Raw genomic sequence first — 115343 nt, 5'->3', positions numbered from 1 at the left:
GGTGTGCATTTCCAGAGTTCACGCGGCGTCACGGCGAGCAAATACGTGCACGTCTGTGAGCAGCGTCTGCAAGCGTTGAAGGAGCTCGACGACAGCGGTGAACTGACAGTGCGGATCGAAGCCGCGATCAGTTGGCAGGACGATATTTTCCCGGTGCGTCGTCGCTGGGAACTGTTGGCAGGTGAACGTCACTACTACCGCAGTGCGCGCCTGAGTGCCAACGCGGTGAAGTTCCACTTCGACGGTACGGTCGAGCCGAAGTCTTCGTACCTGCTGACCCCATGGCCGCAAGAGTCGAGCTGGCGCGGCAAGCTCAACCTGACCCCGGAACACATCACTGACATGGTGGTGGACATGGATCGCAAAGGCATCCGTGTGATTGCTCACTGCACCGGGGATGGTGCGTCTGACGTGTTCCTCGATGCCGTGGCCGAGGCCCGTCGTCGCAATGGCTTCAGTGGCGTGCGCCATCAATGTGCACACAGTACCTTGCTGCATCCGGGCAACCTGCCGCGCTTCAAGGAACTGAACGTCATCGCCGAATTTTCCCCGGCCGCCTGGTACCCGACACCGTTCGCCAGTGGCGCGCGTTCGGGCTATGGCCAGGAACGACTCAAGCGCATCTACGATTTCAAGGGTGTGCTGGAAGCGGGTGGCACGGCGGTAATGGGCACCGATTGGCCGGTGGCGTCCATCGATCCGTGGCTGGCGCTGGAAACCATGGTGACTCGCCAGAATCCCTGGAACGATGACCCGGCGTGCTTCGGTGACCCGATCAGCCTCGAACAGGCGTTGAGCGTGATCACCAGTAACGGCGCCGTGGCCATGGGCCTGGAAAAAACCACTGGCAGTCTGGAGGTCGGCAAGGCGGCAGACCTGATCGTGATCGACCGCGACCTGTTCGCCGAACCGGCGCGCGACTACATCCATCGCACTAACGTGCTGTTGACCTTTGTTGAGGGACAGTTGGTCTACGACCGTCATTCGACCCTGGCGTCGGTCGGTCTGAAAGCGGTCTGGCAGGGTGAGCCACCGGTACTGGAGAACAAGGCCTGATGGACACACAACGGATCGCAGTTACCGTGGTTTCCGGGTTTCTCGGCGCTGGTAAAACCACCTTGCTCAATCGCATGGTGCGCCGCGCCGCAGGCAGTCGGCTGGCCGTTATCGTCAACGATTTCGGTGAACTGAATATCGATGCGGCCATCGTTTCCGAAGTCACCGACGCGGTGTACAGCCTGCAAAACGGTTGCATCTGCTGCACCGTGCAAGAAGACCTGCTGGCGCAACTCGGCAGCCTGGCGCAGTTGCAGCCGCGACTGGAACGCATCGTCATCGAGTGCAGCGGCGTGTCGGACCCGCAGCGCATTGTGCAAACGCTGGCCTACCCGCAACTGCGCAGCCAGATGCAACTGGATATGGTGATTACCGTGGTCGATGCCACTCGCCATTTGCAGCTGGAAGGTGAATACGCACGACTTGCCCGCGCGCAGGTGGCCGCTGCCGACTTGTTGCTGTTGAACAAGACCGATCTGGTCGACGACGAACAGTTGCAGGCGTTGCGTGATGCATTGGGGGAAAGGACTCGGGTGCAGGTCAGTGTGCAGGCAGAGTTACCGGATGCGCTGTGGCTGGATACTGACCTGGACGTTGAGCATCGGGCGGTTAAACCGATGACGCGGGTTTCGCAGGACGATCACAGCGAGATGTTCAGCAGTTGGCTGTGGCAGAGCTCTGCGGCACTGGATGTCGAGCGTTTGCGTGGCTGGTTACAGGCGCTGCCCAGCGATGTTTTTCGGGTCAAGGGGCTGGTTGTACTGGCTCAAGGTGGGAAGGCTCACTGGTTGCAACACGTCGGCACCCGCAGTCAGTTTCTGCCCGCCACAGATGAGGCCCAGGCCAGCGCAACACGCTTGGTGTTTATCGCTCGCCGGGGCTTCGACGGCTGGGAGGCGTTGGGGCGAGGGTTGGATGCCTGCAAGGTGCCAGAGGGTGCGCGGACATGAGCCCCACGGAGCAACGCTTACGTGAAGAGCTGGCGGCCTGTTATCAGCTGGTTGCGTACTTTCGCATGACCGATTTGATCTTCACCCACATTTCAGTGCGCCTGCCGGGGCCGGAGCATCACTTCCTGATCAACCCTTATGGGCTGATGTTTGATGAGATTACTGCTTCCAATCTGGTGAAGATTGATCTGTATGGCCAGGCGGTCGAGCCATCGCCATACCCGGTCAATCCAGCCGGTTTTGTGATTCACAGTGCGATTCACGGCGCCCGTGAAGACGCGCAATGCGTGCTGCACACCCACACCAGATCCGGTTGTGCGATCGCCGCATTGAAGTGCGGATTGCTGCCGGTGAATCAGATTTCCATGGAGTTCTACGGCCGGGTCGCTTACCACGACTATGAAGGCGTGGCGCTGGACATGAGCGAGCAGCAGCGACTGGTGCAGGACTTGGGCGACAAGCCGGTGTTGATGCTGCGCAATCATGGTTTGCTGACGGTTGGCGAAACAGTTGGTCAGGCGTTCATGCGCATGTATTACCTTGAAAAAGCCTGCGACATTCAGTTGGCTGCGCAAGCTGCCGGGGAGTTGGTGCTGCCGCCGGCAGAGGTGTGTGAGCATACCGAGCGCCAGTTCAATGACCCTGGACGATCGTTGGATGACGGCGAGTTTAGTGATCCGGATGCGATGCAATTGGCTTGGGGTGCATTGTTGCGAATGCTGGAGCGGGTGGCTCCGGGTTATCGGGACTAGCCTGTCGGTCCATCGCGATCAGGCTCGCACACAGGGTTCTGCGTCGAGCACGAATCAAATGTGGGAGCGGGCTTGCTCGCGAAGGCGGAGTGTCAGGCGATGAAGATGTAAAGCTGCTGGCCTCTTCGCGAGCAAGCCCGCTCCCACATTTGATTTGTGTTCGACACAGAACCTTGTAGGAGTGAGCCTGCTCGCGATGGACGCGCCGCGGTTTATCAGGCTTGCCCTGGTGTATTCAGGTTCATCGAGCGCACTGCCAATGCCGAGGCAGTTGCTTCATCCACCGCGAGCGAGAAGCGAAAAGTCGCGCCACGTCCGGGCACATCGATCAACTGAATCTCGCGGCCATGCAGTTGCAGAATGCGATGGACAATTCGCAGCCCCAACCCGCCATCACGCCTCGCACCACCAATGTTGAACGGTCGCAGGAACAGACCTTCGCGCAGTTCGGGGGCGATGCCGGGGCCGGTGTCGCTGACGGTGACTTCGATGAAAGCACCTTGAGGCCGCAGGCTGAGTTCGACTTCTCCACCTTGAGGTGTATGGCGCAGGGCGTTGTCGAACAGGTTGGTCAGCACTCGCTCGATCAGCCCCAGGTCAGCGCAGGCTGCCGACACATTGGGGGCAAATGTGGCTTTGAGTTCGACCTGACGCGCCTCGGCGGTGAGCTCGAATTTCTGGAAGATGTCCTGGGCCAGATCGGTCAAGGAAAAGCGCTCCAGCACCGGTTGCACGAAGCCGTGTTCCAGCCGTACCAGTTCCAGCAACGACTGCGCCAGACCGCCGACCTTGCGGCTTTGATCCAGCGCGATGCTCAGGTAGCGGCGACGGTCGGCGGCGGACAGCGTGGCATCCTTGAGCGACAGGGTTTCCAGATAGCCGTGCAAGGACGCCAGTGGCGTGCGCAGATCATGGGAAATGTTCGCCACCATCTCGCGGCGTTCCTGGTCCTGGCGGGTCAACGAGCGCCACTGCTCACTGAGGCGCGCCTGCATCTGCCGGAACGTGGCGTCGAGTATGGCGATTTCATCGTGGCTGGCGGCTTTTTCAACCGGCGCAGTTGTCGACGGTGTGACCGGGACGCCGTCAATGTCGAAGCGGCTGACGGTTTCGGTCAGGCGGCGCAACGGCCGGGTGATCAGGGCAAACGCCGTGAGGCCGGCAATCAGGCAAAGCAGCGCCACCAGCCCGATGGACAGCAGGGCGGTATTGAGCGCGGCACTGGTGGCGCCGCGTGCGGCGATGCGGTCATGGTCCTCACCGAGCAGCACCACGTAGAGATAACCGGCCGGCTTGCCATCGACTTTCAACGGCGCAGCGCTGAACACCTTGCGTGCATCGACGCTACGCGGATCGTCGCCGAGAATCGGCAGGGCATCGCCCCTGAGCAGGCGCTGGATCGGCGCGAGGTCGATCTGTTCACGATGGATTCGACCTTCAGGCGCGGCGCTGCCGACAATCTTGCCCTCGGTGTCCAGCAGGTACACCTCGACACTGGGGTTGACCAACATCAGTTGGCTGAACAGATCACGCACCGCATTGGGCATCAGGCCCTGGGTGTCCATCAGCACCGTGTCGCGGGCGATGTGTTGTGCCAGATCCCGCGACAACCCTTGCACCACCTCCTGTTCATGCATCTGGTTGGAACGCACCTGCATCCATGCCGAAGTGCCGCAGCACACCAGCAGCAACACGGCGAACACCAGCGACAGGCGTTGTGTGAGGGTCAACCTCATGGTTGCGGCTCCTGACTGCTGGCAAATTTGTAGCCGCGCCCCCAGACCGTGAGGATGCGCGCCGGTTGCGCCGGATCGGTTTCGATTTTCGAGCGCAGGCGATTGATGTGGGTATTGACGGTGTGTTCGTAGCCTTCGTGGCTGTAACCCCAGACGGCATTGAGCAGGTCCATGCGCGAAAACACCTTGCCGGGCTGGCGCGCGAAGAAATACAGCAGGTCGAACTCCCGGGGCGTGAGGTCCAGGCGCCGACCGTCGAGGGACGCTTCGCGGGTAATCGGGTCGATGGCCAGACCGTCGATGTTCAGGCTGCCGGCGTCCATCTTCAGGTTGCGCGCCATGGCATCGACCCGGCGTAGCAGGGCTTTGACCCGGGCCACCAGTTCGAGCATGGAAAACGGCTTGGCCAGGTAGTCGTCGGCGCCGAGTTCGAGGCCAAGAATCCGGTGCACTTCGCTGGAGCGGGCACTGGTGATGATGATCGGTGTATAGCGGGCCATGGCGCGGGCGCGGCGGCAGATTTCCAGGCCGTCGACGCCTGGCAGCATCAAATCGAGAATCAGGGCATCCCAGCTTCCTTGCTGCAGCAGACGCATGCCTTCATTGCCATCGGCGCAGTGCACCACCTCGAACTGCTCATCACGCAGATGCAGGCAGATAAGGTCAGCGATATGCAGGTCATCCTCGACCACGAGAACGCGTTTGTTCTGTTCCATCCACTCTTCCTTCGGTTAATGCCCTGTACCTGTAGGAGCGAGCACGCTCGCGATGGACGCAAGGGCGCCGCGTTCAGTCAGTAAGCACGCGTCATCGTTAACGACCATCGCGAGCAAGCTTGCTCCTACAGGCATTGTGCGGTGTTTTCAGGCGTCGAGTTATCACGAATTATTTAACTCTTCGTGAGGATTTGGCGATCACCCCAAGCTTAGGCTGTGTTCCATCAGAGGCCTCAAGACTTCGGAGACGACCATGTTCTCAAGACGACAAATACTTTGGGCAAGCGGCGGGCTGGGGGTTGCGGCCCTGGCGATTGGCGTATTGCCAAAATTCGCTGCGCGTTCTGTACTGATCAGCACTGCCGACGCGGCCCAGCTTTCGGAAAACCAACTGTTCGAAGTGACCCACAGCGACAGCGAATGGCACGCCATCCTCAGCGACGAGCAGTACGACATCCTGCGCGAAGAGGGCACCGAACGGGCTTACAGCAGCCCGCTGAACAACGAGCACCGTGACGGTACGTTCGCTTGTGCCGGGTGTGATCTCCGCTGTTTTCCTCGGCGACCAAGTTCGATAGCCGTACCGGTTGGCCGAGCTTTTGGGCGCCGCTGGACAAGGCCGTGGCCACTCGTCAGGACCGTTCCTTGGGGTGGTGCGAGAAGAAGTCCACTGTCGGCGCTGTGGCGGTCATTTGGGCCATGTCTTCGATGACGGCCCCAAACCGACCGGGCTGCGTTACTGCATGAACGGCCTGTCGATGAAGTTCCAACCGGTTTGATCCCAGGCATTTTTCCACCCACTCTTGCAGGTCGACGCTATGTGGCTTCTGGTCCTCGCTTATCTCGGCGGTGTGCTGACGATTGTCAGCCCATGCATTTTGCCGGTACTGCCCTTTGTCTTCGCCCGCACCGGCCAACCGTTCGTGAAGAGCGGTTTGCCGTTGTTGGCGGGCATGGCGCTGACCTTCGCTTTGGTCGCCACGTTGGCGGCGGTAGGCGGTGGCTGGGTGGTGCAACTCAATCAGTATGGGCGCTGGCTCGCGCTGGTGTTCGTGGCACTGTTCGGCCTCACGCTGCTGCTGCCGCAATTGGCCGAGCGCCTGACCCGGCCGCTGGTCGCGGCGGGGAGTCGTTTGTCCGAGGCGGCGGGTGCCGATGCCCGGCCACGTCCCGGCGCTTCATTCTTGATCGGGGTCGCCACGGGCCTGCTGTGGGCTCCCTGCGCCGGGCCGATTCTTGGTCTGCTGTTGACGGGCGCGGCATTGCAGGGCGCAAGCATCGCAACCACCTTGTTGCTGCTGGCGTATGCCGCCGGTGCCGCGACTTCGCTCGCCGTGGCGCTGCTGCTGGGCGGCAAGGTTTTCGCCGCGATGAAGCGCTCGATCGGCGCTGGCGAGTGGCTGCGTCGCGGACTCGGCGCTGCGATGCTGGCCGGTGTGGCGGCCATTGCCCTGGGTCTGGATACCGGGATTCTGGCGCGGGTTTCCACGGCATCCACCGGGGGGATCGAGCAAGCACTGGTGAAGCAACTGGCCGGCAAGTCGCCGCAGAACAGCGGTGCGATGATGGCGCAAAACCCGTCGTCCGCAAGCGCGACGCAAGTGGCCGACAAAACACCGGGCGCCTTGCCGGTAGAAGGTAACCTGCCGCCGCTGGATGGCGCCGTGCAATGGCTCAACTCACCACCGCTCGATGCTCAGGCACTGAAGGGCAAAGTCGTGCTGGTTGATTTCTGGACCTACTCCTGCATCAACTGCCTGCGGTCGCTGCCCTATGTAAAAGCCTGGGCCGAGAAATACCGCGATCAGGGCCTGGTGGTGATCGGCGTGCATGCGCCGGAGTTTGCCTTCGAGCGCAACGTCGACAACGTCACCAAAGCCATGAAAGACCTGGGCATCAACTATCCGGTGGCCATCGATAACGAATTCAAGATCTGGCGCGCATTCAACAACGAATACTGGCCGGCGCACTATTTTGCCGACGCCCAGGGGCGCATTCGTTATCACCACTTTGGCGAAGGCGAATACGCCGAATCGGAGCGAGTCATCCAACAGCTACTGCGTGAGGCCGGTGCCAGCAAGGTGTCGGACGGGCTGATCAATGCCAAGGCCGAAGGCGTGCAAATGGCGCCGGACAACAACGAAGTGCAATCGCCGGAAACCTATGTCGGCTACCAGCGCGCGGAGAATTTCGTACCGCAAACCAGTCTGGTGCCGGACAAGGTGTCGGCCTATCGCACACCCGCGCAACTGGCGCTCAACGACTGGGGCCTGGACGGTCAGTGGAAGGTCGGTCCCGAGCGAGCCACTGCTAGCGCGCCAGCCAGCCGCATCGTCTATCGCTTCCACGCCCGTGACCTGCATCTGGTGCTTGGCCCCGACACGGACGGAAAACCGGTGCGATTCAAGGTGCTGATCGATGGCAAGGCCCCCGGCGATGACCACGGCATGGACGTGGCACCCGATGGCAGCGGCACGGTGACCGACCAGCGCTTATATCAATTGGTGCGCCAGAACGGCGGTGTGGATGACCGGACCTTCAGCATCGAGTTTCTTGATCCCGGCGCATCGGCTTACGCCTTTACCTTTGGCTGACAGCCCCTTCAAACATTCAGGAGTCTGACCCATGAAAACCTTGTTCACCTGGCGCCGTACGTTGTTGGGCGTTGTTGCTGTCGGCGTCATCGGCCAATGCTCGGCGTTCTCTTTCGGCGGTGCCGAAGAAGCGGTGATTATTGCGCCGCCAACCCTCGACGAAATCACCCAGGCCCACAGTGAAACCGCGGTCTTCGCCGGTGGTTGTTTCTGGGGCGTTCAAGGTGTGTTCCAGCATGTCAAAGGCGTGAAGAATGCCGTCTCCGGTTACGCAGGCGGTGCAGCCAACACTGCTCAATACGAGCGTGTCAGCAATGGCGATACCGGTCACGCGGAGTCCGTGGAAGTCACGTTCGACCCGAGTCAGGTCAGCTACGGGACCTTGCTGCAAATCTACTTTTCGGTGGCGCACAACCCGACCGAATTCAACCGTCAGGGGCCGGACAGCGGCACCCAGTATCGTTCGGCTATTTTTACCAAAAGCAGCGAGCAGCAAAAGGTCGCACAGGCCTACATTGCCCAGCTCGACGCTGCCCATTCGTTCAGTAAACCGATTGTGACCAAGCTTGAAAGCTACAACGGTTTCTACCCGGCGGAGGAGGAACATCAGGACTTTCTGACCGAGCATCCGAGCTATCCCTATATCGTGATCAACGATCTGCCGAAGGTCGCGCAGCTCAAGCAGCTGTACCCGGATCGCTATCAGGAAAAACCGGTGCTGGTGAAGGCGGGGATGTAAAGGATACGGCCGTTATTCACCCGGCTAGTGCTTGCCCCACATCCCCATGGCGAAGTCGACGAAACGACGCAGCTTTGGCAGGCGGTAGCGATCCTGGGCGTAGACCAGATGCATCGGTCGGCTCGGCAGTTGATAACGCTGCAGCAAGGGGAGCAGTTTTCCGTCCTTGAGATCCTGCTCCACCAGCGCATCGGGCACCATCACAATACCCATTCCGGTACGCGCCGCTTGGTGCAGACCGGCTGAACTGTTGATCACCAGCGAACCGCTGACCGCCACCACGATTTCACCTTCCGGGCTATTCAGGCGCCATTGCCGTGCCACCGATTGCCAGTCATCGCCGGCCGGATAGGCAAACGCCAGACAATCGTGGTGTTGCAGGTCTTCGGGTTCTTCCGGAATGCCGCGTCGCGCCAAGTATTCCTTTGAAGCGCACATGGTCAGGGTGTAGTCGATCAGCGGGCGGGCGATCAGGTTGGAGGGTTCGAGTGCGCCCAGGCGGAAGGCCACGTCGAAGCCGTGATCCAGCAAGTCGGGGCGCCGATTGGTCAACACTACGTCCAGTTTCACTCGTGGATTTTGCAGGCTGAACTCGCTCAAGGCCGGCGCCAGGCGTTCGGTGCCGAAGGTCAGCGGCGCGGTGATGCGCAGGGTACCGCTCGGTTCGTCGAGGGTCTGCTCTGCCAGGCGCTCCGAGTCCGCCACCAGCCCCAACACTTCAAGACAGCGCTGGTAATACGCGCTGCCGAATTCCGTCAGGCGCTGGCGTCGCGTCGTACGGTTGATCAGGCGCACACCCAGCCGCTGCTCCAGCGCCTTGAGGTGATTGCCGACCATGGTTGTGGACATTTCGCACTGCAACGCGGCGGCGGTCATGCTCCCGGCTTCCACCACTCTTACGTAAACGGTCATTGCCTGGAATAAATCCATTATCAAGCCCAGCTTTTAAATGATCGAAGTTATGCGCAGTTTATCCAGCTCAGGTGGCTAACCATACTGCAAAAACACCGACAATTGATGGAGCCTGATGTCATGACCGCCGCCTGCCTGATGAGCACTTACCAACCTCTGGCCTTGAGTTTCGAAAAAGGTTTGGGCACGCGCCTGTGGGATCAGGCCGGTCGTGAATACCTGGATGCGGTCGCCGGGGTGGCGGTGACCAACGTTGGCCATTCCCATCCGAAAATCGTCGCCGCCATCAGCGAGCAGGCAGGATTGCTGCTGCACACTTCGAACCTCTACAGCATCGACTGGCAGCAGCGGCTGGCGCACAAGCTCACTCAGCTTGCCGGCATGGACCGGGCGTTTTTCAACAATTCCGGCGCCGAGGCAAACGAAACGGCGCTGAAAATCGCGCGGCTGCATGGCTGGCACAAAGGCATCGAACAACCGCTGGTGGTGGTCATGGAGAACGCTTTCCATGGGCGGACCCTCGGCACTTTGTCGGCCAGCGATGGTCCAGCCGTGAGGTTAGGTTTCAATAAATTGCCGGGAGATTTCATCAAGGTGCCGTTCGGTGATCTCAAGGCTCTGGACCGGGTGCAGCAGGCGCACGGCTCACGCATCGTGGCGATTCTGATGGAGCCGATCCAGGGTGAAAGCGGCGTGCAACTGGCGCCACCCGGCTATCTCAAAGCCGTGCGCGAACTGTGTAACCGGCGCGGTTGGCTATTGATGCTCGACGAAATCCAGACCGGTATCGGCCGCACCGGTCAGTGGTTCGCCTTCCAGCACGAAGGCATAGTCCCCGACGTCATGACCCTGGCCAAAGGCCTGGGCAATGGCATCCCCATTGGCGGCTGTCTGGCCCGTGGCAGAGCCGCCGAATTGTTTACGCCGGGCAGCCACGGCAGCACCTTCGGCGGTAATCCGCTGGCTTGCCGGGTCGGTTGCACGGTGCTGGAAATCATCGAGGAACAAGGCCTGCGCGATAACGCCCGCCTTCAAGGTGAGCGGTTACTCAATGGACTACACAGGGAATTGGCAGACCACCCGAACGTCCTGGCAATCCGCGGCCAGGGCCTGATGATCGGCATCGAACTCAAACAACCGATCCGCGACCTGACCCTGATCGCCGCCCGGGATCACGGCTTGCTGATCAACGTGACCCGGGGCCAGACCATCCGCTTGCTGCCACCGCTGACGATTGACGAGCGGGAGGTGGAGATGATTGTGAGAGGGGTGAGTCGGGCGATTAACGCGGCCTGAAAACAGGATCGTTCTCACGCGAAGCGTGGGAGCGATCATTGTTGTCCGTGGAATGCAGCGATATCGCCCCGGTCCTCGAGTTGGATTTTCGAACCACTGAAACCGTTGAACAGCCGTTGATGCGCAGCGAAGCCACTGGACCCATCACGCGAACGATAACTGCCAGCCCAGCCCAGCAATGCGACCAACAACTCATCGTTCTCGTCCCGTTTCGCCTCGCGCTGACGAATATTCGCGACGCAAGTCTCATCATCGACACTCAACCAGATCAACGCCGTTGCTCGGGGCAAGAGTTCGCTGACGATCCAGCCGTAGGCACCCTCGATTACCCAGCACTCTTCACTGGCCGCAATGCGCGCCATGCCCAACGCCTCGGCGTGGGGGCGGGCGATGCTGTGTTCGTCGGATAGCCAGTGGATTGAATCGAGATCAACCCAAGGTACTTGCAGATGCCCGGCCAATCGCTCGGCCAGCCAGCTCTTGCCGGAGCCTGAGTTGCCGATGATCAATGTTCGGGTGAGGTTCATGAGCGACACCGTTCAACTGTAGGAGCGAGCCTGCTCCGGGCGGCGTTCCGACGAAAAACGTCATGGCTCCGCGCTTGATCGTTCCCACGCTCTGCGTGGGAATGCCTCAACGGACGCTCCGCGTTCGGCTCTGGAAGGGGCGCGGAGCGTCCCGGGCTGCATTCCCACGCAGAGCGTGGGAACGATCAATCATCGCCTTGCGGTGCAACCATCCGCGTCTTCGGCGAACCATTGGAATTGTGTTGAAAAATATCCCGCGGTTGCCCTTGTTCATTAAAGAACACCTGCCCGATCCCCGCCGAATTCCACAGCCGTTCACCCGCTTCAGCGTGCTCGGGAATGTGTGGAACGATGCGCATGCGCCGGCGTTTGGTCAGCCAGTTGAGGGGCGAGCGTGGCGAATACAGCCAGCGGTTGAGGCGGTCGAACCACTCCAACAGGGCTCGTGGGAATTCGTTCTTGATGCCGCTGCTGGTGATCTGCCAGATGCGCGGCCCGGCCTTGCGGTGTCGGATCAGCACTTCGTAGACGAAGGAATAGTGCACATCGCCGGACAGCACCACGTAGCTGCCCGGTGTACGGGAGTGTCGGAAAATGTTCAGGATCACCTGCGCCGCACCGCGATGGGCCATCCAGTTTTCCGCGTCCACCAGCAGCGGGTAACCGCACCAGCTGAAGATGCGTTGCACGGTTTCGATCAGTTTCACGCCGAAGACCGGCGCCGGCGAAACGATGATCGCCGAGGGATGATCAAGAAGCTCCTGTTGCAGTTCGCTGAGGGCTTCCCAGTCCAGCAGGCCAGACGGTTGCTTGAGGTTCATCTCGCTGCGCCAGCGCCGGGTGCGGGTGTCGAGCACGACCATGGCCGGCGTAGTCGGCAGCACATAGTGCCAATGCTGAAAGCTCAGCAGGTCATCGATCAATGCGTCCTGAGCCCCGCTGTCGAGGTAACGGTCGTGCCCGGTGACACTCAACGAGCGGGCCTTTTCCAGCACGCCGCTGAACGCATCCGGGTTGTTGCCCCAACCCTGGCACAACATATAAGCCAACAGCGCATTGCCGATGATGCGTTTGGAGAACGGATGGCCGTAGGCCGTTTCCTCCCATTGCGCGGAAAGATTCCAGTCATCGGTAATATCGTGGTCGTCGAAAATCATCAGCGTCGGCAAGTGCGCCAACGCCCGAGCAACCTTGCCCAGCCCCGCCTTGAAACCGTCGATGCGCGTCTGTTCCAGCGCATAACGCTCGCGTCTTTGCGGTGTCAGCGCCGGCGGTTGCGCAGCGATCAAGGTCCAGGGCGTCGGCGACCAGACCAGCAGGTACATGGCCATGACTTCGCCGAAGGTCACCAGATGATTGTCGGCGCTGCTGCTGGTGAAAATCGGCTTACGCGCGCCACCGAAAAATCGCTCGCGCAGAGTCTCGTTGCTCTCCAGCGCCGGTAACAAATCCGCGCGGTGATAGTAACTGGCAGGGTGCTCGTAGAGTTTGGCGCTGTCGCTGACCACGGCGCCTTCCAGATGCTCGCCGAACAACTCCAGCCGTTCGATCAAGGCATGAATCGCCCGCAGGGTTGGCCCGGCAACGTCATCGGCGTAGACCTGATCGCCGCTCATCATCAGCAGTGCCGGGCGATCACAGGCGTGATGTTCTTGCGCCAATAGCGCATCGACACAGAGCAAACCGTCCGCTGCCGGGTGATGAGGCTTGCGACAGGAACCGTGCAGCAATTGATCGATACGCGAGCGCAGGACGAAGTTCGGTGTACGAGCATCGCCGTACAACAGATGTGGCGCCCATTCGGCGATGCCTGTCCCGTTATCGATCAGCAGGTCGTACTCGATCAACTCGTCACAGGGCAGGGCAACGTCCAGCGCCATATCGATCAGGTGCACAAAAGCATGGGTGCCCACCGCAACGACCGTGCATTGCCCGGCATCGAGGCGAATATCGCCCACCCCCTGCAAACGCAGCGTCAACTCCAGCGCCCGCGAGCCCACCAGCCACAATACCAGCCGCTTGGGTTCCAGCCGCCGCAATAGCGGGCCGACCAGCACGGGTGGCAGTGATTGATGATCGTCGGGCAGTGGCAGCGTTGCGGACATCCGGATTCAAGGCTCTTGGAGGCAGAGGCGGGCGATGATAGCGCAGGTCATCGCTGCTGCCTGTTAAGCCTTGTGAACCTGAATACTCAAATGCGAGATTGAATAGCCTTAGGGAAGCATCAAATATCAGGTACCACACATAACCCTTGTAGGAGCTGGCTTGCCAGCGAAAGCGGTGTGTCAGTTCACAAAAGTGCTGACCGATACACCGCCTTCGCTGGCAAGCCAGCTCCTACAGTTGTTTTCTACAGTTCCCCTAATTCAAGCCTCCCAACCCGCCCCACTGACCGCCGCCTGCGCCAGTGGATGCAAGTCTGCCGGATGCTCTGTCTGCCAGGCCAGCAACTCCTTGCGCATGCCGGGCGTCCAGTACATCTGCAGATGATTACGCACACCGAGCACAGCCTGTTGCTGGTCCGGTTCGCTGGCGAAGTACTGGGCGATCTGGTTGGCCATCTTGATCAGGTTGTCCGTACTCATCGGCGTAACTCCGCTTTTTCGCCGCGCGCATGACGACGATCCTTGAGTAAACGATCCTGTTCGTCGCTGAATTCCTGATAGCGTTTTTGCCACTCCGAAGGGTGGTAGACGCGGCTGACTTCCACGGCGGTGACCTTGTACTCCGGACAGTTGGTCGCCCAGTCGGAGTTGTCGGTGGTGATGACGTTGGCCCCCGATTCCGGGAAGTGGAAGGTGGTGTACACCACGCCCGGGGCGACCCGTTCGGTCACCCGCGCACGCAATACGGTCTGGCCGGCGCGGCTGCCGATGCCGACCCAGTCACCTTCGTTGATGCCACGGCTCTCGGCGTCGCTCGGGTGGATTTCCAGACGGTCTTCATCGTGCCAGGCGACGTTTTCGGTACGCCGGGTCTGGGCGCCGACGTTGTACTGGCTGAGGATGCGCCCGGTGGTGAGCAACAGCGGATAGCGGTTGTTGACCTTTTCCTCGGTGGGCACGTAGCCGGTGAGCATGAAGCGCCCCTTGCCGCGCACGAATTGATCGATGTGCATGGTCGGCGTGCCGTCCGGTGAGTCGGCGTTGCACGGCCATTGCAGGCTGCCGTGGCTGTCCAGTGCTGCGTAGCTGACGTTGGTGAAGGTCGGCGTCAGGCTGGCGATTTCATCCATGATTTGCGATGGGTGTTTGTAGTTCATCGGGTAGCCCAGAGCATTGGCCAAGGCAACCGTGCCTTCCCAGTCCGCCTTGCCGCCCAGAGGTTCCATGACCTTGCGCACCCGCGAGATACGCCGCTCGGCGTTGGTGAAGGTGCCGTCCTTCTCCAGGAACGAGCAGCCCGGCAGGAACACGTGGGCGAACTTGGCGGTTTCGTTGAGGAAAATGTCCTGCACCACCACGCATTCCATGGCCGAAAGGGCTGCGGTGACGTGCTGGGTATTGGGGTCGCTTTGGGCGATGTCTTCGCCCTGGCAGTACAGGCCCTTGAAACTGCCGGCCAGGGCCGACTCGAACATGTTAGGGATGCGCAGACCCGGGTCGGGTTGCAGGGTGACATTCCAGGCTTGTTCGAACTGCGCCCTTACCACTTCGTTGGAGATGTGCCGGTAGCCGGGCAACTCGTGGGGGAAAGAGCCCATGTCGCAGGAGCCCTGCACGTTGTTCTGACCCCGCAGCGGGTTCACGCCTACGCCTTCGCGGCCGATGTTGCCCGTAACCATGGCCAGGTTGGCGATGCCCATCACCGCAGTACTGCCCTGGCTGTGCTCGGTGATGCCAAGGCCGTAATAGATCGCTGCGTTGCCGCCGGTGGCATAAAGGCGGGCGGCGGCGCGGATATCGGCAGCGGCTACACCGCAGATAGGTCCGAGGACTTCGGGCGAGTTGTCCGCGCGGCTGACGAATTCGCTCCAGTGGGCGAAATCGATGCCCTCGCAACGGGCGTCGATAAAGTCCTGATTGAGCAGGCCTTCGGTGACGATGACGTGGGCCAGTGCGTTGAGCATGGCGACGTTGGTGCCGGGGCGTAGCGCAAGGTGCAGTTCGGCGCGAGCGTGCACCGAGTCCACCAGATCAATGCGGCGTGGGTCGATGACGATCAGTCGCGCGCCTTCACGCAGGCGGCGTTTAAGTTGCGAGGCGAACACCGGGTGGGCGTCGCTGGGGTTGGCGCCCATGACCAGAATCACGTCAGCCTGCATCACCGAGTCGAAACTCTGGGTGCCGGCGGACTCGCCCAGGGTTTGTTTCAGGCCATAGCCGGTCGGCGAGTGACAGACCCGCGCACAGGTGTCGACGTTGTTGTTGCCGAAGGCGGCGCGCACCAGTTTTTGCACCAGATAGGTTTCTTCGTTGGTGCAGCGGCTGGAGGTGATGCCACCGATGGAGTCGCGGCCGTATTTTTGCTGCAGCCGGCGGAATTCGCTGGCGGCGTAGGTCACCGCTTCGTCCCAGCTGACTTCCTGCCAAGGGTCGTTGATGTGCTGGCGGATCATCGGTTTGGTGATGCGATCCGGGTGGGTGGCGTAGCCCCAGGCGAAACGGCCTTTGACGCAGGAGTGGCCGTGGTTGGCCTGGCCGTTCTTGTCCGGAACCATGCGTACCAGTTGGTTGCCTTTCATCTCGGCGCGGAACGAGCAGCCCACGCCGCAATAGGCACAGGTGGTGATCACGCTGCGTTCGGGCTGGCCCAGTTCGACCACGCTTTTTTCCATCAGGGTCGCGGTGGGGCAGGCTTGTACACAGGCGCCGCAAGACACGCATTCCGAGTCGAGGAAGTTCTCGCCACCTGCAGCCTCGACACGGGATTCGAAACCGCGCCCGGTAATGGTCAGGGCAAAGGTGCCCTGGGTTTCTTCGCAGGCGCGCACGCAGCGATTGCAGACGATGCACTTGCTCGGGTCGTAATCGAAATACGGGTTGGAGGTGTCCTTCACATCGGCCAGATGGTTCTCGCCTTCGTAGCCATAACGCACCTCGCGCAGGCCGACCTGGCCGGCGACGGTTTGCAGCTCGCAGTTGCCGTTGGCCGAGCAGGTCAGGCAGTCCAGCGGGTGGTCGGAGATGTACAGCTCCATGACGTTGCGGCGCAGGGTTGCGAGCTTCGGCGTCTGGGTGTGCACGGTCATGCCTTCGCTGACCGGCGTGGTGCAGGACGCCGGATAGCCGCGCATACCGTCGATCTCCACCAGGCACATGCGGCAAGAGCCGAAGGCTTCGAGGCTGTCGGTGGCACAGAGTTTGGGAATGGTGGTGCCCATCAGCGCGGCGGCGCGCATCACCGAGGTGCCTTCGGGCACGCTGATGCTGCGGCCATCGATGTTCAGGGTGACTTGCACCTGGCTGTCGCGAGCGGGCGTGCCCAGGTCGATATCGGTTTTCGGGTCGAAGAGAGTGATCATTGCTCGGCCTCCGAGGCTTGCAGGCCGAAGTCGGCGGGGAAGTGCTTGAGGGCGCTGGCTACCGGAAAGGAAACCATGCCGCCCAACGCGCACAGCGAACCGTATTGCAGGGTGTCGCACAGGTCCTTGAGAATGATCACCTGCTCATCGCGACCACTCTGGTCTGGCGCGGCCAGCAGGCGGTCTATCACCTCCACGCCCCGGGTCGAGCCGATGCGGCACGGGGTGCATTTGCCGCAGGACTCTTCGGCGCCGAATTGCATGGCGAAGCGCGCCATGTGGGCCATGTCCAGGCTGTCGTCAGCCACCACTACACCTCCGTGACCTAGCATCGCGCCGATAGCGGCGAAGGCTTCGTAATCGAGCGGCGTGTCGAATTGCGACGGTGGCACCCACGCGCCGAGCGGGCCGCCGACTTGCGCGGCTTTCAGTGGCCGGCCACTGGCGGTCCCTCCGCCGTAGTCTTCCACCAACTCCCGCAGAGTCAGGCCAAAAGCCCGTTCTACCAGACCGCCGTGACGAATATTGCCCGCCAGCTGGAAGGGCATGGTGCCCAGGGAACGGCCCATGCCGTAATCACGATAGAACTGCGCGCCCTTGGCCAGAATCAGCGGCACCGAGGCCAGGGTCAGCACGTTGTGCACCAGGGTCGGCTGGCCGAACAAGCCTTTCAAGGCGGGGATCGGCGGCTTTGCGCGGACGATCCCGCGTTTGCCTTCCAGAGAGTCCAACAGCGCGGTTTCTTCACCGCAGATGTAAGCGCCGGCACCGACGCGCACTTCCATATCGAAGGCCTGACCGCTGCCGCCGACATTGGCGCCGAGGTAACCGGCGGCTCGGGCGATGTTCAGCGCTGCACGCAGGGTGGCCACGGCGTCTGGGTATTCCGAGCGAACATAGATGTAGCCGAAGGTGGCGCCGACGGTAATGCCGGCAATGGCCATACCCTCGATTAGCAGGAAGGGGTCGCCTTCCATCAACATACGGTCGGCGAAAGTGCCGGAGTCGCCTTCGTCGGCGTTGCAAACAATGTATTTTTGCGCCGCCTGGGTGGCGCGGACCGTGCGCCATTTGATCCCGGCGGGGAAGGCTGCGCCGCCTCGGCCGCGCAGGCCGGAGTCGAATACGGCAGTTGCGGTTTGTTCGCCGCCAATGGCGACGGCCCTGGTTAAGCCTTCGAAACCACCGTGTGCCCGGTAATCGTCCAGCGACAACGGCCGGGTAATACCGGCGCGGGCGAACAGCAGGCGTTGTTGGGATTTGAGATAAGGTAATTCTTCCACCAGGCCCAAGGCGAGTGGATGGCTTGATGGATCGCCTTGCAACGCTTCCAGCACGGATGGCACATCGGCAGCGGTCAACGGGCCGAAGCCGATTCGGCCTTCCGGGGTGTCCACTTCCAGCAGCGGTTCCAGCCAGTACAGGCCGCGCGAGCTGGTGCGTTGCAGGTCCACATTAGTCTGGCTGGAGAGGGCCGAAGCCACCTCATCGGCACCCACGGCACGGGCCAGCGAATCACAAGGCAGATAGAGCGTCGGCATCACGCGTCCTCCCGGCAAGCGTCGAGCAATGCATCCAGACGTTCGGCACTGAGCCGCGCATGCACCCGGCCATCCAGCTCCAGGGCGGGCGAACAGGCGCAGGCACCGAGGCAATACACCGGACGCAGACTGATGCTGCCGTCGGCGCTGCTGCCGTGATCATCCAGTTGCAGGCGTTCGCGCAACTGCGCCGCAAGCTGCTCGGCACCGCGACTCTTGCACGACTCGGCCCGGCACAGACGCAGAATATGGCGGGCCGGCGGCGCGGTACGGAAGTCATGGTAAAAGCTGATCACCCCGCGAACCTCGGCCTGACTCTGGTTCAGCGCGTGGGCAATCTCGGGGATGGCGGCATCGGGGATATAACCGATGCGTTCCTGAATATCATGAAGGATGGGCAACAGTGCGCCGGGAGTGCCCTTATGGCGCTCCAGCAGGGTGTTGACCACAGGCAGGTGCAAACTCTCATCAGGCATTCAGCAATCCTCACGGTCACGGACACACCAGAAGGTCGTCGGTCGTCCGAAAGTGTCGGCTGCGGCATTCACACCACGTCACGGTATCGTGGCATTTTCAGGCCGGTGGCCAGGGCACCCTGAGCGGGCATCTTGTTGTGCCCGATGCGGTCTTCGCCGCACCTCGTAAAGGGCATTAGGGGAGCTTGCCACGCTGCCTTTTATTCAACTGCACGAAAGCGACGTGTTCGGTTCTTTCTACGACCTGTCATTTAAGTCTAGAAGAGTGTGGATTGAGTGGGGGGAATCAGAAGTTATCCACAGCGGGGCGGTGCTGCAAAAGCTGCTACAGGTCTCGCGCAGCTCACCGTCAAACGTCAGCCTTGCCTTTAGAACCGTAACCCGACATTGACCATCCCCGCAGCCCCTCCAAGCACGACGAATTCGGCTGCCACGGGTCCCCAATGAGCACCGAATGAGGGGATGATGACGGGGGCGACACCAAAATGGTTCAGGGGGATTTTGTCTTCGTATTTACCTTCGTAACCCTCGATCAGGCCGCCGCTCAGTTTGACGTAAACCGGATAGCGCTCATGCTCCCAGACTTTGCCCAGGTAAGCGTAATACGAGCGTTGGTAGAACGAGTTTTTGAAAGTGGCCGCCCCCCACAGCAAACCATCGGCGTAGACGCGCTCGACACCGACCAGCTCCTGATGGTTGTTGTGTTCGGGGTCATGGGTCCAGTGTTTGGTATAGGCGCTGGTTTGCACATACCAATAACCGTCCTGACCCTCACCGTTTGCGGCAAACACGGCGAGACTGACGGCAAAGCACATGATGCCGGTGAGCGCTGTCCTGATCATTTCCGATCCCTCGTCAAATAATCCTGTGATTTTATATAGATATGGGGACATGTCGGCCATGTGGGACAGATGTCTGGAGTTGTCCAAGAAATCTCGGAACCGGAGCGAAAGCTCATTCGGTAGTGAGTGGTTTATACCTGAAGCCCCGAAAAAGCTCGGGGCTAACCCGACTGTCATTCGCTAGCAACTCCAAGCGACCCAATACGCCACCAACTCACCGAATCCTGTGGGAGCGAGCCTGCTCGCGAAAGCGCCAGCCCATTCAACACCAAAGCTGAATGCGCTGCCACAACCCCAAGCCACTCACCCACGCGGGCCAATCAACGCCAGTGAGCTCACCGCAAATCCCTGTGGGAGCGGGCTTGCCCGCGAAAGCGTCAGCCCAACCAACATCAATGCTGAATCCATCGCCACAACCGCAAGCCATCCCCCACAGGCTTCAGCTTCTACTCCTCAGCCTTCTCCGCTTCCCGCTTCGCCGCCGACCCAAACCCCCGATCCCGCGTCAACACCTTCACCGCATCATCCACCACCGCCTTACTCATCGCCGTCAAATAATGCGCAGCCCAGGCGTGATAATCCGTGTCCCTGGCGTAAGCCGCATCCTTGGTCAGCGCCTTGGCGAGAAACAGAAAATCAGAAGCCATGGCCAACGCATCGCCCAGAGGAACATCGCGAGTGACGTGGAACAGAGGTTGATCGGAACAGTAGATAGCGGGGGTTAAACCGATGGTTTTGAGTTCGAGTTGTTCGTTCATTGGCCACCTCCGATGAGGGAGAGGCGAGGGGAGAGAGTGTTACGCAACTGGGAATTGCGTTGAGGGAAAAGCCAATTTTTGTACGGATCCATACTGCGCATTGCAAAGCTCCTTAATTTGAAGAGCTGCCGCATTCGTTACCAAGCGAATGGGTGGCAGCTGTGCGCAGGTTGGTAAACCGGGAAATCAAGGAAACCGGCACGTCCGAAGACGTCCCACGCACAGCCGCCATAACGCAGATCGCAGGCGAAAAAAAGGCGCCTGCGAACGCATAGCACTGTTGCGCAGTGATTTACCTCGGGTTACCAAGCCCGGTCGCTGAATTGGCAGCGACGGTGGGAGGGTATCGTGCGGACCTTTTTCCCGCAACCTTTGGGAGCGCTAGGTATTTGTGTTGCCAGTTATCGCGTTGAGGAGAACGCTTCAACATGACAATGCCACCCGTCTGCGGGTTACATATTTGCGCTTCGAGTCGTTGCAGATTTACCTCATACTCGCGCGCTTCTATCAGCCTTCGTTTGTCGGTAGTTCTACTTCTCTACTAGTCTGTACCAGACCTTTCATCGCCAAGGAGAACGGCAATGCCAGATAGCTGGAACCAGCGTCAGCCCGGTGCAATTGCCAAAGATGCGCTGGTGCGATTAATGAGCCCCTCTGATTTGCCTGCGACCCTATGAGCCAAGCCGCTTTAGTCAATCCCAGCCTGCTCACATGGTCTCGAGAGCGTGCCGGCCTGTCCACTGAACAGGTGGCAAAAAAGCTACCAGTGAAGCCTGCTCGCGTAGCGGAGTGGGAAGCTGGCGAGACCAAACCGACATTTCTTCAGGCTCAAAAATGGGCGAACCTCGCTCATATTCCTTTTGGCTTTTTGTTTCTTCAGAACCCACCAGTCGAACAAATGCCTTTACCCGATCTGCGAACTGTGGGAGGGATTGCCCCGCAACGTCCTAGCCTGGAACTACTGGACACGGTGAGGGATGCTATTCGTAAGCAAGACTGGTACTTGGAGTATCAGCAACAGCAGGAGCATCAGCCACTGGCATTTGTAGGTCGCTTCAATAGTCGAGCTCAGGTTAGAGAGGTGGTGGAGGATATCCGCCGGACTCTGAACGTGAATCCTGATATTGCTCGATTGGATTATGACAAATACAGCCGCGCCTTGATTGAGGCAGCTGAAACTGCTGGCATTCTGGTGATGCGCACCGGCATTGCCCTAGGGAATACTCACCGAAAACTTGAAGTGAGCGAGTTTCGGGGTTTCGCCATCAGTAATGCCTTCGCCCCCGTCGTATTTATCAACAGCTCCGACGCACCCACTGCCAGGCTCTTCACCTTACTTCACGAACTGGCACATATCTGGATCGGTAGCAGTGGAGTGTCTGACGGAAGTACTGCAAATGGTCGAGACGAGGAACGATTCTGCAATGCAGTTGCAGGCGAGTTTCTGGCTCCTGAAGTCCAGTTCCGCGCCCTATGGAACGCCGATATTAACTGGGAAAGCAACCTAGCTCCGCTAGCCACTCGCTTTCACATCAGCAAATTAGCCATCGGCCGCCGAGCCTTGGATCTTGGCTTCATAAGCCAAGCGCAATACAGCGCTTATTACCGAGTGATCCTCAAGGCTTTCCAGGATGAAAAAGGCGGAGCGGGTGACTACTACCGCAACGCCACTGCGAAAAACAGCCCACGCCTGAGCAAGGCAGTGCTGACTGAAGCAATGAGTGGTCGGATGCTGCTGCGCGAAGCGGGACACTTGCTCGGCGTGCAACCTGCCAAATTAAGGACCCTCGCCAGCAAGATCACGGAATGAATCATTTACTCGACGCTAACACACTGATCGAAGCAAAGAACCGTTACTACGGAATGGCTATTTGTCCTGGCTTTTGGCAGTGGTTGCTACTGAAAAATGAAGCACTGCATCTATCCAGCATTGCACCTGTCATGTATGAACTGACAAAAGGAAATGACCAGTTGGCGGATTGGGTGAAAGACAACTCTGGTTTTTTTCACGCAATCACTGATCAGGAGACGCAACTGGCATTTGCGCAGGTTGTAGGGCTTGTGGCTAACCAAGCGCCCAAGATGAAAATCGGCGCTATGGACGAGTTTTTAGCGGGTGCTGATCCATGGTTGATTGCTAAAGCGATGACTACTGGTGCTACGGTCGTCACTCATGAAGTGCTGAATCGCGAAGCTAAACGGAAATTCATCATCCCCAATATTTGTCAGGAACTTGATGTTCCATTTGTGAATACGTTTGAGTTGTTGCATAGGCTTGAAGCGAGGTTTGTGTTGCCTGCTTGAAGTAGATGGTTAACTCAGGTTGTTTAGGGGGCAGGTATTTAGCAGAAAGACAGATTTGTTATTGTACTGAGTCCGAAAATAAGTCCATTCCCATTTCTCAGGCACGGCCACCCCATTAGCGTCACAGGTAGGATTTGTTTTCAAGGTCCTTGGGATAGTCATAGAAAGAGGGGGCATGAAAGAGGGGACGGATTTATTTTTCCTCCTGTCCCGTCCTTGTGTAGAGAAAAAATTGCCCTCCCTTTTTATGAAGATCAGGCCGGATCCCCGATGCACCACCACTGTACAGCGACCTCGTCATCATCTTGAGTTACGTCATGCCCGTACTCGATGAATTGCGCCGGTGTGTGCAACGCAAGAGCATGACTGATCCGCTCTGGCTTAAGCGTGTTGGTTTCACCGAGAAAGCCCAGATAATAGTCCCGGTCATAGAAGACGGTGAGCTCGCTCTGATGAACCCATGGCCACACCAGTAGGCAAGCAACCCGGTAGTAACCCTGCGAGCGGTCAGCAGTGTTGGACAAGTGGTTAGCGGCTTCGAGCAGTTGCTGAATGCAGAAGGCCTGAACTTCGATCCTGGCTTGAGGGCCTTGGACCATGGTTTCGTGCACTGGGATCTTCCAATTTATGTAGCGCTCCATGCGCTCGGATCGCGGGTGAAACTCGTCGCGAAAACTGGAGGCCCAGTGTTCCAGAGCACGAAGGCGACGGTGAATGCCTCTGAGTGGTTTATTGCTGAGGGCGATTTGCCGCATTGATACGTCCTTGTGATGCCGAAAAAGTCTTTCGTTGTTGCCTGTTGGTGCAATAGTGGGAAAGGGGACAGCGATATTATTGGACTGATCTAAAAAATGTATCCATCCCAATTTCTTGTCGCATTTTTACCGTGACATTAAAGAATACGAGCGGAGCAGCGATCATGGAATACGACGATAAACTGATTGAAGAGGCCGTGCTTGCGTTGTTGGCAGCCTTCAGTTTTGATAACGGCAATACTTGGAAAGGGTTCGACTTCGAAACCATGAACCGTTTGCATGAACAGGGTTTGATCAGCAATCCGGTAAACAAGAACAAATCGATTTGGTTGACGGCTGAAGGGTTGGAGCGAGGTCGGCAGATAGCCGACCGGTTGCTTGGGGTAAGACCTCAAGCGGAGCAGGTATCCGACTCGGGTACTTGACTTCATGCCCCGGCCATAAAGGAGGGGACCCGGCACTACACCGCAGTCAGGTTCGCCAGCCTGTTAGGTCGCATGCCCCATTCACTGAATGTCTTTCAAATAATCCTTGAGCGCGATTAGCGGGGCATCAATCTGCTCCATCGTTTGAATGCTGGAAAATTCAGCCGCCAACCTCCGCAATTCCCGCCCGAGTGGCTTATCAACACCGCCAATGGCATCCAGTGCCAATCCTACGCACTCATCCACTTTTTGCTGGATGGCACCGATCTCACCCCGCCGCACCAGCAACTCAAACACATCCCGCTGGTAATCCCCCATCACCAAATCATCCCGCAAAATCGGACTTGAACCTTCCGTCTCATAAGCCAGTTTCAGGGAGAAGAGGGCAACAGTTTCCAGCTGCAATTCCATGGGGGGAATCCTTGATGAATGTCGTACTGACCGAGGATGAGAAGGTCAAAAGATCGCCAGCAAGCCGGCTCCTACAGGTCGGCGGGGTGTCAGCCGCTTTATCGCAGGCGAAAAAAAAGGCCTTGCTAAGCAAGACCTTTCTTAATTTTGGTGCCCCGAGGGAGACTCGAACTCCCACTCCTTTCGAAAACGGATTTTGAATCCGCCGCGTCTACCAATTCCGCCATCAGGGCAATGGCCGCGGAGTATAGAGAGGTGATAACCGTTGGTCAATCAGGTACATAGAGAAATTTTGATATTTCCGCTAGACTTCCCGGCCCTGCTAGACGAACTCCATCATGCGCGTTGCTGACTTTACTTTCGAGCTCCCTGATTCGCTGATCGCCCGCCATCCTTTGGCCGAGCGTCGCAATAGTCGCCTGTTGACCCTTGATGGGGTCAGCGGCGCCCTGGCACACCGTCAATTCACTGATTTGCTTGAGCATTTGCGCCCGGGCGATTTGATGGTGTTCAACAATACCCGGGTGATTCCGGCGCGGCTGTTTGGCCAGAAGGCTTCCGGCGGCAAGCTGGAAATCCTGGTGGAGCGGGTGCTGGACAGTCATCGCGTGCTGGCCCATGTGCGCTCCAGCAAGTCGCCCAAGCCTGGGTCGAAGATCCTGATCGATGGCGGTGGCGAGGCCGAGATGCTGGCGCGTCACGATGCGTTGTTCGAATTGGGGTTTGCCGAAGAGGTGTTGCCGCTGCTCGACCGCGTCGGGCACATGCCGTTGCCTCCTTATATAGACCGCCCGGATGAAGGCTCGGACCGCGAGCGTTATCAGACCGTCTACGCCGAGCGTTTGGGCGCGGTGGCGGCGCCGACGGCGGGGCTGCATTTCGATCAGCCGCTGATGGAGGCGATTGCCGCCAAGGGCGTCGAGACCGCGTTCGTGACCTTGCACGTCGGCGCGGGCACTTTCCAGCCGGTGCGGGTCGAGAAGCTCGAAGATCACCACATGCACACGGAATGGCTGGAAGTCGGCCAGGACGTGGTGGATGCGGTTGCCGCCTGTCGTGCTCGCGGTGGTCGCGTGGTGGCCGTGGGGACCACCAGCGTGCGTTCGCTGGAAAGTGCTGCGCGCGATGGCGTGCTCAAGCCGTTCAGTGGCGACACCGATATCTTTATTTTCCCGGGCCGGCCGTTTCATGTGGTCGATGCGCTGGTTACCAACTTCCATTTGCCCGAATCCACGCTGTTGATGCTGGTTTCGGCGTTCGCCGGTTATCCCGAAACCATGGCTGCCTATAAGGCCGCGGTCGACAATGGATACCGCTTTTTCAGCTACGGTGATGCGATGTTCATCACGCGTAATCCTGCGCCGACTGCCCCTAAAGAATCGGGCCCAGAGGAAACTGTATGAGTCGCACCTGTCGTATGTCTTTCGAGCTGCTTGCCACTGATGGCAAGGCTCGTCGTGGTCGCCTGACCTTCCCGCGCGGCACTGTCGAGACCCCGGCCTTCATGCCGGTCGGCACCTACGGCACGGTCAAGGGCATGCTGCCACGGGATATCGTCGCCACCGGCGCGGAGATCATTCTGGGCAACACCTTCCACCTGTGGCTGCGTCCTGGCACCGAAGTGATCAAGGAACACGGCGACCTGCACGATTTCATGCAGTGGAAAGGCCCGATCCTGACCGACTCCGGCGGTTTCCAGGTGTTCAGCCTGGGCGCCATGCGCAAGATCAAGGAGGAGGGCGTGACCTTCGCTTCTCCGGTCGACGGCGCCAAAGTGTTCATGGGGCCGGAAGAGTCGATGCAGGTCCAGCGTGACCTGGGCTCCGACATTGTGATGATTTTCGACGAATGCACGCCGTACCCGGCCGACGAAGACGTCGCCCGCGTTTCCATGGAGTTGTCGCTGCGTTGGGCCCAGCGCTCGAAAAACGCCCATGCCGACAACACGGCGGCGCTGTTCGGCATCGTTCAGGGCGGCATGCACCAGGACCTGCGCATGCGCTCCCTGGAAGGCCTCGACAAGATCGGCTTCGACGGCCTGGCCATCGGCGGTCTGTCGGTGGGCGAGCCCAAGCATGAAATGATCAAGGTGCTGGATTATTTGCCGGGTCAGATGCCAGCTGACAAACCTCGTTACCTTATGGGCGTTGGCAAACCGGAAGATCTGGTTGAGGGTGTGCGCCGCGGTGTGGACATGTTCGATTGCGTGATGCCAACCCGTAATGCCCGCAATGGGCATCTGTTCATTGATACTGGCGTGATCAAGATCCGTAACGCGTTCCATCGCCATGATGATTCGCCGCTGGATCCGACCTGCGATTGCTATACCTGCCAGAACTTCTCCCGCGCTTATCTGCATCACCTGGACAAGTGCGGCGAAATGCTGGGGAGCATGCTCAATACCATCCATAACTTGCGCCATTATCAAGTGCTTATGGCTGGTTTGCGCGAGGCTATTCAACAGGGTACATTGGCCGCCTTTGTCGATGCCTTCTACGCCAAACGCGGGTTACCTGTTCCGCCTTTGGACTGAGTTTTCTGACCCCAAGATTCAACATTTGCAACTGGAGTGCTAAATGAGCTTTTTTATCTCTAATGCCATGGCTGACGCTGCTGCACCGGCAGCTGCAGGCCCTATGGGCGGTGGTTTTGAGTGGATTTTCCTGGTCGGCTTCCTGGTCATCTTCTACCTGATGATCTGGCGTCCACAGGCCAAGCGCGCCAAAGAGCAGAAGAACCTGCTGGGCAGCCTGCAAAAAGGTGACGAAGTTGTGACCACCGGCGGCATCGCTGGCAAGATCACTAAAGTGGCTGACGATTTCGTGGTTCTGGAAGTTTCCGACACCGTCGAAATGAAGTTCCAGAAAGGCGCCATCGCCGCCACGCTGCCAAAAGGCACGCTCAAAGCGATCTAAGTTTCAACTTCTACTCAATCGACGGGGCGCGCAAGGCGCCCCGCGTCATAAGCGGGCGGCGTGATGCTGAACAAATACCCTCTGTGGAAATACATACTGATCCTGGCGGTGCTGGCGATCGGTCTGATTTATTCCGCTCCCAATCTTTATCCCGATGACCCGGCCATTCAGGTCAGCGGTGCAAGCACTGCATTGCAGGTCACCCAGGCTGATCTGGATCGTGTGAGTACTGCGCTCAAGGAATCCGGGATCAACGTCAAGGCTGCTTCCCTGGCTGCCAATGGCAAGGGTGGTCTGATTCGCCTGGTCAAGGCTGAAGACCAGTTGCCTGCCAAGGACGTCGTGCGCAAGGCGTTGGGTGATGACTACGTCGTTGCTCTGAACCTGGCACAAACCACCCCGCAATGGCTGCGCAGCGTCGCCGCGCACCCGATGAAGCTGGGTCTGGACTTGTCCGGTGGTGTGCACTTCCTGCTCGAAGTGGATATGGAAAAAGCCCTCGATGCACGCCTGAAAGTCTACGAAGGCGACGTCAAGAGCCTGTTGCGTAAAGAGAAACTGCGCTATCGCAGCCTGCCGCAACTCAATGGTGCCATTCAGCTGGGCTTCACCGATGAAGCAACCCGCGAACAGGCCCGCGCGCTGGTACGCAAGAACTTCAACGATTTCGACATTGTTCCGGCCGACCTCAATGGCCAACCGGTACTGCGTCTGGCGATGACCCCGGCGAAGCTGGCGGAAATCCGCGAATACTCCATCAAGCAGAACTTGACCACGGTACGTAACCGCGTCAACGAGCTGGGTGTTGCCGAACCTATCGTCCAGCGTCAGGGCGCGAACCGCATCGTGGTTGAGCTGCCGGGCGTGCAGGACACCGCAGAGGCCAAGCGTATCCTCGGTAAGACGGCCAACCTCGAGTTCCGTCTGGCGGCAGAGCCTGGTGCTTCGAAAGCCACTTCCGAAAGCTTTGAGTTCCGTGAAGGCAAGCGTCCGCCGGCTCTGATCGAGCGTGGCCTGATCATCACTGGCGACCAGGTGACTGACGCCAAGGCTGGCTTCGGCGAGCACGGTACGCCGGAAGTGAACATCCGTCTGGATGGCCATGGCGGCGAGCTGATGAGCCGTGCGACCCGTTCGAACGTTGGTCGCAGCATGGCGGTGATCTTCATCGAGCAGCGTCCTGTCACCACTTACACCAAGCAAGTGGTCGATGGCGTCGAGAAAGACGTGGCGGTGCAGTCGTTTAAAGAAGAGAAGAAGATCATCAGCCTGGCGACCATTCAGTCGCCGCTGGGTGCTCAGTTCCGTATCACCGGCCTGAACGGCCAGGGCGAATCGTCCGAGCTGGCGCTGCTGCTGCGTGCCGGTGGTCTGGCGGCGCCGATGTACTTCGCTGAAGAGCGCACCATCGGCCCGAGCCTGGGTGCCGACAACATCACCAAAGGTATCAATGCATCGCTCTGGGGCATGCTGTTCGTCTCGCTGTTCATCATGGCCATCTACCGCTTCTTCGGCATCATTGCCACGGTCGCGCTGGGTGTGAACATGGTGCTGTTGCTGGCCCTGATGTCGCTGCTGGGTGCAACGCTGACCCTGCCGGGTATCGCCGGTATCGTGTTGACCATGGGTATGGCGGTCGACGCCAACGTGCTGATCTTCTCGCGGATTCGTGAAGAGATCGCGGCGGGCATGACCGTACAGCGGGCAATCAACGAAGGTTTTGGTCGCGCATTCACGGCGATTCTCGACGCCAACCTGACCACCTTGCTGGTGGGCGGGATCCTGTTTGCCATGGGTACAGGTCCGGTCAAGGGCTTCGCAGTGACCATGTCCCTCGGGGTTTTGACTTCGATGTTCACGGCCATCATGGTCACCCGCGCGATGGTCAACTTGATCTTCGGCGGTCGTGACTTCAAGAAGTTGTGGATTTAAGGGGCTGCCATGTTACGTACAATCAACTTCATGGGCGTTCGCAACTTCGCGTTCGGCGTCACATTGTTCCTTACCGCACTGGCAATATTCAGTGTCTTTCATAAGGGCATGAACTGGGGCCTGGACTTCACAGGCGGTACGCTCATCGAGCTGACCTACGAGCGTCCGGCCGATGTGACCAAGGTGCGTGAGCAGCTGGTTTCGTCCGGCTACCACGAAGCCATCGTGCAGAGCTTTGGCGCGACCACCGATTTGCTGGTGCGCATGCCGGGTGAAGATCCGCAACTGGGTCACCAGGTGGCGCAAGCGCTGCTGAAGGTCGGTGGCGATAACCCGGCGACGGTCAAGCGTGTCGAGTTCGTCGGCCCGCAGGTCGGTGAAGAGCTGCGCGACCAGGGCGGCCTCGGCATGCTGATGGCGCTGGGCGGCATCCTGATCTACCTGGCGTTCCGCTTTCAGTGGAAGTTCGCCGTCGGTGCAATCGTGTCCTTGATCCACGACGTGATCGTGACCATCGGTATCCTGTCGTTCTTCCAGATCACCTTCGACCTGACGGTGCTGGCGGCGGTGCTGGCGATCATCGGTTACTCGCTCAACGACACCATCGTGGTATTCGACCGGGTTCGCGAGAACTTCCGCGTACTGCGCAAGGCCAGCCTGATCGAGAACATCAACATCTCGACCACACAGACCCTGCTGCGGACCATCGCGACCTCGGTCTCCACGTTGCTGGCCATTGCGGCACTGCTGTTCTTCGGTGGCGACAACCTGCACGGCTTCTCCCTGGCGCTGTTGGTCGGTGTTCTGGCGGGTACCTATTCGTCGATCTACATCGCCAACGTGGTGTTGATCTGGCTGAGCCTGAGCTCCGAGGATCTGATTCCGCCGGTGGCTACCGAGAAGGAAGTCGACGACCGTCCTTGAAGGAAGCTTCTTCCAGTGATGTAGTCCAAAAAAGGCGCGAGTTGAACTCGCGCCTTTTTTTATGCTCCAAGGCTGGGAGAAGCGCGGGTAGATCCCGCATGTGATGGTCAGGAGGTTCATGTGAACAAGTCGATGCTGGTTGGTGCTGTACTGGGTGCTGTCGGTGTGACTGCCGGGGGCGCTGTGGCCACCTACAGCCTGGTTAAAAAAAGCGGTCCTGAGTTTGCTCAGGTTCTAGCCGTTGAGCCGGTCAAGACACAAATCAAGACTCCACGTGAAGTGTGCAAGGATGTGGCGGTCACCCGGCAAGCGCCGGTGAAAGATCAACACCAGATCGCCGGTACGGTGGTGGGTGCGCTGGCAGGTGGTCTGCTGGGTAACCAGATCGGCGGCGGCACCGGCAAGAAAATTGCCACGGTTGCGGGCGCGGTCGGCGGCGGTTATGCCGGCAACAAGGTTCAGGAGGGCATGCAGGAGCGTGACACCTACACCACGACTCAAACCCGTTGTAATACGGTGAATGACATCAGTGACAAGGTAGTGGGTTACGACGTGCGGTACTCACTGGACGGTAAAGAAGGGAAAGTGCGAATGGATCGCGATCCTGGTAACCAGATCCCGGTGGATAAAGAGGGCAAGTTGATCTTGTCTCAGAACCAGTCGGGTCAATAAGTAGCTCTGGTTAAGATTCGAAAGAAGCACCCTGCGGGGTGCTTTTTTGTGCGCGCTGTATTGGGTGGCACGATTCAACTGTAGGAGCTGGCTTGCCAGCGAAGGCGCTGTGTCAGACACACCGCGTGGCGGCATTCGCCAGCAAGCCGGCTCCTACAGTTTTGTTCGGTGTTAAATCGGAGGCATAAAAAAGCACCCCGAAGGGTGCTTTTAGGTCGCTGTGCGCTTAGCGCTTCAGCGAGGCTGGCAGGTGCGGCTGGATGGCCGTCAGTACTGCCTTGAAGCATTTGGTATTGCCGGCTACGACGTGGCCTTTTTCAAGGAAGTCGTGACCGCCGGTGAAGTCGCTCACCAGGCCGCCTGCTTCCTGAATCAGCAGGGCGCCTGCGGCCATGTCCCACTCGGACAGGCCTGACTCCCAGAATGCGTCGAAACGGCCGGCAGCCACGTAGGCCAGGTCCAGGCTCGCCGACCCGGCGCGGCGGATGCCGGCGGTCTGGCCAACCAGGGCGCGGAACATGCCCAGGTAGTTGTCGAGGTTGTCCATCTGGTCGTCACGGAACGGGAAACCTGTACCCAGCAGGGCGCCGTCCAGGCTGGTGCGGCCGCTGACGCGCAGGCGACGACCGTTCAGCTGAGCGCCGCGACCACGGCTGGCGGTGAATTCTTCCTGGCGAACCGGGTCCAGAACAACAGCGTGTTCCAGGCGACCGCGGTATTTGCAGGCGATGCTGACAGCGAAGTGAGGAATGCCGCGCAAGAAGTTCGTGGTGCCGTCCAGTGGATCAATGATCCACAGGTATTCTTCGCCTTCGATCCCGGTGCCGGCGTGCATGCCGGTTTCTTCACCCATGATCGAGTGGTTCGGGTAAGCCTTGCGCAGCGCGTCGATGATTTTCTGTTCAGCGGCGCGATCCACCTCGGATACGTAATCCTTGGCGTCTTTTTCGTCGACCTTGATGGTATCCAGGCGCTCGATGGAGCGGAAGATCAATTCACTGGCGCTGCGGGCGGCGCGCAGCGCGATATTCAGCATGGGCTGCATGGATGTGTCACCTAAGGTTGTTAAAGAAAGCCGGGCATTCTATCAGAAAGTTTCTACAGGTGAAGGACGACGTTCGCTTTCGTGGCTTAACGGTAGGATGAGCTGTAAGATTCTGCTCCCAATAATGTGTTCGAGAGCGCCTCCCTTGCTGCAAAACATTCGTGTCGTCCTGGTCAATACCAGCCATCCGGGCAATATCGGCGGGGCTGCTCGTGCCATGAAGAACATGGGCCTGTCGCGGTTGGTGCTGGTTGAACCGCGGTTGTTCCCGCATCACGAGGCCGATGCCCGTGCCTCCGGTGCCGGCGACATCCTTGAAAAAGCACAAGTTGTCGCCACCTTGGAAGATGCCTTGGTCGGCTGCAATCTGGTGCTCGGCACCAGCGCCCGCGATCGTCGGATTCCCTGGCCGCTGCTCGATCCTCGCGAATGCGGTACGAAAGTAGTCGAGGAGGCTGGGCAGGGCGCCGAGATAGCTTTGGTGTTCGGTCGTGAAGATTCCGGCCTGACCAATGAAGAGCTGCAGCGATGTCATTATCACGTGCATATCCCATCAGACCCTGAGTTCAGCTCGCTGAACCTTGGGGCGGCGGTGCAGGTGTTGGGTTATGAAGTGCGCATGTCCTGGCTGGCGGCCCAAGGTCAGCCGAGCAAGGTCGAGAAGGAAGAAGTGGCATCGGTCAAAAGCGCTGAGCTGGCGACCATGGATGAGCTGGAGCGATTCTACGAACACCTGGAGCAAACCCTGGTGGCGATTGAATTTCTCGATCCTGAAAAGCCACGGCACTTGATGGCGCGCCTGCGCCGGTTGTACGGACGCAGCTCGGTCAGCCGGGCGGAGATGAATATTTTGCGTGGCATCCTCACGGAAACCCAAAAGCGGCCCGTGGTGAGCTTCTGAAGCGGAAGGATTAATGATGTTCGAGCGTTTGCGTGAAGATATCCAGAGTGTTTTCCATCGTGACCCGGCGGCGCGCAATGCTTTTGAGGTCCTGACCTGCTATCCCGGCATGCATGCCATCTGGATCCATCGTTTGTCTTCGGTGTTGTGGCGTGCGGACCTGAAATGGCTGGCGCGCCTGGTGTCGAACTTCGGTCGCTGGTTGACCGGGATCGAGATTCATCCGGGCGCCAAGGTGGGTCGGCGCTTCTTTATTGACCATGGCATGGGCATCGTGATCGGTGAAACCGCCGAGATCGGCAATGACGTCACCCTGTATCAGGGCGTGACCCTTGGTGGCACCAGCTGGAACAAGGGCAAGCGTCATCCGACCCTTGAAGATGGCGTGGTGGTGGGGGCGGGCGCCAAGGTGTTGGGCCCGTTCATGGTCGGTGCCGGGGCCAAGGTCGGTTCCAATGCGGTGGTCACCAAGGCTGTTCCGGCGGGTGCGACTGTGGTCGGTATTCCGGGGCGGATTATCGTCAAGTCCGATGAGGAGCAGGATGCCAAGCGTAAGGCGATGGCCGAGAAGATCGGCTTCGATGCCTACGGCGTCAGCGAAGACATGCCGGACCCGGTGGCTCGTGCCATCAACCAGCTACTCGACCACTTGCAGGCCGTTGATGGTCGTCTGGAGGGGATGTGCGGGGCGCTGAAGGATCTGGGCAGTAATTACTGTGCCAAGGATCTGCCTGAACTGCGCGAAGAAGACTTCGCCTGCGTGAAGGACAAGGATCAGAGTCAGGCCGGCTAGACCGAGTTGGCTTCTCGCGGGCAAGCCTCGCTCCTACAGGAGCGGCGCGCTCACCGTAGGAGCGAGGCTTGCCCGCGAAGAACGATAACGCGCAATTGCTGGCTGTAACTGGCCAGCCTTTGCTATGATGCTGCCGCTCTTTTGCGGGTAAACCTGACTAAAGTACTAGGTCTTATAGTTGACTTAAATACTCGGGAATTGCATACTCGCCTCATTCCGAACTCCGTGGTAATTGTCCATGCGACTGACTACAAAAGGCCGATACGCCGTGACCGCCATGCTCGATCTGGCGTTGCACGCGCAGCACGGGCCGGTGTCCCTGGCCGATATCTCCGAGCGCCAAGGCATCTCCCTGTCCTATCTCGAACAGCTTTTCGCCAAATTGCGCCGCAGCAATCTGGTGTCCAGCGTCCGTGGTCCAGGCGGCGGCTATCAGCTGTCACGCGACATGCAGGGTATCCAGGTAGCCCAGGTGATCGATGCGGTGAACGAATCGGTCGATGCGACCAAATGCCAGGGCCAGGGTGATTGCCATCAAGGCGACACCTGCCTGACCCACCACTTGTGGTGCGATCTGAGCTTGCAGATTCACGAATTTCTGAGCGGTATCAGCTTGGCTGACCTTGTGACTCGCCGTGAGGTGCAAGAAGTAGCCCAGCGTCAGGATCAACGCCGTTGCAACAGCAAGGCGCCACGCCTGGACAAGATTGAAGCGTCCGCCGTCGAATGACAGCCAGAGAGCTAGCGGCGTGCCAGCCAGCCTGATTTAGGAGATAGTCCATGAAATTGCCGATTTACCTTGATTACTCTGCGACGACCCCGGTTGATCCGCGTGTCGCGCAAAAAATGAGTGAATGCCTGCTGGTCGACGGAAACTTCGGTAACCCGGCGTCCCGTTCCCACGTGTTCGGCTGGAAAGCTGAAGAGTCCGTCGAAAACGCCCGTCGTCAGGTGGCCGATCTGGTCAACGCCGACCCGCGTGAAATCGTCTGGACCTCCGGAGCCACCGAATCGGACAACCTGGCAATCAAGGGTGCGGCACATTTCTATGCCACCAAAGGCAAACACCTGATCACCACCAAGATTGAGCACAAGGCTGTCCTCGACACCATGCGCCAACTGGAGCGTGAAGGTTTTGAAGTCACCTATCTCGAGCCTCGCACTGATGGTCTGGTGACTCCAGAGATGGTCGAAGCTGCCCTGCGCGACGACACCATCCTGGTTTCGGTCATGCACGTGAACAACGAAATCGGCACCATCAACGACATCGCCGCCATCGGCGAGTTGCTCCGTTCCAAGGGCATTCTGTTCCACGTCGACGCCGCTCAGTCCACTGGCAAGGTCGAGATCGACCTGCAGAAGCTGAAAGTCGACCTGATGTCGTTCTCTGCTCACAAGACTTATGGCCCTAAAGGCATCGGCGCCCTGTACGTCAGCCGCAAGCCGCGTGTTCGCATCGAAGCGACCATGCACGGCGGTGGTCACGAGCGTGGCATGCGCTCCGGTACCCTGGCGACCCACCAGATCGTCGGCATCGGTGAAGCGTTCCGCGTGGCCAAGGAAGACATGGCTGCCGAGAACGTGCGCATCAAGGCACTGAGCGACCGTTTCTACAAGCAGGTCGAGCATCTGGAAGAGCTGTACGTCAACGGCAGCATGACCGCCCGCGTTCCGCACAACCTGAACCTGAGCTTCAACTACGTTGAAGGCGAGTCGCTGATCATGGCGCTCAAGGATTTGGCGGTTTCGTCCGGTTCGGCCTGCACCTCGGCATCGCTCGAGCCTTCGTACGTGCTGCGTGCCTTGGGCCGCAACGACGAACTGGCACACAGCTCGATCCGTTTCACCTTCGGCCGCTTCACCACCGAAGAAGAAATCGACTACGCCGCGCAGAAAGTCTGCGAGGCCGTTACCAAGCTGCGCGCTCTGTCGCCGCTGTGGGACATGTACAAAGACGGTGTCGACATTTCGAAAATCGAGTGGGCGGCACACTGATTTCAAGTCGCCGCGAACCAGCCCCGGGGACTCAGGTTCCGGGGCCTAAAGAGCGACTCTCTGATGAGTGAGGAATAAGCATCATGGCTTACAGCGAAAAGGTCATCGACCACTACGAAAACCCGCGTAACGTCGGCAAGATGGACGCGGAAGATCCTGATGTCGGCACCGGCATGGTCGGCGCTCCGGCTTGCGGCGACGTCATGCGCCTGCAGATCAAGGTCAACGACGCCGGCATCATTGAAGATGCCAAGTTCAAGACCTATGGCTGCGGTTCCGCCATCGCTTCCAGTTCCCTGGCCACCGAGTGGATGAAGGGCAAGACGCTGGACGAGGCAGAAACCATCAAGAACACTCAGCTGGCTGAAGAACTGGCCCTGCCGCCAGTGAAAATTCACTGCTCCGTGCTCGCTGAAGACGCCATCAAGGCGGCCGTTCGCGACTACAAGCAGAAGAAAGGCTTGATCTGAATTTCAGGATTTGGCGACGAGTAAGGAGTCACCGATGGCTATCAGCATGACAGAAGCAGCTGCTCGACACGTGCGACGCTCCCTCGACGGGCGCGGCAAAGGTGAGGGGATTCGTCTGGGTGTTCGCACCACGGGCTGCTCCGGCCTTGCCTACGTGCTGGAGTTTGTCGACGAGGTGGTTGCAGAGGATCAGGTGTTCGAAAGTCACGGCGAAAAAGTGATCATCGACCCGAAAAGCCTGGCCTACCTGGACGGTACCGAGCTCGATTTCGTGAAGGAAGGGTTGAACGAAGGCTTCAAGTTCAATAACCCTAACGTGCGCGGTGAGTGTGGCTGCGGCGAAAGCTTCAACATCTGAGGCTACTCGTGGGTAATCCTTGTCATTTCGCTTTATTTGAGCTGCAACCGAGCTTCAATCTGGACCTCGATCAGCTGGCTACGCGCTACCGTGAGTTGGCGCGCAGTGTTCATCCGGACCGCTTTGCTGACGCTTCCGAGCGCGAGCAGCGGCTGGCGCTAGAGCAGTCCGCGAGCCTCAACGAGGCCTACCAGACGCTCAAGAATCCCCCCAAGCGCGCGCGTTACTTGCTCGCCTTGAGTGGTGGTGAGCTGCCGCTGGAGGTCACGGTGCATGATCCGGAATTTCTTCTGCAGCAGATGGAGTTGCGCGAAGAGCTCGAAGACCTGCAGGACAGCGCCGACTTGTCGGGTGTTGCCGCGTTCAAGCGCCGCCTGAAAGCTGCCCAGGATGAACTGAACCAAAGCTTCGCAGCTTGCTGGAACGATGCCACGCACCGTGAACGGGCTGAACGCCTGATGCGGCGCATGCAGTTCCTCGACAAGCTCACCTACGAAGTGCGCCAGTTAGAAGAGCGCCTCGACGATTAACCCAGTGCCGCTCCGGTCGCACGCCTGATATACAGATAAGACCTGATAACGATGGCCCTACTGCAGATCGCCGAACCCGGCCAAAGTCCTCAACCGCACCAGCGTCGCCTGGCTGTGGGAATCGACTTGGGCACTACCAATTCGCTGGTCGCTGCATTGCGCAGTGGTCTTTCCGAGCCTCTGGCCGACGCGCAAGGGCAGGTCATTCTGCCGTCTGCCGTGCGTTATCACGCCGATCGCGTCGAGGTCGGCGAGTCGGCCAAACTGGCTGCCGCCACCGATCCTTTGAACACTGTGCTGTCGGTCAAGCGCTTGATGGGTCGTGGTCTGTCCGACGTCAAGCAATTGGGCGACCAACTGCCGTACCGCTTTGTCGGTGGCGAATCGCACATGCCGTTCATCGACACGATCCAGGGCCCGAAAAGTCCGGTTGAAGTCTCGGCGGATATCCTCAAGGTCCTGCGCCAGCGTGCCGAAGCCACCCTGGGTGGTGAGCTGGTGGGCGCGGTGATCACCGTTCCGGCCTATTTCGACGACGCTCAGCGTCAAGCCACCAAGGATGCGGCCAAGCTGGCCGGTCTCAACGTGCTGCGTTTGCTCAATGAGCCGACCGCGGCGGCGGTCGCTTATGGTCTGGATCAGCACGCCGAAGGCCTGGTCGCTATTTATGATCTGGGTGGCGGCACCTTCGATATCTCGATTTTGCGCCTGACCGGCGGTGTCTTCGAAGTACTGGCCACTGGTGGCGACAGTGCCTTGGGCGGCGATGACTTCGATCACGCGATCGCTGGCTGGATCATCGAGAGCGCCGGTTTGTCTGCCGACCTCGATCCGGGTGCGCAACGCAACTTGCTGCAAACCGCTTGTGCGGCCAAAGAGGCGTTGACCAATGCCGTGGCCGTAGAAGTCGCTTACGGTGACTGGAAAGCCGAACTGACCCGCGAAGCCTTCAATGCGCTGATCGAGCCGATGGTCGCTCGCAGCCTGAAGGCTTGCCGTCGCGCTGTTCGTGACTCTGGTGTCGAGCTCGAAGAAGTGCACGCGGTGGTCATGGTCGGTGGTTCGACTCGCGTCCCGCGCGTTCGCGAAGCCGTCGCCGAAGCCTTCGGTCGTCAACCGCTGACCGAAATCGATCCGGATCAAGTGGTGGCTATCGGTGCTGCGATCCAGGCCGACACCCTGGCTGGCAACAAGCGTGACGGCGATGAATTGCTGCTGCTCGATGTGATTCCGTTGTCCCTGGGTCTGGAAACCATGGGCGGCCTGATGGAGAAGGTGATCCCGCGCAACACCACCATCCCTGTTGCCCGCGCCCAGGACTTCACCACCTATAAAGACGGCCAGTCGGCCATGGCGATTCACGTGCTGCAGGGTGAGCGCGAGCTGATCAGTGACTGTCGCTCCCTGGCGCGTTTCGAATTGCGTGGTATTCCGGCGATGGTTGCGGGTGCGGCGAAGATTCGTGTGACCTTCCAGGTTGATGCCGACGGTCTGCTGAGCGTTTCCGCTCGCGAGCTGGGTTCGGGCATTGAAGCCAGCATCCAGGTCAAGCCGTCCTACGGTCTGACCGACGGCGAAATCGCCAAGATGCTCAAGGATTCGTTCCAGCATGCCAATGACGACAAGGTTGCCCGCGTGCTGCGTGAGCAGCAGGTCGATGCCCAGCGTCTGATCGAGGCGGTGCAGGCTGCTTTGGAGGCCGACGGCGACCGTCTGCTTGATGCTGATGAGCGCATGGTCATCGACATGCAGGTGCAGGAACTGACCGAACTGATGAAAGGTACTGATGGTTACGCCATCGAGCAGCAGACCAAGCGTCTGTCGCAAGTGACCGATGCCTTTGCTGCCCGCCGCCTGGATTCGACGGTGAAAGCCGCGCTGGCGGGGCGCAACCTGAATGAGATTGAGGAATAACGATGCCGCAGGTCATTTTTCTGCCACACGAAAAGTTTTGCCCGGAAGGCATGGTCGTGGAGGCTGAGACCGGTACGTCCATCCTCGAGCTCGCCCATGAGCACCATATCGAGATGGAAAGTGCCTGTGGCGGCGTCTGCGCCTGCACCACCTGTCACTGCATCATCCGCGAGGGTTTTGACTCGCTGGAAGAGGCCGACGAGCTGGAAGAAGACTATCTTGACAAGGCTTGGGGGCTGGAGGCTCAGTCGCGCCTGGGTTGTCAGGCCAAAGTCGGGACTGAAGACCTGACCGTCGAAATTCCGAAATACTCGCTCAACCACGCAGCCGAAGCGCCGCACTGATTCAAGGAATTGTCATGAGTCTCAAGTGGACTGATGTGCTGGAAATCGCAATCCAGCTGGCTGAAAGCAAGCCCGATGTAGATCCTATGTCGGTCAACTTCGTCGATCTGCGCAAATGGGTACTGGAATTGCCCGAGTTCGACGACATGCCTGAACATTGTGGCGAAAAGATCCTGGAGGCCATTCAGTCCCACTGGATCGAAGAACGCGACTGAGCCACGCTGCAGGTTAGGCAATACCCAAGAACCCGCGTATAATTCGCGGGTTTAATTTTTCGCAAATTACCGTTTCTGGAGTTACACCATGGCTGTTCAACGTACTTTCTCCATCATCAAGCCTGACGCAGTTGCAAAAAACGTTATCGGCGAGATCACCACTCGTTTCGAAAAAGCTGGCCTGCGCGTTGTAGCTTCGAAACTGAAGCAACTGTCCAAAGCTGAAGCTGAAGGCTTCTACGCTGAGCACAGCGCTCGTGGTTTCTTCGGCGACCTGGTTGCTTTCATGATCTCCGGTCCGGTTGTCGTTCAGGTTCTGGAAGGCGAAAACGCTATCGCTCTGAACCGTGAGCTGATGGGCGCTACCAACCCTAAAGAAGCTGCTGCCGGCACCATCCGCGCTGACTTCGCTGATTCCATCGACGCCAACGCTGTACACGGTTCGGACTCCGAAGCCGCTGCCGCTCGCGAAATCTCGTACTTCTTCGCAGCTACTGAAGTAACCACTCGCTAAGCATTGGCTTAAGAGTGAAGGTGAATCCATGACTACATCGACTGTAAAAACTAACCTGCTGGGTCTGACTCAACAGGAAATGGAAAAATTCTTCGACTCAATCGGGGAGAAGCGTTTCCGTGCCGGTCAGGTAATGAAATGGATTCACCACTTTGGCGTCGATGATTTCGACGCCATGTCGAACGTCAGCAAGGCCTTGCGCGAAAAGCTCAAGGCTATTGCTGAGGTCCGAGGTCCCGAAGTTGTCAGCGAGGACATCTCCACCGACGGCACCCGCAAGTGGGTGGTGCGCGTGGCGTCCGGCAGCTGCGTCGAGACCGTGTACATTCCCCAGGGCAAACGCGGCACCTTGTGCGTTTCGTCCCAGGCAGGCTGTGCCCTGGATTGCAGTTTCTGCTCCACCGGCAAGCAAGGCTTCAATAGCAACCTCACCGCCGCCGAAGTCATTGGCCAGGTGTGGATTGCCAACAAATCCTTTGGCAGCGTCCCGGCAACCGTCGACCGTGCCATCACCAACGTGGTGATGATGGGCATGGGTGAGCCGCTGCTGAACTTCGACAACGTCATTGCCGCCATGCATCTGATGATGGATGACCTGGGCTACGGCATTTCCAAGCGCCGCGTGACCCTGTCCACCTCTGGCGTGGTGCCGATGATCGATGAGCTGTCCAAGCACATCGACGTTTCGCTGGCGTTGTCCCTGCACGCACCGAACGACGCATTGCGTAACCAATTGGTGCCGATCAACAAGAAGTATCCGCTTAAGATGCTGCTCGAGTCGTGCCAGCGCTACATGTCGTCCCTGGGCGAAAAGCGCGTGCTGACTATCGAGTACACCTTGCTCAAAGACGTGAACGACAAGGTCGAACACGCGGTAGAAATGATCGAGTTGCTCAAGAATATCCCGTGCAAGATCAACCTGATTCCGTTCAACCCGTTCCCGCACTCCGGGTACGAGCGGCCAAGCAACAACGCCATTCGTCGGTTCCAGGATCAGCTTCATCATGCGGGTTTCAATGTCACTGTCCGCACCACCCGTGGTGAAGACATCGATGCAGCCTGTGGTCAACTGGTAGGGCAGGTGCTGGATCGCACCCGTCGCAGCGAACGTTATATCGCCGTGCGTGAACTGAACGCCGACAACGATACGGCACAGACCGCTGCGAACAAATAATCAAGAGAGGATCTCTATGTCCCTGCGCTTTGCGCTGCTTTTGTTATTGGCCAGCCTGTGTGGTGGCTGTGTTCTTTCGGGTGATTACAACCCCATGAAGACCAGCAAGGGCCGAGACGAAGCGCGTGACGCGTATGTGCAGCTTGGTATCGGTTATCTGCAACAGGGCATGACCGAGCGTGCAAAAGTGCCGTTGAAGAAGGCGCTGGACCTGGATAATGCGGACCCGGACGCCAACGCGGCACTGGGGCTGGTTTTCCAGGCCGAGGCGGAGCCGGAACTGGCCGACCAGCATTTTCGCAAGGCGCTGTCTTCCCGTCCTGCCGATGCACGAATCCTCAACAACTATGGCAGTTTTCTTTTCGAGCAAAAACGTTACAAGGAAGCCTACGAGCGCTTCGAACAGGCCGCCACCGATACCCTGTATCCTGAGCGTTCGCGAGTGTTCGAGAACCTGGGCGTGACCGCTTCGATGCTAGGCCGGCGCGACCTGGCCCAGCAGCAACTGGAAAAAGCCCTGCGTTTGAATCGCCAGCAACCACGTGCATTGCTGGAAATGGCTGAGTTGTCTTACGAAGACAGGCATTATGTGCCCGCGCGTGACTACTACGATCGTTTTAGCCTGCTCACCGAGCAAAATGCACGTAGTCTATTGCTCGGCGTTCGGCTGGCAAAAGTGTTTGAAGATCGCGACAAGGCCGCCAGTGTTGGCCTGCAATTAAAACGACTCTATCCCGGTACACCGGAATATCAGCAATACCTGTCGGAGCAATGATGAAAGCGGCGCATCCCGAAGTTGTAGCAGCGAATCGCGTTAACCCCGGTGAGACCTTGCGCCAGGCCCGCGAGAGCAATGGCTGGTCGCTGGCCGAAGTGGCCCTCAAGCTCAACCTCACCGTCAACTCCCTGAGTAACCTGGAAGCCGGCGAATTCGACAAGCTGCCTGGGCATACCTTCGCTCGCGGCTATATTCGCGCCTATGCCAAATTGCTCGGCATGGACCAGGCCGTTTTGGTCCAGCAGTTCGACCAATCCACCGGCACCGACTCCCAGGGCAGCAGCGTTCATAGCCTGGGTCGTATCGAAGAGCCGGTCCGGGTTTCCCACACTATCTTGCGTATTGTCAGCCTGTTGTTGCTGGTTGCGGTGATTGGCGGTGGTTTTGTCTGGTGGCAGGATCAAACTTCGCTGCGCAACAAGGATTTGATCAGCCTGAGCCCCGAACACGTTGAGGTCGAAGGTGCCGACGGCACTACCCAAATTCATCCGCTGGACGAGCCGGAAGACCAGGCTGTCGCGGAAGGTCAGACTGACAATTCAACCGCACTGGCGTTGCCGCAGGCTGAGACTTCGGCTGAAGCGCCTGTTGAAGCTCAAGCGGCTGCACCAGCAGCAGTTACTGCGCCAGCGCCGGCTGCACCGGTGCGCAGCACTGCTCCGGTGGTCGCGACGCCTGCCTCTCCGGCCCCTGCTGTTCCTGCCGTACCGGCGCCGACTGTGACCGTACCGATTGCTCCGACCGTTGCTGCGTCAGCCGCTGCAGCGCCAGCTCCGGCTGCTGCTCCGGTTGCCGGCCAGGGCAAGGTACAACTGCAATTCACCGCCGATTGCTGGACGCAAGTGAGCGATGGCAGCGGCAAGGTGCTGTTCAGTGGTCTCAAGCGTAAAGGCGATAGCCTTTCTGTCAGCGGCAAGCCGCCGTTTGCCGTACGCCTGGGCTTCGCCCGTGGCGCGCAGGTCAGTTACAACGGCCAGGCGGTTGACGTTGCTCCGTTCACCAGTGGCGAGACTGCTCGCCTGAAGTTGGGTCAATAAGTCATGCATGGCGAATCTCCAATCAAACGTCGCGAATCGCGCAAGATCTGGGTCGGTAACGTGCCTGTTGGCGGCGATGCGCCTATCGCTGTGCAGAGCATGACCAACAGCGACACCAATGATGTCGCTGCCACCGTTGCGCAGATCAATCGTCTGGAAGCGGCCGGCGTCGATATCGTGCGGATTTCCGTGCCGGACATGGACGCCGCCGAGGCTTTCGGCAAGATCAAGCAACTGGTCAAGGTGCCATTGGTTGCCGATATCCATTTCGACTACCGGATTGCATTGCGCGTGGCAGAACTGGGTGTCGACTGCCTGCGGATCAACCCGGGCAACATCGGTCGTGAAGATCGCGTACGCGCCGTGGTCGATGCCGCCCGTGATCGCGGGATTCCGATTCGCATCGGTGTTAACGCCGGCTCCCTGGAAAAAGACCTGCAAAAGAAATACGGCGAGCCAACCCCGGCCGCGCTGGTCGAATCGGCCCTGCGTCACGTCGAGCACCTTGAGCGTCTGAACTTCCAGGATTTCAAGGTCAGCGTGAAAGCCTCCGACGTGTTCATGGCCGTCGAGGCCTATCGCTTGCTGGCCAAGGAAATCGTCCAGCCGCTGCACCTGGGCATCACCGAAGCCGGTGGTTTGCGTTCAGGCACAGTGAAATCCGCCGTGGGCCTCGGTATGCTGCTTGCCGAAGGGATTGGCGATACTATTCGCATCTCGTTGGCGGCCGACCCGGTTGAGGAAGTGAAAGTCGGCTACGACATTCTCAAGTCCCTGCACCTGCGTTCCCGTGGTATCAACTTCATCGCCTGCCCGAGCTGCTCGCGGCAGAACTTCGATGTGGTCAAGACCATGAACGAGCTGGAAGGGCGCCTCGAAGACCTGCTGGTGCCGCTGGATGTTGCGGTCATCGGTTGCGTGGTCAACGGACCGGGTGAAGCCAAGGAAGCCCATGTCGGTTTGACCGGCGGTACACCCAACCTGATTTACATCGACGGCAAGCCGTCGCAGAAACTGACGAATGACAATCTGGTGGATGAGCTCGAACGCTTGATCCGCCAGAAAGCGGCCGAAAAGGTCGAAGCTGACGCTGCCGTCATTGCGCGTGGCTGAGCCTGACTAAAGAGCCGAACGAATTTAAGGATTTATAGTGAGCAAGTCTCTGCAAGCCATTCGTGGCATGAACGACATCCTGCCCGAACAGACTCCGCTGTGGCGTCATTTCGAAGGCACCGTTTCGCGACTGCTGGATAACTACGGTTACAAGCAGATCCGTATGCCGATCGTCGAGTTTACCGAGCTGTTCAAACGCTCCATCGGTGAAGTGACCGACATCGTCGAAAAAGAGATGTATACCTTCGACGACCGCAACGGCGACTCCCTGACCTTGCGCCCTGAAGGCACCGCGGCCTGCGTGCGTGCTGTGCTTGAGCACGGCATCACCGGCGGTGGCCAGGTACAGAAGCTCTGGTACATCGGCCCGATGTTCCGCCACGAGCGTCCGCAGAAAGGCCGTTACCGCCAGTTCCACCAGATCGGTGTCGAGGTGTTCAACCTTGACGGTCCGGACATTGATGCCGAGTTGATCGTGCTGACCTGGCGCCTGTGGGGCGAGCTGGGCATCCGTGATGCAGTCAAGCTCGAGCTCAACAGCCTGGGGACCAGCGAGTCCCGAGGCCGTTATCGCGAAGCGCTGGTCGAGTTCCTGTCCGGACATCTGGACAAGCTGGACGAAGACAGCCAGCGTCGCCTGAAAACAAACCCTTTGCGGGTCCTGGACACCAAGAACGCCGATACGCAGGCGATTCTGGTCGATGCGCCGAAAATGGCCGACTACCTCGACGAAGAATCCCGCGTGCACTTCGAGGGCCTCAAGGCTCGTCTGGACGCCGCCGGCATTCCTTACGTGATCAACCCGAAGCTGGTTCGCGGGCTGGATTACTACAGCAAGACCGTTTTCGAATGGGTCACCGACAAACTGGGCGCCCAGGGCACCGTGTGTGCCGGTGGTCGCTACGACGGCCTGGTCGAGCAGATGGGCGGCAAGCCGACTGCGGGTGTCGGTTTCGCCATGGGCATTGAGCGCCTGGTCCTGCTGCTGGAAACCCTGGAGCAGATTCCGCAAGAGATCTCCCGTCAGGTCGACGTCTACCTCTGCGCCTTCGGTGAACAAGCCGAGCTGGCCGGCCTGACACTGGCCGAGCGTGTGCGTGACCAGTTGCCCAACCTGCGCCTGCAAGTGAATGCCGGCGGCGGCAGCTTCAAGAGCCAGTTCAAGAAAGCCGACAAGAGCGGTGCATTGTATGCACTGATCCTCGGTGACGACGAGATGGCCCAGCAAGTGGTAGGTTTCAAACCCCTGCGTGGCCAGGGCGAACAACAAAGCATTGCCTGGGATGCGCTTGCTGCACACCTGGCCACCTGCGTCGTGCAGGGTTGAAGCTGTCATAAACAGCCGATTTAGCGATTGAGGAGTATTGGGGTGTCGAGTACCGAAGACGAACATCTGGCGGATTTGAAGGACTGGTGGTCACGCAACGGCAAGCCCCTGGTCACTGGCGGCCTGTTGGCGCTGGTCATCGTGTTCGGCTGGCAAGCCTTTCACAAGTATCAGAGCAATCAGTCGCAAGGCGCCTCGATGCTCTATCAGCAATTGCTGGAAACCACGCTGACGCCTGACGGCAAGCCTGATGCCGCCCGTGTTTCGGACCTGGCAGCCAAGCTCAACAGCGAGTTTGGCGGCAGCGCCTATGCGCAATACGGCAGCCTGTTCGTGGCGAAAGTCGCCGTCGACAGCGGCAAGCTGGATGACGCAGCCAGCGAGCTGAAAGCCATCGTTGCCAAACCGTCCAACCCAGCCCTGGGCGAAATCGCCCGTCAGCGCCTGGCGCAGGTGCTGGCCGCGCAGAACAAGGTCGATGAAGCCCTGAAACTGCTCGAAGGCGATGCCGACAAGGCGTTCATGGCCACTCGCGAAGAGCTCAAGGGCGACCTGCTGGTACAGCTGGGACGTACCGACGAAGCGCACGCGGCTTATCAAAAAGCCAAGGCGGCACTGTCGGATGAAGCGGCGGTCGGTGGCCTACAAATCAAGCTGGACGACCTGGCCAAAGGGGATGCGTGACGTGATCCGTTGGAAACATGCAGCATTGCTGGCTCTGGCCATTTTGGCCGCGGGTTGCAGCAGCAACAGCAAGAAAGAACTGCCACCGGCCGAGTTGACCGATTTCAAGGAAGAAGTGGTTCTGCATAAACAGTGGAGTCGTTCGATCGGTGACGGTCAGGGCGAAACCTACAACATGCTGGTTCCTGCCATTGATGGCGACACCATCTACGCCGCCGACGTGACTGGTGTTGTGGTGGCGATGGATCGCAGCAACGGCGACGTCAAGTGGAAGAAAGATCTCAAGCTGCCTGTTTCCGGTGCCGTTGGCGTTGGTTACGGTCTGCTGACGATCGGTACGCTCAAGGGTGAAATCGTTGCCCTGGACGCCATCAACGGTGAAGAGAAATGGCGCGCTCGCGTGTCCAGCGAAGTCCTCGCACCACCGGCCAACAACGGTGATGTGGTTGTGGTTCAGACCCAGGACGATCGTCTGATCGGTCTGGACGCCGCGACCGGCAGCCAGCGTTGGTTGTATGACAGCACACCTGCAGTACTGACCCTGCGCGGCACCAGTGCGCCGATCGTCACCAACCGCCTGGCGGTGGCTGGCCTGTCGACCGGTAAAGTGGTCGCTCTCGACATTTCCAACGGCGTGCCGGTGTGGGAACAGCGTGTAGCGATTCCGCAAGGTCGTTCGGAGCTGGAGCGCGTGGTCGACATCGACGGTGGCCTGCTGCTGTCTGGCGAGACGATTTATGTCGCGAGCTATCAGGGTCGCGTTGCGGCACTGGACCTGCAAAGCGGTCGTCAGCTGTGGCAGCGTGATGCTTCCAGCTACGCCGGTGTAGCCCAGGGTTTCGGCAGTGTCTACGTGAGCCTGTCTTCGGGCACCGTTGAAGGCGTCGACGAGCGTTCCACCACAGCTTTGTGGAGCAACGATTCGCTGGCCCGCCGTCAACTGTCGGCGCCGGAAGTGTTCTCCAGCTACGTTGCAGTCGGTGACCTGGAAGGTTACCTGCACTTGCTGAGTCAGGTGGACGGTCGTTTCGTCGGCCGCGAACGCATCGACAGCGACGGCCTGCGTGCCCGTCCGCTGGTGGTGGGTGACACGATTTATGTATATGGCAACAGCGGCAAACTGGAAGCCCTGACCATTAAGTAATGACTATGCTTGGGGTATGACTGTAGGAGCGAGCATGCTCGCGATGGGCGTCAACGATGACGTTGGCTCCCTGGATAAACGCGGTGTCCATACGTTTATCGCGAGCAGGGCTCGCTCCCACAAATACGTGCCCAGGGTGGTCCCGAGCACCAGCCGCTGCCTCGCAGCGGCTTTTGTATTTTCTGAAATAACGAAGTGGAGAGCCGCATGGTTCCCGTAATCGCCCTGGTGGGCCGACCGAACGTCGGCAAGTCCACCTTGTTCAACCGCCTGACCAGGACTCGTGACGCCATCGTCGGCGACTTGTCCGGTCTGACCCGTGATCGCCAGTACGGTGAGGCCAAGTGGCAAGGGCGTTCCTACATTCTGGTCGACACCGGCGGTATCTCCGGTGACGAGCATGGTATGGACGAAAAAATGGCCGAGCAGTCGCTGCTGGCCATTGAAGAAGCGGATGTAGTGCTGTTCCTGGTAGATGCCAAGGCCGGTTTCACCGCCGCCGACCAGATGATCGCCGAGCATTTGCGCAAACGTAACAAGCGTTCTTATGTGGTTGCCAACAAGGTCGACAACATCGACCCTGAAATGGCCCGCGCCGAATTCGCCCCATTGGGCATGGGCCACGCGATCCCGATCGCCGGTGCTCACGGTCGTGGCATCACCCAGATGCTGGAAATCGCCCTGAGCGAATTCCCTAAAGACGAAGAAGAGCCGGAAGAAGGCGAGGAAGAGGACGTTGCCGAAGGCGAGGAAGCCAAGCGCATTCCTGGTCCAAGCGAAAAAGACGGGATCAAGATCGCGATCATCGGACGTCCGAACGTCGGTAAGTCGACCCTGGTCAACCGTATGCTCGGTGAAGACCGGGTAATCGTTTATGACCAGCCCGGCACCACCCGCGACAGTATCTACATCCCGTTCGAGCGTAACGACGAGAAGTACACGCTGATCGACACCGCCGGTGTGCGCAAGCGCGGCAAGATCCACGAAGAAGTCGAAAAGTTCTCCGTGGTCAAAACCCTGCAAGCCATCAAAGACGCCAACGTGGTGATCTTCGTGATGGACGCTCGCGAAGGCGTGGTAGACCATGACCTCAACCTGCTGGGCTTCGCCATTGAATCGGGCCGTGCGCTGGTCATCGCGATCAACAAATGGGATGGCATGACCCCAAGCGAGCGCGACTTCGTGAAGGTCGAGCTGCAACGTCGACTGTTCTTCGTCGACTACGCCGACATCCACTTCATCTCGGCGCTGCATGGTACAGGTGTGGGTAACCTCTACGCTTCGGTGCAGAACTCGTTCAAGTCTGCGGTCACCCGCTGGCCGACCAACCGCCTGACCCAGATTCTGGAAGACGCGGTCGGTGAGCACGCGCCACCGATGGTCAATAACCGTCGGATCAAGCTGCGTTATGCCCACCTGGGTGGCGCGAACCCGCCGATCATCGTGATTCACGGTAACCAGATCGAGAAGGTGCCGAAGTCTTACGTTCGTTACCTGGAAAACACCTATCGCCGTGTTTTGAAGCTGGTCGGTACGCCGATCCGCATCGAGTTCAAGGGCGGCGAGAACCCGTACGAAGGCAACAAGAACTCGCTCACCGACCGTCAGGTCAACAAGAAGCGTCGCATGATGTCGCACCACAAAAAGGCCGACAAAAAGCGCCGCGATAAGCGCTGATTGTTGGTTAAGCGCGACCCCTGTGGGAGCGTGGCTTGCCCGCGAAGAACGATAATGCGGTGTACCTGATACACCGCGGTGTGGCATTCGCGGGCAAGCCTCGCTCCTACTGGGGATCGGGGTTGAAAAAAGGGCGCTTTTGGCGCCCTTTTTTATGGGCGCCGTTTGGGCTATCCTCGGGCTCTCCCGCGCCGCCGTTAGAGCCGGGTGTAGAGCAGGGAACTACCGATGATCACCAGTAAGCTGCCGAATGTCGGCATCACTATCTTCACTCAGATGTCTCAGCTCGCGGCGCAAACCGGCGCGCTCAATCTGTCCCAGGGTTTTCCTGATTTCGATGCCCCGCAGGCCCTGTGCGATGCGGTCGGTCGTCATGTTGCCAATGGCCATAACCAGTATTCGCCGATGACCGGCCTGCCGACCCTGCGTCAGCAGATTGCGGCGAAGATCGCCCGCAGCTATGGCGTCAGCGTCGATGCCGACCACGAGGTGACAGTTACCCCCGGCGCAACCCAGGCGATCTTCTGCGCGATTCAGGCAGTTATCCACAGCGGTGACGAAGTCATCGTGTTTGATCCGGCCTATGACAGTTACGAACCTTCGGTGGAGCTGGCCGGTGGGCGTTGCGTGCATGTACAACTGGGCGCGAATGATTTCAGTATCGACTTCCAGAAGCTCGCCGAAGCGCTGAGCCCGCGCACGCGCATGATCATCCTCAATACTCCGCACAATCCCAGCGGTGCCCTGATCAGTCGTGTCGAACTGGACCAGTTGGCGGCGTTGATCCGCGATCGCGATATCTATGTGATCAGCGACGAAGTCTACGAGCACCTGGTGTTCGACGGTGTGCCCCATGTCAGCGTACTTGCCCATGAAGAGCTGTATCAGCGTGCCTTCGTGGTCAGTTCCTTTGGCAAGACTTACCACGTCACCGGCTGGAAAACCGGCTATGTGGTCGCGCCACCGGCACTGACGGCTGAGCTGCGCAAGGTGCACCAATACGTCAGTTTTTGCGGCGTGACGCCGTTGCAATATGCCTTGGCCGATTACATGGCCGAGCATCCGGAACACGTCGAAGAGCTGCCGGGCTTCTATCAGGCCAAGCGTGATCTGTTCTGCGATCTGCTGGCACCGTCGCGTTTCAGTTTCACCCGGGTGACGGGTACGTATTTCCAGTTGGTTAATTACTCGCAGATTCGTCCGGATCTCAATGACGTCGAGATGGCGTTGTGGATGACCCGCGAACATGGCGTGGCGAGCATTCCGATCTCGGTGTTCTACCAGACGCCGCCCGAAGGCCAGCGCCTGGTGCGACTGTGTTTTGCCAAACGCGAGGAGACCCTGCGTGAAGCAGCGGAAAAACTATGCGTGATCTGAGTGCGTTGCCAAACCTGACCGTTGCACTGATTCAGACTTCCCTTGCCTGGCACGACCGCCAGGCCAACCTGGAGCATTTCGAGACGTTACTGGAGCAGGCGCGCGGGGCTGACCTGGTTATCTTGCCGGAGATGTTCACCACCGGTTTCTCCATGGAGTCCGAGACGCTCGCCGAGGCGGAACACGGCCCTACCAGCAAATGGCTGCGCGCTCAGGCGGCGAAGCTTGATGCGGTGATCACCGGTAGCGTCATTGTCCAGGCCGCCGATGGCAGCCATCGCAATCGGCTGTTGTGGGCACGGCCGGACGGCGAGGTGTGGCATTACGACAAGCGTCATCTGTTCCGCATGGCCGGCGAGCATAACCACTACACCCCGGCGAGCGTCAGGTACAGTTCGAGCTCAAGGGTTGGCGAGTGCGACCTTTGATTTGCTACGACTTGCGTTTCCCGGTGTGGAGTCGCGACGCCCAGGACACGGACCTTCTGCTGTACACCGCCAACTGGCCGGGTGCGCGACGCCAGCACTGGAACCGTTTGCTGCCGGCGCGGGCGATCGAGAACTTGTGCTACGTGGCGGCGGTGAACCGCATTGGCACCGATGGTAAAGGCTTTGCGTATACTGGTGACAGCCAGGTGCTGGATTTCCAGGGCGAGACATTGCTCAGCGCCGGGGACGCGGACGGGGTGTTCAAGGTGGTGCTGGATGCGGCGGAACTGTCAGCGTATCGCACGCGGTTTCCGGCGAATCTGGATGCCGATACTTTCGAATTCACGTGATATCCCTGCTGTCCAACCTGGCCTCTTCGCGGGCAAGCCTCGCTCCTACGATTTTACGTTTTATGTGCGAAAGTTGCGCTCGCCACATGCCCCGTAGGAGCGAGGCTTGCCCGCGAAGAGGGCGAGACAAGGCAAACAAAAAGGCCCCGAGGTTCACACCCCGGGGCCTTTTGCATGCAGCGATGGATTACGCCGCTTTCGCTTCCGGCTGGCTGAGCGAGCGGTTCAGCGCGCTGAACAGGGCCTTGAAGCTGGCGGTGGTGATGTTTTCATCGATGCCGACGCCGTGCACCGCACGTTCACCGTTCACACGCAGTTCAATGTAGGCCGCAGCCTTGGCATTGGTGCCCGCGCCGATGGCGTGTTCGTTGTAGTCCATGATTTCCACCGGGATCGGCAGGCCGGCCACCAGCGCTTCCAGGGCGCCGTTGCCTTTGCCGCGCCAGTGCAGGTTGGTTTCGCCCTGACCTTTGCTGGCGACCTCCACTTCGACGGCGCTGTGACCGTTTTCTTCCTGCAGGCGATGGCTGACCAGCGCGTACGGGGTGTTGGCTTGCAAGTACTCGCTATGCAGCAGCGCGTGAATTTGCTTGGCGGTCATTTCCAGACCCAGACGATCGGTTTCACGCTGCACGACCTGGCTGAATTCGATCTGCATGCGACGCGGCAGGCTGATGCCGTATTCCTGTTCCAGCAGGTAAGCAATACCGCCCTTGCCCGACTGGCTGTTGACGCGAATGACCGCCTCGTAGCTGCGGCCGATGTCGGCCGGGTCGATTGGCAGGTACGGCACTTCCCACAGCGCATCCGGTTTCTGTTGGGCGAAGCCCTTGCGGATCGCATCCTGGTGCGAACCGGAGAACGCAGTGTGCACCAAGTCGCCGACGTATGGATGGCGCGGGTGTACCTGGATCTGGTTGCACTCTTCGACGACTTTTCGTACGCCGTCGATGTCGGAGAAGTCCAGCTCAGGGTGGACGCCCTGGGTGTAGAGATTCAGAGCCACGGTCACCAGATCGACGTTACCGGTGCGTTCGCCGTTGCCGAACAGGCAGCCTTCGACACGGTCGGCGCCGGCCATCAGGCCCAGCTCGGTGGCGGCCACGCCAGTGCCACGGTCGTTGTGGGTGTGCAGGCTGATGATCACGCTGTCACGACGGTTGATGTGACGGCCGAACCATTCGATCTGGTCGGCATAGATGTTCGGGGTTGCGCATTCGACGGTGGCTGGCAAGTTGAGAATCATCTTGTGCTCGGGCGTCGGGTTCCAGACTTCGATCACCGCGTCGCAAACTTCCTTGGCGAACTCAAGCTCGGTGGCGCTGAAGGTTTCCGGCGAGTACTCGAAGGTCCACTGGGTCTCCGGCTGCTGGGCGGCGTATTTGACGAACAGCTTGGCCGCGCTCACGGCGATTTCCTTGATTCCGTCCTTGTCCTGATTGAAGACAATGCGGCGGAAGGAAGGGGAGGTCGCGTTGTACAGGTGAACGATGGCCTTTTTTGCCCCGCGCAGGGATTCGAAGGTGCGCTCGATCAGGTCTTCACGGCCCTGGGTCAACACCTGAATGGTGGTGTCGTCCGGGATGTGGTTGCCTTCGATCAAAGTACGCACGAAGTCGAAGTCGGTTTGCGAAGCGGCCGGGAACGACGCTTCGATTTCTTTCACGCCTACCTGCACCAGGGTTTTCCAGAAGCGCAGCTTTTTGACAGCGTCCATCGGTTCGATCAGCGACTGGTTACCGTCACGCAGGTCGGAGCTGCACCAGATCGGGGCAGCGGTGATGGTTTTCGACGGCCAGGTGCGGTCCGGAATGTCGATGGTCGGGAACGCGCGGTATTTCGAAGACGGGTCTTTGAGCATGCTCATCGGGAAATCCTTATTGTGTGGGCCGAAAAAAGGCGGCCTGCCGGTGGATCAAATGTTCTGGGTAAAGCGTAGGACGAGGCGCCGCGATTCAGCCCGGCAGTCGTGCGCTGACAAGGCACAAGCTGCGATGCTGACGGAGCTGAATGAGGGTGTGAGAGGTTTTCATGCATTCAACCCTAACCTCGAGGGGAAGGATGGCAAGCAGTCGGAAAAAATTGAGAGGAATACTCGTCACCGCCTGTTTATCGAGATTTTATTGCTCTACATAAGATCGATCTTCAGGTTGTTTGCGCAAGGTTTGAGCGATGCGCAATCGGTAGTTTTGGCGCCGGGTCCTCGCAGCGAAGCTATTCTTTCTTTAGGCCTCGACTGGGAAGCAGGAGTAGGCGATGAACGAGTCCGATTGGAAACAGTATTGCGTGTTGCGGCCGGTGGCCCATGAGCGGATGTGCACCCGGATCATGACGGACGTCGAAAAAGTCGTGCTGGACAAGAGCATCGCACCCTACGATCGGATCGATGCCAGCGAAGAATTGCTGAAAGCCGGGCAAAAAGAGCTGTATTGGGCATTTGGCGTCTTCAGGTTTTCACGCCATGAAGCCCGTTCCCACTTGCTTGGGTTGTGCGCGCGGGAGTTGATTACGGCAGAAGAGTTGACGTGGTTCTCCCAGGATACGCAGGAGTGGATCAGGCATTGTCTGGCGGATCGGGAAGTCCATGGAATTGAGGATTTGGAGGCGGAATAGGTGGTGTAAGAGCCGCCGCCTTCGCGGGCAAGCCCGCTCCCACAGTGGACATTGGTGTACACAAAATCTGTGTTCAAAGCGATCACCTGTGGGAGCGGGCTTGCCCGCGAAGAGGCCATCAGCCTCAGCGAAAACCTAAGGCTGAAACGCCCCGATAAAAATCGCCGGATCCACCCGCGCATCATTCAGACTGACGTTCCAGTGCATGTGCGGCCCCGTCGCCCGCCCTGTTGCACCGACTTTGCCAACCACACCCCCGCGAGCCAACTGCTGCCCAACCTTCACATCGATCTTCGACATATGGCAGAACATGCTGATGAAACCCTGGCCGTGGTCGACAAACACCGTGTTGCCATTGAAGAAGTAGTTGCCGATCAGAATCACCTTGCCGGCGGCCGGGGTCTTGATCGGTGTGCCGGCGGGCACGGCGAAATCCAGGCCCGAGTGGGGATTGCGCTCTTCACCGTTGAAGAAACGGCGCACGCCGAACTTGCTCGATAACGGGCCGTTGACCGGTTTGTCCAGCAGCAGGTTGCTTGGCGTGTTCGGGCTGAAAGTGCGGTAGGCGGCGATCTGCTCGGCCAGCTCACGCTCGATGCGCTTGAGATTGTCCTGGTCCGGGTTGACCTGTTGGGTGTTTTTCAAGGTGATGCGCTGTTCCGGGTATTTCTTGTTGCCAACGGTAAAATTCAGGTTGCGACCACCGCTGCTGATGGACTGCGTTCCCGGCTTGACTGTCAGCGGCACGCCGACGATGGCCAGCCAGTTGTTCTGCTCTTTAATGACTAACACCGGTTTGCCCTGATAGCTGGCTTTCGGCGCCTGCGCAGAAGCGCCCAGATCCACGACTGCCACGCCGCCGGGGACCGGTTTGCTCAGCAGGCGCGTGATGTAACTGTCGGCGTGGGCGTTGAAGGTCAGGCACAACAACAGAAGCGAAGCTAAAAAGCGCGGCATGGATCAATCCAGTAAAGAAAGGGTGACGGGCGTCAGGTGATTGTCTTCGACTCGTACTTGCAGTTCGCCTTCACCCAGTTTGGCCTTCAGGCGCTGGCCGGTATGGGTTTGCCCGGCGCTGCGAATCGCGTTGCCGCGCTCATCCAGCAAAATGCTGTAGCCACGGCCGAGGGTCGCCAGGGGGCTGACCACATGCAGCGTCTGCATCTGGCTTTGCAGTTGCAGGCGACGGCTTTTCAATCCCTCGCGGATAGCGCGGGGCAGGCGTTCGGCGAGGCTGTCGAGGCGTTGACGCAGCATTGCCAGTTGCCGGCCGGGATGTTGCCCAGCCAGGCGGGTTTCCAGACGGATCAGTCGTTCGCGACGAGTGTTGAGGCTACGTTCGAATGCGCGGCGCATGCGCATGTCCAGATCATCAAGGCGTTGTGCTTGCTGACGCAGGCGTTCGCCGGGGTGCCGCAGTCGGCGAGAGATGCCTTCCAGGCGCAGCCGATCACGCATCAGGCGATCGCGCATGCGCATCACCAACCGACGGTGCAGGCTTTCGACCCGGCGCACCAGATCGCTGGAGTCCGGCGCCAGCAGTTCGGCGGCGGCAGAGGGCGTGGGGGCGCGAACGTCGGCCACGAAGTCACTGATCGACACATCGGTTTCATGGCCGACGGCGCTGACGATCGGCGTCACGCAGGCGTCTACGGCACGGGCCACGGCTTCTTCGTTGAAGCACCAAAGGTCTTCCAGAGAGCCGCCGCCACGGGCCAGGATCAGCGCATCGAAGCCACGGGCGTCCGCCAGTTTCAGCGCGCGGACAATCTGTGCAGTGGCTTCGCGGCCCTGTACTGCGGTGGGGATCAGCGTCAGCTGCACCTGAGGCGCGCGGCGGCGGAACACACTGATGATGTCGCGGATCACCGCGCCGGTGGGCGAGCTGATGATGCCGATGCGTTGCGGATGCGCCGGCAGCGGCACTTTGCGTTCGGCACTGAAAAGGCCTTCGGCGCTGAGTTTTTCCTTCAGAGCATCAAAGGCCAGGCGCAATGCGCCATCACCGGCCGGCTCCACGGTGTCGAGGATCAGCTGATAATCGCCGCGCCCCTCGAACAGTGAGACTTTGCCCCGCACCTTGACCGCCAGGCCGTCTTTCAGCGCCTGACGCACCCGCGCGGCGTTTTGCCGGAAGAGTGCGCAACGCACTTGGGCGCCGCTGTCCTTAAGGGTGAAATACACATGGCCGGAAGCCGGTCGGGCGAGGTTGGAGATTTCGCCTTCGACCCAGATATTGCTGAACACGTCTTCGAGCAACACCCGCGCGCGGCCGTTGAGCTGGCTGACGGTCAGGACTTCACGGTCCAGGCCGAGTCTTGCAAAGGGATCTTTAATCATGGGGCGCAGTTTAAAGGCATTCGCAAGGGAATCTCTACGGTCAGCATTCGTGTAATTGTGTGAGCCAACGGGGCAAACCGTTGTAAATTCGTGTGCGGTCTTCAAGGAAGATGGGGGAGGTAAGTGTGCTTGAGTTGTTAAACCAATGGACCTTTGGAGCGTTGGACTGGCTGGTGATCGGGGCGAGCATCGCCCTGGCTTACATCGTGTTCGGCATCGCCGGGTTCGGTACCGCGCTGGTGGCTGGGCCGATTCTGATCCTGTTCATGCCATTGTCGAAAATCGTGCCGTTGCTGGTGCTGCTGGATTTCGTCGCGGCGTTCGGCAATCTGTTGCCCTCACGACGGGATGTCGCCAAACCGGAGTTGATTCGGTTGCTACCGTGCATGGCGGTGGGCTGCACGCTGGGCGTTATTTTTCTGCTGAACCTCAAATCCGATCTGTTGCTGCTGTTGATGGGGCTGTTTATCAGCGCCTATGCGATTTACAGCCTGTGGATAAAGACCCGTCCAGCACAATTGTCCGCCGTTTGGGCGGTGCCGATGGGTACAGTCGGGGGGATGTTCGGCGCTTTGTTTGGTAGCGGCGGCTTTTTGTATGCGATCTATCTGAACAGTCGGCTGCCCAAGGACGAAGCGCGGGCGACCCAAAGCGCGCTGATCAGTTGCAGTACGGTGGTGCGTTTGAGTCTGTTCGCCATCGCAGGTGTGTATGCAGAGTTGCCCTTGCTGGTACTGGCGCTGTGCTTGCTGCCGGCCATGGCGCTGGGGCTGTGGATCGGTCGGCGTTTGACCATGCGCTTGTCTCGCGAGGCCTTCGTGCGGCTGGTGACGTGGTTGGTGTTGGCGAGCGGGATTGCGTTGATCGGGCGTTATCTCAGCGCATGAGCTCTTTGTAGGAGCGAGCTTGCTCGCGAAAAACCCAAGAGCACCGCGAGGTGTCTGGTTTTACGCATTATCGTTCGCGTTCTTCGCGAGCAAGCTCGCTCCTACAGAAGATCAATCGTTGTACTGGCTCAACAACCGCTCCAGCCGCGCGCTGAGACGGCGCTTGATTTCGGTTTCGATGTGTGGTGCGAAATCGTCGATCACGTCCTGCATGATCAATTGCGCGGCGGCGCGCAGTTCGCTGTCGAGGTACAGCAGCGCGTCTGCGTTCTTGCTGACGCTCGGCGCCGGTTCGGCGGCGGGCTTGGGAGGTGTCGGCTCGACGGTCGGCGCGGGTTCGCTGACGGTGTCGAACAACATTGGAATCTGTTCCTGGTCACCATCTTCGACCGTGTCGGTCAGCAGTGGTGGTTGCAGGTTGTCATCGCCGAGCAATTGGCGGATCGACTCGAGGTCGTCCAGCAGGAGCGCGGACTTTTGCAGCGGTTTTGGAGTGTCCATCGGAATGCTCAGAGTCGCTGTAAACGGTGATCTTGCAGAGGATAGCCCTGTTCGCGGTAGAAACGGAAACTCTCCCGCGCGGCCTGGCGGATCACCGGATCTTCGACCACCACTTCCGCCACGCGGGCGAAGCGCTGGGCAAAGGCCGGGACCTTGAGGTCGAGGTTGACCAGCAAATCCTGGTGCGGACCGCAATCATCGCCAACACCCAGTACGATCAAACTGTCCGGTTCGCTTTCAGCGGGGCCATGGGGCACGAAGCTCTCGCCCTTGAAAGCCCACAGGCGCGCATCGAGATCATCGCGCTGAGCCGCATCGCTGCAGTGCAGGTAGACACGGTGGCCCATGCGCCAGGCTTTTTCGGTGAGCTTGCAGGCGAAGTCCAGGCGTGCCGAAGGATCGGCGCTGGGCAGGATATAGAAGTCGACTTTGGTCATTGGGGTTCCTGAGCCTTGAGCGGCGCCACCCTGAAGTGACGCCGTCCAGGATCATCGGTTTCAGGCTTTAGCGCGGTCCAGCAGGTATTGGGTCAGCAGCGGAACCGGACGGCCAGTGGCGCCCTTGTCCTTGCCGCCGCTGGTCCAGGCCGTACCGGCGATGTCCAGGTGAGCCCAGTTCAGGTTCTTGGTGAAGCGCGACAGGAAGCAGGCAGCGGTGATGGTGCCGGCTTTTGGGCCACCGATGTTGGCGATGTCGGCGAACGGGCTGTCCAATTGCTCTTGGTATTCATCGAACAGCGGCAGTTGCCAGGCGCGGTCGTCGGCAGCCTTGCCGGCGCTCAGCAGTTGGCCGATCAGTTCATCGTTGTTGCCCAGCAGACCCGAAGTGTGGGAGCCCAGAGCAACGACGCATGCGCCGGTCAGGGTGGCGATGTCGATCACCGCTTGCGGCTTGAAGCGCTCGGAGTAGGTCAGTGCGTCGCACAGCACCAGACGGCCTTCGGCGTCAGTGTTGAGGATTTCCACGGTCTGGCCACTCATGGTGGTGACGATATCGCCAGGGCGCGAAGCGTTGCCGCTCGGCATGTTCTCGGCGCAAGCCAGGATGCACACCAGGTTGATCGGCAGCTTCAGTTCAAGCACGGCACGCAGCGTACCGAATACGCTGGCGGCGCCGCCCATGTCGTACTTCATTTCGTCCATGCCGGCACCCGGCTTGAGGCTGATGCCGCCGGTGTCAAAGGTGATGCCCTTACCGACCAGTGCGTATGGCTTCTCGGATTTCTTGCCGCCGTTGTATTGCATGACGATCAAGCGCGGCGGCTGGGCGCTGCCCTGGCCGACGGCGTAGAACGAGCCCATGCCCAGGGCCTTGATCTTCTTCTCGTCGAGGACTTCGACTTTCAGGTCCTTGAACTCTTTGCCAAGATCTTTCGCCTGCTCACCGAGGAAGGTCGGATGGCAGATGTTCGGCGGAAGGTTGCCCAGGTTGCGGGTGAAGGCCATGCCGTTGGCGATGGCGGTGGCGTGGGTCACGGCGCGTTGCACTTCGGCTTGAGCGGCCTTGATGGTCAGCAGGGTGATTTTCTTCAGGGCGCGTGGTTCGGCTTTCTGGCTCTTGAACTGATCGAACTGGTATTCGCCGTCCACCAGGGTTTCGGCCAGCAAGCGGGTCTTGCCGTAACTGTCGCGGCCTTTGACCACGATTTCGTCCAGAGCCAGAACCGCATCGCTGCCGCCCAGGCCTTTCAGGGTGTTGAGTACGCCGGCGATGATTTTACGGAACGGACGGTCGCCCAGTTCTTCATCCTTGCCCACGCCTACCAACAGTACGCGTTCGGCTTTCAGGTTTGGCAAGGTGTGAAGCAGCAGGCTCTGACCGACTTTGCCGGACAGGTCGCCGCGCTTGAGAACGACACTGATTGCACCGCCGCTGAGTTCGTCGAGTTGTTTGGCTGCAGCACCGAGCTTGCGGCCTTCGGCGACGGCGACTACCAGCGTGGCGGTCTTCAACGTTTCCGGGTTAACGCTTTTTACAACCAGTTCCATGTCAGGGTCCCTGAATTGATGGTCAGCTCGCAAGCGCTCGACAGCGTGTGTGCCTCGCTTGCCTGCATGTAATAAATAGAAAGCAATAGAAAGGCGCCGGTCGCGACCGGCGACAAAGGCCGCAGTTTGAACCTCGCTACCGGCGCCTGACAACCCTCGGTTGTACGATTGTAGGAACAGCCGGTCGACGCTCGATCGCTCGCGAAGAACCTGAGATCACCGCGGGTTTTCAGGCTTTTCGCGTTATCGTTGACGATCATCGCGAGCAAGCTCGCTCCTACAGTCCCCAATGCATTGCGCAGTGACAGGCGCACTCAATCACAGGATAATGCGCCATCTTTTTTTCGGCAGCTCTGCCTTGCGGGCTGTCCGATGTGTTTGCTTGTTTGGCCGCCTTAGCCTGACAACCCTGGAGTGTCTGGTTTGATCGTCTTCCGTTATCTATCCCGCGAAGTCCTGTTGACCTTGAGCGCCGTCAGCGGCGTGCTGCTGGTCATCATCATGAGCGGACGCTTCATCAAATACCTCGCACAAGCGGCCTCGGGTCAACTGGATCCGGGCTCGCTGTTCCTGATCATGGGCTTTCGCCTGCCGGGCTTCCTGCAACTGATCCTGCCACTGGGACTGTTTCTCGGGATCCTGTTGTCCTATGGTCGCCTGTACCTTGAAAGCGAAATGACCGTGCTCTCGGCCACCGGCATGAGCCAACAGCGCCTGTTTTGCATGACCCTGTTCCCGGCCACGCTGGTGGCGCTGGTTGTCGCATGGTTGAGCCTGAGCCTGGCGCCACAAGGTGCCAATCAATTCCAGCTGTTGCTGAACAAGCAGGATGCCCTGACCGAGTTTGACACCCTGGAGCCTGGCCGTTTCCAGGCCCTGCGTGACGGTACCCGGGTGACTTATACCGAGCAGTTGTCGGATGACCGCATCAATCTGGGTGGCGTATTTATTTCGCAAAAAAACGTCAGTACCGACAATAAGGACCGCGGGATCTCTGTGCTGGTGGCAGAAAAGGGTCGTCAGGAAATTCGCCCTGACGGCAACCGCTACCTGATTCTCGACAACGGCTACCGTTATGACGGTAACCCGGGGCAAGCCGATTATCGGGCGATCAAGTACGAAGAGTACGGTGTATTGCTGGCAAAACCGGACGTCAGCGACGAAGTCACCGACCGCGATGCGATGACAACCCGCTCCTTGATCGGCAGTGAAGACATTCGTCTGCGTGCCGAACTGCAGTGGCGTATATCGCTGCCGTTGCTGGTGTTTGTCGTGACCTTGATGGCGGTGCCGCTGGCGCGCGTTAACCCACGTCAGGGCCGTTTCCTCAAATTACTGCCGGCGATTCTTCTTTATATGGCTTACCTGTCCATCCTGATTGCTGCTCGTGGAGCCCTCGATAAAGGCAAGATCCCGGCGGTGATGGGCTTGTGGTGGGTGCACGGGATATTCCTGGCCATTGGTCTGGGCCTGCTTTACTGGGAACCTTTGCGTTTGAAGTGGGCGAGTCGCCGAAGCGCGCTGGAGGTGACCCATGGTTAAGCTGGATCGCTACATTGGTAGCAGCGTACTCATAGCGATTCTGGCAGTCCTGGGGATCATTCTCGGTCTGGCGACACTGTTCGCATTCATCGACGAAATGGGCGAAGTCAGCGATACCTATACCCTGCTCGATGTCTTGAGCTATGTGACGCTGACCGCGCCGCGCCGTCTCTACGACATGTTGCCGATGGCTGCGCTGATCGGTTGCCTGATCGGTCTGGGCACGCTGGCCAGTAACAGTGAGTTGACCATCATGCGCGCCGCCGGCGTGTCGATCGGTCGAATCGTCTGGGCGGTCATGAAACCGATGCTGGTGTTGATGATTGCCGGCGTACTGATCGGCGAGTACGTTGCCCCGCCTACCGAAAACATTGCTCAGGCCAATCGCTCGCTGGCCCAGGGCAGCGGCGATGCGCAAAGCGCCAAGCATGGCTTGTGGCACCGTCAGGGTGATGAGTTCATCCACATCAACTCAGTACAGCCAAACGGTATTTTGTACGGTGTGACCCGTTATCGCTTCGACAACGAGCGGCATATGCTCTCGGCGAGTTTTGCCAAGCGTGCGGACTTCGCCGAGGACCATTGGCAGTTGACGGACGTCACCACGACGTTGTTCCACGACAAGAGCACTGAAGTGGTTTCTGCCCCGGTCGACCGCTGGGAAGTGGCGTTGAGCCCACAATTGCTGAGCACCGTTGTGCTGGCGCCGGAGTCGCTGTCGGTCAGAGGCCTGTGGGGTTACATCCACTACCTGGCAGATCAGGGGCTGAACAATGGCCGGTACTGGCTGGCATTTTGGGTCAAGGTGTTGCAGCCAGTGGTGACTGCAGCCCTGGTGCTGATGGCCATTTCCTTCATCTTCGGTCCGTTGCGTTCGGTGACCCTCGGTCAGCGGGTATTTACCGGCGTGCTGGTGGGCTTCACTTTCCGCATTGTTCAGGACCTGCTGGGGCCTTCGAGCCTGGTATTTGGCTTTTCTCCATTATTTTCGGTGCTGGTGCCAACTGGTATTTGTGCCTTGGCTGGGCTCTGGTTGCTGCGTCGAGCAGGTTGATGACGGGTTTTTCCCGACCTTGCTCGTGATGAAAAAACGCCCCTGTCGCAAGACGGGGGCTTTTTTGTACGCGCCGTCTGACCTGCGAACGTGACGCTAGCGCCGTGGATCAGGTACAATTCCCGGCTATTTTTCGGCGGGCTATGCCTGCAGCCTTTTTGAGTGTTGATCCGTGAGTGATTTGAGTCATATCCGCAATTTCTCCATCATCGCCCACATTGACCATGGCAAGTCGACGCTGGCCGACCGCTTCATCCAGATGTGCGGTGGCCTGGCCGAGCGTGAAATGGAAGCCCAGGTACTGGATTCCATGGACCTTGAGCGTGAGCGCGGGATCACCATCAAAGCTCACAGCGTCACTCTGTATTACAAAGCCAAAGATGGTATCAACTACCAGCTGAACTTCATTGACACCCCCGGCCACGTTGACTTCACCTACGAAGTCAGCCGCTCGCTGGCGGCCTGTGAAGGTGCGCTGCTGGTGGTCGATGCCGGTCAGGGCGTGGAAGCGCAGTCGGTTGCCAACTGCTACACGGCGATCGAGCAGGGCCTGGAAGTGATGCCGGTGCTGAACAAGATCGACCTGCCACAGGCCGACCCGGACCGCGTCAAAGAAGAAATCGAAAAAATCATCGGCATCGATGCCACCGACGCGGTCACTTGCAGCGCCAAGACCGGTCTGGGCGTCGATGAAGTGCTGGAACGCCTGGTCGCCACCATTCCGGCGCCAACCGGCAACATCGAAGATCCGCTGCAAGCGTTGATCATCGACTCCTGGTTCGACAACTACCTGGGCGTTGTCTCCCTGGTGCGCGTGCGCCATGGTCGCGTGAAGAAGGGCGACAAGATTCTGGTCAAGTCCACCGGCAAGATCCACCTGGTGGACAGCGTCGGTGTCTTCAATCCGAAACACACCGCCACCGTTGACCTGAAGGCCGGCGAAGTAGGCTTCATCATCGCCGGTATCAAGGACATTCACGGTGCGCCTGTGGGCGATACCCTGACCTTGAGCACGACGCCGGACGTCGATGTGCTGCCAGGATTCAAGCGCATTCAGCCGCAGGTATACGCCGGTCTGTTCCCGGTCAGCTCCGACGACTTCGAAGATTTCCGTGAAGCGCTGCAAAAGCTCACCCTCAACGACTCGTCCCTGCAGTACACCCCGGAAAGCTCCGACGCACTGGGCTTCGGCTTCCGTTGCGGGTTCCTCGGCATGCTGCACATGGAAATCATCCAGGAGCGCCTGGAGCGCGAGTACGACCTGGACCTGATCACCACCGCGCCGACGGTAATCTTCGAACTGCTGCTCAAGACCGGTGAAACGATCTACGTCGATAACCCGTCGAAACTGCCGGACCTGTCGTCGATCGAAGATATGCGCGAACCGATCGTGCGGGCCAATATCCTTGTGCCGCAAGAGCACCTGGGCAACGTCATCACCCTGTGCATCGAGAAGCGTGGCATTCAGCACGACATGCTGTTCCTCGGTAGCCAGGTCCAGGTGACCTATGATTTGCCAATGAACGAAGTGGTTCTGGACTTCTTCGATCGTCTCAAATCCACCAGCCGCGGCTATGCTTCGCTGGATTACCATTTCGATCGTTACCAATCGGCTAATCTGGTGAAACTGGATGTGCTGATCAACGGCGACAAAGTCGATGCCCTGGCGCTGATCGTGCACAAGGACAACGCGCACTACAAAGGTCGCCAGTTGACCGAGAAGATGAAAGAACTGATTCCGCGGCAGATGTTCGACGTGGCAATCCAGGCCGCCATTGGCGGTCAGATTGTGGCGCGTACAACCGTCAAGGCACTCAGAAAGAACGTATTGGCCAAATGCTACGGCGGTGACGTCAGCCGTAAGAAAAAGCTGCTGGAAAAGCAAAAGGCCGGTAAAAAACGCATGAAGCAGGTCGGTAACGTGGAAATTCCACAAGAAGCCTTCCTTGCCGTGCTCAGGTTGGATAGTTAGGTCCTATGTCACTAAATTTCCCGCTGTTGCTGGTCATCGCCGTGTTCGTCTGCGGCCTGTTGGCGTTGCTCGATCTGCTGATCCTGGCGCCGCGTCGTCGGGCGGCCATCACCTCCTATCAGGGCAGCGTCAGCCAGCCTGATGTGGTGGTGGTCGAGAAACTGAACAAAGAGCCGCTGCTGGTCGAGTACGGCAAATCGTTCTTCCCGGTGTTGTTCATTGTGCTGGTGCTGCGTTCGTTCCTGGTGGAACCGTTCCAGATTCCGTCCGGCTCGATGAAACCGACCCTGGACGTCGGCGACTTCATTCTGGTGAGCAAATTTCCTACGGGATCCGCTTGCCGGTGATCGACAAGAAAATCATCGAAGTCGGTGAGCCACAACGCGGCGATGTGATGGTGTTCCGCTATCCGAGCGACCCGAACGTCAACTACATCAAGCGTGTCGTAGGCTTGCCGGGTGACACGGTGCGTTACACCGCCGACAAACATTTGTTCGTCAATGGCGAGTCGATTGCTGAACAGTTGGTTGGCTCGGAGCCGGGCACGTTGGGCAGCGCTGAGCTCTATAAGGAAAAACTCGGTGTCGCCGAGCACCTGATCCGCAAGGAAATGAGCCGCTACCGTGCAACGCCGGACCATACGTGGACAGTGCCAGCAGGGCACTACTTCATGATGGGCGACAACCGCGACAATTCGAACGACAGTCGCTACTGGGATGATCCGAGCATTCCCAAGGATCTGCTGGGCATGGTTCCCGACAAGAATATCGTCGGCAAGGCCTTTGCAGTCTGGATGAGCTGGCCGGAACCCAAACTCAGTCACCTGCCGAATTTCTCGCGGGTTGGCCTGATCAAGTAATCAAACACGGCGCTGTTGAACACAGCGCCGAATGCATTTCTGGAGCCGACACAATCGGGTCCGGGAGCATGAAGCCAATGATATTCAGGACGTTATTTTTGAACACAGCGTTAATTGTCCCTAGCCTGCGCCGACTCACGGCGATGGCGGTGGAATCCAACCACGAACTCAGCGTGGGTAAACCGTGAGCGTCTCCTTAAGCCGTCTCGAGCGTCAGCTCGGCTACACCTTCAAGGATCAGGAACTGATGGTCCTGGCCCTGACTCACCGCAGTTTTGCCGGGCGTAACAACGAACGCCTGGAATTCCTCGGTGATGCCATCCTCAACTTCGTCGCCGGTGAGGCGCTGTTCGATCGCTTCCCGTTGGCCCGCGAAGGCCAGTTGTCGCGTTTGCGCGCGCGCCTGGTGAAAGGTGAGACTCTGGCCGTGCTGGCCCGTGGTTTCGATCTGGGCGAATATCTGCGTCTGGGTTCGGGCGAGTTGAAAAGCGGCGGTTTTCGTCGCGAGTCGATTCTGGCCGATGCCCTGGAAGCGCTGATCGGTGCGATCTACCTGGACGCCGGTATGGAAGTGGCGCGCGAACGCGTACTGGCCTGGCTGGCCGGTGAGTTCGAAGGCCTGACGCTGGTCGACACCAACAAAGATCCGAAAACCCGCCTGCAGGAATTCCTGCAGTCCCGTGGTTGTGAGCTGCCGCGTTACGAAGTGGTGGATATCCAGGGTGAACCGCATTGCCGAACGTTCTTCGTCGAATGCGAAATCATCTTACTGAATGAAAAAAGCCGAGGTCAGGGTGTGAGTCGTCGTATTGCCGAACAGGTAGCGGCCGCCGCAGCACTGATTGCCCTGGGTGTGGAGAATGGCAATGACTGATTCAAACGCAACTCGCTGTGGCTATGTTGCCATCGTCGGCCGTCCCAACGTGGGCAAGTCTACGTTGCTCAACCACATCCTGGGACAGAAGCTGGCGATTACCTCGCGTAAACCTCAAACCACCCGTCACAACATGCTCGGGATCAAGACCGAAGGCGACGTGCAGGCAATCTACGTCGACACTCCCGGCATGCATAAAGGTGGCGAGAAGGCCCTGAACCGCTATATGAACAAGACCGCTTCGGCGGCGTTGAAAGACGTCGACGTGGTGATCTTCGTGGTTGACCGCACCAAGTGGACCGAAGAGGACCAGATGGTCCTCGAGCGCGTGCAATACGTGACCGGCCCGCTGATCGTCGCGCTGAACAAGACCGACCGCATCGAGGACAAGGCCGAGCTGATGCCGCACCTGTCCTGGTTGCAGGAACAGCTGCCGAACGCGCAGATCATTCCGATTTCGGCTCAGCACGGGCACAACCTCGATGCGCTGGAGCGGGTGATTGCCGAGCACTTGCCGGAAAACGATCACTTCTTCCCGGAAGACCAGATCACCGACCGCAGCAGCCGCTTCCTTGCCGCTGAACTGGTGCGTGAAAAAATCATGCGTCAGATGGGTGCCGAGCTGCCGTACCAGATCACAGTCGAAATCGAAGAGTTCAAGCAGCAGGGGAAAACCCTGCACATTCATGCGTTGATCCTCGTCGAACGTGACGGCCAGAAGAAAATCATCATTGGCGACAAGGGCGAGCGCATCAAGCGTATCGGCACCGAGGCGCGCAAGGACATGGAGTTGCTGTTCGACTCCAAGATCATGCTTAACCTTTGGGTCAAGGTTAAGGGCGGCTGGTCCGATGACGAGCGCGCTCTGCGTTCGCTGGGTTACGGCGACCTGTAATACACCGCAAGATCCCCTGTAGGAGCGAGCTTGCTCGCGATGGATTTGAGAGCGCCGCGTTCATTCAGATGGCCAGCGTTATCGTTATCCACCATCGCGAGCAGGCTCGCTCCTACAGTTCATTGAGAACTCCATGTCCCAGCCCATCGGCCAGCCCGCCTACGTCCTCCACTCCCGCGCCTACCGCGAAAGCAGCGCTCTGGTGGACTTCCTCACGCCGCAAGGTCGGCTGCGGGCGGTGTTGCGCAGTGCGCGGGGCAAGGCCGGGACGCTGGCGCGGCCGTTCGTGCCGCTTGAAGTCGAGTTTCGCGGGCGGGGCGAGCTGAAGAATGTCGGGCGCATGGAAAGCGCCGGAGTTTCCACCTGGCTCATCGGCGAGGCGCTGTTCAGTGGCCTCTATCTTAATGAGCTGTTGATCCGCCTGCTGCCTGCCGAAGATCCCCTTCCCGGCGTATTCGATCATTACGCCGCAACCTTGCTAGCCTTGGCCGAAGGTCGACCGCTGGAGCCGTTGTTGCGTTCGTTCGAGTGGCGATTGCTCGACGACCTCGGTTACGGCTTTACCCTCAACGCTGACATTCATGGCGAGCCCATCGCCCCGGACGGTCTCTATCGTTTGCAAGTGGATGCCGGGCTGGAACGGGTCTATCTGTTGCAGCCGGGGCTATTCAATGGCACCGAGCTGCTGGCCATGGCCGATGCCGATTGGTCCGCACCTGGTGCATTGTCTGCGGCCAAGCGGCTTATGCGTCAGGCGCTGGCTGTTCATCTGGGCGGTCGTCCGCTGGTTTCCAGAGAGTTGTTTCGAAAGCCGTAAATTCCTTGTGTATGCTGTGCACCGAACTTTCTCTTCTTCTGGAGCGCTTCCGTGACCACCAGCACCCGCATTCTTCTTGGCGTGAACATCGACCATGTTGCCACCCTGCGTCAGGCACGGGGTACTCGCTACCCGGACCCGGTCAAGGCAGCACTGGATGCCGAAGAGGCGGGCGCTGACGGCATCACTGTGCACCTGCGTGAAGATCGTCGGCATATCCAGGAGCGCGACGTACTGCTGCTCAAGGATGTGTTGCAAACCCGCATGAACTTCGAAATGGGTGTTACCGAAGAAATGATGGCATTCGCCGAGCGTATCCGCCCGGCGCACATTTGCCTGGTGCCGGAAACCCGTCAGGAACTGACGACCGAGGGCGGTCTGGACGTGGCAGGGCAGGAAGCTCGGATCAAGGCCGCTGTGGAACGCCTGTCGAAGATTGGCTCTGAAGTGTCGCTGTTCATCGATGCCGACGAGCGACAGATCGAAGCCTCTCGCCGTGTGGGTGCGCCAGCCATTGAGCTGCACACCGGCCGTTATGCCGATGCCGAGACGCCGACCGAAGTGGCTGAAGAGCTCAAGCGTGTAGCGGACGGTGTGGCGTTTGGTCTGGCCCAGGGCTTGATCGTCAATGCCGGCCATGGTTTGCACTATCACAACGTTGAAGCTGTGGCGGCGATAAAGGGCATCAACGAACTGAATATCGGCCATGCGCTGGTGGCCCATGCGTTGTTTGTTGGCTTCAAGTCAGCGGTATCGGAAATGAAGGCACTGATCCTGGCAGCGGCAAAAGCTTAAGCACGCTACGAATGATCGTTCCCACGCTCTGCGTGGGAACGCCTCTGGGGACGCTCCGCGTTCCAGCTCTCGAAAGGGACGCGGAGCGTCCCGGGCTGCATTCCCACGCAGAGCGTGGGAACGATCATGACAAAAAACATTTAGAGCGGTGAAGGTTCCTGAGCGGGCTTGGTCTTGTCGATCCCTGGCACGTGCAGATTGCCCTCGGCCACTTGATCGCCTTCAAGCTGCGGCTGCGTGACCCAGGTCAGGATGTCGTAGTATCGACGGATGTTTGCCACAAAATGCACCGGCTCGCCGCCACGGGCGTAGCCGTAACGGGTTTTGCTGTACCACTTCTTCTCGGACAGGCGCGGCAGGATTTTCTTCACGTCCAGCCATTTGTTTGGATTCAGTCCTTCCTTGGCTGCCAGTTTGCGCGCGTCATCCAGATGACCGCTGCCAACGTTGTAGGCCGCCAGGGCAAACCAGGTGCGATCCGGTTCCTGGATCGACTCGTCCAGCTGATCTTTCATGTAGGCCAGGTACTTGGCGCCGCCCATGATGCTCTGCTTGGGATCGAGGCGGTTGGACACGCCCATGGCCTGGGCGGTGTTCTGGGTCAGCATCATCAGGCCACGCACGCCGGTCTTGGAAGTGACGGCCGGTTGCCACAGGGATTCCTGATACCCCACCGCCGCCAGCAGGCGCCAGTCGACTTTCTCTTTTTTGGCATACGCCTTGAAGTGCTGTTCGTACTTGGGCAGACGTTGCTGCAAGTGTTGGGCGAAAGTGGTGGCGCCCATATAGCCGAGGACGTCGACGTGCCCGTAATAACGGTCCTTTAGGCGTTGCAGGGTGCCGTTTTTCTTGACCTTGTCGAGATAGTCGTTGATCTCGTTGAGCAGGCTGTTGTCATCGCCCGCGGCCACCGCCCAGCTCTGATTGCTGGCGTCACCCAGGTCAAAGGCGACCCGGATGTTGGTGAAGTAGACCTGGTTCATTGCGACTTCATTGGAGTCGACCAATGTCAGGTCGATCGAACCTTCGTCCACCATGCGCAGGAGATCGACGACCTCGACCGCGTCGGACTCTTCGTATTCGATGCCGGGAAATTTCCGTTTCAGCTGCGCCAGTTGATCGGCGTGGGTGCTGCCCTTGAGCACCATGATCTTCTTGCCCACCAGATCCTTCGCGTCGGTAGGGCGCGACTGGCCATTGCGATAGATGATCTGGGGGGTGACTTCCAGGTAAGAGTGAGAGAACCGCACCTGCTTCTTGCGTTCCTCGCTACTGACCAGGCCAGCAGCCGCCAGCACCGGGCCATTGGGCTTGCCGATCTGATTGAACAGGTCGTCGAGGTTGTCGGCGGTCTCGATTTTCAGCTTGACGCCCAGATCGTCGGCGAAGCGCTTCACCAGCTCGTATTCGAAGCCGGTTTCACCGTTGCGATCCTGAAAGTAGGTGGCGGGGCTGTTTCGGGTAACCACCCGCAGCACACCATCCTCCTTTACGCGCTCCAGTGTGTTGGGTTTATCAACACAGCCACTGAGCATCAGGAAGAGTCCGGTTGCGATCAGCCATTTGGCGTACCGCGGACGCAAAGCCGTTGGGGAAAACATTTGCGCAGTATACGCAAAGGACCACGAGCGCCATATCTCGACAGCAAAGGGCTAGTCTGCTAGAGCGTGGAAAAGCCGCCTGGAGCCCGCAGCAATGGGCCTTGGTGACATTTTTTAACCGTAAAAATATCCCGTGGCGCCCGCCCCGAAAGTCTGCCCGACGCCTGGGTGCAACCGCGCGTAGCGTTTCGGGTGATGTCGCGGGCTGTTTAGGCTAGAATGCACGGCCTCAAAGCACACCCCTTCCCGAGGCTGTCCCGAAGATGTTGATCCTGCGCGGCGCTCCTGCCCTTTCTGCCTTTCGCCACAGCAAACTCCTTGAGCAACTGAGCCAGAAGGTCCCGGCTGTCAGCGGCTTGTATGCTGAATTCGCTCACTTCGCCGAAGTCACCGGCGTCCTGACCGGCGACGAACAGCTGGTGCTCGCGCGCCTTCTGAAGTACGGTCCAAGCGTTCCGGTCCAGGAGCCGACCGGTCGTCTGTTCCTGGTGCTGCCGCGTTTCGGCACCATCTCGCCATGGTCGAGCAAGGCCAGCGATATCGCTCGCAATTGCGGTCTGACCAAGATCCAGCGCCTGGAACGCGGCATTGCCTTCTATGTTGCCGGCCAGTTCAGCGACGCTGAGGCGAAGCTTGTTGCCGATGCACTGCACGACCGCATGACCCAGATCGTCCTGGGCAACCTTGAACAGGCCGCCGGCCTGTTCAGCCACGCTGAACCCAAGCCCCTGACCGCGATCGACGTGTTGGGTGGCGGCCGCGCCGCGCTGGAAAAAGCCAACACCGAGCTGGGCCTGGCCCTGGCCGAAGACGAGATCGACTATCTGGTCAACGCCTTCGTCGGTTTGAAGCGCAACCCACATGACATTGAACTGATGATGTTCGCCCAGGCGAACTCCGAGCACTGTCGTCACAAGATCTTCAACGCCAGTTGGGATATCGACGGCCAGAGCCAGGAAAAAAGCCTGTTCGGCATGATCAAGAACACCTACCAGATGCACAGCGAAGGCGTTCTGTCGGCTTATAAGGACAACGCTTCGGTGATCGTCGGTTCCGTGGCCGGGCGTTTCTTCCCGGACCCTGAGACCCGCCAGTACGGCGCGGTGCAGGAGCCGGTGCACATCCTGATGAAAGTCGAGACCCACAACCACCCGACCGCGATTGCCCCGTTCCCGGGCGCATCCACAGGTTCCGGTGGCGAAATTCGCGACGAAGGCGCGACCGGTCGTGGCGCCAAGCCAAAAGCGGGCCTGACAGGTTTCACCGTGTCCAACCTGCAGATCCCTGGTTTCGAGCAACCTTGGGAAGTGCCGTACGGCAAACCCGAGCGCATCGTCACCGCGCTGGACATCATGATCGAAGGCCCGCTGGGCGGCGCTGCGTTCAACAACGAATTCGGGCGTCCGGCGCTGACCGGTTACTTCCGCACCTTCGAACAGTCGATCACCACGCCTCACGGCGATGAAGTTCGCGGTTACCACAAGCCGATCATGCTGGCCGGCGGCATGGGCAACATCCGTGAAGAACACGTCCAGAAAGCCGAGATCGTCGTTGGCTCCAAGCTGATCGTGCTGGGCGGCCCGGCGATGTTGATCGGCCTGGGCGGCGGCGCGGCTTCTTCCATGGCCACCGGCACCAGCTCGGCGGACCTGGACTTCGCTTCGGTACAGCGCGAAAACCCGGAAATGGAACGTCGCTGCCAGGAAGTCATCGACCGTTGCTGGCAACTGGGTGACAAGAACCCGATCAGCTTCATCCACGACGTGGGTGCGGGCGGTCTGTCCAACGCCTTCCCGGAACTGGTCAACGACGGCGACCGTGGTGGCCGTTTCGAACTGCGCAACATTCCAAACGACGAGCCGGGCATGGCCCCGCACGAAATCTGGAGCAACGAATCCCAGGAACGTTACGTTCTGGCGGTCGGCCCGGCTGACTTCGAGCGCTTCAAGGCGATCTGCGAACGTGAGCGTTGCCCGTTCGCCGTGGTCGGTGAAGCCACTGCCGAACCGCAGCTTACTGTCACCGATAGCCACTTCGGCAACAGCCCGGTGGACATGCCGCTCGAAGTGCTGCTGGGCAAGGCCCCGCGCATGCACCGTTCGGTGGTTCGTGAAAACGAGCTGGGCGACGATTTCGATCCGTCGACCCTGAACATCGCCGACTGCGTCGAGCGCGTTCTGCATCACCCGGCCGTGGCGAGCAAAAGCTTCCTGATCACAATCGGCGACCGCACTATCACCGGCCTTGTGGCCCGTGACCAGATGGTCGGCCCGTGGCAGGTTCCGGTGGCCGACGTTGCCGTCACCGCCACCAGCTTCGACGTCTACACCGGTGAAGCCATGGCCATGGGCGAGCGTACTCCGCTGGCGCTGCTGGACGCTCCGGCGTCGGGCCGCATGGCCATCGGCGAAACCCTGACCAACATCGCGGCTTCGCGCATCGGCAAGATCTCCGACATTAAACTGTCGGCGAACTGGATGTCCGCTGCCGGTCACCCGGGTGAAGACGCACGTCTGTACGACACCGTGAAAGCGGTCGGCATGGAACTGTGCCCTGAACTGGGCATCACCATCCCGGTGGGCAAGGACTCGATGTCCATGGCCACCCGCTGGAACGACGAAGGCGTGGACAAGTCCGTGACTTCGCCGATGTCGCTGATCGTGACCGGTTTCGCGCCAGTGACGGACATCCGTCAGACCCTGACCCCGCAACTGCGCATGGACAAGGGCACCACCGACCTGATCCTGATCGACCTGGGCCGTGGCCAGAACCGCATGGGCGCCTCGATCCTGGCGCAGGTTCACGGCAAGCTCGGCTCGCAAGCGCCGGACGTCGATGACGCCGAAGACCTGAAAGCCTTCTTCGCAGTGATCCAGGGCCTGAATGCCGACGGTCACCTGCTGGCTTACCACGACCGTTCCGACGGTGGTCTGCTGACCAGCGCCGTGGAAATGGCCTTTGCCGGTCACTGCGGTCTGAGCCTGAACCTCGACGGCCTGGCGGAAACCTCGGCCGACATCGCGGCGATCCTGTTCAACGAAGAGCTGGGTGCCGTGATCCAGGTTCGCCAGGACGCCACTCCGGATATCCTCGCGCAATTCAGCGCTGCCGGTCTGGGCGACTGTGTTTCGGTGATCGGTCAGCCGATCAACAACGGCGAGATCAGCATCACCTTCAACGGCGAAACCGTGTTCGAAGGCCAGCGTCGTCTGCTGCAACGCCAGTGGGCCGAAACCAGCTACCAGATCCAGCGTCTGCGTGATAACGCCGACTGCGCCGATCAGGAATTCGACGTGCTGCTGGAAGAGGACAACCCTGGCCTGAGCGTCAAGCTCAGCTACGACGTCAACCAGGACGTCGCCGCGCCTTACATCAAGAAAGGCATTCGCCCACAGGTTGCCGTGCTGCGTGAGCAGGGCGTCAACGGTCAGGTGGAAATGGCGGCTGCGTTCGACCGCGCCGGTTTCAACGCGATCGACGTGCACATGAGCGACATTCTGGCCGGTCGTGTCGACCTGAACGAGTTCAAGGGTCTGGTCGCTTGCGGCGGTTTCTCCTACGGCGACGTACTGGGTGCCGGTGAAGGCTGGGCGAAGTCGGCGCTGTTCAACAGCCGTGCCCGCGATGCGTTCCAGGGCTTCTTCGAACGCAACGACAGCTTCACCCTCGGCGTGTGCAACGGTTGCCAGATGATGTCCAACTTGCACGAGCTGATCCCGGGCAGCGAGTTCTGGCCGCACTTCGTGCGTAACCGTTCCGAGCAGTTCGAAGCCCGTGTGGCAATGGTGCAGATCCAGGAATCGAACTCGATCTTCCTGCAAGGCATGGCCGGTTCGCGTATGCCGATCGCCATCGCCCACGGTGAAGGCCATGCCGAGTTCGCCAGCGAAGAAGCATTGCTGGAAGCCGATCTGTCGGGTTGCGTGGCGATGCGTTTCGTCGACAACCACGGCAAGGTCACCGAAAACTACCCGGCCAACCCGAACGGCTCGCCGCGTGGGATCACCGGTTTGACCAGCCGCGACGGTCGCGTGACCATCATGATGCCGCACCCGGAACGTGTGTTCCGTGCCGTGCAGAACTCATGGCGTTCGGAAGACTGGAACGAAGACGCACCTTGGATGCGTATGTTCCGTAATGCTCGCGTCTGGGTGAACTAACAGTCGTGTACAAGCTCAGTTTTTTTGTTCCCGACAGTCATGTCGAAGTGGTCAAAACTGCCATATTCGCCGCCGGTGGCGGTCGAATTGGCGCTTACGATCATTGCGCCTGGCAGGTGTTGGGCCAAGGCCAGTTTCGTCCATTGGATGGCAGCCAGCCGTTCATTGGCGAGGCGGGGCAGGTCGAGCAGGTTGAGGAATGGAAGGTTGAGCTGGTGGTGGCTGATGAGTTGATTCGCTCGGTGGTGGCGGCTCTGAAACTGAGCCATCCCTACGAGACGCCGGCTTATGAGGTGTGGCGGTTGGAGGATTTCTGATCTTCCTGACCGCTGAATTGAAAAACCCGCTGAAGTGATTTCAGCGGGTTTTTTAATGCCTTCGATTTTTGATGATCGTTCCCACGCTCTGCGTGGGAATGCAGCCAGGGACGCTCCGCGTCCCATCCAGAGCCGAACGCGGAGCGTCCGTTGAGGCATTCCCACGCAGAGCGTGGGAACGATCGACTGTAGAACACCAACAATCTAAACCTTGGCACTCACCTCACTACGATTGACCAACCCCTCCAACGCACTATTCAAACTCGCGGCTCTATCGCCAACCAACAAGTGCCAGATCCCGCCCTCAAGCTGACTCACACCCTGACATCCCAGCGCCTTCAAATCGCACTCCGACAATGCCTTGCCATCGGCCAATTGCAAGCGGATGCGGGTCATGGCCACGCAGTCCAGTTGCAGCACATTGTCGCCACCGCCGAGGGCGTTCAACCATTGCCGTGCTTCAGGAGCCGCCACAAAAACAGATTGCGGTGCGTCGACAGTGACAGCCGGTGTGGAGATCAACGCACGACCCAATGCCGGCATCGCCAGGCGAATCTCATCGGCAATACTGTCTGCCATCGGCCCGACCACCACCTGCAAACTGCCGCCCTTGCCCGGTCGCACCACGGCCATTGCTCCCAGCGCTTTCAAGTCCGCATCGCAGGCCTTGTTGCGATCGACCATGTCCAGCCGCAATCGGGTGGTACAGGCGCCTACGGTGATCAGGTTTTCCGCGCCTCCCAGCGCCTTGATGTAGGCCCCGGCACGGTCGCTTTGCGCCACCGCAGTTTTTTCAGTCGGGGCGATGTCTTCCCGTCCCGGCGTCTTGAGATTGAAGCGGCGAATACAGAAATCGAAGGCCCCGTAGTAGATCACCGCATAGGCCAGACCTACCGGGACCACTAGCCAGCCATTGGTGGATTTGCCCCAGCCGAGGATCATGTCGATGAAGCCGCCGGAGAAGGTAAAGCCCAGATGAATGTTCAGCAGGTTGGTGACCGCCATGGACAGGCCGGTCAGCAGTGCATGCAGCAAGAACAGCAGCGGCGCGAGGAACATGAAGGCGAATTCGATGGGTTCTGTGACGCCGGTCAGGAATGACGTCAGGGCCATCGACAGGAAAATTCCGCCCATGACTTTGCGGCGTTCCGGCAAGGCGTTGCGGTACATCGCCAGGCACGCGGCCGGCAGACCGAAGAGCATCACGGGGAACATGCCGGTGGTGAATTGGCCGCCCTTGGGGTCGCCCGCAAAGTAACGCGCTATGTCGCCGGTCACCAGTGCGCCTGTGGTCGGGTCGGTGAAGTTGCCGAACACGAACCACGCCATGTTGTTGATGATGTGGTGCAGACCGGTGACGATCAGCAGGCGGTTGAGCACGCCGAAAATGAATGCGCCTATGCTACCGCTCTCCAGCAGCAACGCGCCAAAGCTGTTGATGCCTTGCTGGACCGGCGGCCAGATCAGGCCGAACACCACACCCAGCCCAACCGCGCTGAAACCGGTGGCAATTGGCACGAAACGCCGGCCACCAAAGAACGCCAGATACTCCGGCAACTTGATGTCCTTGAAGCGGTTGTACAGCGCCCCGGCCATCAAACCGCTGATGATCCCGGCGAGCATGCCCATGTTGATGCTCGAATCCAGCGCCTTGAGCGTAGAGATCATCACTAGATAACCAATGGCTCCGGCCAAACCGGCAGTGCCGTTGTTGTCCTTGGCGAAACCGACCGCGATGCCGATGGCGAAGATCATCGCCAGGTTGGCGAAAATCACCTGGCCGGCATCGTGGATGATCGCGATGTTCAAAAGATCCGTGTCGCCCAGGCGCAGCAGCAGGCCGGCAATCGGCAGGATGGCGATCGGCAACATCAGCGCGCGGCCGAGGCGCTGTAAGCCTTCAATGAAGTATTGGTACATGGCGATTCTCCCTGGATTTTTTGTTCTTTAGCTCAGAGGCCAATGCTGATGACAGGCGTGACGCACCGCGCTGGCGCTGCTCAGCTTGAGCAGTTGCTGGCTGATGCGACGGCATTCGCTGGCGTCGAGGTGGCGCACGCGGTCCTTGATTTCACCGATCTGCACCGGGCTCACCGACAGTTCGCTTACGCCTAGCCCGATCAGCACCGGCGTGGCCAGTGGATCGGAGGCCAGCGCCCCGCAAACTCCGACCCAGCGTTTGTGCTGCGCAGCACCGGCACACGTCTGGGCGATCAATCGCAGCAGCGCCGGGTGCAGGGCATCGACCCGCGAGGCGAGGCCGGCGTGGTCACGGTCCATGGCCAGGGTGTATTGCGACAAATCGTTGGTGCCGATAGACAGGAAGTCCGCGTGTTCCGCCAGTTGCTCGGCCAGCAGTGCGGCGGCCGGGACTTCGATCATCACCCCCAGCTCCGGGCGTTCGGTCAGACCGAGTTCGGTGCACAAGGCGTCGAGGCGCTGGCGGATGTGTAGCAGTTCATCGACTTCAGTGACCATCGGCAGCAGGATTCGGCAACGCGACAATGGTGTGACGTGCAGCAGGGCGCGCAGTTGCTGGTCGAGCAGTTCCGGGCGGGCCTGGGCCAGACGAATGCCGCGCAGGCCAAGCACCGGATTCGCTTCGGCGGGTAGCGGCAGATAGTCGAGTTGCTTGTCGCCGCCGACGTCGATGGTGCGGATGATCACCGACTTGTCGCCCATGGCATCAAGCACCGCTTGATAGGCGCGGTGTTGCTCCTGTTCATCCGGCGCGGTATTGCGGTCGACGAACAAGAACTCGGTACGCAGCAGGCCGACGCCGTCTGCGCCGTTGGCCAGGGCGTCTGCGGCTTCGACGCTGGAGGCGACATTGGCCGCGACTTCGATGCGCAGGCCATCCTGGGTTTGCGCCGGGATATGCGCCTGGGTCTGTTGCTCGGCGCGACGTTGCTGATGATCAAGCTGCGCTTGATGCACCTGAGCCAGGCGTTCGGTGCTCGGCATCAATTCGAGGCGACCGCCATCGGCGTCCAGCACTACCGCCTGGCCTTGTTCCTGATCCAGCAGCGACGAGCCCAGTGCGACCAGGCACGGCAGGCCTTTGCCCCGCGCGAGGATCGCCACGTGCGAGGTCGCGCCGCCTTCGGCCATGCACAGCCCGGCGACACCTTGCTGGCTCAGTTGCAGCAGGTCGGACGGGGTCAATTCGTGGGCGGCGACGATGGCGCCGGGTGCTACATCGTAATGCCAGGCTTCACCGAGCAGGGCGCGCAGCACCCGTTGCTTGAGGTCGCGCAAGTCATTGGCGCGCTCGGCCAGCAGCGTGCTGCCCAATTGCTGAAGCACTTCGCACTGCGCGTCGATCGATTGGCTCCAGGCGTGGGTTGCAGCAGTACCGAGGTCGATGGACAGTTGGGCCGCGTCCAACAGTGCGGGATCTTCCAGCAACGCGAGATGGGCGGCGAAGATGGCTTCTTCGTCAGTGTTCTTGTGTTTTCTGGCTTGGGACAGGGTGCCGGCGATTTCGCTGCGTACCTGGGTCAGCGCGGTGTCGAGGGCTTGCCGTTGTTGTGCCGGGTCATTGTGCCCGGAATCTGCCGGCAGGCTGATTGCGTTCAAGCGAAACAACGGCCCGCCGACCAGCCCCGGAGCGGCGCAGACGCCGTGCAACACACCCGCTTCAGCCACTCGATTGCGCTGGATAAGCGGGGTCGGCACAGCGGCGTGATGTTCTTCGGCCAGTGCCGTGGACAACGCGATCAACAGGGCTTGCAGCGCGGCTTCGGCGTCGGGCCCCTGACAGCTGACCTGCACTTCTTCCTGTTCGCCGATGGCCAATCCCATCAGTCCGATCAAGCTGTCGCAGGTCGCCGATTTGCCAGCGAAATGCAGCTGCGATTTGCTCTTGAAACCCTGGGCGGTCTGACGAATCAGCGCTGCTGGCCGTGCATGCAAACCGCCACGATGGGCGATGCGGATGTGGCCGACGATCTCTTCGCCGACAAGCTCCACATCCGACGCCGTACCCGTGCCTTGGCGGCGAATGATGTGCAGCAACGGCTCGCCGACTTTCACCGATTTGAGTGTGATGGGGCGTGCCTGAAAGTCCTGGCTATTGGTGAGGATCAACAGGCTGACCAGGCTTTTGCACTGTTGCGCGACCTTGTCCTGATCGTAACGCAGCAGCGGCTGGCCGTTGGCGACCCGTGCACCTTCCTGAACCAGCATCGAAAAGCCCTGGCCTTGCAGTTCGACCGTGTCCAGGCCCAGGTGCAGCAGCAGTTCGGCACCGTTATCGGCACGCAGGGTCACGGCGTGGCCCGTGCGCGCGACGTGCACCACGACGCCGGCGCAAGGCGCGTGCAGAGTGTCGTTCAGCGGGTCGATGGCGATCCCGTCGCCCATGGCGCCGCTGGCAAATACCGCATCCGGGACTTTGGTGAGCGTGAGCACCGGGCCGCTGAGCGGGGCGCTGAGGGTCAGCTCTTTATTGTTTTTGTGCATGGCTCGGTCTCATCAGGAAATCGACGGTTCGGAAATTCGCTCGGTCCCTGTAGGAGCGAGCCTGCTCGCGAAGAACTTGAAAACAACGCGTTTATTCAGGAAGCCCGCGTTATCGTTAACGTCCATCGCGAGCAGGCTCGCTCCTACAGGGGATTTGTCGTTAGTGGGTGCGCGTCACTTTGCTCAGGTGTCGTGGCTGATCCGGGTCCATGCCGCGTGCAACCGCCAATCCGGCAGCCATCACGTAGAAACTCTGGATCGCCAGGATCGGGTCGAGGGCGGGGTGTTCGGCACGGCTCAGGGTCAGGTCGCGTTCGGTCACGTCATCCGGCGCCGCGAGCAATACCCGGGCGCCGCGTAGACGCATGTCCGCCGCCAGGCTCAACAGGCCGGCCTGTTCGGCGCCGCGCGGGGCGAAGATCAGCAAGGGGTAATTTTCGTCGATCAAGGCCATCGGGCCGTGACGGACTTCAGCGCTGCTGAAGGCTTCGGCCTGAATCGCCGAGGTCTCTTTAAACTTGAGCGCTGCTTCCTGGGCGATGGCGAAACCGGCACCACGGCCGATCACCATCAAGCGCTGGCAATCGCGCAGGGCATCGATGGCCGGGCTCCAGTCCTGTCGGGCGGCATTGCGCAAGCCTTCGGGCAAGGCCCGGCCGGCTTCGAGCAGTTCGGCGTCTTCCTTCCAGTGGCCGATCAGCCGGGCGCTGGCGCTGAGGGTAGCGATAAAGCTCTTGGTCGCGGCGACGCTGCTTTCGGTGCCGGCCAACAGCGGCAGACTGAATTCGCAGGCGGCTTCCAGCGGTGAGTCGGTGGCGTTGACCATCGAGATGCTCAGGGCGCCACGTTTGCGCAACAGTCGCAGGCTGTTAACCAGGTCCGGGCTCTGTCCGGACTGCGAAAAGGCAAACGCCACCTGACCGCTGACCTTCAATGGCGCCTGTTGCATGGTCACCACCGACATTGGCAGCGAGGCCACCGGGATGCCCAGCAGTTGCATGGTCAGGTAGGCGAAGTAACTGGCGGCATGGTCGGAGCTGCCGCGCGCCACAGTTATGACCACTTGCGGCGGCTGACGGCGCAGGCGTCCGGCGATCTCGATCATCGCCGGGTCGAGCTGCTGCAGTTGGGCGTGCACGGCCTCGAACGAGGACAGTGCCTCTTCAAGCATTTTTGAAGTCAATGTCTTCTCCTTCGACCATGACGGCGGTCAGTTTCAGTGAGCGATCGAGCCGCACGCAGTCGGCCCAGGCGCCCGGTTGCAGGCGCCCGCGTTCGGTGATACCGAGGTAGTCGGCGGGAAATTGCGACAGGCGCTGCGAGGCTTCGGCGATTGGCAAACCGATCTTCACCAGGTTGCGCAGGGCTTGATCCATGGTCAGGGTGCTGCCGGCCAGGGTGCCGTCGGGCAGGCGCACACCGCCCAGGCATTTGGTTACGGTGTGGCTGCCGAGCTTGTATTCGCCGTCGGGCATACCCGCTGCGGCGGTTGAGTCGGTCACGCAATACAGGCACGGGATCGAGCGCAGGGCCACGCGGATCGCGCCGGGATGCACGTGCAGCAAGTCCGGGATCAGTTCGGCGTATTTGGCGTGGGCCAGCGCTGCTCCGACGATGCCCGGTTCGCGGTGATGCAGCGGGCTCATGGCGTTGTAGAGGTGAGTGAAGCTGGTGGCACCAGCGTTCAGCGCGGCGACGCCTTCTTCGTAACTGCCCAGGGTATGGCCGATCTGCATCCGCACGCCGCGGGCGCTCAGGGCGCGGATCAGCGCATGGTGGCCAGCGATTTCCGGGGCAATGGTGATCACTCGAATCGGTGCCAGGGCCAAATACTCTTCGACTTCGACCATCATCGCGGTGTGGGCGAAATTCGGTTGTGCGCCGAGTTTGCCGGGGTTGATATATGGGCCTTCGAGGTGCACGCCGAGCACCCGGGAGCTGCCCTTGGGCCGATCGGAGCAGAACTCGCCGATGGCTTTGAGCACCCGGGAAATCTCTTCGCTTGGGGCGGTCATGGTGGTGGCCAGCAACGAAGTGGTGCCGAAACGCACATGGGTCCGGGTGATGGTTTCGAAGGCGGGCGCGCCTTCCATGATGTCTTTGCCACCGCCGCCGTGAACGTGCAGGTCGATGAAACCCGGCAGCAGATAGGGCAGATCGTTGTCCGCCGGGTTGCAGGGGGCGCCTTCAATCGACACGACTTTGCCGTGTTCGTGAACCAGCCGGCCGCGAATCCAGCCTTGGGCAGTGAGGATGTTGTCTTCGGACATTTCGGGTTCCCGGTTTTTAGCGACGAGGCTCTTTATTTAGGAGGCTCTTTATCTACGAAGCTATTTATCTACGAAGCTCTGCGACAAAGTCGTAGTAGTCGTTGCGGCAATAAGTGTCGGTGACTTCGATGGGCGTGTTGTCTTCCAGGTAGCCGACCCGGGTCATCAGCAACATGGCGGTGCCGGGGGCGATGCCGACCAGCGCGGCGAACTCGTCCGAGGCGTTGATTGCCTGAATGTGCTGCAAGGCGCGGACTACAGGTTTGCCAATGCCGTCGAGGTATTCGTAAAGGGAATCGCCCACTGCCTGAGGCTTGGGAATGATCGAGGCGGGCAGGGTGCTCATCTCGATGGCCATCACCGTGTCGTCGGCTTTGCGCAGGCGTTTCATGCGCGCCACCCTGTCGTTGGGCGACAGGCCGAGACGGATCAGTTCTTCGTGGGTCGGCAGGGTGATTTCCCGCTCCAGCCATTGCGAGCCGGGAACAAAACCCTTGAGGCGCAACATTTCGCTGAAGCCCGACAGGCGCGACAGCGGTTGTTCGAGGCGCGGTGTGATGAACGTGCCGGAACCTTGATTTCGGCGGATCAGGCCTTGTTCCAACAGCACTTCCAGCGCCTTGCGTGCCGTGACACGGGAGATGCCCAGCATTTCGCTGAGGTTGCGTTCCGATGGCATCGCCTGCTCGGCTTTCCACTGGCCGGCATGGATCGCCGCTTCCAGGTTGCGCGCCAGTTGCAGGTACAACGGTGTGGGCTGGGTATCGTCAGGGCGCAGGGCGTGGAGGTCATTCATGTAGGTTTGTTCCGATGCGGATGTGGGGTTGTTGTCGCACGGTTGTGGGGTGAAAACTAATACCACTTGAATACCATGTCAACGTGCTCGCCGGGCTTGATGCGCAGTAAAACCGGCATCTTTGGGGAGTCAGGAAGGGCATTGGTTTAAAGTGGTATTAGAGGTGGGGGATTCAAAAGCAAAGATCGCCGCCTTCGGCAGCTCCTACAGAGAGAAGTGGTATTCACCCTGTAGGAGCTGCCGAAGGCGGCGATCTTTTAAATTTATTTTTTCAGGAACGACCAAAGGTAGGTAATTGATCGTTGATCGTTCCCACGCTCTGCGTGGGAATGCAGCACGGGACGCTCCGCGTCCCAGATCAAAAGCCGAACGCAGAGCGTCCGTTGAGGCATTCCCACGCAGAGTGGGAACGATCATCTAAGGGGGAGGTTACGGGCGGATTTCGATCATTGTGCCGTCCGGCACCAGGTTCCAGACTTCGCGCATGTCTATGTTGCGCATGGCGACGCAGCCGTCGGTCCAGTCCAGGGTATGGAACAGGTCCTCAGGGTTCTCTTCGGTATCCGGAGTGCCATGGATCATGATCATGCCGCCCGGGTCGACGCCTTCGCGGCGGGCGCGGGCGGAGTCGCTGATGTTCGGGTAGGAAACGTGCATCGCCAGGTTGAAACGGTCACTGACCTTGCGCCAGTCGATCCAATAGAAACCTTCTGGCGTGCGTTTGTCGCCCTCCATCAGTTTCGGCCCTTTGGGGCGTTTGCCCAGGGAAATGCGATAGGTCTTGAGCGGCTTGCCGTCGTTGATCAGTTGCAATTGGTGGGCAGACTTGAGAACCAGGATTTTTTCGATGACCTTGCCGTCGAGCGTTTCCACGGCGGAAGCCTGGGACACCGTAATGAACGACAAGCAGAACAGGGCAAGCAACCAGCGCATTGAAACGATTCCCCAGGAGGTGTCGCGACTATATATATTTATAGATGTTTTTTAATTGGCAGGCTGAGCAAGCGGCGGGATCGATTCGGACCTTACGGGGTAGACCTCGGCCCGCCGGTCAGCGAAGAAGTATTCTAAGGTACGGCCCACCGTGCGGAAAGCCAGCTCGTCCCAAGGGATGTCCGCTTCGTCGAATAATTGCACTTCAAGGCTTTCGGGACCGGCGGCAAAGTTCAGGTCCGCCAAATCGGCGCGAAAGAACACATGCACCTGGCTGATGTGCGGCACATCGATCAGCGTATAGATGCTCAGGTTACGTACCCGCGCGCAGGCTTCCTCGGCGGTTTCGCGAATGGCGGCCTGCTCGATGGTTTCGCCGTTTTCCATGAAGCCGGCGGGCAGGGTCCAGTAGCCCAGGCGTGGCTCGATGGCGCGGCGGCACAGCAAGACCTTGGTGCCCCAGGTCGCAACACAGCCGGCGACGATATTGGGGTTCTGGTAATGAATTGCCTGACAACTGTCGCAGACAAAACGCAGGCGCGAATCGCCTTCGGGGATGCGTTGGGTCACGGGGTTGCCGCACTGACTGCAAAATTTCATGCTTGGGTTCCTGAATGCTGCGCCTATCTTGGCGTGCGGCGGTGTCTGTCGGCAAGTTGTCGTTTCGCGACACGCCGCGGTCCGGGGGTTGGGCGACCGAAGCGATTGGTGCATGATGCGGGATAAGGCACAGATCGAGAACACTCATGCTGGACGAGCTACTGCATCGGGTAAGTAACCATACACCGCGCACGTTGGAGACTGACCGACGTTTCCCCGAGGCTGCCGTTCTGGTGCCCATAACTCGCAGTGACGAGCCGGAACTGGTACTGACCCTGCGTGCCAGTGGGCTCTCGACCCATGGCGGCGAAGTCGCTTTCCCCGGTGGGCGGCGTGACCCTGAAGATCCGGACCTGATTTTTACCGCCCTGCGCGAGGCCGAAGAAGAGATCGGCCTGCCGCCGGGACTGGTCGAAGTGATCGGCCCGCTGAGCCCGCTGATCTCCCTGCACGGCATCAAGGTCACGCCTTATGTCGGGGTGATTCCGGATTTCGTCGAATACCAGGCCAATGATGCCGAAATCGCCGCCGTGTTCAGCGTCCCTTTGGAATTCTTCCGCAAGGATCCGCGCGAACACACCCACCGCATCGATTATCAGGGCCGCAGTTGGTACGTGCCGAGCTATCGCTATGGCGAATACAAGATCTGGGGGCTGACGGCGATTATGGTCGTGGAGTTGATCAACCTGCTCTATGACGCGAAGATCAGCCTTCATGAACCGCCAAACAGCTTTATCAATATCTAAAGCCATCATTCGAATGGCCTGAACACGCGATGCCTTGAGGATAACTGGATGAAATACCGCTTGGGCGACGCCCGTGTCGAGACCCACCCACAGAGCTGGGTCGCACCCAATGCCGTGCTGGTGGGCAAGGTCAAACTGGAAGAGGGCGCCAACGTCTGGTTCAACGCCGTGCTGCGCGGCGACAACGAGTTGATCCTGATCGGCAAGAACAGCAACGTCCAGGACGGCACCGTAATGCACACCGACATGGGCTACCCGTTGACCATCGGCACCGGCGTGACCATCGGCCACAACGCTATGCTGCATGGCTGCACGGTGGGTGACTACAGCCTGATCGGTATCAACGCAGTAATCCTCAACGGCGCGAAAATCGGCAAGAATTGCATCATCGGCGCCAATTCGCTGATCGGCGAAGGCAAGGAGATTCCGGACGGCTCGCTGGTCATGGGGTCGCCCGGCAAAGTGGTGCGCGAACTGACCGAACCACAGAAAAAGATGCTGGAAGCCAGCGCTGCGCACTATGTGCATAACTCACAGCGCTATGCCCGCGATCTGGTCGAGCAGGAAGAATGACGACGCCTGAGCGCCCGGTGTTATCGCCTTGCGTGAATATTTGTGCGCTGGACGACGATGACATCTGCACCGGTTGCCAGCGCACGGTGGAAGAAATCACCCGCTGGAGCCGGATGGATAACGCAATGCCGCGCTTTCTCCCATGGGGCGCGCGCAAGGCGCTGCTTCCCACGATGATCCGCTTCCTTGAGGACCTGCAGATGACCCGTATCGGAACTCCATTGTCGCCCACCGCGACCCGCGTATTGATGTGTGGCTGTGGCGAGTTGGGCAAGGAAGTGGTGATCGAGCTGCAACGCCTGGGCGTTGAAGTGATTGCCGTGGACCGTTACGCCAACGCGCCGGCCATGCAGGTTGCCCACCGCAGCCACGTGATCAACATGCTCGATGGCGCGGCCCTGCGTGCGGTGATCGAAGCCGAAAAGCCGCACTTCATCGTGCCGGAAATCGAAGCCATAGCCACCGCGACCCTGGTGGAACTGGAAGCCGAAGGCTTCACCGTGATCCCGACTGCCCGCGCCGCGCAGCTGACCATGAACCGCGAAGGCATCCGACGCCTGGCCGCCGAAGAGCTGGACCTGCCGACCTCGCCGTACCACTTCGCCGACACCTTCGAGGATTACAGCAAGGCAGTCGAAGATCTTGGTTTCCCATGCGTGGTCAAGCCGGTCATGAGTTCTTCGGGCAAAGGCCAGAGCCTGCTGCGCAGCGTCGATGACGTGAAGACGGCCTGGGACTACGCACAAGAAGGCGGCCGCGCCGGTAAAGGTCGCGTGATCATCGAGGGCTTCATTGACTTCGACTACGAAATCACTCTGCTGACCGTGCGTCACGTCGGCGGCACTACATTCCTGGCGCCGGTCGGGCATCGTCAGGAGAAGGGCGACTACCAGGAATCCTGGCAGCCACAAGCCATGAGCCCGATTGCCCTGGCCGAATCCGAGCGCGTAGCCAAAGCCGTCACCGAAGCTTTGGGCGGTCGTGGCCTGTTTGGCGTCGAACTGTTCATCAAAGGTGATCAGGTGTGGTTCAGTGAAGTGTCGCCGCGCCCGCACGACACCGGTCTGGTGACCCTGATTTCCCAGGACCTGTCGCAGTTCGCCCTGCATGCACGGGCGATTCTTGGCCTGCCGATCCCGTTGGTCCGTCAGTTCGGACCTTCGGCTTCGGCGGTGATTCTGGTGGAAGGGCAGTCGACCCAGACCGCTTTCGCCAATCTGGGCGCTGCCTTGAGCGAGCCCGATACCGCGCTGCGCCTGTTCGGCAAGCCTGAAGTCAATGGTCAGCGCCGGATGGGTGTTGCATTGGCCCGCGATGAGTCGATCGAGGCCGCTCGTGCCAAGGCCACCCGTTCTTCCCAGGCGGTTGTGGTCGAGCTGTAAAAACAGCTGCGGCGGGCCTATACCTTCTAGGTGTGGGCTCGCCCTGATGGGCGCTGAACCTGTAGGAGCGAGGCTTGCCCGCGAAGGCATTGTGTCAGTCAACATGTGTGTTGAATGTTAATCCGTCTTCGCGGGCAAGCCTCGCTCCTACAAGAATCCCGCAAGCCCCTTCATTAATGCTTCAGGCCTGTAGCTCATGAATTCGCAAAGCATCATCGTCCCGAAAATCTCCACGCTGCCGGTGCACGAGCCCCGAGCTCGGGCGATCGTGCGTTGGCTGGTGCGCAAGAACATCATCAAGGAAGAACTCACGACTTGCGGCCGAACCGGCAATCGCATGGCCCACGCCATCGGCGACGGTGCCCGCGCCGTGGTGGTACACCCGGAGGCCCTGCCATTCGGCGAGCCGATCAATGGCCTGGAGATCGTAACCAAGCGCTGCATCTATACGCCGGCCAAGGGATTTCTGGGCGAGGCGGGTTGCGCCGAGTGCCGCAAGGAAATCGGGGAAGCGTTGTTCGAAAGCCTGGAAGACTGGATGCCGGGGCGCACTGATAACTTCACCTGCCCAGAATGCGGGCATGAAGATGACATCAACGGCTTTCTGTACCTGCAAGAGTGCGGCTTCTCCAACCTGGGGTTCATCTTCAACAATTGGGCCGAAGCCGGATTCAAACAGGCATTTCTCGACGAATTTGCCGATTGGCTGGATCAACCGGTGAGCTGGATCAAGGTAGAACTGTAGGAGCGAGGCTTGCCCGCGAAGAACGGTAACGCGGTGCATCAGACATACCGCGTTATCGTTCTTCGCGGGCAAGCCTCGCTCCTACGGGATTTGTGCACTAAAAGACCCGTCGATCACTGCATTGATAATACATAGAGTTTTACATTGAGCCCGAGGGGGTGTCTGAGTATAATGGCGCGCTTCCATTTTCCCGCTCGGGAGCCCCCGCGATGCTGCGTATCAGCCAAGAAGCTCTGACATTCGACGACATTCTCCTAGTGCCCGGTTATTCCGAGGTGCTTCCTAACGAAGTCAGTCTCAAAACCCGCCTTACCCGTGGCATCGAGCTGAATATTCCACTGGTTTCTGCCGCAATGGACACCGTTACTGAGGCCCGTCTGGCAATTGCCATGGCTCAGGAAGGTGGCATCGGCATCATCCACAAGAACATGACCATCGAGCAGCAAGCTGCCGAAGTGCGCAAGGTCAAGCGTTATGAGGCCGGCGTGGTCAAGGACCCGATCACCATCGAGGCTGACGCCACGGTTCGTGAGCTGTTCGAACTGACCCGCCAGCACAACATCTCCGGCGTTCCGGTTTTGCACAATGGCGACCTGGTCGGCATCGTCACTTCCCGTGACGTGCGTTTTGAAAACCGTCTTGAAGCCACTGTCCGTGAAGTGATGACGCCTAAAGAACGTCTGGTCACGGTCAAGGAAGGCGCCGACAAGAACGACGTCCGCGAGCTGTTGCACAAACACCGCATTGAACGCGTGCTGATCGTCGACGACAAGTTCGCCCTCAAAGGCATGATGACCGTCAACGACATCGAAAAAGCCAAAGCTTACCCGCTGGCCAGCAAGGACGATCAAGGTCGTCTGCGCGTTGGCGCTGCAGTCGGTACCGGTAAAGACACCGGTGACCGCGTCGCCGCTCTGGTCAATGCCGGCGTTGACGTGGTGGTGGTCGACACCGCACACGGTCACTCCAAAGGCGTGATCGACCGCGTTCGCTGGGTTAAACAGAATTTCCCTGAAGTGCAGGTCATCGGCGGCAACATCGCCACTGGCGCTGCCGCCAAGGCCCTGGCCGAAGCCGGCGCTGACGCAGTCAAGGTCGGTATCGGCCCTGGCTCGATCTGCACCACCCGTATCGTCGCCGGTGTCGGCGTCCCGCAAATCAGTGCCATCGCCAACGTTGCCGCTGCCCTCGAAGGCACTGGCGTTCCGTTGATCGCCGACGGCGGCATCCGTTTCTCCGGTGACCTGTCCAAGGCCATCGTGGCCGGTGCTTCCTGCGTGATGATGGGCTCGATGTTCGCAGGTACTGAAGAGGCGCCGGGCGAGATCGAACTGTTCCAGGGTCGTTCGTACAAGGCTTATCGCGGCATGGGTTCGCTGGGCGCCATGTCCCAGGCTCAAGGTTCCTCCGACCGTTACTTCCAGGACTCCTCGGCTGGCGCCGAGAAGCTGGTTCCGGAAGGCATCGAAGGGCGTGTTCCGTACAAGGGCACCCTGAGCGCCATCATCCATCAACTGATGGGCGGCCTGCGTTCTTCCATGGGCTACACCGGTAGCGCCAACATCGAAGAGATGCGCACCAAGCCTGAGTTCGTGCGGATCACCGGCGCTGGCATGGCCGAGTCCCACGTCCACGACGTACAGATCACCAAAGAAGCGCCAAACTACCGCGTAGGTTGAGCCTTCCAGCAAAAAGCTAAGCAACCGGGGCTGTTTTATTCAGCCCCGAGTTGTTTCTGAATCACGACTGTTTCTGAATTACTTAGACGAGACTGAATCATGGCCCTCGACATTCACGCTCACCGTATCCTGATCCTCGACTTCGGTTCCCAGTACACCCAGCTGATCGCCCGCCGCGTGCGTGAAATCGGTGTGTACTGCGAACTGCACCCGTTCGACATGGATGACGAAGCGATTCGCGAATTCGCACCGAAGGGGATCATCCTCGCCGGCGGCCCGGAGTCGGTTCACGTGGCTGACAGCCCGCGCGCGCCACAAGCGGTCTGGGACCTGGGCGTACCGGTTTTCGGTATCTGCTACGGCATGCAAACCATGGCCGAGCAACTGGGCGGCAAGGTTGAAGGTTCCGAACTGCGTGAGTTCGGTTACGCCCGTGTCGACGTGGTCGGCAAGAGCCGTCTGCTGGACGGCATCGAAGACCACATCGATGCTGATGGCCTGTTCGGCCTCGACGTGTGGATGAGCCACGGTGACAAAGTCACCAAAATGCCGGCTGACTTCCACATCCTGGCCAGCACCCCGAGCTGCCCGATCGCCGGCATGTTCAGCGACGAACGCGGCTACTACGGCGTGCAGTTCCACCCGGAAGTGACCCACACCAAACAGGGCGGTCGCATCCTGTCGCGCTTCATCCTCGATATCTGCGAGTGCGAAGCGCTGTGGACACCTTCGAAAATCGCTGAAGACGCCATCGCTCAGGTCCGTGCCCAGGTCGGCACCGACAACGTGCTGCTTGGCCTGTCCGGCGGTGTGGACTCCTCGGTGGTTGCCGCGCTGCTGCACAAGGCCATCGGCGACCAACTGACCTGCGTCTTTGTCGACAACGGCCTGTTGCGTCTGCACGAAGGCGAGCAAGTGATGGCCATGTTCGCCGAGAACATGGGCGTCAAGGTGATCCGCGCCAACGCTGAGGACCAGTTCCTCGACAACCTGGCCGGCGAGTCCGACCCTGAGAAGAAGCGCAAGATCATCGGCCGTACCTTCATCGACGTGTTCGATGCCCAGTCCAACAAACTGGACAACATCAAGTACCTCGCCCAAGGCACCATCTACCCGGACGTGATCGAGTCGGCTGGCGCGAAAAGCGGTAAGGCCCACGTGATCAAGTCGCACCACAACGTGGGTGGCCTGCCGGAAGAAATGAACCTCAAGCTGGTTGAACCCCTGCGCGAGTTGTTCAAGGACGAAGTTCGTCGTCTGGGCCTGGAACTGGGCCTGCCGTACGACATGGTCTACCGTCACCCGTTCCCGGGCCCGGGTCTGGGCGTGCGGATCCTCGGTGAAGTGAAGAAGGAATACGCCGACCTGCTGCGTCGCGCCGACCACATCTTCATCGAAGAACTGCGCAAGGCCGACTGGTACCACAAGGTCAGCCAGGCGTTCGTGGTGTTCCAACCGGTGAAATCGGTGGGCGTGGTAGGCGATGGCCGTCGTTACGCCTGGGTTGTGGCCCTGCGTGCCGTGGAAACCATCGACTTCATGACCGCCCGTTGGGCACACCTGCCTTACGAACTGCTGGAAACCGTGTCCGGCCGCATCATCAATGAAATCGAAGGCATCTCCCGCGTCACCTACGACGTGTCGAGCAAGCCGCCAGCGACGATCGAGTGGGAATGATCGGACGTCCGGCATAGACTGGCACCGACAGGTATGGAAACACCCCTAAGCCCGCGTAATCGCGGGCTTTTTTGGTTTTTGGTCTGGCATCGTCAGGCAGTTTTCAGCATCGCCAAGCAACCCCTATCCGTGGCATGGTAGCTGGTATTATCTGAGCCTGATGCCATGTCCGTGCCCTGATACCATGTGAAGCTCTACGAGTCGCTCATGGTATTAAAAATTATCAAGTCATTGATTTATAACGAGTTAATGTTGATTTTTTTTGGGTTTTTAGAGCATGGTATTTTGACCAAAAAAGGCAGGGACCATGCTTACCGATACCAAGCTGCGCAACCTCAAACCGAGGGAAAAACTCTACAAGGTGAACGACCGTGACGGCCTTTATGTTGCCGTCACCGCTGCTGGAGCCATCTCATTTCGCTACAACTACTCGATCCACGGCAGACAAGAAACCATCACCTTTGGCCGGTACGGCAGTGGCGGGATTAGCCTTGCGGAGGCGCGTGAGCGGCTGAATGAGGCCAAGAAGATGGTCGCGGTCGGGAAGTCGCCTGCGAAGGAAAAAGCTCGGGACAAGGCACGTGTCAAGGATGCGGAGACGTTTGATGCGTGGGCTGAAAAGTGGCTGCGCGGTTATCAGATGGCCGATTCCACCCGTGATATGCGGCGCTCCATCTACGATCGTGAGTTAAAGCCAAAATTCGGTAATCAGAAGCTGGTGGAGATCACTCACGAGGATCTGCGAGCATTGACCGATGCCATCGTAGAGCGAGGTGCTCCGGCAACGGCAGTGCATGTCCGCGAGGTGGTGATGCAAGTCTATCGTTGGGCCATTGAGCGCGGGCACAAGGTCGAGAATCCGGCAGACTTGGTACGTCCTACTAGCATCGCCAGGTTCGAGCCGCGTGACCGTGCGCTGAGCTTTGAAGAGATTGGCTTGATGTACCAGTACATGGATCGCATTGGTACCGCATCGTCAGTCCGTGCTGCGGCTAAGCTGCTGTTGCTCACAATGGTGCGCAAGAGTGAGCTAACCAACGCTACCTGGAGTGAGATCAATTTCAGCGAGGCTCTTTGGACCGTTCCAAGGAACGAATGAAGCGCCGAAACCCCCACCTCGTTTTCCTATCCAGGCAAGCGCTAGACATTTTCATTGCGCTGAAAACTTTTGCTGGCGGATCGGACTACGTGCTGCCATCACGATACGACTCGGACCTGCCCATGAGCAGCGCTACGATCAACCAAGTGCTGACGCTGACGTACCGGCTAGCGCAGAAAGAGGGGAAATCGCTTACCAAGTTTGGGCCGCACGACTTGAGAAGAACCGCTAGCACGCTGCTGCACGAGGCTGGATACAATACCGATTGGATCGAGAAGTGCCTTGCGCACGAGCAGAAAGGCGTGCGGGCTGTCTACAACAAGGCTGAATACCGTGAGCAGCGCACGGCGATGCTACAGGATTGGGCTGATATGATTGATGAATGGACGCTCAAGCAGCCACGGCAAAGCGCCGCAGGTTAGTGGGTTAATTGCATTGATTTGACCACGCGTTTGCATACGACCTGAACAGTAATTTGCATCAGGCTTGACCAGCGCCTCTCGCGTCCACGCTTTGCCAAAACTAACCCGAAGCCGGTAGTGACGACAGGCAGAAATCGGCCGATTCTGTTGAAAAAGTCCGGCTTGGTTTCCACGGCAGAAAAGTACGCGCCTGAGATTGAAATCCTTGCTTTCAGCAGAGGCTTCCCGGACTCGGATTTTACGTAGCAGCGTGCAAAAAAGGTGTTTTCACCCACCAGTATTCGAGCATTTTGGGGAAACCGACTTTTTCAACAGAATCGGCCAAAAGGAGACCTTCGAAGGAGTCTAGAAAATTAGGGGCATTTAGTAGCGGCCAACTAATCCTAGACAGCCTACTGACTGAACCGACTCGACGCACCAGTGCCCAGAAAGAGCCCCTTACCCATATAGCCACTTTGCTATCATCGCCAGCAAAGCACAGAGGGGCACGATCAATGACACCAGAGAAGTTCATAGCCACTTGGAAGAACAACAGCCTCACAGAGCGAGGCGGCGCACAGCCCCATTTTGACGATTTGTGCGAACTGCTCGGCGTAGATAAGCCGCGCGACCTCGACAACTACTGCTTCGAGCGCGGCGCCAAGAAGTCCGGAGGTGGGGATGGCTGGGCTGATGTGTGGAAGCGCGGCCACTTCGCGTGGGAGAACAAGAAACCAGGCCGCGACCTCGACAAGGCGCTCAAGCAACTCACGGACTACTCCCTGCAACTCGAAAGCCCGCCACTCTTGGTGGTGTGCGACCGTGAGCGCATCATCATCCACACAGCCTTCACCGGCTATCCGGACGAGCCGCGCGAAATCCGCATAGAAGATCTGGTGGATGACGGCAAGCGGCAAATTCTCAAATGGGTGTTCACCGACCCGCTGAAGCTGCGGCCCGAAAAGTCCACCGCCGCCGTCACCGAAGAAGCCGCTCAGCGCTATGCCGAGCTGGCCGAAACCATGCGTCAACGCGGGCAAGACAGCAATCAAGTAGCGCACTTTTTGGTCCAGTGCTTGTTCTGCATGTTCGCCGAAGACGAAGGACTGTTGCCTGATAAGATATTTACCAACCTGCTCGCCGCCGCCAAGAGCGACGTGGCGAAAGCCGCCAACCGCATCGGGAAGCTATTCAAGGCCATGCAGGAGCAAAGAGGTGAGTACGGCAACGACGACATCCAATGGTTCAACGGCGGCCTATTCAAGCAGATTGCCGTTCCTACGCTGACCGTCAGCGACCTCGAAACGCTACGCGCCGCCTCCGCCGACATGGACTGGCGCGCGATTGACCCCACCATCTTCGGCACGCTGTTCGAGCGGGGCTTAGGTAGCAAACGCGCCGCCCTTGGCGCGCACTACACCGACACTGGCACGATAGCGAAGCTGGTTGAGCCGCTGGTGAGCGGTCCGTTGCTGCTTGAGTGGCAGGCCGCGCGCGAAAAGATCGCCAAGGTGGCGCCGAAGTTTGGCATGGTGAAAACGCGGGGCAACAAGTACCGCGCCAACGACGCATTGCAACAGGGCCAAGCACTTTATCAAGGCTTTCTGCTGCGCCTCGCCGACTTTCGCGTGCTTGACCCTGCATGCGGCAGCGGCAACTTTCTATATCTGGCGCTCAAGGCGCTGCGCGACGTGGAAAAACGCGCGCAAATCGAGGCGCAGGAACTGGGGCTGCAAGCCGAGGTGAGTTTGCAAACCGGCCCGCACAACATCTTGGGTCTGGAAATAAACGAATTCGCGGCGGAACTGGCACGGGTCACGGTGTGGATTGGCGACATTCAATGGTGTCGGCAGAACGGATGGCCGCACAGCCTGAACCCCATTCTTAAGCCGCTGGACGGCATCGAGAACCGCGATGCCTTGATCAACACCGATGGCAGCCAAGCCCAATGGCCGAAGGCTGATGTGATAGTTGGCAACCCACCGTTCATCGGCAACAAGAGGATGCGCGGTGAGCTGGGGAAAGCTTATGTAGACAAGGTGCGCTTGGCATATCGAGACAACAACTTGGATGGTGTAGACCTCGTTTGCTTTTGGTTCGAGAAAGCGCGGTTGCAGATGGAACTGGGTACTCTGCAATCAGCCGGCTTGGTTTCGACCAACTCCATACGTGATGGCGCGAACCGTAAGGTGCTCACTCGCATCTTGGAAAAGTCGCGCATTTTTCTCGCATGGAGCGACGAAAAATGGTGGGACAACGGCACTGCTGTGGGGGTTTCCATGACGGGCTTCGGACAAAGTCTCATGAAGCCGCAGCTGGATGGTGCTGAAGTCGCGGTCATTCATGCAGACCTCACCGCAGGCAGCGATGTTACGAAAGCATTTAAGTTGCGCGAAAACAAAAACCGGTCATTTCAGGGTGTGACGCCATCGGCTTCAGTAAAAAGAACGCTGCGGGAGAAGCTTGGGCTGCCTAAAGCCAGCTTCAACTTGAAAGGAGACGAAGCAAGAAAAATACTGCAAGAGCCAGCCACGATAAAGGGCGAGCCCATGGCCGCTGTTGTTCGTCCCTATCTGGGTGCGGATGACATCACGTCGCGCCCGCTTGACAGGTTCACAATCAATTTTATGGGCCGCGACAAGGAGAAGGAGGCAGCCAGTTTCGACAAACCGTTTGCGGCCATCTCGAATGTGCGCTTGCATCGGCTGCACACGAACCGCTTCAACGACTTTCAGAAGTATCCGTGGTGGCAGTTCGGTTGGCCTCGACCAGAAATGTTCGCGGCGCTGAAAGGACTTCCGCGCTATATTTCGATTCCGCGCCACGCCAAGCACTACCTTTGCGCGTGGACGCACCCTGCCGTCACCCCCGGTGACGCGCTTGTCGTTGTCGCCCGTGATGACGACACCACCATTGGAATCCTTCAATCCCGCATTCATGAAGTTTGGGCACTGCGTTCAGGTTCCTCGCTGGAGGACCGACCCCGCTACACCCCTACAACCTGCTTTGAGACCTTTCCATTTCCCGAGGGCTTGACGCCCAACATTCCTGCAGCGGAATACGCAGCCGACCAAAACGCGAAGGCGATCGCAATAGCAGCGCAAGAGCTATTCAAGCTGCGCGATCATTATCTCAGCCCGCCCGAGTGGACCGATTGGATCATCACTCCCGAAGAGCAAGCAGCCGGGTTCCCCAAGCGCCCAGTTGCCAAGCCTGGCCATGAAGCCGATCTGAAAACGCGCACCCTCACCAACCTCTACAACGCGCGCCCAGCGTGGTTGGCCTTGGCGCACGAAACCTTGGACAAAGCTGTGGCCGCTGCAAACGGCTGGAGTGACTACACCCCCGCAATGGAAGACGGTGAAATTCTTCGCAGGCTACTGGCAATGAATTTTGCGCGAGGTGCAGCAAAGGCGGTTGTTGGCAAGGTCTCGCGTGATCGCGCAAGATCAAACAGTGCTGGAAGGGCGAGAGAGTTGAGATTTGCAGCCCTGGATCAGGTTGGCGGAGCCATGTAGAGGTGTGTGGAGGGGTAGGTAGACGCGATTGATCGACTGCTGATAGACCAATACCTGCCGGTACTGTCCGGCAGGTATTGGCCGATTCTGTTGAAAAAGTCGGTCCGCCCAAATGGCCTGATCATTGACTGGTGAAAACGCCTTTTTTGCACGCTGCTATGTGAAATCTGAGTCCGGAAGCCTCTGCCGAAAGTAAAGATTTCAATCTCGGACGCATACTTTTCTGCTGCGGAAACCATGGCCGACTTTTTCAACAGAATCGGCCGATTACTGCCCTTGGCGAGAGGCAGAAAACGGCCAGAAGCCGACGTACACCGAGAAACCATCATGCGTAGTGCTTGTGCGTCACGTGGACATTTGCACCGATAGGTCTCCCGGTAGTACTTAGGTCGATCTGCGAGGGTTTTACCTAACGGCAGCACTGGTCTGGAGTTGCTCCATTAATCCTGACGCCCAAGCTGTGGCATAACGGTAACCCGCAACGCACTGCCCAGTGCGATCACCGTTGTGAATGTTTTTTGGCTGATTTTGAATTGGTCCGTTTGGTAGCGGGTGCATTCGAGTTCAATGACTTTTTCAATAGCGAATTTAGTGATTTCAGCTCCGCTTGGAGATTCTGAGTCGTTTGAATTTGCGTGTTCAGAAGCGCCTGTTGTGTCGCTGATTGCTTCTCCCAGTAGGCCTGGCGTTCGTTGGCCTGCCGCAGAGCGGTATCGGCATCGATGGAGCCGCTATGCTGCTGATAAGCAGCAATGCCAATTGACGTGACAATGCTTGTGATAACGGCCCATTTCGTCCAGCGTAGGCTGCTCGCAGCGCTTTTTAGAGAGAGTTCGGATTGCGCCTTGTTGCTTTCTTGTTGACCCATCCATTGTGGAATGGCTTCAAGGACCAGCGTGGAATACATTGAAGCGGTATGCGCTTGAACCTCGCCCATGTGTACGGCCAGCCGGTTAAGGATGTCTACAGCTTTTTCTGAGGCCCTGGCCGCCCGCGCATCGTTCGTATTGGAGAAATCCAGTTTCGGTAAAATAACGTCTGTTTTTGTGTAAAGCGGGCGGTCCTGGTATGGCGACTTGAGACTTTCCGCGGCACTAGCCATACGTCCAGCTGCCGGATCATTACACATATTCGAAAAGAGTGATTTCCACTGTTGGTTCGACTGATCGATCGCTGTTACCGAGGCGGTCAGGGACTCCAGAGTGCTAGGTTTAAGGAACGAAAAGCTGTTTCGAAATTGATCGGAAATCTTCTTGCTCGCCTGATCAAGCTCAGCGCATTCGTTAAGGACACCTCGGCCTAAACCAGCGACTAAATCTTCGGTGGCTGGATACTCGGCCACCTCTATTGCCGCGGCCGCTAGGGCATTTAAGTCAGCTGTGGTTAGTTTCGAAAAAGCTTCATCGTCGAGCCCACTCCACTCACCAGGGTCCTGCGAATTAGACGTAGTAGCTCGTATCGCTAGTAAGCCGATCTCACGATCGTTAGCTTCTTCGAAAGCACCTGATTTGACGATAATTTTGTAGTCCCTGTAGACCAGATGGCGTACGTACAGAGGACCTAGAGATGTGGATACTTCGTGCTTGGAACTGGTTCTGATGAGGTCTTTTAAGCTCGGTTTATTCTTGTCAGTCATCCGGTCGAGGCCATTTCATCGTTAAAATATCATTGTTGAAATCTTACACGATTCATGGTCACTCCATCCCCGAAATCCCGCGCAATCTTCGGAAGCGGACGCGACTTGCCGAGTCGGATTTTTCGCGGCATTGGTTGCCCGATTTCTGCCTGTCGTCACCGGCCGCTTAGGACCGTTCTCTGCCCGTCGCCACCGTCATCTTTGGGTCGGTTGCCGTCCATAGGTCTGTTGGTGGAGCGGATGCGAAAACAGTAGTCGCATAGACAAAACCTCCCTGGTCCAGCTGCTGGAATACTCACGAAGGCATAATCGCGGACTGGTTCATCTGCATAGGCGCTGCACACATCCGAACTTCCGGTTACCCTAACGGCCGGGTCCCGTCATTGCAGCCTGCTTAGGATTCCATTCGCGCAGCGAAGCAAACCATTCAGGCGTGTGCGGACAGAGCAGCCTGCGAGGCAGGGGCTCAAGCAGTCCCCCACGCTCAAGCCAGGTAGTTGCCGCCCTAATTCGCCGAGCATGAAACTGCCAGGAGGCTTTTTGTTGCTTAACAAGATTGATGAGCTTTTCGTCGTTGCTCGAATATGATGACTTGATCGACGACCAGCTTACTATCCACCTTTATGCTGACTAAACCGTTATTATCAATAAACTGTATCGCGGAAGCTTGCGAATACTCAGTTACTCTTAACTTTCTCAGGGCCACACCTGGGTAGTGGATTTCTATAATATGGTTGAAATGCTGTGGTGAGTATTTTGGGCGGAAGTTATTGAGCTCCGCTTTGGTAACTTCACGCTCCAAAGGAGCGGCAAGAAAGTGACTGAATTTTTCTATAATCGCCCCATCCTTCGTAGGGCGAGTCTCGCTGATTGCTGTTATTGCGAATATATCATCATAGTAGTAATACAAATTTACCGAATGAAGTAGTGGGGCTTCGGGAAATCCGTCTTCACCAATCTCAACGCTCCAAACAGCGGTGGCATGATGATCGAGTTTTCTAAACTTCCCTCGTTCTACATATGCGATCTCATAGGCCCCCCCAGTGTACCTGTAAAGCGGGCTTTTACTGGTGTGTTCTTCGTAAAGCATGGCGCTCGTAACTGTGAAAGCCTTATCAACTGGATGAACAGGATTGATTGATTCTAGCGGATTGCTCTGATTTCGTAGCTGCTCAAAAAATACGTCTACACCCGTGCCAGTCGCAGTCCAGTAACCAGATTGCTCTTCATATCGCAATGTTGTGCCATATTGAAAGTCGTGAAGTTTCGTGCGCCCATTAGAGGGTTCTAAATAACATCCAATAAGTGCTATATTTTCCCCGACTTCGTTGGCAATCTTGTTTAGAGTGGTCTTTAAAGTGGCGAGGTTGTTCTGTTTACTTAGGGCTTCCCTCAGTTCGTTTTCGGCAAAGCGCGCATAAATTTTAGTTCCTGCCCAACTGATGAGTAAAGAATCGTTTATGATCGAGATTTTTTGCGTGTAGCCAATAAGAGTGAAGCCCGAGCCTTCGGGAAAAACTGTAGATGAGCACCCTAGAGTAGGCCAAGGAATTATTTTGTCAGATAAGCTGGATTCAGCAATATCACTGATAAACAGCCGTTGATTCGATGGGGAGAATCGCGCAATTACGGTCATTTAAACATTCCGTAGGAACATAGGTGGTTTTAGGCGATGCGTGACGAGTACAAACAAGGAAGCAGACGCCCCGACTGCACGACTGGCCGCAACGGGTCGTTATGAGCCTCTCAGCTTTGACGTCTGGTCGGTCAAATCCTCTGTAATCGTTGGTCAAGTCCAATGCAAATGACTAGTCAGGTCGTATGCAAGCGCGTGTTCAAGTGCGCTGCAATTCCGCAGCTAGAGCATGATTGTCTTCAGCGTGTCGCCTGCTTCTGCGCTCGCCGCTTGATAGCGGCGGAAACTGCTTGGCGTGATACGCCAAGCTGGCGCGCTATTTCAGCTTGACTCATGGTGCCCTGAGCTAACAGATCATCCATCGTACTGGTGGGAGACTTGAGTGCCTGGAGCAGTCGATAGGCTTCTCTCCTGACATATGCGTGGGCTTCAATGTCCCACTCAGGGAGAGTGCCGGCTTCCTGTGACCAAATTTGGTCAATCAACTCGTCATACTCTAGCGCAAACCTTCTGTCGCGTTGGTATGCGCGGCGAGCTTCATCGCTTCGCCTTGGGTTGTGTGCTTCGCAGTAGAGTTTGCTGGGCTTCGCTGCGCCTTCGGGCTGACCCGGTAGTTTATTGGGCCGGAGCAAGTCACCATGCCGTGCCCACGCGGCAATGAGTACTCGCCGCTCGACGTGCTCTCTGAAGGCTGAAACCGAGCGGTCACCGCGCATTTCCACCATGTCACAGTAGGCCATCAACATGCGGGCGGGCTCGTACCGACCGAACTCACCTTTCCATGCCTGCTCGTAGCGCGCCACCAAGGCGTCGGCTTTTTTCTGAGCTGTTGCACGAATGGCATCCGTTAGTGGCGCGACTTTGACGTTTCCTCGTTGTAGGCGCTTGAAGACCTTTTGAGCCCCCACGCTGATCGAGTATTCGGTGGATCGCCAGCATAGTTCGCAAAAGCCCCAGTCATAGGCGTTGCTGAGCTTGGCGCGGATGCGGTCAGACGATGTATCGCTTTCCCTAACCAGGCGTTCTAGAAACGGATCGAATGTGCTCGGCGCTTTCTCACGTTTTTTCATCGTCCGATGATAGCTCTTCGTGACAACTAAATTCTAACTTTTTCGCACCCTGACTCTGGCGCTGGAGGGCATTGTCAAGCATCTGACGACTTTGAAGGAAAGCGACCTTATGGAGATCAAGCCAAAGAGCAAGACACTCATCAACCGCAAGAAGTTGCACGCGATGATCCCGCTGGCTGAGCGCACGATCTACAACATGGAACAGCGGGGGGAGTTCCCGCGCCGCATCGCACTAACCAGCCGAAACGTCGCGTGGGATCTGACTGAGATCGAGGAATGGATCGACGCGCGCAAGTCGTCGGGTATACATGCTGCCCGCCCCGGAATGGGGGCCTGAATCGTGGCGATTGATGTGTGGGCAGCATGCCAGGGTAAACCGCTTGTGCTGGATTTCATGCGGCCATCTGCGGGCAGCTCTGGACGAGAATGCTGGGCGCACAGTCGCTCAGCAAGTTGGCATGGGGTTTGGCCAGCCATATGACTAGCAGAAACAATGGTCCCCAGTCGATGAGCGCTTTAATAGGCCGCGAGCGCATTGAGGCCGTAGCGCGTCCCGGCGAGACATACGAGCAAGTCGCCGCCCGCTTGCAGCGCGAAGCGAACGAGGAAAGCCGTCTAGTAGCAGCACCTAAGCTACAACCCGCTACTCGCGTGCGCAAACCATCCAAGGGGGATGAGCAGCAGGATTTCTTCATCCCGGCGGTGTATGACGTGGGCATCCGCGATAGCCGCAACATCATGGATGTGGCCGTATTCCGACTGTCCAAGAAGGAGAGGCGTGCGGGCGAGGTCATCACCTATGAGTTGCGGGACGGCAACGTGAAGGTGTCTGCCGGTCCAGCCGGTATGGCTTCGGTGTGGGATTACGACCTTGTGCTGATGGCTGTGTCGCATTTGACCGAAGCAATGAACCGCTATCGAGATGGTAGGGGCGAAAAGCCGGGCCGGGTTTTCCGGCCGCACGTTGGTGACGTCCTCAAATTCCTGCGTCGTGCTTATGGCGGCAAGCAGAAAGACGATCTTGTAGAGACGTGCCTACGGCTGAATACCACGCATGTAGCGGTCCGGCGTACCGAAAAGGGCAAGAATGGCCGAACCATCACCGTGAATGAAGGTGAGCCGCTGATTAGCCGATACAAGGTCATTGAGAACAGCTCAGGCAAGCCAGAATTCATTGAGATCGAGGTGGCGCAGTGGATGTATCAGGAGATCACGGGCGGCAAAAACCCCGACGTGCTGGCCCTCCACCCTGACTTCTTCCTGATCGGTACCGGCATTGGCCGGTTCGTGTACCGTCTTGCGCGCAGAGCAGCGGGCAAGACAGAGGCCAGATGGTCATTCCAGACTATCTATGAGCGCAGCGGCTCGGCGGGAACGTTCAAAGAATTCTGCCGCATCTTACGCGGCATCGTCGAGGCTAACGACTTGCCGGAATATACCTTGACGATGGAGGCCGGGCAGAGCGGGCCGCAGCTCGCAATGGCACATCGGCGCCGCATGGTCGACGGAGCGGCCGGTGTGTAATGTACGGGTGCCAATGCGCGGCACGCGCTCAGCCTGTGGATAGTCCGTACATTACCCACCAACCTCCGTACTTTACCCACCCAAAACCGTACATTACCCACCAAAAGCCGTACATTGCACACTGGACAATTTTACAACCCATTGAAAATAGACAGAAATTTAGATTATTTTTTTCCTAAATCTTTTAAAACTTAATTAAAACTCTAAAACCCGCTGAGGGTGCCAATTTGGCAACCGAAGCAGGGGCACCCCTGCGGGGTTCCCCCACCGCTTCGCGGCGGCTTCCCCTTCCGCATCAAAATGCGTTCGGTACGCTCACAGAGTTGTCTATGCGCCGGCCAGCCGGCGCGGCGTACAGATTCGCTACCGTGGATTGTCGTTTATGGGCCACGCGACAAACGCGATTGCTGGCCATGAATGAACCTCGTTCATCCATGTTAGATATCTAACAAGGAAGGCTGCGAAGTGCCCTACCGGTGTTCTGGCAAATACACCCTCAGAAAACCCCGCGTGCCATGTTTTTCCAGCAGCGCACAAGCTCACCGTTTTGAACTCAAAAAGGGACACCAAAGGGAAGGGCGGCCGCGGCCGGGTTGGCAAACGCACTGACTTGCCCACCCGTTTGCACTCGACCTGACCAGCTATTTGCGCCAGATTTGACCTCCACGCTTGGTGGCCATGACCGGCAGAGAGCCACTGTTTAGTGCCCTGAGTAACAGGAAGCAATCGGCCAAAAATGGTCCTTCGCTAATGAACTCCTGCCTGCTACACAAGCATCGGTATAAATTCCGAACTCTCGAGTTGTTGCCGGCCCCAATGTATTGCGAGAGGCTCATCAATTCATCTTCGAACCCAGGAAAAATGTCAATTAACCGACTATTGTCTATCTTGAGATTGAAACCACTTTTTTACGCTATCCCGAGGTAATCAACCTGTTAAGGACATTCTATGCCTGTGCTCAAAGGGGGATCAGATACTCGAAAAATAGGAGACTTCTATGTTGCAGGAGGAGCAACATTAGGCGTATGGGGAATAGGTATTATTTCCACCGTCATAAAGGTTTTTTCGGTAGGCCAGCTTCTGGTTCTTCCATTATTGCTGGCTCCAATTTTTTTAATAACTTTTTATATGGCAAATTTATCTCGCTCTGACCAAAAAAGAGCGGATGCTTCTCACATTGCATTCATAGCATCTGCTGCAAGCCTGTCTGCGGTTACGCCGTTCATTCCACACTTATTTTACATAGGGCTATCATTGATTCTTTTGATTTTTCTAGTTTCAAATTACAACAAAAAAATTTCTATCGCTCCTGTCGGACCAAGTTCGATTTTCGTAGCCCTACTCTCTCCATATAGTGCATCTTCGGCGGAGGTATGTCTGTTGTCTGCGGCTATGCTTGTACTTACGCTGCATTACGGAAGGAGAGAGCAGCGCGTTGCTATGACAGCACTCCCCATTCTGTCCTCTTTATTTATTCTCCACAAACATATATATGCGCCATCAATTGCCATAATTTTAGTCGCTATGTCTCATCTCGTAGTCATATATTCAATAAAGATCACAAAGAAAAAATCATCTATTCTTCAGACCGAACGAAGACTTCTTCTTGATGATATTTCATCCCTGGTGACAATTTCATTGATATTTAAACTGGTGATGCCAGTCACTGAATTTTACCGGTATTTAATTATAGCTGTTATTTTTATGATTATTTCTACGTTTGCGCAAATTAAGCTGCAAATCAACACCGTAGCTGATATCGCGCCGGGGGCACGTAGAAGTGCTGAGCAATTTTTGAAAGAAAAATTCTCTATAAATTCTTCAGCTTCCGTAGCCGCAATTAGTCTGTTTACGGAATAAATAATTTGGAGATCGAAACTACCAAACTTTTATCTGCAAGTATCAGGCTAGTACTTCTCGAAATCCCTACAGTGATTTTATTTTTCTCCGGGATGAGGACAGGATCGGCGATAAAGTGCGATGTATCAAAATTATTATTTTTTACATAGCACTAATTGCGTTCTCGTCAATACAAAGCCTAGGGCAAAATAAATTTGACGCGTTCGAAGTTGCAATAATGTCGACTCTTCAATATTTAACTATAGCGCTTTCCATATGGGCTAGCGCAAGTGATATTCATAGGAAGTCTCAGGGGGCATGGCAAGGAATTTTCTCCGGTAGAGCACTTGCTAGAATACGTAAGACTCGCACTATGGTTTTTGATGTAGTGTCTCAAGCACCTTTTGTTGGTTGGGTATTAAACTTAGGTGACAAAGCTGCTTTGAAACTTCACGAGGCTTTTTTTCCAGCCAAAACATGGACTATTTCGCATTATATTATTTGCGCAACTGTTGCAATAGGTTTATTTGCGTCCACAAGAATAGCTGTTGATATAGCCAATAATAGAGTGCAGTTTTTTTGGGCTTTGATTCCTCTCTCTACAGATGATCAAACCAATAATTTACTTCATGTATCAATTAGCGAGCTGTTAGCAATAATGTTGTATTCATCCGCTATTTTCACCGTTGGTACAATTAGGGGCCTACATTATCTAAAATACTTATCAACTATTTTTGTCGGGTTCACTCTTGCCGCACTTTGGTTCACTGCATTGAATTCAAAGGCGAATCCGACCTCGGGTTGGTATTATCCTCTAGCCTTTTTTTGTTTTATGGCTATCACTCGCACAGTTTCTTCAGACTCCAAAAAACAAGCAAAAATACCCTAATAACAGCAAGGTCATTGGGAAGTTATTTTTGTACATGATTGGACTTGGCGGATTTTGCTGCTTCGAAGCGCTTTCTGCCTGTCACCGCCAGCGGCAGCAATGTGCAGTTCTCTGCCAATAATGGTTACGAAGTACACAGGGTAAACCAAACAGTCGGTTGTAGGGTGCAATGCAAATGACTGGTCATCCCATACTTGATGGATAGAGTAACGTATTTGGTGGGCAGGGTATTACGAGCTCTAAGCGACCCTCGAAAGCCTTATAAATCTGCACCAAGGCCACCCCTCGCACGACTTCCACCCGCACCTCATCCATGTCAGCTACGAACGACACACCGCCGCATCGATGGCGTTGTGGGTGGTGCTCGACGGAGGGCAATTCGTGGTTACACGTATGTTTTTCTCCCTACGAGTTATCTGGAACTAATTAATATATTTATTAGAAGAGAAATAGCGAATTTATTTGTGATTAATTATTCCGACTAATGAGACTTTATGCGACTTTATGCGACTTTATGCGACTTTATGCGATTCAATGCGATTCAATGCGATTCAATGCGATTCCAGGGGAATATACGCGCGTTGGAAAAACGGAACTGGATGTTTTGTCCAAATCGCATAGAATCGCCAAAACACTGACGGCAAGATGTGTGTTGTACGGGTGCGGACTTCGTCCACCCCCTCCCAACACCTCCCCGTATTCGCCTGCGGCTCAATGGGTTCTCTTGCTCTGCGAGGCATACAGTCGCTGCCGCGACGACATAGAAACAGCACACAAAGGAGGAAGCATGACCGATGAGCAGCCAGCCAAGCCCAAGGCTCGCCGACGCGGCAAACCGATAGAGGTTTGGGTAACCGATGGAGAGAAGGCGACGATTACAGCTAGAGCTAAAGAAACTGGTATGGCCCGCTCAGCCTATCTCCGCGCTCTTGGTCTGAATACGCCTGTAAAGTCAGTCGTTGACCTGGGTGCGGTGACTGACTTGGCGAAGGTAAATGGCGACCTTGGGCGGGTTGCTGGTTTGTTGAAACTCTGGCTTGCAGAGAAACGTGGTGAAGGCGCGAGTGCTATTGATGTTGAGGGTCTAATGGTGGAGTTTCGAAGGTTACAGGTAGCGATAGGAATGAATATGGGCGCTATTGTTAAAGCTCACAAATAAATTCTTCGCTGAATACGCTTGAGGCCAAGCATTTGAGAGGGGACTCTCATAGAGCTTTGTTTTGCTTCGGGCTTCAAGACTTCACAGATGCTCACGGTATTAGCTTTTTGGAACAAACGTAGTAATCAGCTCCAGAAGCAGGGTGTACGTATTTCAATCAGAGTTATTGAAGAGTTAGATAAAACATAGTGGTTCTCATAATGAACAAACAGGGGCAAATTCCATATGCCCCTATCGTGGTAACTCAGACAGCGGCTACTAGGGCTTCCTTAGCCAAGCGTTGCATGTTGAGCGATCGGGTGCTAAGGCCTGCCTTAGTGAACCGGTAGCGCATATACGCGGAGATGTCGTCCTCGTGCGAGGAAACGATCAGCTGACGATTGCTGAACTCACAGCGTAGCAGGTCAGTCAGAGAGGCGATGTTGACTTCATCCAGCGACTGGGAAGGGTCATCGATCAGGATCAGCGGTACGGTCGAGTAGACTCTATTCAGCGAAAGGAAGAAGCCCAGGCTGAGCGCCGACACCTGCCCGGAACTCATTGACAGAATCGCATCATGCTCAGACTTTTCGGCTGTCAGGAATCTGAGCTCTTTACCGTCATTGCTTTCAATGAACAGACCCAAGCCGCGCTGATAGTTCTGGATAAGCCGCCCGCTGTAAATGTGGAAAATCAGCTCTATCTCAGCAATCGTTTGTTCTGAGTAGCTGCGCTCCGTTCTCTCCAAGGTGGCCTTTAGCTTATTGACCTTATCTTTAGCGATTTTCGCTGCTTCGATCTCACGCTGGATGACCTGTAGCTCATCAAGGCATTGCTTTAGCCTGCTGCTCTGCGCCTCGTTTGCTTTAGCCTCGATGTACAGCTCCTTGTCTTTCAGCGCTTGAGTCTCGACGATATAGAAGTCCTGGAGCTCTTTGAAGGCAGCGGTGATGACCTTTCTCCAATCTTGCGGCAGAGGCTCTGTTTCAGCTGTTTTTTGGCTTCTGATGGAAGCTGTCAGCTCCTGAGTCCGGGTGTCTACCACCTCCTCGTTATCGGAGAACGAGTGGTTGAGCTGTACACCTAAAGCCTGAAGCCGGGCCGCGAGTTGGGTAATTGTAGGCAACCGAGCTTTATCACGGAGCAGGGCGTTGTGTAGGGCGCTGTTGTATCCAAGGGATAGCGGCGCTTCTCGGGCCTGGATCTGAGCTTCAATCATGGCCAGCTCCGCAGTCATCAGCCCCGTGAGATTTATCAGGGTCTGGCCATCAGCGGTTAGCGCGTCGTTGATCTGCTTTGATCTGAACTCAATCTTTTGCAGCATATTGTCATGGGCTTGCCAGTCAGCACCACATAGTGGGCAGTGTTGGTCGTCAGCATAGAGCTTGGCGTGCTCAGCCAGCAGCTCTGCTTTTAGACGATTCAGCTCGGCAGCAGCGTTAGCATTAGAGTTGCTCTTTTGCTGAAGCGCGTCACGGATGACTATTTGCTCAAGGAACCAGTCCAAGCGTCCTTGGCCCCATCCAGGAAGGCTCTCGGCCTCCTCGGACTTGATGACTGTGGCACCACGCTTAATGGCCCCTCCAGATTTAATCAGTTCGTTTAATTCTTTTTTGGTGACGTCGAGGCCATCCAGCTTGTCCAGATCGCTACCAAAGCGGGCCAGGCTTTTCACCGAGTCCTTGTTAAGCTCAATGTAGTTTTCAATCGCTTCGTTTTTGTCCCTGATCTGTATCGCACCCTTTAGTGGAGTTAAGCTTTGAAGGCGCTGGATATTTTCAACATATTCAGCGTGGATTTCCGCAGAGTAGGTAGGAAAAGGAATCTCTTTGTCCCAGCCTGGCTGCAGAACTGCGGTGGAAATTTTTTTATGTTCAATCTCTCCTAGGTCAGCTTGAATCATTCCTTTGAACGAATCTGCTTCTGTTTTTAGCCTTGATAGATCGGCAGCACGCTTTGGATCGCTAATGAACTTGGTCAGTCGCAGGGCGATAGCTTTGCAGTTGTCAGTTTCCGCTTTCACGTCTCTAATATTAAAGAGGTTGTTTAACGCCTCCTTACGCTTGTCCACCCTCGTGTGCAGAAGCTGGTTTTGGCCTTGCTCCAAATAATTTAAGTATGAGAAGTTTTCTTTGAAGTTTTTGCCGAAAAGCTCCTCAATGAAACTCTCGTCACGGAGATTTTCTTCTATGTAATCGTTTGACGCAAAGTCGGGAAGCTCGTAGAGGATGAGGTGAGTGAATTGGTCAGCACGATTGTTGGCTTTATCTTCAAAATCTGTAGCGGGAGTATGCCTTGCCAAAACAAGTTTGCGAGCTCCATTGATGAATTCAATTTTTATTACTAAGTCTTTGTTGCCCGAGCGCTTGTTCCAGAGTAGATTGTCCTCATAATTGGTTCTGTTTCCCATCATTAGGGTGGTAAACAACTGACTAATTCGTTTTATACCACCGGTCAATAGCAACTCGATGGCGTCGAAAACACTAGTTTTGCCGAAGCCGTTGGGGCCGTCTAGTGTTAGGAGCGATGACTCGCTGAAATCCAGATGGATTTTTTTGAAAGCTTTAAAGCTTGAAATCTCAATTTTGGATATTTGCCAGTTCATCGCTAATCAGCTCCTTGATTAAATCTTCGACATTGATTTGGCCGAGTTTTTGTACCGTTCCATAAGTCTTAGTAAGGTCAATTTCGGCTACCGCCTCTTCAATTTGTAGGCGAAGGGGTACTAATTCTACCTTGTTAATGTGAAGTGCTAAGAAAGGCAGTTTGATAAATATCTTTACGGCAGCACTATATTTGGTTGCTGCTGTGGGTTCTTTTTTGTAGATGTTGAATTGAGATTTGTCTGAAATCAATTCATTTAGTTTTTCGAAATCTAGCTTTTTGATAGCTTCAACTTCAGCTTCGCTGTAGTAGAGCACGTATTTTTTGTAGAAATGCGGGTCTTCTTCAATTTCAAAAATCTGCTCTTCGTGATTTTTGAACTCGGCTAACTTGTCGAGGTGATGAATGCAAATTAAATCGCAGTTTTTTCTAAAGGCTGGATCGGTCAGGAACTCCTGCGGCGCGGACTGGTTGATGGCTGCGTTGAGATCGCCAGGCTTCATCAACTCGTCTAACTTGTGCAAGACAGCAAATCGGATCGCTGTGTCGTTCTCTCGAACATAGAAGCCAGTTGTGTCATTATTCTGTACTTTGGAAAATCCGTGAGCGACTAGGGCTTGGTGGATCAGGTCAATAATCATTTAAGTCTCGCCTCTGCGTCGTCCCTTGTTAAAATGCTGATGCACAAACTTTTTGTAATATTGCTATCGATGCGTTCTTGAGCGTCTATGGCCTCTTCATTAAAGCAGTTTGTATATTTGGTGTCGATTATGAAGCTCTCGGTGGCCTTGGCTGCAATCAAGTTGTTGAATTCGAAGAGCAGTCTGCCAAGATCGTCGTTATCTTTTATTTCGGCGATAATCTCAGAGGTACAGTATTTTTGTCTGTTGGCTCTAGCAGATAGAGTGCAGTTGGTGCGTAGAACTTATTATTGCTATCTAAATAGTGTGGTAGTCGTTTTAGTATTGGCTCAGAACTAAACGTATGGACGAGATCTGAGTATCTTCGTATGTCTGAATTCTGAATGCGTGAAAACTTCTCTGAAGGTTTCATCAGCTGGCAAAGTGTCTTGAAATCGCCGCCCTCTGAGAGTCTTATTAGTGCATAGATACTTCTAGATCTCTCGTAGGCGGCGTCCGACATGCCTGGCAATGACTCAGCGAGCCTTTCTTCAAGGTAAGCGTGAAGGCGCTCCTTAAGTTCGACCGCGTAATAGTCCTTTCTTTGATACGGATTCGTGTCCGTTATGCCCGAAAGAATGCTCGCTGCAGTTATTCGGTTGTCATAAGCTGCTTGGCGTTGAGTATCGCCTTCATTTTGTATTCTTGCATGAATAGCTAGAGCTTGTGAGCTGATTCTGTCCGATAATAGACAATAATTCGCGTCAAGTAGGCTCTCATCAAAAACTATAGTCTGGCTGTCATAAATTTCTTTGATGATCTGCTTGGTCAGTTCTTCTATTTTATGAAGTTCACAATGTTGAGATTTACCGTATGAGTAGAACTCAACGCGTTCGCCATTGGTAGGGTGCACGTAATCGCTATGGTCATTGATTGGTAGCGATATATGAAAATATCTTTTGATTCCGGCAACTCTATCCAGCTCTAAGGTGGCCGATTTTTCTAAAGCTTCCTTGTAGTTACTACGATAGTCGCCTATTTTTGCTTTCACCTGATGGGCACTAATGAGTTTGCCCTCTTTGTAAATCGCGAAATCGTCGGTGCTATCCAGTTGTAGCTCAAATTCACTATCGCCTTCATTAATTAGCTTGAGGCAGTGGTAGAGCGCCACTTTGCCTTGGTAGACAAATCCGCTCCAAGTGGAAATGGCGCTATGCGGGTACCTGCTTGCTTCCTCGTCGCTCACGTTGACTCCTTTCACTACACGGTTATGCTGTACTTGGGCGCAGGGACGATATCACGGAGCTATCACTCGTTTCATTCTGATGCGCGAACTGGCGAATGAGCCTGATCTCGCAGAGCGCCTCTTCCGTGGTCGGATCGCCCAGGAATAGCAGCTCTGCGACAGTTGGGATACGCAGCACGATTTCCAGCGGGTAAACAAGGCGGCTGGGACGATAGTATTCCGTTCTAGCTGGTGTGGCGCCGCGCACCGGGTTACCGGAAGAGGGATGACTCCAATGAAAGACAGGTCGCATGATGAGGCTATGACTGACTATTTCCGCGCAAATCCGGCCTATGCAGAGGCGCTGCTTTCCGAAGTTCGTAGTGGCGGCGATCCCGCCGAATGGGCCGTCTTGTTGCGTCAGTTGCAAGGGGAGGCTGGTAAGGATAGCGCCGTAACGGTCAGCGCGACATGGAGCGAGTGCGAATGAGATTGAACCTGTTGATCGATACATCGGTATGGCTCGACCTTACGAAAGACCCCCGACACCTTCCTTTGCTGGACGCTTTGTCCGCAATGGCCGAAGCAGGCGAGGTCATTCTTATCATGCCGCAGATCGTTATTGAGGAATTTGCTCGGAATCGGGATCGAGTCATGGCGGCTAGTCGAGCCAGTCTTTCTAGTCACTTTAAGCGTGTCAGGGAGGCGATTGTGCAATTTGCCCCCGAAGAAGGGCGGGAAGCGACGCTGAAGCAGCTAAACGAAGTCGATCATCGGGTTGCTACTGGCGGAGAGGCTGTGAACGAGGCGGTGGATTTGATCGAAAAGTTGTTCGGGGAGACAACGCCAGTCCCTGTCAGCGATAACATTAAGGTGCGCGCTGCGGATCGAGCTATTGCCAAGATTGCCCCTTTTCACCGGCAAATGAACGGGATTGGCGATGCCATCATTATCGAGACTTACATTGATGCGCTAGCCGTGCGCAAAGATGAGGATGTGTTTGCCTTCGTGACCCACAACATCCACGACTTCAGCCAAAAGGGAGCTGACACGCGTTTCCCTCACCCCGATTTGGCCTCCCTTTTTGATGGTGTGAGATCGCGATACGAGACCAACCTAAGTGCGCTGCTCAGCGAGTTCGCGAGCGACCTGATCGAAGAGACCAGATTCGAGCGCGAATACAGCCAAGATCCACGGCAGCTTTCTGAACTGCTTGAGGCGGAGAGCAAGCTGACAACGCAGGTTTGGTACAACAGAAAATGGAACATTATCGCTCGCGTCGAAGACGGTGAAGAAAAACTCGTGACCAAAGAGGTGTGGGACCAAGCCACACCGGAGGAGCGGCGGAATTTAGTGGTGCATACGATTTGGGAGGGGATGCTCGCCTCGATGAAGAGAGCTGAAGAAGAGTTGGGCCCCGAAGAGCTGGGGCCTTGGACCGACTTCGAGTGGGGGATGATCAATGGCAAGCTGTCTGCAATACGCTGGGTACTCGGAGACGAGTGGGATATGCTCGATACGTAAGGCTAGCATGGTTTTTTTCATGGTATTTGTAATTGGGGTATCTATAACGCTATTGGATTTACATGGTTTTAAGACGCTATTTACAATAGAGTGGGAATGATCCCGCTTTAGTCGAGCGTCTGATCGAGAAAAACCCTGGCTTTGGCCAGGGTTTTTTCGTTTGGGCGAAGCTGAAAATCGAGGCCGCTGTACCGCAACCTCTATTGCCCTGGGTCAAGGAATGCGGCTTTGCAGCGTCATCCCCCTCAAATTGTTAAGCGCCTGTGAGAGCTGTTCAATGCTGGGGAAAGGTACACCGCTGACCTGTGGCCATGAGGGCCGAATAATACAGACATTGCCCCCCGCCAGCGGTTCGACAGGGGTCCGCACAATCAGTTCTTGCTGGTTGCGGTGAACCAATGTGTACACATCGTCTACCTTCTCGAACAGGTACATGCCCTTTCGGTAGAGCAGATTTGCTGTTTGCAGAGGCATCCTGCTGACCGGGAGCGCCTCCATTTGCAGACGCAAGTCGGCGTAAAGGGTGTCGACAGTCCCGCCTGTTTCGCGGTTTGCAATAAAAGGACCTCGGTCAATTTCGATACCGGAGTCAATTGCAACGCTTTGCCCTTCGCCAGGATTGACTTCCACTACGCGCAAACCGATGCCACCTTCCAGTTCGCTGATACCCGCCAGCCCCCGAAACGTATTGGTGTTTTCTGTGCCTGTCAGCAACACCCAATTGCCAGGACCATTGAGTGCTTGATCCGAAAACATGATTTCGCTCGCCATGTGGTTGGCGTTCATCTGCTCTTCAACCCGAGTCAAGGCGGTGGGGTTTTTATAGTTGGCTGCGCAATCGATCGCCTGTACGCGAATGCCGTTTTGGCGGGCAGCCTTCACCAGTTCCAGCTCATTGAAACGGCCCGTAGGGTCAGTACCGAGATGGGTCAGGTACTCTTCCAGGTCTTCAGACATGACACCGGTGTTGAAGTAGTTGTTCAGTTCCGTCTGGGCAAAGTCGCTGAGCAGACGTCGCATGTAGAGGGTCTTGACGCCCTGCGAGGCGAAGGAAGGCATGTTTTCGATCATCAGGCGCATGCTGGTGATTCGATCCAGTGTTTCACCGATCACCAAACCGGGCGCCGCGTTGAAAATACGTTCGATCAGCGTGCTAAGTGTCGTTGAGCTGTCCACTAGCGGGATTTGCGGGCGTGGAGGCAAAGTGTCCCAAACGAGGTTTTGATAGAAACGCCTGGCCGACCTGACGAGCGATCTGAATTTTTCGGTGAAATGGAGTGCGTATCGATCCGGGACGATGACTGCCCCATCGGGACCGAAATGAAACTGAACATGAGTTTCGTTAAGGTTCATTGCCCACTTTTTCAGCCCAATCCTTACATCTGGCACCACGTCGTAAGGCGTTGTGACCAGTCGCGGCGTCCTTGATGTCGAGGGTTGCGGCTGTGGGCCAGATGCAGGGTTTGAAACTTCAGCCCCTCCTTCTAAACCTGCTTGGCCAGCACCATTCTCACGCACCGCCATTTCCAGCCCGACCTCACATTCCTTGCCCATGCATTGCCCGCCTGCCTGTAACCCGAGTTTCGGCATTCGTTCCCATTGGCCTTCGGCATTCAGGCGAACAGGCAGCGAGTGGATGAACTGGTTGGGTCTGGCCGGGTCGACGATGGCCCAATAGCCACCGCCCTGAGCGTCAGGAAAGTAGCGGACGTAATAGGCGTTGTCGTTCAGCAGGATGGCGTAGGGAGGATCGGAGTCGAGTCTGTAGATGCCCTGGAATTTTCCAGGTTCTGTACCGGGCGTTTCCCTCTCAAGCACCTCATTGCTTTGATACGTTTGTGGTATGTCGGATGGCTCAACAGCTTCAGATGGCATGGGGGTTATTTCCCCGGCAGGTGGTAATGCGTCCTCGGTCTCTTCGGTGACAGGAGCTTGTTCATCCGGTGGAACAGATTTTTCCAATGGCTGCGTGGTTTCTGAATATTCAGCAGCCTCAGCGGCTTCGACCTCTACAACAACCTCGGCCGCCGACCCGACACCTTTGAGGAATGGAAGGTTGAACAACGCATCGATGGCGCTGAAGATCGCCCCGATAACACCTTCCTTACGCTCGGACGCGGTCTTGGCGTTGACCGCCTGGTCAATGTTCAACCCCATATTGGCGAGGCTGGCACCGATTACCGGCAACGCTACAGGCCAGCCCACGGCCGCCATCGGGCCAAACACTTTTAAGCTGGCACTCAAATAACCGATCCACAGTTTTTCCCGTAGATCGCCATTGGAGGTCAGGGATAGATCGGCTTCGGCGAACATTGAAGTCCGGGTCGAGTCCCGCAACCAACTGAACGCATCCCCCGTCACTGCGTGATCTTTCTGGTTGATCAGGTGATGATCGGCATGACCCCAGGTACTCACCAGGCGATTCATCAGGTCGGTGATGTTCTCGGTGATGGCGTGGCGTTCGGCCAGTGGAAAATGATTGATGAAGGCTCGACGAGGAGCCTCATCGTTCATCTGATTCAAAACCCACCAGTGCATGTCCAACGGGGTTTCGAACACCTGAAACACCTTGGCTTCACCGGGCAGGTAAAGGATCTGACGGCCTTTGGGCGCAACGATGCGCAGGATGTTCATCGCCACATGGCCGGCGACATCCAGTGCGCATACCCGCAGTCCTGGGCCAACCGACGATTCGGACTTCAGCATCTTCAGGCTGACCGGCCAGGTCAGCGGGCCGATGGCAGCGCTGATCACCGTTTGAAAATCATCGTCAGTCAATTGCCCGCTGTCGCGTGCCTCAACGGCTGCGCTCAGGAAATTGCACTTGGCCAAGGTGCGGAAGTCTTCGGTGAAGTCGCTCCAGAACGTTTGTAGCTTGTTGCGGTAAAGGTCGCTGAAGTTGATGTCCCAGAAGTCCTTCAGCACCTCGTTGCCGTGCAGGCGTACCTCGTTGGTTGCGTCGAAGTGATCGGCATCGGGCCCTGCCGTGTAGAAGCCTGCGTAGAGATCCAGTAGGTCGGCGTTGTCCTGATCGGTGGCGCGGAAACGGTGAATCACCAATTGGGTCAGGGTCAGGGATTCATAGGGCTTTTCGCCATAGTGTTGCCAGCCGGTGAATGACACCGAAAGGCTTTGCGCAGTCTTGAATCGGTGGAAATAAACCTGGTCGGGGTCGAGATTGGCGACGCCATATTTGACCAGCAGTTGCGCGGCGACCTCGTGCGCCGTGTCGTGCAGGCTCGGGCACGCCTTGACGAGGTGGGCGGCGATGACTTTGAGGGTGGCTTTGTCCGAAGCGTTGGGCAGGGGACGGGTTTCTATCGGGTTCATTCGCTCTGTTCCTTGAGAGATGGGCGCCAAGGATGGCGTCTGCGCTTAAGGTCAGTGCACTACATAAGTACCGCACGGCCTGCGTCCATCCGCCGCGCTGCCCTTACTGTTTCGCAACCGCAGGTGTATCGTATTCGCCTTTTGCAGGCCCGGCGCCTGTCGCTGATACGTGAGGTAGTTGAGTTCATGTCCTTTACCCGTCGCCAAATCCTCGGTGGCCTGGCTGGTCTTGTTGTCGTTGGCGTGGGAGCGGGGGGCGCGTCGCGTTACTGGCTGGGCAAGATGGCCGACGCTGACGCGGGCCACGACTATGAGCTGATTGCCGCACCGCTGGACGTCGAACTCGTGGCCGGGCACAAGACCCAAGCCTGGGCGTTCGGCCCGTCGGCACCGGGCACCGAGTTGCGCGTGCGTCAGGGTGAATGGCTGCGGGTGCGTTTCATCAACCATCTGCCGGTCGCGACCACCATTCACTGGCATGGCATTCGCCTGCCGCTGGAAATGGACGGCGTGCCTTACGTGTCGCAATTGCCGGTGCTGCCGGGTGAGTACTTCGACTACAAATTCCGCGTGCCGGATGCCGGCAGCTACTGGTATCACCCGCATGTGAACAGCAGCGAAGAGCTCGGCCGTGGTCTGGTGGGGCCACTGATTGTCGAAGAGCGCGAGCCGACCGGTTTCAAGTACGAAAAAACCCTGAGTCTCAAGAGCTGGCATGTCGACGACGTGGGCAATTTCGTCGAGTTCAGCATTCCCCGTGAGGCGGCCCGTGGCGGTACGGCAGGGCGCCTGGCGACGATCAACGGCGTGCCGCAAGCGGTCATCGACTTGCCAGCCGGTCAGATCACCCGTGTGCGCCTGCTCAACCTCGATAACACCCTGACCTATCGCCTCAACATTCCTGGCGTTGAAGCGCAGCTCTATGCGCTGGATGGCAATCCCATCGAACCGCGTCCACTGGGCAAGGAATACTGGCTTGGCCCTGGCATGCGCATTTGCCTGGCGATCAAGGCCCCGCCGGCCGGTGAAGAGTTGTCCCTGCGTAACGGCCCGGTCCGCCTGGGCACGTTCCGTTCGGTGGCCAATACCGACGCACCGACCGAGTGGCCACACGCGATGCCCGCCAATCCGGTGGCCGAGCCGGACCTGGCCAATGCCGAGAAACTCAACTTCAATTTCGAATGGGTGGGTTCGGTGTCGGTCAACGTCGACAACGGCAAGCCGCCAAGCCTGTGGCAGATCAACGGCAAGGCCTGGGACATCACCGACAAGACATGCGCCGATCGCCCGATTGCCAAGCTTCAAAAGGGCAAGAGCTACATTTTCGAATTGAAGAACATGACTC

97 protein-coding genes, 1 tRNA gene and 5 pseudogenes (2 of these 103 cut by a window edge) are annotated in these 115343 nt (G+C 57.9%); 66 read left to right on the top strand and 37 right to left on the bottom strand.

Annotated elements, in window-relative coordinates; genetic code table 11:
* The 3 genes in view from CES87_RS17050 to CES87_RS17040 are tightly spaced (each overlapping or abutting the next) and all read left to right on the top strand, a layout consistent with a single transcriptional unit that may run on beyond the window.
* Positions 1 to 1056, top strand: the 3' portion of a protein-coding gene (locus tag CES87_RS17050) for an amidohydrolase (RefSeq protein WP_128607051.1). Its footprint begins 690 nt before the window's first position; 1056 of the gene's 1746 nt are visible here — the last part of the coding sequence; its start codon lies off the left edge, out of view; it ends in the stop codon at positions 1054 to 1056.
* Complete coding sequence (locus CES87_RS17045) at positions 1056 to 2006, top strand: GTP-binding protein (protein ID WP_128607050.1); 951 nt, start codon at positions 1056 to 1058, stop codon at positions 2004 to 2006. Before CES87_RS17050 ends, CES87_RS17045 begins: the two co-directional genes overlap by 1 nt.
* Positions 2003 to 2758: a class II aldolase/adducin family protein gene (locus CES87_RS17040; RefSeq protein WP_128607049.1), complete on the top strand. Its 756-nt coding sequence runs from the start codon at positions 2003 to 2005 to the stop codon at positions 2756 to 2758. Before CES87_RS17045 ends, CES87_RS17040 begins: the two co-directional genes overlap by 4 nt.
* Positions 2759 to 2973: 215 nt before the next feature.
* Here the strand turns inward: CES87_RS17040 and CES87_RS17035 are convergent, their stop codons facing one another.
* Both CES87_RS17035 and CES87_RS17030 read right to left on the bottom strand, forming a co-directional pair.
* Positions 2974 to 4494 carry a HAMP domain-containing sensor histidine kinase gene (locus CES87_RS17035; RefSeq protein ID WP_128607048.1) on the bottom strand — a complete coding sequence of 507 codons (1521 nt, stop codon included), beginning with the start codon at positions 4492 to 4494 and terminating at the stop codon, positions 2974 to 2976.
* On the bottom strand, positions 4491 to 5210 hold the full coding sequence (locus tag CES87_RS17030) for a response regulator transcription factor (RefSeq protein WP_128607047.1): 720 nt from the start codon (positions 5208 to 5210) through the stop codon (positions 4491 to 4493). Before CES87_RS17030 ends, CES87_RS17035 begins: the two co-directional genes overlap by 4 nt.
* Positions 5211 to 5463: 253 nt before the next feature.
* Here CES87_RS17030 and msrB point away from each other — a divergent pair.
* From msrB to msrA, 3 genes and pseudogenes are all read left to right on the top strand, one after another.
* Positions 5464 to 5989: pseudogene (msrB, locus tag CES87_RS17025) on the top strand (peptide-methionine (R)-S-oxide reductase MsrB).
* A gap of 39 nt (positions 5990 to 6028) precedes the next feature.
* On the top strand, positions 6029 to 7804 hold the full coding sequence (locus CES87_RS17020) for a cytochrome c biogenesis protein DipZ (protein ID WP_128607046.1): 1776 nt from the start codon (positions 6029 to 6031) through the stop codon (positions 7802 to 7804).
* A 31-nt stretch (positions 7805 to 7835) separates the two neighbouring features.
* Positions 7836 to 8543, top strand: a complete 708-nt coding sequence (gene msrA, locus CES87_RS17015) for a peptide-methionine (S)-S-oxide reductase MsrA (protein WP_128607045.1) — start codon at positions 7836 to 7838, stop codon at positions 8541 to 8543.
* Between the two features lie 24 nt (positions 8544 to 8567).
* Here msrA and CES87_RS17010 read toward each other — a convergent pair whose 3' ends face one another.
* A complete protein-coding gene (locus CES87_RS17010; RefSeq protein WP_128607044.1) occupies positions 8568 to 9473 on the bottom strand; it encodes a LysR family transcriptional regulator in 906 nt (301 codons plus the stop codon).
* Positions 9474 to 9575: 102 nt separating this feature from the next.
* On the opposite strand from CES87_RS17010, the gene CES87_RS17005 reads away from it, so the two are divergent.
* The gene (locus tag CES87_RS17005; protein ID WP_128607043.1) at positions 9576 to 10751 is read left to right on the top strand and encodes an aspartate aminotransferase family protein; all 1176 of its coding nucleotides are present in this window, start codon (positions 9576 to 9578) and stop codon (positions 10749 to 10751) included.
* A gap of 35 nt (positions 10752 to 10786) precedes the next feature.
* Here the strand turns inward: CES87_RS17005 and CES87_RS17000 are convergent, their stop codons facing one another.
* The 8 genes from CES87_RS17000 to CES87_RS16965 all read right to left on the bottom strand — a co-directional run bounded on the left by CES87_RS17000 (position 10787) and on the right by CES87_RS16965 (position 20359).
* The gene (locus CES87_RS17000; protein WP_128607042.1) at positions 10787 to 11278 is read right to left on the bottom strand and encodes an adenylate kinase; all 492 of its coding nucleotides are present in this window, start codon (positions 11276 to 11278) and stop codon (positions 10787 to 10789) included.
* Between the two features lie 185 nt (positions 11279 to 11463).
* Positions 11464 to 13383 carry an alkaline phosphatase D family protein gene (locus tag CES87_RS16995; RefSeq protein WP_128607041.1) on the bottom strand — a complete coding sequence of 640 codons (1920 nt, stop codon included), beginning with the start codon at positions 13381 to 13383 and terminating at the stop codon, positions 11464 to 11466.
* 261 nt (positions 13384 to 13644) lie between these two features.
* Positions 13645 to 13863, bottom strand: a complete 219-nt coding sequence (locus CES87_RS16990) for a formate dehydrogenase subunit delta (RefSeq protein ID WP_128607040.1) — start codon at positions 13861 to 13863, stop codon at positions 13645 to 13647.
* Entirely contained in the window at positions 13860 to 16742 is a 2883-nt protein-coding gene (gene fdhF / locus CES87_RS16985) for a formate dehydrogenase subunit alpha (RefSeq protein ID WP_128607039.1), read from the bottom strand. The genes CES87_RS16990 and fdhF overlap by 4 nt, the downstream gene beginning before the upstream one ends.
* Entirely contained in the window at positions 16739 to 18283 is a 1545-nt protein-coding gene (locus CES87_RS16980) for an NADH-quinone oxidoreductase subunit NuoF (RefSeq protein ID WP_128607038.1), read from the bottom strand. The genes fdhF and CES87_RS16980 overlap by 4 nt, the downstream gene beginning before the upstream one ends.
* Positions 18283 to 18759: a formate dehydrogenase subunit gamma gene (locus CES87_RS16975; protein ID WP_128607037.1), complete on the bottom strand. Its 477-nt coding sequence runs from the start codon at positions 18757 to 18759 to the stop codon at positions 18283 to 18285. Before CES87_RS16975 ends, CES87_RS16980 begins: the two co-directional genes overlap by 1 nt.
* 368 nt (positions 18760 to 19127) lie before the next feature.
* Positions 19128 to 19574, bottom strand: a complete 447-nt coding sequence (locus CES87_RS16970) for a sn-glycerol-3-phosphate transporter (protein WP_218196305.1) — start codon at positions 19572 to 19574, stop codon at positions 19128 to 19130.
* 473 nt (positions 19575 to 20047) lie between these two features.
* Positions 20048 to 20359, bottom strand: a complete 312-nt coding sequence (locus tag CES87_RS16965; RefSeq protein ID WP_128607035.1) for a DUF3077 domain-containing protein — start codon at positions 20357 to 20359, stop codon at positions 20048 to 20050.
* A gap of 673 nt (positions 20360 to 21032) precedes the next feature.
* Here CES87_RS16965 and CES87_RS16960 point away from each other — a divergent pair.
* Both CES87_RS16960 and CES87_RS16955 read left to right on the top strand, forming a co-directional pair.
* Positions 21033 to 22169 carry an XRE family transcriptional regulator gene (locus tag CES87_RS16960; protein WP_128607034.1) on the top strand — a complete coding sequence of 379 codons (1137 nt, stop codon included), beginning with the start codon at positions 21033 to 21035 and terminating at the stop codon, positions 22167 to 22169.
* Complete coding sequence (locus CES87_RS16955) at positions 22166 to 22663, top strand: DUF4411 family protein (protein WP_128607033.1); 498 nt, start codon at positions 22166 to 22168, stop codon at positions 22661 to 22663. The genes CES87_RS16960 and CES87_RS16955 overlap by 4 nt, the downstream gene beginning before the upstream one ends.
* 254 nt (positions 22664 to 22917) lie before the next feature.
* On the opposite strand, the gene CES87_RS16950 is transcribed toward CES87_RS16955, so the two are convergent.
* Entirely contained in the window at positions 22918 to 23418 is a 501-nt protein-coding gene (locus CES87_RS16950; protein ID WP_128607032.1) for a DUF3916 domain-containing protein, read from the bottom strand.
* Positions 23419 to 23582: 164 nt separating this feature from the next.
* Here CES87_RS16950 and CES87_RS16945 point away from each other — a divergent pair, with 164 nt between their 5' ends.
* On the top strand, positions 23583 to 23843 hold the full coding sequence (locus tag CES87_RS16945; RefSeq protein WP_128607031.1) for a DUF6429 family protein: 261 nt from the start codon (positions 23583 to 23585) through the stop codon (positions 23841 to 23843).
* 81 nt (positions 23844 to 23924) lie between these two features.
* On the opposite strand, the gene CES87_RS16940 is transcribed toward CES87_RS16945, so the two are convergent.
* Complete coding sequence (locus CES87_RS16940; protein ID WP_128607030.1) at positions 23925 to 24254, bottom strand: hypothetical protein; 330 nt, start codon at positions 24252 to 24254, stop codon at positions 23925 to 23927.
* Positions 24255 to 24402: 148 nt separating this feature from the next.
* Positions 24403 to 24487 (bottom strand) — tRNA-Leu (locus CES87_RS16935).
* 105 nt (positions 24488 to 24592) lie between these two features.
* On the opposite strand from CES87_RS16935, the gene queA reads away from it, so the two are divergent.
* The 6 genes from queA (at position 24593) to CES87_RS16905 (ending at position 30697) form a co-directional block, all read left to right on the top strand.
* Positions 24593 to 25657 (top strand): tRNA preQ1(34) S-adenosylmethionine ribosyltransferase-isomerase QueA, encoded by a 1065-nt coding sequence (gene queA / locus CES87_RS16930; RefSeq protein ID WP_128607029.1) that lies wholly within the window; start codon positions 24593 to 24595, stop codon positions 25655 to 25657.
* Positions 25658 to 25671: 14 nt separating this feature from the next.
* A complete protein-coding gene (gene tgt / locus CES87_RS16925) occupies positions 25672 to 26787 on the top strand; it encodes a tRNA guanosine(34) transglycosylase Tgt (RefSeq protein WP_178081435.1) in 1116 nt (371 codons plus the stop codon).
* Between the two features lie 43 nt (positions 26788 to 26830).
* Complete coding sequence (yajC, locus tag CES87_RS16920) at positions 26831 to 27169, top strand: preprotein translocase subunit YajC (protein ID WP_003185175.1); 339 nt, start codon at positions 26831 to 26833, stop codon at positions 27167 to 27169.
* Positions 27170 to 27232: 63 nt separating this feature from the next.
* A complete protein-coding gene (gene secD / locus CES87_RS16915) occupies positions 27233 to 29101 on the top strand; it encodes a protein translocase subunit SecD (RefSeq protein ID WP_128607027.1) in 1869 nt (622 codons plus the stop codon).
* A 9-nt stretch (positions 29102 to 29110) separates the two neighbouring features.
* Positions 29111 to 30025 (top strand): protein translocase subunit SecF, encoded by a 915-nt coding sequence (gene secF, locus CES87_RS16910; RefSeq protein ID WP_128607026.1) that lies wholly within the window; start codon positions 29111 to 29113, stop codon positions 30023 to 30025.
* A 120-nt stretch (positions 30026 to 30145) separates the two neighbouring features.
* Positions 30146 to 30697: a glycine zipper 2TM domain-containing protein gene (locus tag CES87_RS16905; RefSeq protein WP_128607025.1), complete on the top strand. Its 552-nt coding sequence runs from the start codon at positions 30146 to 30148 to the stop codon at positions 30695 to 30697.
* A 226-nt stretch (positions 30698 to 30923) separates the two neighbouring features.
* Here CES87_RS16905 and suhB read toward each other — a convergent pair whose 3' ends face one another.
* On the bottom strand, positions 30924 to 31742 hold the full coding sequence (gene suhB / locus CES87_RS16900) for an inositol-phosphate phosphatase (RefSeq protein ID WP_007982736.1): 819 nt from the start codon (positions 31740 to 31742) through the stop codon (positions 30924 to 30926).
* Between the two features lie 145 nt (positions 31743 to 31887).
* Between suhB and trmJ the strand changes: the two are divergent.
* The 21 genes and pseudogenes from trmJ to CES87_RS16785 all read left to right on the top strand — a co-directional run bounded on the left by trmJ (position 31888) and on the right by CES87_RS16785 (position 50865).
* Positions 31888 to 32657: pseudogene (trmJ, locus tag CES87_RS16895) on the top strand (tRNA (cytosine(32)/uridine(32)-2'-O)-methyltransferase TrmJ).
* Positions 32658 to 32659: 2 nt separating this feature from the next.
* A complete protein-coding gene (gene cysE, locus CES87_RS16890) occupies positions 32660 to 33436 on the top strand; it encodes a serine O-acetyltransferase (protein ID WP_128607082.1) in 777 nt (258 codons plus the stop codon).
* A gap of 238 nt (positions 33437 to 33674) precedes the next feature.
* On the top strand, positions 33675 to 34166 hold the full coding sequence (gene iscR, locus CES87_RS16885; RefSeq protein ID WP_007903581.1) for a Fe-S cluster assembly transcriptional regulator IscR: 492 nt from the start codon (positions 33675 to 33677) through the stop codon (positions 34164 to 34166).
* A gap of 50 nt (positions 34167 to 34216) precedes the next feature.
* Positions 34217 to 35431 carry an IscS subfamily cysteine desulfurase gene (locus CES87_RS16880; protein ID WP_128607024.1) on the top strand — a complete coding sequence of 405 codons (1215 nt, stop codon included), beginning with the start codon at positions 34217 to 34219 and terminating at the stop codon, positions 35429 to 35431.
* 83 nt (positions 35432 to 35514) lie between these two features.
* Entirely contained in the window at positions 35515 to 35901 is a 387-nt protein-coding gene (iscU, locus tag CES87_RS16875) for a Fe-S cluster assembly scaffold IscU (protein WP_007974006.1), read from the top strand.
* 34 nt (positions 35902 to 35935) lie between these two features.
* The gene (gene iscA, locus CES87_RS16870; protein WP_003227904.1) at positions 35936 to 36259 is read left to right on the top strand and encodes an iron-sulfur cluster assembly protein IscA; all 324 of its coding nucleotides are present in this window, start codon (positions 35936 to 35938) and stop codon (positions 36257 to 36259) included.
* 8 nt (positions 36260 to 36267) lie between these two features.
* Complete coding sequence (gene hscB / locus CES87_RS16865; protein ID WP_128607023.1) at positions 36268 to 36789, top strand: co-chaperone HscB; 522 nt, start codon at positions 36268 to 36270, stop codon at positions 36787 to 36789.
* 51 nt (positions 36790 to 36840) lie between these two features.
* Entirely contained in the window at positions 36841 to 38703 is a 1863-nt protein-coding gene (gene hscA / locus CES87_RS16860; protein ID WP_128607022.1) for a Fe-S protein assembly chaperone HscA, read from the top strand.
* 2 nt (positions 38704 to 38705) lie between these two features.
* Positions 38706 to 39047 (top strand): ISC system 2Fe-2S type ferredoxin, encoded by a 342-nt coding sequence (gene fdx / locus CES87_RS16855; protein WP_085715824.1) that lies wholly within the window; start codon positions 38706 to 38708, stop codon positions 39045 to 39047.
* 14 nt (positions 39048 to 39061) lie between these two features.
* Complete coding sequence (gene iscX, locus CES87_RS16850; RefSeq protein WP_128607021.1) at positions 39062 to 39262, top strand: Fe-S cluster assembly protein IscX; 201 nt, start codon at positions 39062 to 39064, stop codon at positions 39260 to 39262.
* An 88-nt stretch (positions 39263 to 39350) separates the two neighbouring features.
* On the top strand, positions 39351 to 39776 hold the full coding sequence (gene ndk, locus CES87_RS16845; protein ID WP_007916882.1) for a nucleoside-diphosphate kinase: 426 nt from the start codon (positions 39351 to 39353) through the stop codon (positions 39774 to 39776).
* A 28-nt stretch (positions 39777 to 39804) separates the two neighbouring features.
* Entirely contained in the window at positions 39805 to 40950 is a 1146-nt protein-coding gene (gene rlmN / locus CES87_RS16840; RefSeq protein ID WP_128607020.1) for a 23S rRNA (adenine(2503)-C(2))-methyltransferase RlmN, read from the top strand.
* Positions 40951 to 40966: 16 nt separating this feature from the next.
* Complete coding sequence (pilW, locus tag CES87_RS16835; protein ID WP_128607019.1) at positions 40967 to 41725, top strand: type IV pilus biogenesis/stability protein PilW; 759 nt, start codon at positions 40967 to 40969, stop codon at positions 41723 to 41725.
* Complete coding sequence (locus CES87_RS16830) at positions 41725 to 42765, top strand: RodZ family helix-turn-helix domain-containing protein (RefSeq protein WP_128607018.1); 1041 nt, start codon at positions 41725 to 41727, stop codon at positions 42763 to 42765. The genes pilW and CES87_RS16830 overlap by 1 nt, the downstream gene beginning before the upstream one ends.
* A 3-nt stretch (positions 42766 to 42768) precedes the next feature.
* On the top strand, positions 42769 to 43878 hold the full coding sequence (gene ispG / locus CES87_RS16825) for a flavodoxin-dependent (E)-4-hydroxy-3-methylbut-2-enyl-diphosphate synthase (protein ID WP_128607017.1): 1110 nt from the start codon (positions 42769 to 42771) through the stop codon (positions 43876 to 43878).
* A 37-nt stretch (positions 43879 to 43915) separates the two neighbouring features.
* Positions 43916 to 45205, top strand: a complete 1290-nt coding sequence (gene hisS / locus CES87_RS16820) for a histidine--tRNA ligase (protein WP_128607016.1) — start codon at positions 43916 to 43918, stop codon at positions 45203 to 45205.
* Positions 45206 to 45247: 42 nt separating this feature from the next.
* A complete protein-coding gene (locus tag CES87_RS16815; RefSeq protein ID WP_128607015.1) occupies positions 45248 to 45889 on the top strand; it encodes a tetratricopeptide repeat protein in 642 nt (213 codons plus the stop codon).
* On the top strand, positions 45882 to 47033 hold the full coding sequence (gene bamB, locus CES87_RS16810) for an outer membrane protein assembly factor BamB (protein ID WP_128607014.1): 1152 nt from the start codon (positions 45882 to 45884) through the stop codon (positions 47031 to 47033). The genes CES87_RS16815 and bamB overlap by 8 nt, the downstream gene beginning before the upstream one ends.
* A gap of 207 nt (positions 47034 to 47240) precedes the next feature.
* Complete coding sequence (gene der, locus CES87_RS16800; protein ID WP_128607012.1) at positions 47241 to 48710, top strand: ribosome biogenesis GTPase Der; 1470 nt, start codon at positions 47241 to 47243, stop codon at positions 48708 to 48710.
* 228 nt (positions 48711 to 48938) lie between these two features.
* A complete protein-coding gene (locus CES87_RS16790; RefSeq protein ID WP_128607010.1) occupies positions 48939 to 50087 on the top strand; it encodes a pyridoxal phosphate-dependent aminotransferase in 1149 nt (382 codons plus the stop codon).
* A pseudogene (locus CES87_RS16785) lies at positions 50075 to 50865 on the top strand (amidohydrolase). The gene CES87_RS16790 and the pseudogene CES87_RS16785 overlap by 13 nt, the downstream one beginning before the upstream one ends.
* Before the next feature lie 187 nt (positions 50866 to 51052).
* Here the strand turns inward: CES87_RS16785 and leuA are convergent.
* On the bottom strand, positions 51053 to 52732 hold the full coding sequence (gene leuA / locus CES87_RS16780) for a 2-isopropylmalate synthase (protein WP_128607009.1): 1680 nt from the start codon (positions 52730 to 52732) through the stop codon (positions 51053 to 51055).
* Here leuA and CES87_RS33200 point away from each other — a divergent pair.
* Positions 52719 to 53174, top strand: coding sequence for a hypothetical protein (locus CES87_RS33200; protein WP_256590951.1), 456 nt, complete (start codon positions 52719 to 52721; stop codon positions 53172 to 53174). The two genes, leuA and CES87_RS33200, sit on opposite strands and share 14 nt — an antisense overlap.
* The gene (locus tag CES87_RS16770; protein WP_128607008.1) at positions 53122 to 53478 is read left to right on the top strand and encodes a hypothetical protein; all 357 of its coding nucleotides are present in this window, start codon (positions 53122 to 53124) and stop codon (positions 53476 to 53478) included. Before CES87_RS33200 ends, CES87_RS16770 begins: the two co-directional genes overlap by 53 nt.
* A gap of 135 nt (positions 53479 to 53613) precedes the next feature.
* Here CES87_RS16770 and CES87_RS16765 read toward each other — a convergent pair whose 3' ends face one another.
* Both CES87_RS16765 and xseA read right to left on the bottom strand, forming a co-directional pair.
* Positions 53614 to 54435, bottom strand: a complete 822-nt coding sequence (locus CES87_RS16765; protein WP_128607007.1) for a M23 family metallopeptidase — start codon at positions 54433 to 54435, stop codon at positions 53614 to 53616.
* Between the two features lie 3 nt (positions 54436 to 54438).
* The gene (gene xseA / locus CES87_RS16760) at positions 54439 to 55818 is read right to left on the bottom strand and encodes an exodeoxyribonuclease VII large subunit (protein ID WP_128607006.1); all 1380 of its coding nucleotides are present in this window, start codon (positions 55816 to 55818) and stop codon (positions 54439 to 54441) included.
* Positions 55819 to 55928: 110 nt separating this feature from the next.
* On the opposite strand from xseA, the gene CES87_RS16755 reads away from it, so the two are divergent.
* Positions 55929 to 56705, top strand: coding sequence for a sulfite exporter TauE/SafE family protein (locus CES87_RS16755; protein WP_128607005.1), 777 nt, complete (start codon positions 55929 to 55931; stop codon positions 56703 to 56705).
* Positions 56706 to 56816: 111 nt separating this feature from the next.
* Here the strand turns inward: CES87_RS16755 and CES87_RS16750 are convergent, their stop codons facing one another.
* Genes CES87_RS16750 through CES87_RS16735 form a run of 4 tightly spaced genes read right to left on the bottom strand, consistent with a single transcriptional unit; the run spans position 56817 to position 59463 of the window.
* Positions 56817 to 57206 (bottom strand): DNA polymerase III subunit chi, encoded by a 390-nt coding sequence (locus CES87_RS16750; protein ID WP_128607004.1) that lies wholly within the window; start codon positions 57204 to 57206, stop codon positions 56817 to 56819.
* 8 nt (positions 57207 to 57214) lie between these two features.
* Positions 57215 to 57643 (bottom strand): DNA polymerase III subunit chi, encoded by a 429-nt coding sequence (locus tag CES87_RS16745; RefSeq protein ID WP_128607003.1) that lies wholly within the window; start codon positions 57641 to 57643, stop codon positions 57215 to 57217.
* A gap of 60 nt (positions 57644 to 57703) precedes the next feature.
* Positions 57704 to 59194, bottom strand: coding sequence for a leucyl aminopeptidase (locus CES87_RS16740; RefSeq protein WP_128607002.1), 1491 nt, complete (start codon positions 59192 to 59194; stop codon positions 57704 to 57706).
* Entirely contained in the window at positions 59179 to 59463 is a 285-nt protein-coding gene (locus CES87_RS16735) for a hypothetical protein (protein ID WP_128607001.1), read from the bottom strand. The genes CES87_RS16740 and CES87_RS16735 overlap by 16 nt, the downstream gene beginning before the upstream one ends.
* A 154-nt stretch (positions 59464 to 59617) precedes the next feature.
* On the opposite strand from CES87_RS16735, the gene lptF reads away from it, so the two are divergent.
* From lptF to pdxJ, 8 genes and pseudogenes are all read left to right on the top strand, one after another.
* Positions 59618 to 60736 (top strand): LPS export ABC transporter permease LptF, encoded by a 1119-nt coding sequence (gene lptF, locus CES87_RS16730; protein WP_128607000.1) that lies wholly within the window; start codon positions 59618 to 59620, stop codon positions 60734 to 60736.
* Positions 60729 to 61790, top strand: coding sequence for an LPS export ABC transporter permease LptG (lptG, locus tag CES87_RS16725; protein WP_128606999.1), 1062 nt, complete (start codon positions 60729 to 60731; stop codon positions 61788 to 61790). Before lptF ends, lptG begins: the two co-directional genes overlap by 8 nt.
* Before the next feature lie 172 nt (positions 61791 to 61962).
* Positions 61963 to 63762 (top strand): translation elongation factor 4, encoded by a 1800-nt coding sequence (gene lepA / locus CES87_RS16720; RefSeq protein ID WP_128606998.1) that lies wholly within the window; start codon positions 61963 to 61965, stop codon positions 63760 to 63762.
* 5 nt (positions 63763 to 63767) lie between these two features.
* Positions 63768 to 64621: pseudogene (gene lepB / locus CES87_RS16715) on the top strand (signal peptidase I).
* Positions 64622 to 64805: 184 nt separating this feature from the next.
* Positions 64806 to 65495, top strand: coding sequence for a ribonuclease III (rnc, locus tag CES87_RS16710; RefSeq protein WP_018927089.1), 690 nt, complete (start codon positions 64806 to 64808; stop codon positions 65493 to 65495).
* Complete coding sequence (era, locus tag CES87_RS16705) at positions 65488 to 66390, top strand: GTPase Era (RefSeq protein ID WP_128606997.1); 903 nt, start codon at positions 65488 to 65490, stop codon at positions 66388 to 66390. The genes rnc and era overlap by 8 nt, the downstream gene beginning before the upstream one ends.
* A gap of 133 nt (positions 66391 to 66523) precedes the next feature.
* A complete protein-coding gene (recO, locus tag CES87_RS16700; RefSeq protein ID WP_128606996.1) occupies positions 66524 to 67207 on the top strand; it encodes a DNA repair protein RecO in 684 nt (227 codons plus the stop codon).
* 51 nt (positions 67208 to 67258) lie between these two features.
* Positions 67259 to 68002 carry a pyridoxine 5'-phosphate synthase gene (gene pdxJ / locus CES87_RS16695; RefSeq protein ID WP_128606995.1) on the top strand — a complete coding sequence of 248 codons (744 nt, stop codon included), beginning with the start codon at positions 67259 to 67261 and terminating at the stop codon, positions 68000 to 68002.
* 140 nt (positions 68003 to 68142) lie between these two features.
* Here the strand turns inward: pdxJ and mltF are convergent, their stop codons facing one another.
* Entirely contained in the window at positions 68143 to 69603 is a 1461-nt protein-coding gene (gene mltF, locus CES87_RS16690; RefSeq protein ID WP_128606994.1) for a membrane-bound lytic murein transglycosylase MltF, read from the bottom strand.
* A gap of 263 nt (positions 69604 to 69866) precedes the next feature.
* Between mltF and purL the strand changes: the two genes are divergently transcribed.
* Together purL and CES87_RS16680 are read left to right on the top strand one after the other, a co-directional pair.
* On the top strand, positions 69867 to 73763 hold the full coding sequence (gene purL / locus CES87_RS16685; RefSeq protein ID WP_128606993.1) for a phosphoribosylformylglycinamidine synthase: 3897 nt from the start codon (positions 69867 to 69869) through the stop codon (positions 73761 to 73763).
* Positions 73764 to 73768: 5 nt separating this feature from the next.
* Positions 73769 to 74080 (top strand): YqfO family protein, encoded by a 312-nt coding sequence (locus tag CES87_RS16680; RefSeq protein ID WP_128606992.1) that lies wholly within the window; start codon positions 73769 to 73771, stop codon positions 74078 to 74080.
* A 204-nt stretch (positions 74081 to 74284) separates the two neighbouring features.
* On the opposite strand, the gene nagE is transcribed toward CES87_RS16680, so the two are convergent.
* From nagE to CES87_RS16640, 7 genes are all read right to left on the bottom strand, one after another.
* Positions 74285 to 76000 carry an N-acetylglucosamine-specific PTS transporter subunit IIBC gene (gene nagE / locus CES87_RS16675; RefSeq protein ID WP_128606991.1) on the bottom strand — a complete coding sequence of 572 codons (1716 nt, stop codon included), beginning with the start codon at positions 75998 to 76000 and terminating at the stop codon, positions 74285 to 74287.
* Positions 76001 to 76027: 27 nt separating this feature from the next.
* The gene (gene ptsP / locus CES87_RS16670; RefSeq protein WP_128606990.1) at positions 76028 to 78544 is read right to left on the bottom strand and encodes a phosphoenolpyruvate--protein phosphotransferase; all 2517 of its coding nucleotides are present in this window, start codon (positions 78542 to 78544) and stop codon (positions 76028 to 76030) included.
* A gap of 160 nt (positions 78545 to 78704) precedes the next feature.
* Positions 78705 to 79727, bottom strand: a complete 1023-nt coding sequence (locus tag CES87_RS16665; RefSeq protein ID WP_128606989.1) for an SIS domain-containing protein — start codon at positions 79725 to 79727, stop codon at positions 78705 to 78707.
* Positions 79708 to 80814 carry an N-acetylglucosamine-6-phosphate deacetylase gene (gene nagA, locus CES87_RS16660; RefSeq protein ID WP_128606988.1) on the bottom strand — a complete coding sequence of 369 codons (1107 nt, stop codon included), beginning with the start codon at positions 80812 to 80814 and terminating at the stop codon, positions 79708 to 79710. The genes CES87_RS16665 and nagA overlap by 20 nt, the downstream gene beginning before the upstream one ends.
* 64 nt (positions 80815 to 80878) lie before the next feature.
* Positions 80879 to 81610 (bottom strand): GntR family transcriptional regulator, encoded by a 732-nt coding sequence (locus CES87_RS16655; RefSeq protein WP_128606987.1) that lies wholly within the window; start codon positions 81608 to 81610, stop codon positions 80879 to 80881.
* Between the two features lie 429 nt (positions 81611 to 82039).
* Complete coding sequence (locus CES87_RS16645) at positions 82040 to 82543, bottom strand: murein L,D-transpeptidase family protein (RefSeq protein ID WP_128606986.1); 504 nt, start codon at positions 82541 to 82543, stop codon at positions 82040 to 82042.
* A 51-nt stretch (positions 82544 to 82594) separates the two neighbouring features.
* Positions 82595 to 83143 carry an NUDIX hydrolase gene (locus CES87_RS16640; RefSeq protein ID WP_128606985.1) on the bottom strand — a complete coding sequence of 183 codons (549 nt, stop codon included), beginning with the start codon at positions 83141 to 83143 and terminating at the stop codon, positions 82595 to 82597.
* Positions 83144 to 83289: 146 nt separating this feature from the next.
* Between CES87_RS16640 and CES87_RS16635 the strand changes: the two genes are divergently transcribed.
* The 8 genes and pseudogenes from CES87_RS16635 to CES87_RS16595 all read left to right on the top strand — a co-directional run bounded on the left by CES87_RS16635 (position 83290) and on the right by CES87_RS16595 (position 94963).
* Positions 83290 to 83889 carry a CoA pyrophosphatase gene (locus tag CES87_RS16635; RefSeq protein ID WP_128606984.1) on the top strand — a complete coding sequence of 200 codons (600 nt, stop codon included), beginning with the start codon at positions 83290 to 83292 and terminating at the stop codon, positions 83887 to 83889.
* Positions 83890 to 83937: 48 nt separating this feature from the next.
* Positions 83938 to 84462: a gamma carbonic anhydrase family protein gene (locus CES87_RS16630; protein ID WP_007954617.1), complete on the top strand. Its 525-nt coding sequence runs from the start codon at positions 83938 to 83940 to the stop codon at positions 84460 to 84462.
* Complete coding sequence (purT, locus tag CES87_RS16625) at positions 84459 to 85844, top strand: formate-dependent phosphoribosylglycinamide formyltransferase (protein ID WP_128606983.1); 1386 nt, start codon at positions 84459 to 84461, stop codon at positions 85842 to 85844. Before CES87_RS16630 ends, purT begins: the two co-directional genes overlap by 4 nt.
* Before the next feature lie 196 nt (positions 85845 to 86040).
* Positions 86041 to 86589: a sugar ABC transporter ATPase gene (locus CES87_RS16620; RefSeq protein WP_128606982.1), complete on the top strand. Its 549-nt coding sequence runs from the start codon at positions 86041 to 86043 to the stop codon at positions 86587 to 86589.
* 209 nt (positions 86590 to 86798) lie between these two features.
* Complete coding sequence (guaB, locus tag CES87_RS16615; RefSeq protein ID WP_128606981.1) at positions 86799 to 88268, top strand: IMP dehydrogenase; 1470 nt, start codon at positions 86799 to 86801, stop codon at positions 88266 to 88268.
* A 99-nt stretch (positions 88269 to 88367) separates the two neighbouring features.
* Entirely contained in the window at positions 88368 to 89945 is a 1578-nt protein-coding gene (gene guaA / locus CES87_RS16610) for a glutamine-hydrolyzing GMP synthase (RefSeq protein WP_128606980.1), read from the top strand.
* A 307-nt stretch (positions 89946 to 90252) separates the two neighbouring features.
* Positions 90253 to 91466: pseudogene (locus CES87_RS16605) on the top strand (tyrosine-type recombinase/integrase).
* A gap of 494 nt (positions 91467 to 91960) precedes the next feature.
* Positions 91961 to 94963 carry a DNA methyltransferase gene (locus CES87_RS16595; protein WP_128606979.1) on the top strand — a complete coding sequence of 1001 codons (3003 nt, stop codon included), beginning with the start codon at positions 91961 to 91963 and terminating at the stop codon, positions 94961 to 94963.
* Between the two features lie 499 nt (positions 94964 to 95462).
* Here CES87_RS16595 and CES87_RS16585 read toward each other — a convergent pair whose 3' ends face one another.
* The 3 genes from CES87_RS16585 to CES87_RS16570 form a co-directional block, all read right to left on the bottom strand.
* A complete protein-coding gene (locus tag CES87_RS16585) occupies positions 95463 to 96599 on the bottom strand; it encodes a hypothetical protein (RefSeq protein ID WP_128606977.1) in 1137 nt (378 codons plus the stop codon).
* A gap of 547 nt (positions 96600 to 97146) precedes the next feature.
* Positions 97147 to 98235, bottom strand: a complete 1089-nt coding sequence (locus CES87_RS16575) for a hypothetical protein (RefSeq protein WP_128606976.1) — start codon at positions 98233 to 98235, stop codon at positions 97147 to 97149.
* Positions 98236 to 98474: 239 nt separating this feature from the next.
* Positions 98475 to 99305 (bottom strand): helix-turn-helix domain-containing protein, encoded by an 831-nt coding sequence (locus CES87_RS16570; RefSeq protein WP_128606975.1) that lies wholly within the window; start codon positions 99303 to 99305, stop codon positions 98475 to 98477.
* A gap of 109 nt (positions 99306 to 99414) precedes the next feature.
* Here CES87_RS16570 and CES87_RS16565 point away from each other — a divergent pair, with 109 nt between their 5' ends.
* From CES87_RS16565 to CES87_RS16545, 5 genes are all read left to right on the top strand, one after another.
* Positions 99415 to 99642 (top strand): AlpA family transcriptional regulator, encoded by a 228-nt coding sequence (locus tag CES87_RS16565; RefSeq protein WP_128606974.1) that lies wholly within the window; start codon positions 99415 to 99417, stop codon positions 99640 to 99642.
* Between the two features lie 89 nt (positions 99643 to 99731).
* A complete protein-coding gene (locus CES87_RS16560) occupies positions 99732 to 100829 on the top strand; it encodes a replication initiator protein A (protein ID WP_128606973.1) in 1098 nt (365 codons plus the stop codon).
* Positions 100830 to 101777: 948 nt separating this feature from the next.
* Positions 101778 to 102689, top strand: coding sequence for a hypothetical protein (locus tag CES87_RS16555; protein ID WP_128606972.1), 912 nt, complete (start codon positions 101778 to 101780; stop codon positions 102687 to 102689).
* 217 nt (positions 102690 to 102906) lie between these two features.
* Positions 102907 to 103557 carry a hypothetical protein gene (locus CES87_RS16550; RefSeq protein ID WP_128606971.1) on the top strand — a complete coding sequence of 217 codons (651 nt, stop codon included), beginning with the start codon at positions 102907 to 102909 and terminating at the stop codon, positions 103555 to 103557.
* A gap of 787 nt (positions 103558 to 104344) precedes the next feature.
* Positions 104345 to 104716, top strand: a complete 372-nt coding sequence (locus tag CES87_RS16545; protein WP_128606970.1) for a CopG family transcriptional regulator — start codon at positions 104345 to 104347, stop codon at positions 104714 to 104716.
* Between the two features lie 244 nt (positions 104717 to 104960).
* Here CES87_RS16545 and CES87_RS16540 read toward each other — a convergent pair whose 3' ends face one another.
* The 3 genes from CES87_RS16540 to CES87_RS16530 form a co-directional block, all read right to left on the bottom strand.
* Positions 104961 to 107300, bottom strand: coding sequence for an AAA family ATPase (locus tag CES87_RS16540; protein WP_128606969.1), 2340 nt, complete (start codon positions 107298 to 107300; stop codon positions 104961 to 104963).
* Positions 107275 to 107940: an ABC-three component system middle component 1 gene (locus tag CES87_RS16535; RefSeq protein ID WP_128606968.1), complete on the bottom strand. Its 666-nt coding sequence runs from the start codon at positions 107938 to 107940 to the stop codon at positions 107275 to 107277. The genes CES87_RS16540 and CES87_RS16535 overlap by 26 nt, the downstream gene beginning before the upstream one ends.
* A gap of 205 nt (positions 107941 to 108145) precedes the next feature.
* Positions 108146 to 109165, bottom strand: coding sequence for an ABC-three component system protein (locus CES87_RS16530; RefSeq protein WP_256590948.1), 1020 nt, complete (start codon positions 109163 to 109165; stop codon positions 108146 to 108148).
* A gap of 274 nt (positions 109166 to 109439) precedes the next feature.
* Here CES87_RS16530 and CES87_RS16525 point away from each other — a divergent pair, with 274 nt between their 5' ends.
* Together CES87_RS16525 and CES87_RS16520 are read left to right on the top strand one after the other, a co-directional pair.
* The gene (locus CES87_RS16525) at positions 109440 to 109634 is read left to right on the top strand and encodes a hypothetical protein (RefSeq protein ID WP_128606967.1); all 195 of its coding nucleotides are present in this window, start codon (positions 109440 to 109442) and stop codon (positions 109632 to 109634) included.
* On the top strand, positions 109631 to 110668 hold the full coding sequence (locus tag CES87_RS16520) for a PIN domain-containing protein (protein ID WP_128606966.1): 1038 nt from the start codon (positions 109631 to 109633) through the stop codon (positions 110666 to 110668). The genes CES87_RS16525 and CES87_RS16520 overlap by 4 nt, the downstream gene beginning before the upstream one ends.
* 213 nt (positions 110669 to 110881) lie before the next feature.
* Here CES87_RS16520 and CES87_RS16515 read toward each other — a convergent pair whose 3' ends face one another.
* Positions 110882 to 113998, bottom strand: coding sequence for a membrane-targeted effector domain-containing toxin (locus tag CES87_RS16515; protein ID WP_128606965.1), 3117 nt, complete (start codon positions 113996 to 113998; stop codon positions 110882 to 110884).
* A gap of 186 nt (positions 113999 to 114184) precedes the next feature.
* Here CES87_RS16515 and CES87_RS16510 point away from each other — a divergent pair, with 186 nt between their 5' ends.
* Positions 114185 to 115343, top strand: the 5' portion of a protein-coding gene (locus tag CES87_RS16510) for a multicopper oxidase family protein (RefSeq protein WP_128606964.1). It continues 218 nt past the right edge of the window; the window shows 1159 of its 1377 coding nt (coding positions 1-1159); it begins with the start codon at positions 114185 to 114187; its stop codon lies off the right edge, out of view.

Source organism: Pseudomonas sp. ERMR1:02 (assembly GCF_002277815.1).
Lineage (GTDB): Bacteria > Pseudomonadota > Gammaproteobacteria > Pseudomonadales > Pseudomonadaceae > Aquipseudomonas.
This window is presented reverse-complemented; position numbering and strand designations above follow the sequence as displayed.

Coding starts and splice junctions, on each gene's coding strand:
- CES87_RS16595 (WP_128606979.1), top strand. CDS start 91,961: ATGACACCAGAGAAGTTCATAGCCACTTGGAAGAACAACAGCCTCACA.
- secF (WP_128607026.1), top strand. CDS start 29,111: ATGTTACGTACAATCAACTTCATGGGCGTTCGCAACTTCGCGTTCGGC.
- CES87_RS16745 (WP_128607003.1), bottom strand. CDS start 57,643: ATGACCAAAGTCGACTTCTATATCCTGCCCAGCGCCGATCCTTCGGCA.
- queA (WP_128607029.1), top strand. CDS start 24,593: ATGCGCGTTGCTGACTTTACTTTCGAGCTCCCTGATTCGCTGATCGCC.
- CES87_RS16575 (WP_128606976.1), bottom strand. CDS start 98,235: ATGACCGTAATTGCGCGATTCTCCCCATCGAATCAACGGCTGTTTATC.
- CES87_RS16535 (WP_128606968.1), bottom strand. CDS start 107,940: ATGATTATTGACCTGATCCACCAAGCCCTAGTCGCTCACGGATTTTCC.
- CES87_RS16980 (WP_128607038.1), bottom strand. CDS start 18,283: ATGCCGACGCTCTATCTGCCTTGTGATTCGCTGGCCCGTGCCGTGGGT.
- CES87_RS16655 (WP_128606987.1), bottom strand. CDS start 81,610: ATGAATGACCTCCACGCCCTGCGCCCTGACGATACCCAGCCCACACCG.
- CES87_RS17035 (WP_128607048.1), bottom strand. CDS start 4,494: ATGAGGTTGACCCTCACACAACGCCTGTCGCTGGTGTTCGCCGTGTTG.
- der (WP_128607012.1), top strand. CDS start 47,241: ATGGTTCCCGTAATCGCCCTGGTGGGCCGACCGAACGTCGGCAAGTCC.
- CES87_RS17010 (WP_128607044.1), bottom strand. CDS start 9,473: ATGGATTTATTCCAGGCAATGACCGTTTACGTAAGAGTGGTGGAAGCC.
- purL (WP_128606993.1), top strand. CDS start 69,867: ATGTTGATCCTGCGCGGCGCTCCTGCCCTTTCTGCCTTTCGCCACAGC.
- hscA (WP_128607022.1), top strand. CDS start 36,841: ATGGCCCTACTGCAGATCGCCGAACCCGGCCAAAGTCCTCAACCGCAC.
- CES87_RS16940 (WP_128607030.1), bottom strand. CDS start 24,254: ATGGAATTGCAGCTGGAAACTGTTGCCCTCTTCTCCCTGAAACTGGCT.
- CES87_RS16755 (WP_128607005.1), top strand. CDS start 55,929: ATGGGGGAGGTAAGTGTGCTTGAGTTGTTAAACCAATGGACCTTTGGA.
- iscA (WP_003227904.1), top strand. CDS start 35,936: ATGGCTATCAGCATGACAGAAGCAGCTGCTCGACACGTGCGACGCTCC.
- bamB (WP_128607014.1), top strand. CDS start 45,882: ATGCGTGACGTGATCCGTTGGAAACATGCAGCATTGCTGGCTCTGGCC.
- CES87_RS16995 (WP_128607041.1), bottom strand. CDS start 13,383: ATGTCCGCAACGCTGCCACTGCCCGACGATCATCAATCACTGCCACCC.
- CES87_RS16740 (WP_128607002.1), bottom strand. CDS start 59,194: ATGGAACTGGTTGTAAAAAGCGTTAACCCGGAAACGTTGAAGACCGCC.
- CES87_RS16945 (WP_128607031.1), top strand. CDS start 23,583: ATGGAATACGACGATAAACTGATTGAAGAGGCCGTGCTTGCGTTGTTG.
- yajC (WP_003185175.1), top strand. CDS start 26,831: ATGAGCTTTTTTATCTCTAATGCCATGGCTGACGCTGCTGCACCGGCA.
- CES87_RS16750 (WP_128607004.1), bottom strand. CDS start 57,206: ATGGACACTCCAAAACCGCTGCAAAAGTCCGCGCTCCTGCTGGACGAC.
- fdhF (WP_128607039.1), bottom strand. CDS start 16,742: ATGATCACTCTCTTCGACCCGAAAACCGATATCGACCTGGGCACGCCC.
- CES87_RS16830 (WP_128607018.1), top strand. CDS start 41,725: ATGAAAGCGGCGCATCCCGAAGTTGTAGCAGCGAATCGCGTTAACCCC.
- CES87_RS16565 (WP_128606974.1), top strand. CDS start 99,415: ATGGAGATCAAGCCAAAGAGCAAGACACTCATCAACCGCAAGAAGTTG.
- CES87_RS16525 (WP_128606967.1), top strand. CDS start 109,440: ATGAAAGACAGGTCGCATGATGAGGCTATGACTGACTATTTCCGCGCA.
- CES87_RS16765 (WP_128607007.1), bottom strand. CDS start 54,435: ATGCCGCGCTTTTTAGCTTCGCTTCTGTTGTTGTGCCTGACCTTCAAC.
- ndk (WP_007916882.1), top strand. CDS start 39,351: ATGGCTGTTCAACGTACTTTCTCCATCATCAAGCCTGACGCAGTTGCA.
- CES87_RS16570 (WP_128606975.1), bottom strand. CDS start 99,305: ATGAAAAAACGTGAGAAAGCGCCGAGCACATTCGATCCGTTTCTAGAA.
- CES87_RS16545 (WP_128606970.1), top strand. CDS start 104,345: ATGACCGATGAGCAGCCAGCCAAGCCCAAGGCTCGCCGACGCGGCAAA.
- CES87_RS16520 (WP_128606966.1), top strand. CDS start 109,631: ATGAGATTGAACCTGTTGATCGATACATCGGTATGGCTCGACCTTACG.
- CES87_RS17045 (WP_128607050.1), top strand. CDS start 1,056: ATGGACACACAACGGATCGCAGTTACCGTGGTTTCCGGGTTTCTCGGC.
- CES87_RS16970 (WP_218196305.1), bottom strand. CDS start 19,574: ATGTGCTTTGCCGTCAGTCTCGCCGTGTTTGCCGCAAACGGTGAGGGT.
- iscX (WP_128607021.1), top strand. CDS start 39,062: ATGAGTCTCAAGTGGACTGATGTGCTGGAAATCGCAATCCAGCTGGCT.
- CES87_RS16540 (WP_128606969.1), bottom strand. CDS start 107,300: ATGAACTGGCAAATATCCAAAATTGAGATTTCAAGCTTTAAAGCTTTC.
- CES87_RS16555 (WP_128606972.1), top strand. CDS start 101,778: ATGCCTGTGCTCAAAGGGGGATCAGATACTCGAAAAATAGGAGACTTC.
- rlmN (WP_128607020.1), top strand. CDS start 39,805: ATGACTACATCGACTGTAAAAACTAACCTGCTGGGTCTGACTCAACAG.
- CES87_RS16630 (WP_007954617.1), top strand. CDS start 83,938: ATGAAATACCGCTTGGGCGACGCCCGTGTCGAGACCCACCCACAGAGC.
- secD (WP_128607027.1), top strand. CDS start 27,233: ATGCTGAACAAATACCCTCTGTGGAAATACATACTGATCCTGGCGGTG.
- suhB (WP_007982736.1), bottom strand. CDS start 31,742: ATGCAGCCCATGCTGAATATCGCGCTGCGCGCCGCCCGCAGCGCCAGT.
- CES87_RS16965 (WP_128607035.1), bottom strand. CDS start 20,359: ATGAACGAACAACTCGAACTCAAAACCATCGGTTTAACCCCCGCTATC.
- CES87_RS17020 (WP_128607046.1), top strand. CDS start 6,029: ATGTGGCTTCTGGTCCTCGCTTATCTCGGCGGTGTGCTGACGATTGTC.
- mltF (WP_128606994.1), bottom strand. CDS start 69,603: ATGTTTTCCCCAACGGCTTTGCGTCCGCGGTACGCCAAATGGCTGATC.
- ispG (WP_128607017.1), top strand. CDS start 42,769: ATGCATGGCGAATCTCCAATCAAACGTCGCGAATCGCGCAAGATCTGG.
- fdx (WP_085715824.1), top strand. CDS start 38,706: ATGCCGCAGGTCATTTTTCTGCCACACGAAAAGTTTTGCCCGGAAGGC.
- msrA (WP_128607045.1), top strand. CDS start 7,836: ATGAAAACCTTGTTCACCTGGCGCCGTACGTTGTTGGGCGTTGTTGCT.
- guaB (WP_128606981.1), top strand. CDS start 86,799: ATGCTGCGTATCAGCCAAGAAGCTCTGACATTCGACGACATTCTCCTA.
- tgt (WP_178081435.1), top strand. CDS start 25,672: ATGTCTTTCGAGCTGCTTGCCACTGATGGCAAGGCTCGTCGTGGTCGC.
- CES87_RS16880 (WP_128607024.1), top strand. CDS start 34,217: ATGAAATTGCCGATTTACCTTGATTACTCTGCGACGACCCCGGTTGAT.
- CES87_RS16550 (WP_128606971.1), top strand. CDS start 102,907: ATGTCGACTCTTCAATATTTAACTATAGCGCTTTCCATATGGGCTAGC.
- CES87_RS16585 (WP_128606977.1), bottom strand. CDS start 96,599: ATGACTGACAAGAATAAACCGAGCTTAAAAGACCTCATCAGAACCAGT.
- nagE (WP_128606991.1), bottom strand. CDS start 76,000: ATGTACCAATACTTCATTGAAGGCTTACAGCGCCTCGGCCGCGCGCTG.
- CES87_RS17030 (WP_128607047.1), bottom strand. CDS start 5,210: ATGGAACAGAACAAACGCGTTCTCGTGGTCGAGGATGACCTGCATATC.
- CES87_RS16515 (WP_128606965.1), bottom strand. CDS start 113,998: ATGAACCCGATAGAAACCCGTCCCCTGCCCAACGCTTCGGACAAAGCC.
- CES87_RS16620 (WP_128606982.1), top strand. CDS start 86,041: ATGAATTCGCAAAGCATCATCGTCCCGAAAATCTCCACGCTGCCGGTG.
- CES87_RS16635 (WP_128606984.1), top strand. CDS start 83,290: ATGCTGGACGAGCTACTGCATCGGGTAAGTAACCATACACCGCGCACG.
- guaA (WP_128606980.1), top strand. CDS start 88,368: ATGGCCCTCGACATTCACGCTCACCGTATCCTGATCCTCGACTTCGGT.
- CES87_RS16560 (WP_128606973.1), top strand. CDS start 99,732: ATGCTGGGCGCACAGTCGCTCAGCAAGTTGGCATGGGGTTTGGCCAGC.
- era (WP_128606997.1), top strand. CDS start 65,488: ATGACTGATTCAAACGCAACTCGCTGTGGCTATGTTGCCATCGTCGGC.
- CES87_RS16645 (WP_128606986.1), bottom strand. CDS start 82,543: ATGCGCTGGTTGCTTGCCCTGTTCTGCTTGTCGTTCATTACGGTGTCC.
- CES87_RS17005 (WP_128607043.1), top strand. CDS start 9,576: ATGACCGCCGCCTGCCTGATGAGCACTTACCAACCTCTGGCCTTGAGT.
- iscU (WP_007974006.1), top strand. CDS start 35,515: ATGGCTTACAGCGAAAAGGTCATCGACCACTACGAAAACCCGCGTAAC.
- CES87_RS17000 (WP_128607042.1), bottom strand. CDS start 11,278: ATGAACCTCACCCGAACATTGATCATCGGCAACTCAGGCTCCGGCAAG.
- CES87_RS16955 (WP_128607033.1), top strand. CDS start 22,166: ATGAATCATTTACTCGACGCTAACACACTGATCGAAGCAAAGAACCGT.
- nagA (WP_128606988.1), bottom strand. CDS start 80,814: ATGTCCGAAGACAACATCCTCACTGCCCAAGGCTGGATTCGCGGCCGG.
- pilW (WP_128607019.1), top strand. CDS start 40,967: ATGTCCCTGCGCTTTGCGCTGCTTTTGTTATTGGCCAGCCTGTGTGGT.
- leuA (WP_128607009.1), bottom strand. CDS start 52,732: ATGAGCATGCTCAAAGACCCGTCTTCGAAATACCGCGCGTTCCCGACC.
- CES87_RS16640 (WP_128606985.1), bottom strand. CDS start 83,143: ATGAAATTTTGCAGTCAGTGCGGCAACCCCGTGACCCAACGCATCCCC.
- CES87_RS16960 (WP_128607034.1), top strand. CDS start 21,033: ATGAGCCAAGCCGCTTTAGTCAATCCCAGCCTGCTCACATGGTCTCGA.
- CES87_RS16975 (WP_128607037.1), bottom strand. CDS start 18,759: ATGCCTGATGAGAGTTTGCACCTGCCTGTGGTCAACACCCTGCTGGAG.
- cysE (WP_128607082.1), top strand. CDS start 32,660: ATGTTCGAGCGTTTGCGTGAAGATATCCAGAGTGTTTTCCATCGTGAC.
- lptG (WP_128606999.1), top strand. CDS start 60,729: ATGGTTAAGCTGGATCGCTACATTGGTAGCAGCGTACTCATAGCGATT.
- CES87_RS16950 (WP_128607032.1), bottom strand. CDS start 23,418: ATGCGGCAAATCGCCCTCAGCAATAAACCACTCAGAGGCATTCACCGT.
- purT (WP_128606983.1), top strand. CDS start 84,459: ATGACGACGCCTGAGCGCCCGGTGTTATCGCCTTGCGTGAATATTTGT.
- xseA (WP_128607006.1), bottom strand. CDS start 55,818: ATGATTAAAGATCCCTTTGCAAGACTCGGCCTGGACCGTGAAGTCCTG.
- recO (WP_128606996.1), top strand. CDS start 66,524: ATGTCCCAGCCCATCGGCCAGCCCGCCTACGTCCTCCACTCCCGCGCC.
- CES87_RS16770 (WP_128607008.1), top strand. CDS start 53,122: ATGAACGAGTCCGATTGGAAACAGTATTGCGTGTTGCGGCCGGTGGCC.
- CES87_RS16790 (WP_128607010.1), top strand. CDS start 48,939: ATGATCACCAGTAAGCTGCCGAATGTCGGCATCACTATCTTCACTCAG.
- ptsP (WP_128606990.1), bottom strand. CDS start 78,544: ATGCACAAAAACAATAAAGAGCTGACCCTCAGCGCCCCGCTCAGCGGC.
- CES87_RS16990 (WP_128607040.1), bottom strand. CDS start 13,863: ATGAGTACGGACAACCTGATCAAGATGGCCAACCAGATCGCCCAGTAC.
- CES87_RS17040 (WP_128607049.1), top strand. CDS start 2,003: ATGAGCCCCACGGAGCAACGCTTACGTGAAGAGCTGGCGGCCTGTTAT.
- iscR (WP_007903581.1), top strand. CDS start 33,675: ATGCGACTGACTACAAAAGGCCGATACGCCGTGACCGCCATGCTCGAT.